103 protein-coding genes are annotated in these 105,940 nt (G+C 43.1%); 59 read left to right on the forward strand and 44 right to left on the reverse strand.

Annotation, left to right across the window (positions count from 1 at the left end; all coding sequences use genetic code 11):
• Window positions 1-172: 172 nt before the first annotated feature.
• Complete coding sequence (locus CSV80_RS11470; RefSeq protein ID WP_099670977.1) at window positions 173-1,012, reverse strand: pyridoxamine kinase; 840 nt, start codon at window positions 1,010-1,012, stop codon at window positions 173-175.
• Between the two features lie 288 nt (window positions 1,013-1,300).
• Here CSV80_RS11470 and CSV80_RS11475 point away from each other — a divergent pair, with 288 nt between their 5' ends.
• From CSV80_RS11475 to CSV80_RS11515, 7 genes are all read left to right on the forward strand, one after another.
• The gene (locus CSV80_RS11475) at window positions 1,301-1,786 is read left to right on the forward strand and encodes a YkvA family protein (RefSeq protein ID WP_233201585.1); all 486 of its coding nucleotides are present in this window, start codon (window positions 1,301-1,303) and stop codon (window positions 1,784-1,786) included.
• A 487-nt stretch (window positions 1,787-2,273) separates the two neighbouring features.
• Window positions 2,274-3,098 carry a transporter substrate-binding domain-containing protein gene (locus CSV80_RS11480; RefSeq protein ID WP_099670979.1) on the forward strand — a complete coding sequence of 275 codons (825 nt, stop codon included), beginning with the start codon at window positions 2,274-2,276 and terminating at the stop codon, window positions 3,096-3,098.
• A 38-nt stretch (window positions 3,099-3,136) separates the two neighbouring features.
• Window positions 3,137-3,802, forward strand: coding sequence for an amino acid ABC transporter permease (locus CSV80_RS11485; protein ID WP_099671056.1), 666 nt, complete (start codon window positions 3,137-3,139; stop codon window positions 3,800-3,802).
• Between the two features lie 14 nt (window positions 3,803-3,816).
• Complete coding sequence (locus CSV80_RS11490) at window positions 3,817-4,542, forward strand: amino acid ABC transporter ATP-binding protein (protein WP_099671057.1); 726 nt, start codon at window positions 3,817-3,819, stop codon at window positions 4,540-4,542.
• A 339-nt stretch (window positions 4,543-4,881) separates the two neighbouring features.
• A complete protein-coding gene (locus CSV80_RS11495; RefSeq protein ID WP_099671058.1) occupies window positions 4,882-6,492 on the forward strand; it encodes a catalase in 1,611 nt (536 codons plus the stop codon).
• Between the two features lie 724 nt (window positions 6,493-7,216).
• Window positions 7,217-7,669, forward strand: a complete 453-nt coding sequence (locus tag CSV80_RS11505; RefSeq protein ID WP_099670981.1) for an SgcJ/EcaC family oxidoreductase — start codon at window positions 7,217-7,219, stop codon at window positions 7,667-7,669.
• Between the two features lie 587 nt (window positions 7,670-8,256).
• Window positions 8,257-8,625, forward strand: coding sequence for a spore germination protein GerW family protein (locus CSV80_RS11515; protein WP_099670983.1), 369 nt, complete (start codon window positions 8,257-8,259; stop codon window positions 8,623-8,625).
• 199 nt (window positions 8,626-8,824) lie between these two features.
• On the opposite strand, the gene CSV80_RS11520 is transcribed toward CSV80_RS11515, so the two are convergent.
• The gene (locus CSV80_RS11520; RefSeq protein ID WP_099670984.1) at window positions 8,825-10,051 is read right to left on the reverse strand and encodes an AI-2E family transporter; all 1,227 of its coding nucleotides are present in this window, start codon (window positions 10,049-10,051) and stop codon (window positions 8,825-8,827) included.
• A 45-nt stretch (window positions 10,052-10,096) separates the two neighbouring features.
• On the reverse strand, window positions 10,097-10,780 hold the full coding sequence (locus CSV80_RS11525) for an MOSC domain-containing protein (protein WP_099670985.1): 684 nt from the start codon (window positions 10,778-10,780) through the stop codon (window positions 10,097-10,099).
• Window positions 10,781-11,029: 249 nt separating this feature from the next.
• On the opposite strand from CSV80_RS11525, the gene CSV80_RS17360 reads away from it, so the two are divergent.
• Complete coding sequence (locus CSV80_RS17360) at window positions 11,030-11,227, forward strand: hypothetical protein (RefSeq protein WP_143560488.1); 198 nt, start codon at window positions 11,030-11,032, stop codon at window positions 11,225-11,227.
• A gap of 44 nt (window positions 11,228-11,271) precedes the next feature.
• Here the strand turns inward: CSV80_RS17360 and CSV80_RS18040 are convergent, their stop codons facing one another.
• Window positions 11,272-11,406, reverse strand: a complete 135-nt coding sequence (locus tag CSV80_RS18040; RefSeq protein WP_255407653.1) for a hypothetical protein — start codon at window positions 11,404-11,406, stop codon at window positions 11,272-11,274.
• 303 nt (window positions 11,407-11,709) lie between these two features.
• On the opposite strand from CSV80_RS18040, the gene CSV80_RS11530 reads away from it, so the two are divergent.
• From CSV80_RS11530 to CSV80_RS11560, 7 genes are all read left to right on the forward strand, one after another.
• Window positions 11,710-13,080 (forward strand): PepSY-associated TM helix domain-containing protein, encoded by a 1,371-nt coding sequence (locus CSV80_RS11530; protein ID WP_099670986.1) that lies wholly within the window; start codon window positions 11,710-11,712, stop codon window positions 13,078-13,080.
• Between the two features lie 333 nt (window positions 13,081-13,413).
• The gene (locus CSV80_RS11535) at window positions 13,414-14,451 is read left to right on the forward strand and encodes an Rpn family recombination-promoting nuclease/putative transposase (RefSeq protein ID WP_099670987.1); all 1,038 of its coding nucleotides are present in this window, start codon (window positions 13,414-13,416) and stop codon (window positions 14,449-14,451) included.
• Between the two features lie 785 nt (window positions 14,452-15,236).
• Window positions 15,237-16,070: a squalene/phytoene synthase family protein gene (locus CSV80_RS11540; protein ID WP_099670988.1), complete on the forward strand. Its 834-nt coding sequence runs from the start codon at window positions 15,237-15,239 to the stop codon at window positions 16,068-16,070.
• A 32-nt stretch (window positions 16,071-16,102) separates the two neighbouring features.
• Window positions 16,103-17,866, forward strand: coding sequence for a LytS/YhcK type 5TM receptor domain-containing protein (locus CSV80_RS11545; RefSeq protein ID WP_099670989.1), 1,764 nt, complete (start codon window positions 16,103-16,105; stop codon window positions 17,864-17,866).
• Window positions 17,832-18,563, forward strand: coding sequence for a LytR/AlgR family response regulator transcription factor (locus tag CSV80_RS11550; RefSeq protein ID WP_099670990.1), 732 nt, complete (start codon window positions 17,832-17,834; stop codon window positions 18,561-18,563). The genes CSV80_RS11545 and CSV80_RS11550 overlap by 35 nt, the downstream gene beginning before the upstream one ends.
• Window positions 18,564-18,701: 138 nt before the next feature.
• Complete coding sequence (locus CSV80_RS11555) at window positions 18,702-20,156, forward strand: carbon starvation CstA family protein (protein WP_099670991.1); 1,455 nt, start codon at window positions 18,702-18,704, stop codon at window positions 20,154-20,156.
• 215 nt (window positions 20,157-20,371) lie between these two features.
• Window positions 20,372-20,827, forward strand: coding sequence for a helix-turn-helix transcriptional regulator (locus CSV80_RS11560; RefSeq protein ID WP_099670992.1), 456 nt, complete (start codon window positions 20,372-20,374; stop codon window positions 20,825-20,827).
• A gap of 52 nt (window positions 20,828-20,879) precedes the next feature.
• On the opposite strand, the gene CSV80_RS11565 is transcribed toward CSV80_RS11560, so the two are convergent.
• The gene (locus CSV80_RS11565) at window positions 20,880-21,659 is read right to left on the reverse strand and encodes an NRDE family protein (RefSeq protein ID WP_099670993.1); all 780 of its coding nucleotides are present in this window, start codon (window positions 21,657-21,659) and stop codon (window positions 20,880-20,882) included.
• Window positions 21,660-21,878: 219 nt separating this feature from the next.
• On the opposite strand from CSV80_RS11565, the gene CSV80_RS11570 reads away from it, so the two are divergent.
• The 8 genes from CSV80_RS11570 (at window position 21,879) to CSV80_RS11605 (ending at window position 29,979) form a co-directional block, all read left to right on the forward strand.
• Complete coding sequence (locus CSV80_RS11570) at window positions 21,879-22,631, forward strand: DUF2087 domain-containing protein (protein WP_099670994.1); 753 nt, start codon at window positions 21,879-21,881, stop codon at window positions 22,629-22,631.
• Window positions 22,632-22,709: 78 nt separating this feature from the next.
• On the forward strand, window positions 22,710-23,123 hold the full coding sequence (locus tag CSV80_RS11575; protein WP_029053784.1) for a pyridoxamine 5'-phosphate oxidase family protein: 414 nt from the start codon (window positions 22,710-22,712) through the stop codon (window positions 23,121-23,123).
• 201 nt (window positions 23,124-23,324) lie between these two features.
• On the forward strand, window positions 23,325-24,575 hold the full coding sequence (locus CSV80_RS11580) for a Y-family DNA polymerase (RefSeq protein ID WP_099670995.1): 1,251 nt from the start codon (window positions 23,325-23,327) through the stop codon (window positions 24,573-24,575).
• 171 nt (window positions 24,576-24,746) lie between these two features.
• Entirely contained in the window at window positions 24,747-26,507 is a 1,761-nt protein-coding gene (locus CSV80_RS11585; protein ID WP_099670996.1) for an ABC transporter ATP-binding protein, read from the forward strand.
• Window positions 26,500-28,272 carry an ABC transporter ATP-binding protein gene (locus tag CSV80_RS11590; RefSeq protein WP_099670997.1) on the forward strand — a complete coding sequence of 591 codons (1,773 nt, stop codon included), beginning with the start codon at window positions 26,500-26,502 and terminating at the stop codon, window positions 28,270-28,272. The genes CSV80_RS11585 and CSV80_RS11590 overlap by 8 nt, the downstream gene beginning before the upstream one ends.
• A 130-nt stretch (window positions 28,273-28,402) precedes the next feature.
• Window positions 28,403-29,113 (forward strand): cytochrome c biogenesis CcdA family protein, encoded by a 711-nt coding sequence (locus tag CSV80_RS11595; protein WP_099670998.1) that lies wholly within the window; start codon window positions 28,403-28,405, stop codon window positions 29,111-29,113.
• Window positions 29,114-29,141: 28 nt separating this feature from the next.
• Window positions 29,142-29,474 carry a thioredoxin family protein gene (locus tag CSV80_RS11600; protein ID WP_335695469.1) on the forward strand — a complete coding sequence of 111 codons (333 nt, stop codon included), beginning with the start codon at window positions 29,142-29,144 and terminating at the stop codon, window positions 29,472-29,474.
• On the forward strand, window positions 29,467-29,979 hold the full coding sequence (locus CSV80_RS11605) for a CcdC family protein (protein WP_099670999.1): 513 nt from the start codon (window positions 29,467-29,469) through the stop codon (window positions 29,977-29,979). Before CSV80_RS11600 ends, CSV80_RS11605 begins: the two co-directional genes overlap by 8 nt.
• A gap of 240 nt (window positions 29,980-30,219) precedes the next feature.
• On the opposite strand, the gene CSV80_RS11610 is transcribed toward CSV80_RS11605, so the two are convergent.
• The gene (locus CSV80_RS11610; RefSeq protein ID WP_037561795.1) at window positions 30,220-30,630 is read right to left on the reverse strand and encodes a DUF2621 domain-containing protein; all 411 of its coding nucleotides are present in this window, start codon (window positions 30,628-30,630) and stop codon (window positions 30,220-30,222) included.
• 133 nt (window positions 30,631-30,763) lie between these two features.
• Between CSV80_RS11610 and CSV80_RS11615 the strand changes: the two genes are divergently transcribed.
• The 5 genes from CSV80_RS11615 to CSV80_RS11635 all read left to right on the forward strand — a co-directional run bounded on the left by CSV80_RS11615 (window position 30,764) and on the right by CSV80_RS11635 (window position 32,845).
• Window positions 30,764-30,985: a DUF1659 domain-containing protein gene (locus CSV80_RS11615; RefSeq protein WP_099671000.1), complete on the forward strand. Its 222-nt coding sequence runs from the start codon at window positions 30,764-30,766 to the stop codon at window positions 30,983-30,985.
• Window positions 30,986-31,008: 23 nt separating this feature from the next.
• The gene (locus CSV80_RS11620; protein WP_029053792.1) at window positions 31,009-31,227 is read left to right on the forward strand and encodes a DUF2922 domain-containing protein; all 219 of its coding nucleotides are present in this window, start codon (window positions 31,009-31,011) and stop codon (window positions 31,225-31,227) included.
• 75 nt (window positions 31,228-31,302) lie between these two features.
• Window positions 31,303-31,431, forward strand: coding sequence for a YvrJ family protein (locus CSV80_RS11625; protein WP_081657891.1), 129 nt, complete (start codon window positions 31,303-31,305; stop codon window positions 31,429-31,431).
• A gap of 119 nt (window positions 31,432-31,550) precedes the next feature.
• On the forward strand, window positions 31,551-32,141 hold the full coding sequence (locus CSV80_RS11630; protein ID WP_029053793.1) for an SCO family protein: 591 nt from the start codon (window positions 31,551-31,553) through the stop codon (window positions 32,139-32,141).
• Between the two features lie 20 nt (window positions 32,142-32,161).
• Window positions 32,162-32,845 (forward strand): lytic transglycosylase domain-containing protein, encoded by a 684-nt coding sequence (locus CSV80_RS11635; protein ID WP_099671001.1) that lies wholly within the window; start codon window positions 32,162-32,164, stop codon window positions 32,843-32,845.
• A gap of 298 nt (window positions 32,846-33,143) precedes the next feature.
• Here the strand turns inward: CSV80_RS11635 and CSV80_RS11640 are convergent, their stop codons facing one another.
• Complete coding sequence (locus CSV80_RS11640; protein ID WP_029053795.1) at window positions 33,144-33,398, reverse strand: GlsB/YeaQ/YmgE family stress response membrane protein; 255 nt, start codon at window positions 33,396-33,398, stop codon at window positions 33,144-33,146.
• 132 nt (window positions 33,399-33,530) lie between these two features.
• Window positions 33,531-34,079, reverse strand: a complete 549-nt coding sequence (locus CSV80_RS11645) for a cysteine hydrolase family protein (protein ID WP_099671002.1) — start codon at window positions 34,077-34,079, stop codon at window positions 33,531-33,533.
• A 375-nt stretch (window positions 34,080-34,454) separates the two neighbouring features.
• Between CSV80_RS11645 and acnA the strand changes: the two genes are divergently transcribed.
• From acnA to CSV80_RS11660, 3 genes are all read left to right on the forward strand, one after another.
• Window positions 34,455-37,169, forward strand: coding sequence for an aconitate hydratase AcnA (gene acnA / locus CSV80_RS11650; protein ID WP_099671003.1), 2,715 nt, complete (start codon window positions 34,455-34,457; stop codon window positions 37,167-37,169).
• A 426-nt stretch (window positions 37,170-37,595) separates the two neighbouring features.
• Window positions 37,596-38,021: an acyl-CoA thioesterase gene (locus CSV80_RS11655; protein WP_099671004.1), complete on the forward strand. Its 426-nt coding sequence runs from the start codon at window positions 37,596-37,598 to the stop codon at window positions 38,019-38,021.
• Window positions 38,021-38,338, forward strand: a complete 318-nt coding sequence (locus CSV80_RS11660) for a hypothetical protein (RefSeq protein ID WP_029053799.1) — start codon at window positions 38,021-38,023, stop codon at window positions 38,336-38,338. Before CSV80_RS11655 ends, CSV80_RS11660 begins: the two co-directional genes overlap by 1 nt.
• Before the next feature lie 28 nt (window positions 38,339-38,366).
• Here the strand turns inward: CSV80_RS11660 and CSV80_RS11665 are convergent, their stop codons facing one another.
• Both CSV80_RS11665 and plsY read right to left on the reverse strand, forming a co-directional pair.
• Window positions 38,367-38,660, reverse strand: a complete 294-nt coding sequence (locus CSV80_RS11665; RefSeq protein WP_099671005.1) for a HesB/YadR/YfhF family protein — start codon at window positions 38,658-38,660, stop codon at window positions 38,367-38,369.
• A 29-nt stretch (window positions 38,661-38,689) separates the two neighbouring features.
• A complete protein-coding gene (gene plsY, locus CSV80_RS11670; protein ID WP_029053801.1) occupies window positions 38,690-39,292 on the reverse strand; it encodes a glycerol-3-phosphate 1-O-acyltransferase PlsY in 603 nt (200 codons plus the stop codon).
• A 231-nt stretch (window positions 39,293-39,523) separates the two neighbouring features.
• Here plsY and parE point away from each other — a divergent pair, with 231 nt between their 5' ends.
• From parE to CSV80_RS11740, 14 genes are all read left to right on the forward strand, one after another.
• Window positions 39,524-41,539, forward strand: coding sequence for a DNA topoisomerase IV subunit B (parE, locus tag CSV80_RS11675; protein WP_233201586.1), 2,016 nt, complete (start codon window positions 39,524-39,526; stop codon window positions 41,537-41,539).
• On the forward strand, window positions 41,536-43,962 hold the full coding sequence (parC, locus tag CSV80_RS11680; RefSeq protein WP_099671006.1) for a DNA topoisomerase IV subunit A: 2,427 nt from the start codon (window positions 41,536-41,538) through the stop codon (window positions 43,960-43,962). The genes parE and parC overlap by 4 nt, the downstream gene beginning before the upstream one ends.
• Before the next feature lie 411 nt (window positions 43,963-44,373).
• A complete protein-coding gene (locus CSV80_RS11685) occupies window positions 44,374-46,524 on the forward strand; it encodes an acetate--CoA ligase family protein (RefSeq protein ID WP_233208483.1) in 2,151 nt (716 codons plus the stop codon).
• A gap of 14 nt (window positions 46,525-46,538) precedes the next feature.
• The gene (locus CSV80_RS11690) at window positions 46,539-46,982 is read left to right on the forward strand and encodes an FAS1-like dehydratase domain-containing protein (RefSeq protein ID WP_029053805.1); all 444 of its coding nucleotides are present in this window, start codon (window positions 46,539-46,541) and stop codon (window positions 46,980-46,982) included.
• A 15-nt stretch (window positions 46,983-46,997) separates the two neighbouring features.
• Window positions 46,998-47,423, forward strand: coding sequence for a MaoC/PaaZ C-terminal domain-containing protein (locus CSV80_RS11695; RefSeq protein WP_099671007.1), 426 nt, complete (start codon window positions 46,998-47,000; stop codon window positions 47,421-47,423).
• A 29-nt stretch (window positions 47,424-47,452) separates the two neighbouring features.
• The gene (locus CSV80_RS11700; protein WP_099671008.1) at window positions 47,453-48,613 is read left to right on the forward strand and encodes a thiolase C-terminal domain-containing protein; all 1,161 of its coding nucleotides are present in this window, start codon (window positions 47,453-47,455) and stop codon (window positions 48,611-48,613) included.
• An 11-nt stretch (window positions 48,614-48,624) separates the two neighbouring features.
• Window positions 48,625-49,062, forward strand: a complete 438-nt coding sequence (locus tag CSV80_RS11705; protein WP_099671009.1) for a Zn-ribbon domain-containing OB-fold protein — start codon at window positions 48,625-48,627, stop codon at window positions 49,060-49,062.
• Between the two features lie 31 nt (window positions 49,063-49,093).
• Entirely contained in the window at window positions 49,094-50,290 is a 1,197-nt protein-coding gene (locus tag CSV80_RS11710; RefSeq protein WP_099671010.1) for an acyl-CoA dehydrogenase family protein, read from the forward strand.
• A 20-nt stretch (window positions 50,291-50,310) separates the two neighbouring features.
• Window positions 50,311-51,444, forward strand: coding sequence for an acyl-CoA dehydrogenase family protein (locus CSV80_RS11715; RefSeq protein WP_099671011.1), 1,134 nt, complete (start codon window positions 50,311-50,313; stop codon window positions 51,442-51,444).
• A gap of 18 nt (window positions 51,445-51,462) precedes the next feature.
• Window positions 51,463-52,950, forward strand: coding sequence for an aldehyde dehydrogenase family protein (locus tag CSV80_RS11720; RefSeq protein WP_099671012.1), 1,488 nt, complete (start codon window positions 51,463-51,465; stop codon window positions 52,948-52,950).
• Window positions 52,951-53,109: 159 nt separating this feature from the next.
• Entirely contained in the window at window positions 53,110-54,552 is a 1,443-nt protein-coding gene (locus tag CSV80_RS11725) for an MFS transporter (protein WP_099671013.1), read from the forward strand.
• Between the two features lie 34 nt (window positions 54,553-54,586).
• Window positions 54,587-55,360 (forward strand): electron transfer flavoprotein subunit beta/FixA family protein, encoded by a 774-nt coding sequence (locus CSV80_RS11730; protein ID WP_099671014.1) that lies wholly within the window; start codon window positions 54,587-54,589, stop codon window positions 55,358-55,360.
• A gap of 29 nt (window positions 55,361-55,389) precedes the next feature.
• On the forward strand, window positions 55,390-56,376 hold the full coding sequence (locus CSV80_RS11735; RefSeq protein ID WP_099671015.1) for an electron transfer flavoprotein subunit alpha/FixB family protein: 987 nt from the start codon (window positions 55,390-55,392) through the stop codon (window positions 56,374-56,376).
• 172 nt (window positions 56,377-56,548) lie between these two features.
• Window positions 56,549-58,549, forward strand: a complete 2,001-nt coding sequence (locus CSV80_RS11740) for a helix-turn-helix domain-containing protein (protein WP_158231898.1) — start codon at window positions 56,549-56,551, stop codon at window positions 58,547-58,549.
• 1,196 nt (window positions 58,550-59,745) lie between these two features.
• Here the strand turns inward: CSV80_RS11740 and CSV80_RS11745 are convergent.
• The 5 genes from CSV80_RS11745 to modA form a co-directional block, all read right to left on the reverse strand.
• The gene (locus tag CSV80_RS11745; RefSeq protein WP_099671017.1) at window positions 59,746-60,120 is read right to left on the reverse strand and encodes an rRNA methyltransferase; all 375 of its coding nucleotides are present in this window, start codon (window positions 60,118-60,120) and stop codon (window positions 59,746-59,748) included.
• Window positions 60,121-60,163: 43 nt separating this feature from the next.
• Window positions 60,164-61,195: a type 2 isopentenyl-diphosphate Delta-isomerase gene (gene fni, locus CSV80_RS11750; protein ID WP_099671018.1), complete on the reverse strand. Its 1,032-nt coding sequence runs from the start codon at window positions 61,193-61,195 to the stop codon at window positions 60,164-60,166.
• A gap of 140 nt (window positions 61,196-61,335) precedes the next feature.
• Complete coding sequence (locus tag CSV80_RS11755) at window positions 61,336-62,004, reverse strand: ATP-binding cassette domain-containing protein (RefSeq protein WP_099671019.1); 669 nt, start codon at window positions 62,002-62,004, stop codon at window positions 61,336-61,338.
• 18 nt (window positions 62,005-62,022) lie between these two features.
• Window positions 62,023-62,697: a molybdate ABC transporter permease subunit gene (modB, locus tag CSV80_RS11760; RefSeq protein ID WP_099637793.1), complete on the reverse strand. Its 675-nt coding sequence runs from the start codon at window positions 62,695-62,697 to the stop codon at window positions 62,023-62,025.
• 26 nt (window positions 62,698-62,723) lie between these two features.
• Entirely contained in the window at window positions 62,724-63,521 is a 798-nt protein-coding gene (gene modA, locus CSV80_RS11765) for a molybdate ABC transporter substrate-binding protein (RefSeq protein WP_099671021.1), read from the reverse strand.
• Between the two features lie 159 nt (window positions 63,522-63,680).
• Between modA and CSV80_RS11770 the strand changes: the two genes are divergently transcribed.
• Entirely contained in the window at window positions 63,681-64,634 is a 954-nt protein-coding gene (locus CSV80_RS11770) for a substrate-binding domain-containing protein (protein WP_099671022.1), read from the forward strand.
• Between the two features lie 252 nt (window positions 64,635-64,886).
• Here CSV80_RS11770 and CSV80_RS11775 read toward each other — a convergent pair whose 3' ends face one another.
• From CSV80_RS11775 to CSV80_RS11785, 3 genes are all read right to left on the reverse strand, one after another.
• Window positions 64,887-66,083, reverse strand: coding sequence for an AI-2E family transporter (locus CSV80_RS11775; protein ID WP_369802826.1), 1,197 nt, complete (start codon window positions 66,081-66,083; stop codon window positions 64,887-64,889).
• A gap of 72 nt (window positions 66,084-66,155) precedes the next feature.
• Window positions 66,156-67,112, reverse strand: a complete 957-nt coding sequence (locus tag CSV80_RS11780; protein ID WP_099671024.1) for an LCP family protein — start codon at window positions 67,110-67,112, stop codon at window positions 66,156-66,158.
• A gap of 75 nt (window positions 67,113-67,187) precedes the next feature.
• A complete protein-coding gene (locus tag CSV80_RS11785; protein WP_158231899.1) occupies window positions 67,188-68,366 on the reverse strand; it encodes an MFS transporter in 1,179 nt (392 codons plus the stop codon).
• A gap of 150 nt (window positions 68,367-68,516) precedes the next feature.
• Between CSV80_RS11785 and CSV80_RS11790 the strand changes: the two genes are divergently transcribed.
• The gene (locus CSV80_RS11790; protein WP_099671026.1) at window positions 68,517-70,115 is read left to right on the forward strand and encodes an ABC-F family ATP-binding cassette domain-containing protein; all 1,599 of its coding nucleotides are present in this window, start codon (window positions 68,517-68,519) and stop codon (window positions 70,113-70,115) included.
• A gap of 161 nt (window positions 70,116-70,276) precedes the next feature.
• Here CSV80_RS11790 and CSV80_RS11795 read toward each other — a convergent pair whose 3' ends face one another.
• Complete coding sequence (locus CSV80_RS11795) at window positions 70,277-70,642, reverse strand: helix-turn-helix domain-containing protein (RefSeq protein ID WP_029053825.1); 366 nt, start codon at window positions 70,640-70,642, stop codon at window positions 70,277-70,279.
• A 352-nt stretch (window positions 70,643-70,994) separates the two neighbouring features.
• On the opposite strand from CSV80_RS11795, the gene CSV80_RS11800 reads away from it, so the two are divergent.
• Window positions 70,995-71,687 carry a hypothetical protein gene (locus CSV80_RS11800; protein ID WP_099671027.1) on the forward strand — a complete coding sequence of 231 codons (693 nt, stop codon included), beginning with the start codon at window positions 70,995-70,997 and terminating at the stop codon, window positions 71,685-71,687.
• 47 nt (window positions 71,688-71,734) lie between these two features.
• Here the strand turns inward: CSV80_RS11800 and CSV80_RS11805 are convergent, their stop codons facing one another.
• Both CSV80_RS11805 and CSV80_RS11810 read right to left on the reverse strand, forming a co-directional pair.
• Window positions 71,735-71,935 (reverse strand): cold-shock protein, encoded by a 201-nt coding sequence (locus tag CSV80_RS11805; RefSeq protein WP_029053827.1) that lies wholly within the window; start codon window positions 71,933-71,935, stop codon window positions 71,735-71,737.
• 209 nt (window positions 71,936-72,144) lie between these two features.
• Window positions 72,145-72,438 (reverse strand): DUF1033 family protein, encoded by a 294-nt coding sequence (locus CSV80_RS11810; protein ID WP_029053828.1) that lies wholly within the window; start codon window positions 72,436-72,438, stop codon window positions 72,145-72,147.
• Window positions 72,439-72,762: 324 nt separating this feature from the next.
• Between CSV80_RS11810 and CSV80_RS11815 the strand changes: the two genes are divergently transcribed.
• Together CSV80_RS11815 and CSV80_RS11820 are read left to right on the forward strand one after the other, a co-directional pair.
• Window positions 72,763-73,332, forward strand: coding sequence for a 5-bromo-4-chloroindolyl phosphate hydrolysis family protein (locus CSV80_RS11815; protein ID WP_233208484.1), 570 nt, complete (start codon window positions 72,763-72,765; stop codon window positions 73,330-73,332).
• Window positions 73,259-74,512 carry a toxic anion resistance protein gene (locus CSV80_RS11820; protein WP_369802827.1) on the forward strand — a complete coding sequence of 418 codons (1,254 nt, stop codon included), beginning with the start codon at window positions 73,259-73,261 and terminating at the stop codon, window positions 74,510-74,512. Before CSV80_RS11815 ends, CSV80_RS11820 begins: the two co-directional genes overlap by 74 nt.
• 339 nt (window positions 74,513-74,851) lie before the next feature.
• Here CSV80_RS11820 and CSV80_RS11825 read toward each other — a convergent pair whose 3' ends face one another.
• The 4 genes from CSV80_RS11825 to CSV80_RS11840 form a co-directional block, all read right to left on the reverse strand.
• Window positions 74,852-75,049 carry a DUF6501 family protein gene (locus CSV80_RS11825; protein WP_029053831.1) on the reverse strand — a complete coding sequence of 66 codons (198 nt, stop codon included), beginning with the start codon at window positions 75,047-75,049 and terminating at the stop codon, window positions 74,852-74,854.
• Between the two features lie 63 nt (window positions 75,050-75,112).
• Window positions 75,113-76,345, reverse strand: a complete 1,233-nt coding sequence (gene odhB / locus CSV80_RS11830) for a 2-oxoglutarate dehydrogenase complex dihydrolipoyllysine-residue succinyltransferase (protein WP_099671030.1) — start codon at window positions 76,343-76,345, stop codon at window positions 75,113-75,115.
• 99 nt (window positions 76,346-76,444) lie between these two features.
• Window positions 76,445-79,255, reverse strand: coding sequence for a 2-oxoglutarate dehydrogenase E1 component (locus tag CSV80_RS11835; RefSeq protein ID WP_099671031.1), 2,811 nt, complete (start codon window positions 79,253-79,255; stop codon window positions 76,445-76,447).
• A 186-nt stretch (window positions 79,256-79,441) separates the two neighbouring features.
• Complete coding sequence (locus CSV80_RS11840; RefSeq protein WP_099671032.1) at window positions 79,442-80,515, reverse strand: undecaprenyldiphospho-muramoylpentapeptide beta-N-acetylglucosaminyltransferase; 1,074 nt, start codon at window positions 80,513-80,515, stop codon at window positions 79,442-79,444.
• 85 nt (window positions 80,516-80,600) lie between these two features.
• On the opposite strand from CSV80_RS11840, the gene CSV80_RS11845 reads away from it, so the two are divergent.
• Entirely contained in the window at window positions 80,601-81,956 is a 1,356-nt protein-coding gene (locus CSV80_RS11845; protein ID WP_099671033.1) for an MATE family efflux transporter, read from the forward strand.
• A gap of 368 nt (window positions 81,957-82,324) precedes the next feature.
• Here CSV80_RS11845 and CSV80_RS11850 read toward each other — a convergent pair whose 3' ends face one another.
• The 10 genes from CSV80_RS11850 to CSV80_RS11895 form a co-directional block, all read right to left on the reverse strand.
• Window positions 82,325-82,984, reverse strand: coding sequence for a CAP domain-containing protein (locus tag CSV80_RS11850; RefSeq protein ID WP_099671034.1), 660 nt, complete (start codon window positions 82,982-82,984; stop codon window positions 82,325-82,327).
• A 178-nt stretch (window positions 82,985-83,162) separates the two neighbouring features.
• Window positions 83,163-84,062 carry a CobW family GTP-binding protein gene (locus tag CSV80_RS11855; RefSeq protein ID WP_099671035.1) on the reverse strand — a complete coding sequence of 300 codons (900 nt, stop codon included), beginning with the start codon at window positions 84,060-84,062 and terminating at the stop codon, window positions 83,163-83,165.
• Between the two features lie 64 nt (window positions 84,063-84,126).
• Window positions 84,127-85,623 (reverse strand): lmo1851 family serine protease, encoded by a 1,497-nt coding sequence (locus CSV80_RS11860; protein ID WP_099671036.1) that lies wholly within the window; start codon window positions 85,621-85,623, stop codon window positions 84,127-84,129.
• Window positions 85,624-85,698: 75 nt separating this feature from the next.
• On the reverse strand, window positions 85,699-86,403 hold the full coding sequence (gene deoD, locus CSV80_RS11865) for a purine-nucleoside phosphorylase (RefSeq protein WP_029053839.1): 705 nt from the start codon (window positions 86,401-86,403) through the stop codon (window positions 85,699-85,701).
• Window positions 86,404-86,480: 77 nt separating this feature from the next.
• A complete protein-coding gene (locus tag CSV80_RS11870) occupies window positions 86,481-86,705 on the reverse strand; it encodes a YozE family protein (RefSeq protein ID WP_029053840.1) in 225 nt (74 codons plus the stop codon).
• 15 nt (window positions 86,706-86,720) lie between these two features.
• Window positions 86,721-87,146, reverse strand: coding sequence for a peptide-methionine (R)-S-oxide reductase MsrB (gene msrB / locus CSV80_RS11875; protein ID WP_099671037.1), 426 nt, complete (start codon window positions 87,144-87,146; stop codon window positions 86,721-86,723).
• Complete coding sequence (gene msrA, locus CSV80_RS11880) at window positions 87,143-87,673, reverse strand: peptide-methionine (S)-S-oxide reductase MsrA (protein ID WP_099671038.1); 531 nt, start codon at window positions 87,671-87,673, stop codon at window positions 87,143-87,145. The genes msrB and msrA overlap by 4 nt, the downstream gene beginning before the upstream one ends.
• A gap of 13 nt (window positions 87,674-87,686) precedes the next feature.
• Window positions 87,687-88,259 (reverse strand): YpmS family protein, encoded by a 573-nt coding sequence (locus tag CSV80_RS11885; protein ID WP_099671039.1) that lies wholly within the window; start codon window positions 88,257-88,259, stop codon window positions 87,687-87,689.
• 8 nt (window positions 88,260-88,267) lie between these two features.
• Complete coding sequence (locus CSV80_RS11890) at window positions 88,268-89,071, reverse strand: SGNH/GDSL hydrolase family protein (protein WP_099671040.1); 804 nt, start codon at window positions 89,069-89,071, stop codon at window positions 88,268-88,270.
• A 25-nt stretch (window positions 89,072-89,096) separates the two neighbouring features.
• Window positions 89,097-89,933, reverse strand: coding sequence for a DegV family protein (locus CSV80_RS11895; RefSeq protein ID WP_099671041.1), 837 nt, complete (start codon window positions 89,931-89,933; stop codon window positions 89,097-89,099).
• 81 nt (window positions 89,934-90,014) lie between these two features.
• On the opposite strand from CSV80_RS11895, the gene trhA reads away from it, so the two are divergent.
• Complete coding sequence (gene trhA / locus CSV80_RS11900; RefSeq protein WP_029053846.1) at window positions 90,015-90,650, forward strand: PAQR family membrane homeostasis protein TrhA; 636 nt, start codon at window positions 90,015-90,017, stop codon at window positions 90,648-90,650.
• A gap of 9 nt (window positions 90,651-90,659) precedes the next feature.
• Here trhA and CSV80_RS11905 read toward each other — a convergent pair whose 3' ends face one another.
• From CSV80_RS11905 to CSV80_RS11925, 5 genes are all read right to left on the reverse strand, one after another.
• Window positions 90,660-91,142 carry a dihydrofolate reductase gene (locus tag CSV80_RS11905; protein ID WP_099671042.1) on the reverse strand — a complete coding sequence of 161 codons (483 nt, stop codon included), beginning with the start codon at window positions 91,140-91,142 and terminating at the stop codon, window positions 90,660-90,662.
• A gap of 12 nt (window positions 91,143-91,154) precedes the next feature.
• Window positions 91,155-92,096, reverse strand: a complete 942-nt coding sequence (locus CSV80_RS11910; protein WP_099671043.1) for a thymidylate synthase — start codon at window positions 92,094-92,096, stop codon at window positions 91,155-91,157.
• A 116-nt stretch (window positions 92,097-92,212) separates the two neighbouring features.
• On the reverse strand, window positions 92,213-92,800 hold the full coding sequence (locus CSV80_RS11915; protein ID WP_099671044.1) for a YpjP family protein: 588 nt from the start codon (window positions 92,798-92,800) through the stop codon (window positions 92,213-92,215).
• 414 nt (window positions 92,801-93,214) lie between these two features.
• A complete protein-coding gene (locus CSV80_RS11920) occupies window positions 93,215-93,994 on the reverse strand; it encodes a class I SAM-dependent methyltransferase (RefSeq protein ID WP_233201588.1) in 780 nt (259 codons plus the stop codon).
• Window positions 93,991-94,422: a BrxA/BrxB family bacilliredoxin gene (locus CSV80_RS11925; RefSeq protein WP_029053851.1), complete on the reverse strand. Its 432-nt coding sequence runs from the start codon at window positions 94,420-94,422 to the stop codon at window positions 93,991-93,993. The genes CSV80_RS11920 and CSV80_RS11925 overlap by 4 nt, the downstream gene beginning before the upstream one ends.
• A 216-nt stretch (window positions 94,423-94,638) precedes the next feature.
• On the opposite strand from CSV80_RS11925, the gene fabG reads away from it, so the two are divergent.
• Window positions 94,639-95,382, forward strand: coding sequence for a 3-oxoacyl-ACP reductase FabG (gene fabG / locus CSV80_RS11930; protein WP_099671045.1), 744 nt, complete (start codon window positions 94,639-94,641; stop codon window positions 95,380-95,382).
• Between the two features lie 55 nt (window positions 95,383-95,437).
• On the opposite strand, the gene CSV80_RS11935 is transcribed toward fabG, so the two are convergent.
• Window positions 95,438-96,004: a biotin transporter BioY gene (locus CSV80_RS11935; protein WP_099671046.1), complete on the reverse strand. Its 567-nt coding sequence runs from the start codon at window positions 96,002-96,004 to the stop codon at window positions 95,438-95,440.
• Window positions 96,005-96,100: 96 nt separating this feature from the next.
• Here CSV80_RS11935 and bioD point away from each other — a divergent pair, with 96 nt between their 5' ends.
• Both bioD and bioA read left to right on the forward strand, forming a co-directional pair.
• On the forward strand, window positions 96,101-96,838 hold the full coding sequence (bioD, locus tag CSV80_RS11940) for a dethiobiotin synthase (RefSeq protein ID WP_158231900.1): 738 nt from the start codon (window positions 96,101-96,103) through the stop codon (window positions 96,836-96,838).
• Window positions 96,839-96,845: 7 nt separating this feature from the next.
• On the forward strand, window positions 96,846-98,174 hold the full coding sequence (gene bioA, locus CSV80_RS11945; RefSeq protein WP_233201589.1) for an adenosylmethionine--8-amino-7-oxononanoate transaminase: 1,329 nt from the start codon (window positions 96,846-96,848) through the stop codon (window positions 98,172-98,174).
• A 148-nt stretch (window positions 98,175-98,322) separates the two neighbouring features.
• Here the strand turns inward: bioA and CSV80_RS11950 are convergent, their stop codons facing one another.
• From CSV80_RS11950 to CSV80_RS11960, 3 genes are all read right to left on the reverse strand, one after another.
• Window positions 98,323-99,207: a D-alanyl-D-alanine carboxypeptidase family protein gene (locus tag CSV80_RS11950; protein ID WP_099671049.1), complete on the reverse strand. Its 885-nt coding sequence runs from the start codon at window positions 99,205-99,207 to the stop codon at window positions 98,323-98,325.
• A gap of 659 nt (window positions 99,208-99,866) precedes the next feature.
• A complete protein-coding gene (locus tag CSV80_RS11955) occupies window positions 99,867-100,073 on the reverse strand; it encodes an alpha/beta-type small acid-soluble spore protein (protein ID WP_099671050.1) in 207 nt (68 codons plus the stop codon).
• 157 nt (window positions 100,074-100,230) lie between these two features.
• Window positions 100,231-101,910, reverse strand: coding sequence for a glycerol-3-phosphate dehydrogenase/oxidase (locus tag CSV80_RS11960; RefSeq protein WP_099671051.1), 1,680 nt, complete (start codon window positions 101,908-101,910; stop codon window positions 100,231-100,233).
• Between the two features lie 254 nt (window positions 101,911-102,164).
• On the opposite strand from CSV80_RS11960, the gene mtnK reads away from it, so the two are divergent.
• Genes mtnK through CSV80_RS11980 form a run of 4 tightly spaced genes read left to right on the forward strand, consistent with a single transcriptional unit; the run spans window position 102,165 to window position 105,779 of the window.
• A complete protein-coding gene (gene mtnK / locus CSV80_RS11965) occupies window positions 102,165-103,355 on the forward strand; it encodes an S-methyl-5-thioribose kinase (protein ID WP_099671052.1) in 1,191 nt (396 codons plus the stop codon).
• 20 nt (window positions 103,356-103,375) lie between these two features.
• Window positions 103,376-104,569, forward strand: a complete 1,194-nt coding sequence (locus CSV80_RS11970) for a 2,3-diketo-5-methylthiopentyl-1-phosphate enolase (RefSeq protein ID WP_099671053.1) — start codon at window positions 103,376-103,378, stop codon at window positions 104,567-104,569.
• Between the two features lie 15 nt (window positions 104,570-104,584).
• The gene (locus tag CSV80_RS11975) at window positions 104,585-105,238 is read left to right on the forward strand and encodes a 2-hydroxy-3-keto-5-methylthiopentenyl-1-phosphate phosphatase (RefSeq protein WP_099671054.1); all 654 of its coding nucleotides are present in this window, start codon (window positions 104,585-104,587) and stop codon (window positions 105,236-105,238) included.
• Window positions 105,239-105,266: 28 nt separating this feature from the next.
• The gene (locus CSV80_RS11980; protein WP_099671055.1) at window positions 105,267-105,779 is read left to right on the forward strand and encodes a 1,2-dihydroxy-3-keto-5-methylthiopentene dioxygenase; all 513 of its coding nucleotides are present in this window, start codon (window positions 105,267-105,269) and stop codon (window positions 105,777-105,779) included.
• Window positions 105,780-105,940 lie beyond the last annotated feature (161 nt).

A 105,940-nucleotide genomic window follows, 5' to 3' on the forward strand; every position in this document is an offset into this window, starting at 1 on the left:
ACCGGAACGGAGAAAGGCCGACTCCTGAGGGATCAGCGTGCGTCTTGAGACCCTGGACGGAGCAAAGCGAAGGAAGCGGCTCAAGCCACGCCCCTCGGAAAGCGTGCCTTTCGGAGTGCAGGGAAACGGGGTGAGATAGTTATGTCCAAGCCTCTTTTATAGTATGTACTTCTCACAACAACATCCGCAAATACTTCTCAAAATTCACTCCCGCCTCTACCGGTGTATCGTATAAAGCAGTATCTTCTATGGCAGCTAGCAAAAATTCCTTTGCAAGCGTGATCGCCTGTTCCGTGCTCACCCCACGAAGTCGGCTGCCCATCAGTACCGATGCGAATAAATCACCAGTGCCTGAATAACTTTTGCCATTGTACGGCACCGTAGTGAAGAGTGAATCCGTCTCGTTAATATACATATTGCCGATAGAATGTTGCCGGCTAGGTGGTTGGATTCCTGTAATGATAATTTCAGCGCCGGTTGATAGTTGGAGTTGTCTACCTGCGTCCTCTATGCTCTTCAAGTAATCCTGTTCATCCATGCAACTGTGCAATACATCATAGCTATAACCGGTCAGCAAACAGCATTCCGTAATGTTCGGCGTAATAATATCCGCCCGCGCGACAAGAACCTTCATTTGATCAAGAAGTTCTTCGTCGAAATTATCATACGCTTTCCCATTGTCACCAAGCACCGGATCCACGAGCAAAAGCGTCCGATCAGTATAAAAACTTTCGAGAAACGTGAGGATTTGGTGAATTTGCTCTTTGCCCGTAATATAACCGGTATGAATGCCGTCAAATGAAACATTGAGCTTCTTCCACTCCTCCATATAGCGCGGTATGACATTCGTAAGATCATGACAGTAATAGCTCGGATATTCTGTTTGTGCAGACAGAACCGCTGTAGGCAATGGACACGCTTGCACGCCCATTACGGAAAGTACAGGAATCGCGGTCGTGAGTGAACATTTACCGAATGAAGACAAATCTTGAATAATTGCAACCTTTTTCATAGGGAATCCTCCGTAAATTGCTATGTATTATACGTATCATAGCATAAAGAATGTAGTGGATTGTTGTGAGAGAACTAGTTCATTTATTACATATCATTTTTTCGATAAACGAGAAATTTTCAGAAGGTGTATCAAGCATATTTTATAATCAAATATCATGGGTTACAATACAGAGCAGGGAGGGTATACATATGATCAACCGAACGTTTCGAGTCGTTGAGGTGATGAAAGCGAATGAAAATAAACAAGACATACAAACTCAGAAAACAAAAGAAAGTAGGTAATATCTTGGTTAATAATAATGAAGATTATTCTAGCCATTTCTCAGAAGAAAAGTTTTGGGATAAAATTCTTAAGTTTGGTAAAAAAGCAGGAGTGAAGTTAACGTACGGGGCTCTATTACTATTCTATACATTTAAAAAGCCAACAGTTCCGAAGAAGGTAAAGTCTACTATTTTGGGTGCTCTAGGATACTTTATACTACCGGTAGATCTTATACCAGACTTCACACCGATCGTGGGATATTCCGATGATTTGGCGATCGTTGTGGGAGCATTGCTAGTCGTAGCTACGTATATTGATGCAGATACAAAACAACTCGCAAAAAATAAAGTGACTGACTGGTTTGGTGAAAATGCTATAAAAGATACCGATTCCTTGGATGATGAAATGGAAAAGACTATACAAAGTAGGAGAGAGAAGAAGGAGATGAAGATAGAGAATAAGAAAGTGAAGAAAGAGAATAGGGAAATTAAAAACATCCCCAATGAGTAAATACTCATTTGGGATGTACAAGTGTACCTTTTTTAATGTACTGATTAAATAGTATAGGCAGTTATATAAGCATAACATATTAAAAAAATAAATATTGTATTTATTGCGATGAATAAAAAGATTATGTGAATATATAATTAAACGTTCACTTTTCTATGATATCATGGTTTAATAGTAAATAACTTACTAGTTAGAAAGTGAGGAGAGAGTATTGAGGATTCGAAGTTCACTTCCGTTATATGATGAATTCATTTTGAGTTTAGTATGTTATGAGTCTCGATGAAAAGGAGGAAAGGTATAATAATAGAATGAAATGATCTCTCCGACCAACATTCATTGTAAGCGGTTTCAAAAAACCTCGAAACAAATCCATACCCTCACTTCAGAAACAAAAGCACGTCTCGTAATAGAAAATTTCACTAAAAAGAAATCATTCATGAAATGTAAAAATTAGCGATGTTGCTAACTAAAAAGGGAGTTTTGGAAAATGAAGAAATTCATACTGATGATCGTACTACTAGCTGTATCTGTATTAGTACTTGCCGCTTGTGGTGCCGATGATGAGAAAGCATCAGAAGGTACTGAAGATCAAGGCTATAAATTAGTGAATGAAGGAAAATTCACATTTGCTGCAAGCGGGCTGTACAAACCATTTAGCTTTGAAGAAGACGGTAAACTTACAGGCTTTGATATAGAAATCGGAAATGCGCTTGCTGAGAAAATGGGACTTGAAGCGAACCCCGTGACGAATCCATTTGAAACGATTTTACAAGGTCTAGTTGGGAATAAGTTTGACGCAATTATTGCTTCTATGGCGTATACAAAAGAACGTGCAAAGCAAGCGGACTTCACCGAGCCTTACTATTATTCAGGTGGAATGATTTTCGTTGCAAAGGATAATAACGAAATTACATCTCCCGAAGATTTAGATGGAAAGAAAATTGGCGTAGTAGCTCAGTCTACATATGAAGAACCTGCAAAAGAATTGTCGGATGATATCCAGTATTACAGCAGTGATGTAGTGGCTTTAAAAGATTTAACAGTTAAAGGTCGTTTAGATGCAGTAATCACTGCGGACATCGTTGGTTATGAAGCGATCGACAATGGATTTGAAATTAAAGAGATCGATAAGCCGATGTGGGTAGAACGACCTTCCATCGCGGTAAATAAAGAAAATCCAGAATTAACAAAAGCGCTTGATGAGGCATTACAAGAGATGATAGACGATGGGACGTATGAGGAAATTTCAGATAAATGGTTTGGTCGAAATTTACTTAATATTGATTTAGAAGGTGTCGAGTTATTGGAGTAATACAATCTCCAACCATTTTTTAGAAAGTTGGTGTGCCGGTGCCTGAGTTTTTACTAACATTTTATGACGTATTCAAAAATACGTACAAAGGATTTTTACAAGCAGGTTTACTAACCATTGAAATCACGGCGATCGCAGTTGTAATCGGAGTGGTCTTAGGTGTCATTTTCGCCCTTATGAAGATTTCAAACTCCAAAATACTACAGACGATCGCGAATATTTATATAACACTAATTCGCGGAACACCGTTAATTGTACAAATAATGTTTCTATACTTCGGTATCACATCGATTATCGTGTTAGATAACTTTTGGGCAGGTGCTATTGCGTTAGGTGTCCATAACGGTGCATACATTGCAGAAATCTTCCGTGGATCTATTCAAGGAATTGACAAAGGGCAACGAGAAGCAAGTCTTGCACTAGGGATGAATAGTTCATTGACGATGAGACGGATCGTCTTTCCGCAAGCTTTACGTCGTGCGATTCCGCCGCTCGGAAATCAATTCATCATTACATTAAAAGATTCGTCACTAGTCTATGTCATTGGTGTATCTGAAATGTTTGGTGTGGCAAATCGTGTAGCTGCTTCTAACTTTAAACAATTCGAAACGTTTCTCGTAGTGGGTCTTTATTATCTTATTCTCGTTCTTATTTTTAGCGCTCTATTAAGATGGTATGAGAACAAATTGGATGTGGATAAATAATGGGGGCAGATACGATGATTAAAGCAGAAAATATTCACAAGTCATTTGGAGATTTGAAAGTGTTAAAAGGTATCGATATGGAAGTGCACCGTGGAGAAGTGGTGGTTCTCATCGGGGTCAGTGGTTCAGGAAAGAGTACCTTCTTGCGGTGTTTAAACTTTTTGGAATTGACAAATGAAGGCGTAATCACAATTGATGGAAAGCAAGTCAATCAGAAGAAAGACAATTTAGCCAAGATCCGAGCGGAAGTGGGAATGGTGTTTCAACACTTTAATTTATTTCCGCACAAAACCGTCTTAGAGAATGTAATGGAAGCGCCTGTAATGGTCAAGAAAATGGATAAAGTACAAGTGAAGAAGATGGCACACGAGATATTAAAAAAGGTAGGACTATCCGAAAAAGCAGCAGTCTATCCTAATAAATTATCTGGTGGTCAAAAACAACGTGTTGCGATCGCTCGAGCACTTGCGATGGAACCGAAAGTCTTGTTATTCGACGAACCAACTTCCGCTTTAGACCCCGAACTGGTTGGGGAAGTGTTGCAGGTCATGCAAAACTTAGCGGAGGAAGGGATGACGATGATCGTCGTTACGCACGAAATGAAGTTTGCAAAAAATGTTGCAGATCGAGTGATTATGCTAGACGAAGGAGTCATCATCGAAGATTCTGATGCAGAGACGTTCTTTAATCACTCGACAAATGAACGAACACTGCAATTTCTAGAAATGGTGGACGTATAAGAACGGTAGAAAAGCTTGATTCCTTTTTCATAAGAGGCACCAGATCCCCGAACAGTATTTCATTGTTCAGAGATCTGGTGTCTTTTGCTTTACATCTACGATCTGTACTGCTCCCGTTAAATGCGTACTTCTGAGATTTCCCGGGAAACCCTATAGCGTTTCAAATTCATAAGAAACCCAATATTCGTCTAACCTATCGTAATAATTGAAACGATTATCCTTCGATGTATAGGTGTTTATCTATTCTTTGTTCTGGTCATACTGGCAGTAGAAATAGTAAGCACTATGTCGAGGAGGAATACAGTGGAAAAGAAACAACATAAACAGAACGAGAGTCAAATGGAAGAGCGAGAAATACTTACGACGCGCCAAGGGCATCCCGTCCAGGACAATCAAAACATCAGAACAATTGGTGACCGTGGCCCTGCTACGCTTGAGAATTATCACTTTATCGAAAAAATGTCTCACTTCGATCGGGAGGAAATACCTGAACGAGTAGTCCATGCAAGAGGCTCGGGTGCGTTTGGATACTTTGAGACGTATGGGAAAGCTGGGAATGAGCCAATTGAAAAGTACACCCGTGCCAAAGTCTTTTCGGGTGCTGGAAAACGAACGCCTCTAGTCGCTCGTTTTTCTACTGTAGCAGGCGCTAAAGATTCACCCGAAACTGCACGAGATCCACGAGGGTTTGCGGTGAAGATGTATACAGAAGATGGCAACTGGGACTTGGTGGGTAATAATTTGAAGATATTTTTCATTCGGGATGCGATGAAATTCCCCGATATGATTCACGCATTCAAAGCTGATCCAGCTTCCAATATACCGCATCCACAACGCATGTTTGATTTTGTCTCCCGATCCCCAGAATCTATCCATATGATTACGTTTTTGTTTTCGCCATGGGGCATTCCCGCCACGTATCGTCACATGCAAGGCTCTGGTGTGAATACATACAAGTGGGTCAATGACAAAGGCGAAGCGGTTCTAGTGAAGTATCATTGGGAGCCAAAGCAAGGTATCCGTAATTTAACACAGGAAGATGCCGACGCAGTTCAGGCAAAAAACGTTGCACATGCGACGCAAGATTTATCTGAAGCAATCGAACGTAAAGAGTACCCTGAATGGGAACTTTTCGTGCAAATTATGGAAGATGGATATCACCCAGAATTGGATTTTGATCCGCTTGATAATACAAAGCTCTGGCCAGAAGAACAGTTTCCTTGGCTGCCAGTAGGGAAGATGGTGTTAGATCGCAACCCCGATGATTTCCATATGGACATTGAGCAAGCGGCTTTTGGAACCGGAGTACTTGTAGATGGAATGGATTTTTCAGACGATAAAATGCTTCAAGGCCGTACATTTTCGTATTCCGATACACAACGTCATCGAATCGGCACGAATTATCTCCAGTTGCCTGTAAATGCACCGAAAAAAGAAGTACGGACAAACCAGCAACGTGGTCAAATGGACCAACGCGATCCCCGCGAGTCGGGAGACAATCCACATATAAATTATGAACCATCCATGCTCGGTGGATTTCAAGAAGCAACAGGGGAAAGCCGGCCTCCGCACAGACCTACGTATAACGCAGCGGCAATGAGCGCGCCAATTGACCGACCGAATAATTATGGGCAAGCAGGCGAGACGTTCCGACAGTTTGAAGAATGGGAACGTGAGGAATTAATTAATAATCTTTCCGATGCGCTCGCAGCGTGTGATGTACGCATACAAAAAGCGATGATCGAACACTTCACGCAAGCGGATTATGAATACGGGCGTCTTGTACAAGCGGGTATTGAACAGAAAATAAAAGAACTGGAAGGATCGGCGGCAGAAGCTAACATCCCTGGTCGTGAGTCGGGTCAATCAAAATTTGGACAGGGCACACCTGATTCTAAAACGGCTGTGAAAGATGCAGTGGACAAAGGCCATGAAGCAGATCCTTATTGATAAAAAGGTTTAACGTCTTTTATCCAAGCTGAAATATGGTGTAAATGAAGAGTGAGTAGCATCTGTATAGGAAACAAATGTGATTGTGCAAGCAACTACATTTGTATCTTATATAGATGTTTTTTTCATTTTCCAATCCTATTTATCACTTTGACGGTTTTATGCAGAGTTTAATAAAATAAATGACAGAGTAGTTAGAATATTCATTAGAGAAATGATATACTTTATACTAAGTAGTGTCTGTAGATGATTGCACTGAATGAGTAACATGTGCAGAAGATGCAAGTGGAACTAGAGTAGAATACTTGTTTTCATGATAAAAATTTCACTTACAACCCGCTAAAAAGATTGGGAGGTGAAGTTGTGAATAAGAACTTTTGGATTCCATTAATAGTTTCATTTGGAACGATGATAGTACTCTATATAATAGGCTTTATAGCGAATATAGATAGTCTTATATTTAATATTTCACTCTCGCATACGGAAATTTCACTAGTACCGATCGGTGTTGGCATAGTCATGGGGTTTATTAGTGAACGGATAATCAAATCAAAATCACATGCCAATAAGTCTTAAATTAGAGCTTGATCTGGCATCGCACGTAGAGTAGTAGTTAATTTTTTAAAAAATGCAAGTAGATATTTATGGTGAAGTATGTAGTGGCTACCGTTGTTCAACGAGTAGAGTACGAAAAAAACCTAATATGTAAAGGGGGGCACAGTGCATGAATATCTCTAAAGTAGATGAAATCAATAGTCTTTATCGAAGATTAATAGACACGTGGAACAACCGTGATGCAAATGGAATGGCTGAACTATTTACAGAACAAGGCATTCAAATTGGTTTTGATGGAAGTAAAATGGTTGGACGAGAGGATATCTTATCGCATCTCGCATCCATCTTTGAAAATCATCCCACTGCACCTTTTGTAACTAAAGTGAAAGACGTTCGGGCAATAGGAACAGATACGGCAATCGTACAAGCTATAGCAGGGATGATTCCACCTGGAAAAACAGATATTGAGCCCACAGTAAACGCCCTTCAAACTCTCGTCACAGTTAACAAAGACGGCAATTGGAAAATTGAGCTCTTCCAAAATACGCCCGCTCAATTTCATGGGAGACCAGAATTAGTTGAGCAAATGACAGATGAGTTAAGGCGATTAATTAACGAATGATAAAGTCGTAACCGCGTCATGTAATTTGGCCATGAAGTGGAGAAACTTAGCTTCGTGCTAATCATTATCTATCCCTATATATATTCTTTAAGAGCGAGCAAGTTTTTGTCCCAATATGGTCCAAAGAAACTAAGCCAGCCCCTTAATTCAATCAACGGCTCGGAATTAAGCATAAAGCGGGTTTCATGTCCAACCCTCTGACGTCTGACAAGACCTGCATTAAAAAGAATATGAAGATGCTGATTTATTGCTGTGCTGTTTATAATGTAGAAACTGCTTCCCATACTTTTCCAAGCCGCGCATTGAGTATGACGATTTTACGGATATCTTCTACTTTTTCTTGTGAATTCATGATTCATACTTCTGATCCGAATATAGATAATTGGTATCGGTATAAATAAATATGACTATTTGATTAAACATCATTACTTAAACAAACACGAGAGTTTGGCTCGAGGCGCTCTGATTTCCATGTTGCTGACGAATATCTGCTACGCGTATCGGATGACTGATTGGATTCATTGAAGCATATAGATTGAAGGTGATTGATCGAAAAAGGCGAATGAGTAAAGTAGGGGGGAATATACATGAATAATGGACAAGCTCAACCGAACGAGAATGCTGGGAAGAAAGAGTATATCGAAACACCTGTTAAAACGATTTTCAGTAAATTTGCCAACCAAAAAGACGTGACCTTTATATACGGAGAGCCGATTGAACTTGGTTTGCAAAAAGTAGTCCCTGTGGCGAAAGTTAAATATGCAGTAGGTGGGGGTGGTGACGGTAGTGGAGGAGAAGGTGGAGGCGGTGCTTTCACGATTAAACCCATTGGCGTATATGTAATTACACCAGACCAGGTGAAGTTTGAGTCTACGTTGGATGTGAAGAAACTCACTGCGTTGACTGTGGTTGTTGGTGGAGTTCTAGGTTTATTGGCACTTTGCAAAGGGAAATGAACGAAGCTCGAAAAAGTTATAGCTGTTCGATTTGTTCCATTCATTACGCTAATCTAATTTATGAAATCAGAACTTTTAGAGCGTGTCTTCTAGGTAACTTACTAACCTAGAAGACACGCTCTATTATTCAACACCCTATGGACTATGGAAAGGGGAGCTGTCTCATTTCGGGCTTGTACTTTTCCGTGAGTAGCAAAATCTAACGCTTTTTCCATAAATTAAATCCCTTCCGCTTCTTCACTTTCCTTTTTTCAATGGGAACGTTCGGTTTAGGTGCGGGGTTGTATGCCTCTGCATAAAGACCCGAATAGGATTTATACCACTGGAAAATATGCTCGACAATAACTTTGATGACAGCATAAGCCGGAATCCCTAAAATAACACCTGGCACGCCGAATAATTTCCCAGCTGTCAGCAACACGATAATAATAGTTACGGGATGTATTTTCAAATTACTACCTAAAATCAACGGTTGGATCAATCTACCTTCAAGTGCTTGTTCAACGGCAAACACAATAATGACTTTCACCAACATGAAAGGTGAAGATGCTAATGCAATAATGACAATCGGTATAATCGCAAGGAACGATCCTAAATAAGGAACTAAGTTTAGGACTCCTGCTACGATCGCAAGTAGAACGGCATACTCAAGGCCGACAATCGCTAAACCAATCCAGAACATTAATCCTACAAAAAACGCTACTACTAATTGCCCACGGATATATTGACTGATTTTCGTATTGATTTCTTTTAATACTCGATACGTAGTGGCACGCATCTTCGTCGGCAACAGTTTCATCGTATGATACGGTAAATCACGTCCGTCTTTCAATAAAAAGAATAAAAGAATCGGCATAGTGAGCAATGCGATGACCACATTAGTCACAGTTCCGAGTATGCTACCGATACCCGAGAAAGCAGAATCCATAAAGCCTTTCGATTGTTCTGTTATCGAGTCTATAATACTTTGATCAATATCGTCCAACTTACCTTGCAATTGAGAAAATAGATTACTACTTAATAAGCTCTCAAATTGTTCCAATAATCGAGTCCGATATTCCGGCCAGTTTTGAATGAGGCTCGTAGCTTGCTCGCGAATAATCGGAATCAGTATGATCACACCCCACGCAACTAATCCACTGATGACCACAAAGACTAGTCCGATACCCCAAACACGCTTGATCTTCTTTCTTTCCATCATATCGATCAATGGATTCAATAGGTAAAATAGAATCCCTGCCATGATGATAGGTAATGCCACTACACCGAGAAACTCTCTTACAAAATGAAACATATACATCACTTTCGAAAAAACTAGGAAGTTCAATAAAATCAATAGTGAAATCAATAAGATAGCTACTACTTTATTATCCAAAAACCAGTTTCGAAACCAAGTAGTCACAGTACGCATTTTTTCGTTTTCCATAACCTGCACCTCTTCTCGTGAAATAACTTGGATTCAACATCCACCTTATGTCTCACCAGAAATCCGTTCGCTAGTATCTACATCTTGACCCGCCAACCGCTTTTCAAAAGTCTTCCGCCAGCTAGGGGACAACTCTTCAACTTCCAGCAATCGACGAACCGATTCCAAGTCATGCTTGTCCTGATGCATCAGCCGATTCGCTTCCGCTACTGAAATAGCATGTGCTTGGCGTGTTAACGGAACTAACCGATCGGTCGGCGAAACCATACCTTCTTGCAACACGCGGAAATAAAAGCCCGTAAAACCTGTATCCTGTACAAGAAGCGGCAAATCTTTTCGGTCATAGACAAGCGCCAACTTAAAACAAGGCTGGCGAGGCTGACTCACTTGAACAATCGCTTCGCCAAGCTGAAAGGAGTCACCAATACAAATTTCTTCCTCTGTCATCCCTGTTATCGTAAGGTTTTCGCCGAACGCTCCGTACGGAAGCGTTCTCTCCAATGTGCGTTCCCAATGAGGATAATGTTTAGTTGGATACACACAAACTGCTTTATGAACACCACCGTGATGAACGAGATCTCCCTGACCATCTCCAATGAAGTGTACAGAGGATAAAAAAACCGCTTGCTGCACCCGCTCTTTGAAAAAGCCGGTCGTAACAGATTTCTTTCCAAAAACGATATCTTTAGGTTTCCCTACATTTAATGAAAGAATCTCCACCTTATTCATGGAATCAACCCCCAGTACAATCAATATATCACTTGGATATAAGTGTATCACTATCACTAGAACTTGTTAAATATCTTTCGGGATCTACTCTTCGTCTTTATCCAACACTTCTATACATGTTCAAACTAGTAAACTAGAGAGAGTACGCCAGACTTTAAAATGAAAGAAAACCATACGCCATAAACTATATCGGAAGGTAAGCCCAATGAAATTAAAACGATCCACGTTACAACCACATCCACAAGAAAGTTGGATGACATATCTCCCATCGTTGTCACGACACTTTATCGAAGAATTATAGAATGGAGCGAAGGAGTAAGCGTCTCAGGTGTACATGGCCTCTCGGGTCCTGCATTGCTAAACTTCCGCGGACAGTTGGAAGCCTACTTAGCTTTCACATACATTCTTCAAGACGATTCATTGCTAGAAGACCGATCCAAGGCATAACCTCTCGCTCGTGTATATAGTGTATTGGCAGTCGATGCCCATAATTAGTCCATATTTGTCGGAATAGAAAGCAGTTGTTTGCCTATCGTGGTGCCGTGGACTAACCCCTGCATCATTAATTCTTTTATAGTTTCAAATCCAAGCAATCCAGTTCCACCCAATACAAATACTTTTTTCATCCTCTTGAATAACCTCTTTACTTTCTACCCTCTTGTTTAAAAAGTATTCAAATAAGAAAAAGAATCTGCTTACTATTAATAAAGGAGTCCTTGGTATTGAATAATAGAAATGAAAAAATGTACTCTAATTCATTTATAGTTCATATCTTCCTGGTTTAATTACATAAGCTTATATGCAATTGATCATGCTTTCGTTCACTTTATCCTTTAAACAGGCCCATAATATTGATGATATAGTGATCCAAAATGAGATCGATTGCGTTAGCTATAAAATGATAACTAACTAGATGAGGAGGGGGCACAATGAAAAAAGGTACATACAATCGGTTTTGGAGATGGCACTTCTTTGGTGCATTGTTCATGGCTCCACTTCTGATTACACTTACGCTGAGCGGAATTGGGTACTTGTTTTACAATGATGTTGAAAACGTTGCGTACAAGGATCTTTTCTTTGGTACTAGCGAAGAAACGTCCCAGCTGACGATCGACGAAGGAATATCTCTTGTGAAACAGGAGAACGAAGGATTTGAAGTTTCGAAGATTATGATCCTGGACGAGCCGTATAATACGAGGCTGACGTTGAAGTCCGAGTCAGGTGAAGAGAAATACGTATTTTTAGATGAGTATAACAAAATAGTCGGCTCCCAAAATCCAAAGTATACGTATGCCAATATCATGAGAAATATTCATAGTTCACTTTTTGTGGGCGGAACTGTCGTCAATTACTTAGTTGAATTAGCCGCATGCTGGGCGATCTTTTTATTATTTTCTGGACTGTATATGACATTCAAAAGTCGTGCGCTGAAGAAACCGAAGAAATCGACACGACGACTTCAATTTAAACGGATTCATGCGTTAATCGGTACAATCATCACTATTCCCATGATCATTCTCATTTTTACAGGTCTTCCCTGGTCCGCATTCATGGGGAATTTCATCTATACCGCCTCTCAAGAACATCCTGCTATCGGTACGCCGTTGCTAAAACAACAGCCACCTACTTCAGATATGAGTGAGATTCCTTGGGCAACTCGTAAAGAAGAAGCCCCTACATCTGAAAAACCGGATCCTCACGCGAATCATGGTGGGAATGGGGAAATGCCCGGAATGGATATGGGCCATAACGGGATTTCTGTTGAAGAATTGATGCGGAAAGTACAGGATGAAAGGATTTCGAAACCGTATTCAATCGTCTATCCGTTTTCTGAAGACGGTGTGTTCACGGTATCCAAAGGTAGTAACACCGGAGTAACAGGGTTAGATGTACATCCTTCTGAAGAGATGACTTCTTATTTCGATCAATACAGCGGCAATTTGATCTCCAAAGTAGGCTACGGGGAGTATGGAATCTTGGCGAAGTGGTTTACGTGGGGAATTCCGCTGCACGAGGGTCATTTATTCGGCTTGCCAAATAAAATTATCAATGTAATTGTCTGTCTGGTATTTTTATTCCTGATATTCTACGGCTTCAACATGTGGTTGTCACGCAAGAGAAAAGGAAATATTTCGGCACCACCTAAGACGACGAGTAAAATTTCGATAGGGTTTGTTGTGCTGATGGTGATTTTAGGTATCATCATGCCACTCTTTGGGATTTCATTGTTGGTTGTACTTGCAATCGAAGGCATTTTGTATTTGGTTCGTCGTGGGAAAGACGATACGCGGACTGAGTAATAGTGAAAATAGAAGAAGCTGCCTAGAAAGTCAGCACGTTGACTCTAGGTAGCTTTTTTTCAAGTTCTGTTTCGTCGCAGTCAGAGAACTACTACATTCTTTTATAAAAATATGAACAATTCAATTTCGCCTTCAAAAAATACCTCAAAAACGAATTCTCGAAATCAAATTCCTCATATCTACCGCATTCTCTCCCTTACACAATTCAATTTCCACGTTTTGACGATTTTCTGTTCCTGTCATATGCTGATTTCAATACAGTTACTAACAGAACAGTTAGAAAAGTCATCGGAAAAATGATATACTCTATTCTAAGAAGTGTGAGGAAAACACATGAACAAGCGGGCAATGAAACGGATTTATTTAAAGAATCTAGTCGATTTGAAAATTGATTTTGCGTTTAAAGAATTGTTTGGCAGCGAGAAGAACAAAGCAATTACGATTGTTTTTCTGAATTCCATTCTCAAACGAACCGGCCGGGATTCCATTATAGAAGTAACCTTCAGAAATCCAGAAATCGGCGCGGTATATGAAGACGACAAGCTATCGCGTCTGGATATTCTTGTCACCACGCAAGACGGACATTCTATTAATATTGAAATGCAATTTACCAATCAATACGACATGGTCAATAGAAGTCTCTATTATTGGGCTAGATTATACAGTGAGCAAAATAAAAAAGGAATGGCATACAAGACGCTACAACCTACGATCATGATGAACATCTTAAACTTTGACTTGATTACGCAAACCGATGCGTATCATACGACGTATCATTTACATGAGGATGAAAAGAAATTTCGTATAGCGGACGGATTGGAGTTACATTTCATTGAAATACCTAAGCTACTTGCGCATTGGTATGATGAAAAGTTGGATCCGTGGAGTGATGTATTGGCTCGTTGGTTGCTTCTGTTGAGTATAGTGGATCAGCGGAAACAACATATTTACGAAGACATATACAAAGAACTGGAGGCGATTGCGATGACTGACAAACATTTAGAGGAAGCATTTACGAGTTGGAATGAAATGAGCCTCAATTCGGAAGAACGACTTGCTTATGAAGTGCGCTTGAAACAAGTTCTAGATCAGGAAGCTGCGGTCAATGAAGCAAAGTTGAGATTAGAAGTTGCCGAAAAAAGAGCAACGGAACGAGGAATGGCACGAGGAATAGAACAAGGAATAGAACAAGGAATAGAACAAGGAATAGAACAAGGAATAGAACAAGGAATAGAACAAGGAAAAACAGAGGAAAAGGAACATATAGCACGTAAACTTCTACTGAAGGATCTGGATATTGAACTTGTAGCTGAAACAACTGGGTTCTCGTTAGAGCGTGTACAAGAGATGAAAGCAGAATTAGGATTATAAATTGTAGCGAATGAATTTCAATGTTTCGGAAACTGGCACTTCATGTACACGGCATAGTTGATAAGACGCCTACTTTCGACTTGTTATAGGGGAGAGTAGATGTCTTTTTACTATCGAGGTGGGGATGAAAAACAATTAGTACTATCTAATTAAACATTCTTAATAAACAAACATGTAAACTTGGTGAGCAGGTACGTCTTAAGAGGCTCGAAAATAAATCAACTAACCCTAACGTTTAAGTGTCTCGGTTTTCAATTATATTTCAATATTCTTCTTACCTAGAAACTTGCAACGTCATAATCAAAGTTATTGTAGCATTCATCACACCAGACGGCGTCTGCCCCTACATCGCCCTCCGCCTTTAAATGAAACATTTCGCTCTCTTCGCAAAAACACGACATCAATACAATAATCTCCTACATTTTTTTCTGCGTCCAATGATAAAATATCAACTTTTCTAACGGAATCAATCTCCAGTAGAATCTATATATATATCATCTGGATATATGTGTATAATGATCACCAAAAATTGGTGAATGTCTTTCGTAATCAGTATTTCCAGCTGATTAAAGTCGAAAAATCATTTATGCTATAGACCACTCGCTAATAATAAAATACATCACAGTGAAGCGAAACAGCGCTAAAACCCTTCTCATTTCATTGACTGCAATCCAGCTTTTCCACCTCCAACACCTTTCCAGTCGCACCCTCAATACAATCAATGCTATAATAAACACATTCTATATAATCACTACCTGTGCAAAGATTGATGGAGGGAACCTTACATGAAAACCGAAGCGAAACTACAAAAAGAAGCAATGAAAGTCCTTAAAGAGACAAGCCGTACATTCTACATACCAATTAAATTACTCGAACCAAACGTTAGAGAAGCTGTTGCGTCTGCTTACCTGTGTATGCGTGCAATCGACGAAATCGAAGATCATGAACAACTAGACGTGACGATCGTCATGGACTTACTGAATAAAGTAAGCGATATTCTAGACCGCACGATTGCAACAGGTGAATCGATGGCGTCTGCACTGGACGAATTGTTCGCACCGTACCGTGACCAGTTACCTGAAGTGACGTTGCGTCTCGCTGACTGGGTAGAGTTCTGTCCAGAAACAGCACGTAACAAAGTACTCGAATCGACTGCGATCATGGGTCGCGGTATGGCAAAGTGGGCAGGTAAGGACTGGGTCATCAAGACGCGTGAGGACCTGGATGATTATACGTATTATGTCGCTGGATTAGTGGGCGTCATGCTTGCGGATATTTGGCGCTGGTATGATGGCACCGAGACGGATCGGGACCTTGCGATAGGCTTTGGCCGCGGGTTGCAGTCGGTTAATATTCTTCGTAACTACAAGGAAGACGCAGTGCGTGACGTGAACTTCTTCCCGAATGACTGGAAGCTACCGGAAATGTTTGCGTATGCGGAAGAAAATTTGGCACTCGCGGATGCGTATATTGAAGACATTCATACGAAGACGATTTTGAACTTCTGTAATATTCCGTTGGCACTTGCGCATAGTACACTCGATGCATTGAAAGAGGGACGCGAGAAGATGTCGCGGATCGAAGTCGTAGCAGTCGTGAACAAAGCGATTCAAAAGTAATGCATAGTTAATCGAATGAATGGAGGATTGCGATGCTAGATTTACTGATCATTATGTTCGAACGGGTCGGAATGATTGTGGCGGTCGCTTTCCTTCTGACTCGTTTTCGATTTTTCCAAAATATGATCCATCAAGATGTATTGGATCGTCGGCAAGAGCTGACAGCGATACTCTTTTTTGGATTGTTTGGCATTTTCGGAACGTATTTCGGTGTGGCACTGGATATGCAGACGTTTCATTTTGAAAATATGTCGTGGCAACTTGAGACTGATGAGGCGATTGCGAATTCCCGTGTCATCGGGGTGGTCGTCGCAGGTTTACTTGGTGGCTATAGACTCGGGATCGGTGCTGGACTCATTGCCGGGATTCACCGGATGTCTTTAGGTGGATTCACGGCTATTTCGTGTGGGATTTCCACTATTATTTCTGGAATCCTTGCAGGTTACTTCTATAAGAAGGGCAAGCATATCAGTCCACTTTTAGCATTCGCGATTGGTGCGGCTGCGGAAGCGTTGCAGATGTTGCTCATTCTCGTTATTGCGGACCCGTTTGAGAAAGCGTTTGCTTTGGTACAAGCGATTGGCTTGCCGATGATTTTAGCAAACGGTATGGGGACTGCGTTATTCATGCTGATTGCGTATAACGTGATTAGTGATCAGGATAAAAAGACGGCGTTGCAAGCGCAGAAAACATTACGTATTGCGGATCAGACGCTTGGCTATTTACGGACAGGTATGCGAAAAGATACCGCTTCGGCCGTGTGCGGTATTCTCATGAACGAGTTGCAGCCAGGTGCTGTCGCGATGACAGATAAAACGGATATTCTTGCGTTTGTCAGCTCCAAAGGCACGATTATGCAAGGCTCGATTCAGACGGATTTAACGCGTCAAGTAATTCAAGAAGGACGGCTCATTGTCACGGATTCCGTCACGCATGATCACCCGAGCGTCTCGACATCAGGGGCCATCGTCATTGCGCCACTCAAAACGCGCGGTGAAACGATCGGAACGTTGAAACTATTCTATCCTTCACGTAAAGCGATTACTGATGCCACGATTGAATTAATATCGGGACTCGCTGAATTACTCAGCAACCAACTTGAAATTGCCGAAGCGGATCATGCTTATCAACTAGCGAAGGAAGCTGAAATTCAGGCGTTGCAAGCGCAGATCAGTCCGCATTTCCTGTTTAATTCAATGAATATTATCATTTCTTTGATACGGACAAATCCGGATGAAGCGCGGAAATTGCTGTCGTCGTTGTCGTTTTTCTTGCGTCAGAACCTTGAAGGGACGACTGCGAAGATGGTTACGTTACAGCAAGAGCTTGCGCACGTCGAAGCGTATTTGATGATTGAAGAAGCGCGTTTCATTGATAAACTGAAGATTTGTATCGACGTCGATCCGAGCGTCATGCAGGAGAAGATTCCGCCACTGACGTTGCAGCCGATCGTTGAAAATGCGATTACGCACGGTATTAAAGATTTGGACGCAAACGCGGTGGTCCATATTTCGATACATGAAAGTGGAGACGTCATTCATATTATGGTGGAGGACAACGGTGAGGGAATTGGTCTTAAGCGTCTCGCCATGCTTGGGCAGGAACAAGTTCAGTCTGAAAAAGGTACTGGGCTTGGTCTGTATAACGTCAATCGACGCTTACTGATGACGTTTGATAAGAATTCAGGACTCGCAATAGAAAGTACACCGAATAAAGGAACGAAGATTTCATTCTACATTCCGAAGTCGGAGGTGAACGGATATGACGGAAATGATTCGCGCATTGGTCGTGGATGATGAAAGGTACGCGCGCGAAGAAATGATTTATTTGCTTGAGCAATTTGAACGGGTGAAGATTGTCGGGGAAGCCGATTCCGGAGAGTTAGCGATTATTAAGGCGATGCAACTGCAGCCGGACGTGGTTTTTCTCGACATAGAAATGCCGAAAGTTGATGGTATGGAAGTAGCAAGGACACTCGGCTCGCTAAAGAAAGTACCGCTGGTCGTCTTTGCGACAGCCTATCCGCAATTCGCGGCCGAAGCGTTTCGTGTTCATGCGATAGATTATTTACTGAAACCGTATGATGAAGAGCAATTGCGGCAGACGATTGCCCGTGTGGAACAGTTATTGCTACAGCCAAAAACCGATGCGTCACCGAAACGAATCGATCGATTGCCGGTTGAAATGGAAGGCGAGATCCACTATATCCCGATTGGCGACATTCTCTATGTACACCGGGAAGAAAATTGGACGAAGATTGTTACGCCTGCGCGAGATTACGAAACGCGCATGACATTGAAAGAACTTGAGAACAGATTGACATATTCATCGTTCTTCCGCATCCATAAAAGTATTCTCGTGAACCTCGTGCACGTCAGTAGTTTGACACCGTGGTTCAACGGAGCGTATCAACTAGAGGTTGATCAACGTCCGGAGAAATTGTCAGTTAGCCGAAATTATGTCAAAGAATTACGCCAACGTCTCGAAGGATAAAAAGTCTCGTAACATGTTAATCTCCCGGAGTGCATCTTACTTCGCGATTCTGACATGTTGCGAGATTTTGTCATCATTTGGACACCTTTCTATTATAGTTAATGTAAGCGTTATCACTTTAAGGGAGGGAAAGTAGCAATGATTACATTTTTATTTTCTATTGTATTATTAATAGTCGGATATTTTACGTATGGTAAGTACATCGTCAAAATGTTCGGCGTCAAGGAAGAACGTGCGACACCGGCGTATACGAGCGCGGACGGAGTCGACTATGTGCCAATGAGCACTAGCAAGAACTCATTGATTCAATTACTAAATATCGCAGGTGTAGGCCCGATTTTTGGCCCGATTATGGGAGCGTTATACGGACCCGTCGCATTTATCTGGATCGTCGTCGGGGCGATATTCGCAGGCGCTGTACACGATTATTTGACAGGTATGATCTCCATCCGAAACCGCGGAGCACACTTGCCTGAACTGGCAGGAAAATTCCTCGGGAAATTTATGAAACACGTCGTCAACGCATTTGCACTTTTATTACTCGTTCTAGTCGGTACCGTATTCGTTTCGGCACCAGCAGGATTGCTGTACAACTTGATGAATGGTTGGATGGCTATGGGAATCATTCTCGTCCTTATTTTCCTTTATTATATTTTGGCCACACTATTACCGATCGATAAAATCATCGGTCGTTTCTATCCAATCTTCGGCGCACTACTCGTGATCAGTGCAGTTGGTATCGGCGGCATGATGGTCATCAAAGGTGTTCCGATTCCGGAATTGACATTTGCGAACTTACATCCAGATAATATTCCGATCTTCCCGTTATTGTTCTTGACGATTTCATGTGGAGCGCTATCTGGTTTCCATGCGACTCAGTCTCCGATTATTTCCCGGACAACGAAGAATGAAAGCCAAGGTCGCAAAATTTTCTACGGCATGATGATCGCAGAAGCTATTATTGCGATGATCTGGGCAGCGGCTGGTATGGCGTTGTTCAACGGTGTAACATTGAATGAATTGCTTGCAGCTGGCGGACCAGCAGTTATTGTGAGCGAAGTATCTATCACGATGCTAGGTGCTGTCGGAGGAACACTTGCGGTAATTGGTGTCATCATCTTACCCATTACATCAGGCGACACAGCATTCCGTAGTGCACGCATGATTATTGCGGACTACATCAAGTACCCACAAGCTAAAGTCATGAGCCGTCTATGGATTGCGCTTCCGATGTTCGCAATCTCGATTGCCTTAACTCAAATAGACTTCAACATCCTATGGCGCTACTTCTCTTGGGCGAATCAGTCAACGGCCGTCATTGCGTTATTTGTCGGAGCGATGTATCTCTTCATTGCCGGTAAGAACTACTGGGTCGCACTCATACCTGGGACGTTCATGCTGATGGCGACGATGACATATATACTAAACGCAGCCATTGGATTCGGATTACCAATGAATGTCTCCCTAATTGGCGCAACTGTCATCTCGATCTTCCTAGTAGCTTTGTTCTTCAATGCAGCGGTGAAAGCTCGAGCTGCACAGATTCCACTAGAGGAAGATATTACAAACTGGGATTCTACAAGAACAATTTAATACGATATCTTTACAACCTGTTGAGCTTTGGTTCAGCAGGTTTTTCTATGTAGATTTATATAGTAATTTAGATTGTGATACACTGTTAGTAGAGTGAAAAGACCATTTACTCGAATGAAGAAAACGCACACAATAAGTAACTAATTTACAATTTAAATGACTTAAGTAACTAATAGTGTAAATATACACTTTGAGTGTAAAGGAGGAATAAAGCGTTGAATAAGCAGACGGTTATGGACTTAGTGTCGCCCCGCTTGAAGTTAATTCGGACAGAAATGGACTATACACAAGATCAAATGGCGGAGATTATAGGCATCTCAAAGAAGACATTAGTACAGCTAGAGAAAGGCCGACAGGAAATTGGTTGGGCTACGGCGGTAGTGGTTTGCGCGCTGTTTCGCGAGAGTGCTCTGTTGCGTTCGGTTATGGGAGAAGATCCGATTGAGTTAGCTGAAATGGCAGTACATACAGAGATTCATTCGCGAGAAACCGCTGCGAGTGCATCTATTAATTGGTGGACGGAGATAGGACAATGGCAGCAATATAAGTTGCAACAACATACCGCGGGTGGACATTATCGCATAATCGGAGCGGATTATAAGCGTTTATTTAGTACGGGGGATCGTGAAAAAGCTTTAGCTGAATTCAAAAAGTACATGGACATGCTGTAATTATTATATGAAAATAATGTATGAAAAACAGATAAAAACCGGCTGTACTCCTTTAAGAGTGAGCCGGTTTTTCAATGTGAAATGAAAATTTTTTAGTGGTTGTACATACGCCTTTTTCATATGTGCGCTCTTCGAATTCTACATGATCTTCGCTATCTATTGTCAGTACCGTTGTGCAACGTGTGCCATAGTCTTTTGACGCAATAAATATCGAAGACAGTAAACTTTCGAGATCTTCACCCACGCCGGTATCAGGTAGTTGTTCGGTTGGAAATCGTTCCGCTCGTTGCATCGTGCCGAATAATATATCTGGATCGATCGTCTCCGTTTGATCCAAATATTCCGCCAGCAAAGCTTTCGTTTTATCTACCTTAGGCCACGGAGTATTTAGAAATGCATTACTCAGTCCGTGTGTGTCATGGGTTAGCTGTTGGATAGATTGCTCGATGTTCGAGTAGTAATACATCTCCTTAGCTGACCCAGCAAGTACGTTGCAGCCGGCATAATCCTCTCGATTCGTATGCAGTTGCTCCATGAATGCGCGTGCTGAGAGCTCCGATTGTAGATAGGAAGATACGATGTGACCGCGTGAGAGTTTGCCTGTTTCTGGTAGCGTGAAGTCACGATAATTCGTCAGCGCAGCGACTTTCCCTTGTTTATTAATGCCGAGCCACGTGCCCATTTGTTCGAGATCGCGCCCTGCTAAAATGTCGGGATAATCGCTCCAGAAGTTAGCTGGTGCTGCCGGACGTCCGTACGCTTCATCTCGGTTCGCCATCATGACGAGTTGATACTTCGGATGGCTTTGTAATTGAAATGCCAGTAAACACATAATGTCACCCCGTTTGTGTATGTATGAAATCAGTGTATCACGTGCGAATTTGTTTGGCGACTGTATGGATAGTGCTGTAAACTAGAGAGTAAACAAAATGATATATTGTTTGCCGCGCTATTGAAGTCAGAGTATATACGAGGTATCATAGATCATAATGGGTAAACAAATAGTGGTTTTGTTTGTTGGTGCTGAAAATGTAATAGGAGTGTGGGATGCATGGAGTTTACGGAAACGTTTTGGGATGCTTCGTTAACGGAATTAAAGCAAGGGTATATAGAAAGTTCCACATCGTATAATTGTTTATTATGCGGTAAACAAATCGAAAAAGGTGTCATTTATCCGTACGAGAATGCATTGTATGAAGCGCAGCGATTTATGCATGTGCATATCGAACATTCGCATCAGTCGGTGTTTGTGTATTTGCTTGAACTCGATAAGAAATGGTCAGGCATTACCGATCATCAAGGTGATCTGTTGCGTTTATTCTATCAAGGAAAAAGCGATAAAAGTATACAGGAAGAATTGGAGATTGGCAGTGCGACGACTGTGCGGCATCATCGCTTTGCATTGAAAGAAAAAGAACGGCAGGCGAAAGTGTTCCTTGCGATGATGGAGTTATTGAAAGAACGCGAATCGTACGAGCAGGCATTTATTCCACCGCATAAAGCATCTCAGTTATTCCACGATGATTATTTGGTTGCCGAGGATGAGCAGCAAGCGATACTACGGACGTTTTTCCCTGAAGGAACCGATGGCCAGTTAAAAGAGATGCCGGCGACGGAAAAACAGCGAAGAATTATTGTCCAGGAAATTAGTAAGCGCTTTGACGGTGACATTTCGTACAGTAAGCATGAGATGAATGATCGGCTTTCGGAAATCCATGAAGATTTCATTACACTTCGGAATTACTTAATTGAATACGGCTATTTCGGTCAGACGCGCAATGGCAGTCAATATTGGTTAAAGTGAGTTGCTTGCAATCCTTTTAAGGTTTAGAAAATGTCGAGGTGGGAAGACTAGGAGTAATCGCGAAAGGAGCGGAAATAAATGACTGCAAAAGACACAGTACAGAAAATCTTGGATGAGAGCATGATAGGAACGATGGCAACGGTGGATAACAATAAACCGTACAGCCGGTATATGACATTCATGAGTGATGGTTTAACTTTGTATACACCGACTAATAAGAAAACGGAAAAGGTGGATGAGCTCGAAGATCATCCTTATACGCATATTCTTCTTGGCTATGAAGGCGAAGGATTCGGTGATGCATTTGTGGAGTATTCGGGTCGTGTCACGATTTCCGATGACGAAAGCTTAAAAGAGAAGATTTGGAACGATCATATGAAGGCATGGTTTGATGGTCCTGAAGATCCGAATTTAGTTATTTTGAAAATCGAACCAGAAGCGATTCGTTTGATGAATAAATCAGGCCAACCCCCTCAAGATATTTCCCTGTAAATAATTACTATACCAAAAAAGTATACATGAATAGTATATCCCGAAAGTGAGAGGTCGCACTCTGATTTTCGGGGTATTTTTGTTTAGTTGGAGAATTCACCACAAATACACGTAAATCCCGCTAATTTCCATTGCTTGAACGCAATAAATGGGGGTATACTACTCATGAGAACATGTGTTCCTTTGAGAGGTGAATACCATATGAAACCATTACCGAATAGAAAAATTGCGTGCCTCGATATGCGCAGCTTCTACGCGAGCTGTGCCGCGGCAATGGAAGGACTCGACGTAATGGAAGTGCCGATTGCGATTGTTGGCAATATCGAAAGAAAAGGCGGTGTCGTACTGGCTGCTTCGCCGCCATTGAAAAAGCGATTTGGTGTAACGACAGGTATGCGTCTATATGAGATTCCGGACGATCCAAGCATTCGTTTAATTGAACCGAAAATGCAGTTTTATATCGATGTGTCGATGGAATTAACGAGGTTATTGAACCGCTATGTGCCAAAAGAAGCGATTCATGTGTACAGTATCGATGAAAGTTTCGTCGACTTTACGGGTACGGAAAAATTGTGGGGACCTCTTGAGACGTTGATTTACCGAATTCAGGATGAGTTGTACCGGCAATTCGAGTTGCGTTCGGCGTGCGGAGTCGGGCCGAATATGTTGCTGTCGAAGCTTGCACTAGATCTAGAAGCGAAGAAAACGGGGATTGCGCATTGGACGTATGAAGATGTACCCGAGAAGCTATGGCCTGTTGCCCCGCTTCATAAAATGTGGGGCATCGGCAAGCGAGTGGAGCGGACACTTGAAGATATGGGCATTTATTCAGTCGGTGATCTCGCGCACACGCCGCTTGAGAATTTGGAGAAGAAGTTCGGTGTGATGGGCAATCAACTCTATTATCATGCACACGGCATCGATTATTCCGATCTCGGCTCCGTGTTGATCGAGGGGCAAGTGAGTTACGGCAAAGGCCAGACGTTGTTGCGCGATTATACGACCACTGACGAAGTGTTGGCCGTTTTGCTTGAGATGTGCGAGGATACGGCGATGCGTGCGCGGCTTGCGAAAAAGAAAGGGCGTACGATTACGTTGTCGTTCGGTTATTCAAAGCACGCGCTAGGTGGCGGCTTTAATCGTCAAAAAACGTTGCCAGAAGCGACGAATGAAACGATGGCGATTTATCGCGTCTGCCAGGAGCTGTTTGAGACGTTCCATGACGGGCGTCCCGTGCGCCATATTTCCGTCAGCTTGTCGAATCTTGAAGAACATGACAGTTTCCAGCTCAGTTTATTCGAACCGATGAACTGGAAGCAACAGAAAATCGGTCAGGTAATGGATGAAATTCGCGTGAAGTATGGATCTGCTGCTATTCTTCGCGCAGTGTCCGTTACGCCAGGCGGTACCGCATATAGAAGGAATCGATTAATCGGTGGTCATTATAAATGAAAATCAGTCGAATTAAGTCGTATAGTCTCACTATATAGAAAGGATTTATTTCAAATGCTGAAATATCCTAGTTCCGGAACTTTCGATATCCTAAAACTTTTGCTAAACTCAAATAGCGAGCATTGTAAAAAAACTGCAAGAGAAGTGGTGCAGAACAAAGGAGGAAAGCCAGTGAAAGTATTACTGGATTTACGCTGGTTTTTTTCTGAGAGAAAAAAACAATACAGCATAGGGATCACGGCCCTGATGATTGTTGCGTTACTGCAACTGGCACCGCCAAAAATTATCGGCTTTATTGTCGACGCGGTCGCGAAAGATGAATTGACCGCAGAGATGCTAACACGCTGGATGATTATTTTGGCAGTAGCGGGAATCTTGATGTATGTCTTGCGCTATATTTGGCGCGTGATGATATTTGGCTCATCGGTATACCTCGCCCGCGTTATGAGAGAGCGTCTATTCACACATTTCACGCGCATGTCGCCTTCATTTTACCAGCGACGACGTGTCGGAGATTTAATGGCACACGCAACGAATGATATCAATGCGGTGCAACAAACGGCAGGGTCAGGAATTCTGACACTCTTCGATTCGATTTCGACAGGTGGTTTCGTCATCTTGATGATGGCGTTTTCGATTAGTTGGAAATTAACGCTGATCGCCCTTGTACCGATCCCGGTGATGATCATCCTGACAAGTTATTATGGACGGTTATTACGTAATCGATTCCGTGTGGCGCAGGAAGCATTCTCCGATTTGAACGACAAAGCACAAGAGAGTATTTCAGGTATTAAAGTGCTGAAGACGTTTGGCCAGCAAAAAGAAGATGTCGAATCGTTTACGAAACGCTCCGAACAAGTCGTCAAGGAAAATATGCGCGTGGCGAAAGTGGATGCGTTGTTCGATCCGACGATTGCAGGGATTTTTGCGATCTCATATGTTCTATCCTTTTATTTCGGAACGCGCTTCATTTTATCAGGTGAATTGTCGATCGGGGATTTGGTCGCGTTCACTTCCTATTTGGGACTGTTAACATGGCCGATGTTGGCAATTGGTTTCCTATTCAATATTGTCGAACGAGGAAATGCATCGTACAGCCGAATCCAAGATTTGCTTTCGGTTAAGCCAGGCATTCAAGATCGTCCGAATGCGGTGAGTCAATTACCGCACGGAGATATCGTTTTTGATGTCGATACGTTCAAGTTCCCAGACGATAAACGGGCATCGCTACGTAATTTACACTTTACGATCAAGCAAGGGGAAACACTTGGCGTCATCGGAAAGACCGGTTCAGGGAAAACAGCGATTCTCAAATTATTAATGCGAGAATTTGAAGGGTATACGGGAAAGATTACGTATGGTGGCATTCCGATTACACGGTATAAGACAGAATGTTTGCGCCAGGCAATCGGTTATGTGCCGCAAGACCATTTCTTGTTCTCGACGACACTCGGTGAAAATATTGCCTTTACGAACCCAACGATTGATCCGGAGAAAATTGTGGCGGCTGCAAAATCCGCGCATATTCATGATGATATTCTAACGTTTGAAGAAGGCTATGAAACGATGGTCGGAGAACGTGGGGTATCGTTATCCGGTGGACAGCGTCAGCGTGTGTCGATTGCACGCGCGTTGCTCATGGATCCGGAGCTATTGTTGCTGGATGATTCATTATCCGCAGTAGATGCCCGGACGGAAGAAGCGATTCTTCGTTCATTGAAAGAAGAAAGAACGGGTAAGACGACCATTATTACGTCGCACCGCTTAAGTGCTATTCAGCATGCTCATCAGATTATCGTTCTCGATGAAGGCGAAGTCGTTGAAATTGGCGACCACGACAGCTTAATCGCACAAAACGGGATGTATAAAGAAATGTACGATCTGCAACAGCTAGAGTCGATCGTAGAGCAAGGAGGCGGCGCAGATGAATAACAAACAGAAGATGTCCGCCAGTGATCAGTTCAAAACGTTCATGCGGCTAGCGAAATACGTCCTGCCGATGAAGAAAAGTGCACTGATTGCCATTCTATTATTGTTGTTGACCGTAACATCGACCATTCTTGGACCTTTAGTAATCCAGCGATTCCTCGATAACTATGTCGTACCACTAGACTTCCCAGCGAAAGAAGTATGGATCATCGCACTAATTTACATCGGACTACAACTCGTCAATATTGTCGGGTCGTATTTCCAAACATTGCGGTTCCAGGAGCTTGCACTCGCAATTATCCAGCAAATCCGAATCGATGCATTCTCGAAAGTCCAGAAGCTTGGGCTACGATACTTCGATCAGACGCCTGCTGGCGGAATCGTTTCACGTGTAACGAATGATACAGAATCGATTAAAGAAATGTTCGTCAGTGTGGCAGTTACGTTCATGCAGGCGATCTTTGGAATTGCCGGCGTCTATATTGCGCTCTTTACGCTGGATGGGAAACTCGCGCTCTATACACTGATCTTATTACCACTATTCCTAATTCTCGTATCGGTCTATCGCTATTACAGTGCAGACTTCTATCAGGATATAAGGGAACGGCTCAGTCAGCTAAACGCCAAAATCTCCGAGTCATTATCCGGTATGGACATGATTCAGGCCTTTCGCCAGGAGAAGCGCTTGTCAGACGAGTTCATTGAAGTCAATGAAGGACATTACCGCGTCGGACTTCGAAATATTCGTTTTGACAGCTTGATGCTTGGGCCATTCATCGACTTGATGTATGCAGGTTCGATCGTTGCGGTGCTTAGTTATTTCGGAACGGCCTCTCTTACGTCGGTCGTCGATGTCGGGATTATCTATGCGTTCACTACATTGCTAAGACGTCTATTCCAGCCGATCAATCAAGTGATGCAACGTTTGTCGATGTTCCAGCAAGCGATCGTATCAGCGTCACGAGTATTCGCGCTGATCGATAATCCGGAAATTGAACCGAAACAAAAAGCAGTATCTACTCAGAAGATTCAAGAAGGTACGATCGAATTCCGTAATGTGACGTTCAGTTACGACGGTAAAAATGATGTACTGAAAGATATTTCCTTTACTGCGAATGCAGGCGAAACGGTCGCACTTGTCGGACATACAGGAAGCGGAAAGAGTTCGATCATCAATCTATTTATGCGTTTCTATGAATACGAGCGCGGGGACATCTTCATTGATGGCGTATCGCTAAAAGAGTATCCAATAGAAGAATTGCGGAAGAAAGTAGGACTCGTCCTGCAAGATCCGTTCATGTTTTACGGTGATATCGCAAGCAACATCCGTCTGCATAACGAAGAGTTGACGGACGAAGATGTGCGGGAAGCTGCAGAGTTCGTCCAAGCCGATCACTTTATTGAAGAGTTGCCAAACGGCTACGAACAGAAAGTGACGGAACGCGGTTCGACGTTATCGAGTGGACAGCGTCAATTGATCGCGTTCGCGCGGACGATTGCGATGAACCCGAAAGTTCTTGTGCTCGACGAAGCGACAGCGAATATTGATACGGAAACGGAAGTTGCGATCCAGAAGAGTTTAGAGAAGATGCGTGAAGGCCGCACAACGATTGCAATCGCTCACCGTCTAAGTACGATCGCCGATGCAGAATTAATTCTCGTACTTCACCACGGCGAAATTGTCGAACGTGGGACACACGCAGAGTTGCTTGCGCAAAAAGGCTTGTACTATACGATGTATGAGTTGCAAAACGGCGCGCAAGCGTAAATTTCCGTGATTGTCAAAAAGATTTCACAATCAAATGGGGCGTAATCTAGCCTCTTGTTTGGTACGATAGAGTGGGAATGTTGGCGCTTGCTGACATTCTACTTGTCCTACTGTTAAAGGAGGAATTTTGTTGGGGACGGATGTTAATATTTTATTTGCGTTTGGAGCAGGTTTCCTAAGTTTTATTTCTCCATGCGTACTGCCACTATACCCGGCCTTTCTATCGTATATCACCGGCATGTCACTGGATGAACTCGGAGATAAGAAAAAAGGAATGAACCGTGCGGGCATGTTGCACACGCTGTTCTTCTTACTTGGATTCTCGATTGTATTTATTATTTTAGGATTCAGTACGTCCTTTATCGGGTCCATCTTCTTGCAATATCAAGATTTGATTCGTCAGGTAGGTGCGATTTTCATCATCATCTTCGGACTGATGACGATTGGATTATTTAAACCGGAATTTCTAATGAAAGAGAAAAAGCTGCAATTTAAGAATCGTCCTGCGGGTTACTTCGGTACAGCGCTGATTGGTCTAGCGTTTTCCGCTGGATGGCAGCCATGTATGGGACCGATCATCGGTGCCATCATCTATCTTGCTGCGACGAATCCTGCATCTAGTATGTTGTATATGATGCTTTATGTACTTGGTTTCGCGATTCCATTCTTCTTCTTGTCATTCTTCATCACAAGAATGAGCTGGATCCGCAGACACAGTATGAAGATTACGAAAGTAGGCGGCTACTTGATGATCGTGTTCGGTATTATACTGTTCTTTAACGGAATGGTCTATTTCACAAGTTGGCTTAGCCCAATCTTTGGCGACTTCCAAGGCTTTTAATGTAAACTGGTAAGCGGAAAAGAGGTGTATGATGAAAGAAATTACTTCTTTTGACGAGTGGCAGCATGTATTGAATGAGACGCCGCAGTTTCTGTTGTTCGTGAAGACGAATAACTGCTCCGTCTGCGAAGGACTTTATCCGCAGGTGGCGGCACTTGAAAGCGATTATCCGTTTAACTTCTACCGCGTGAACGCAGCGGAAGTTCCGGAAATGGCTGGACAATTGTCACTCTTTACAGCGCCGGTCGTCTTATTATTTAACGAACAGAAAGAGTTGACGCGTTTCGCACGGATTGTTCCCATGAATGATTTGAAAAAACGCCTCGATGAGCTGGTGCAGTGGGGGAACACAGATGCATAAAATACAAGAACTGATAGATTATGTCTTCACAAGTATTCCTTCGATTTACTTGATCATCGGTTCGACGGTAATTTTCGTCGTGATGACGACGTTTGTCTATACGATGCGAGCGAAGGCGTCGAATAAGCCGATTGTCGCGAAGAAAATTATCTTACCGCCATTGTTCATGTCGACAGGGATGTTGATGTTCTTGTTCGACGAGTTCCGTGTGCCATGGACACAAGTGCTCGAGGCGAGTCTCGTCGGTATGATATTTTCTGCGTTTTTGATTTATACGACAACGTTCGAGAGTAAGAACGACAGGATTTACATGAAAAAGTCGAAAGCGTTTCTGATCATCTTGCTCGGCTTGCTGGTCATTCGCATGGTCGGCAAGATCGTACTCAGTAACACAATCGACGTCGGCGAGCTCGGCGGCATGTTCTTCATCCTCGCGTTCTCGATGATTCTACCGTGGCGAATCGGCATGTTGGTGAAGTATAAGAAACTTGAGAAGAGTATGTAGTAAGGGAGCTGTCCTAGTGGCGGCTCTCTTTTTTTATCTTAGAAATGAACGATAAGAGCAGTGGAGAAGAGGACGGAGGTGTTCGTGAGGGGATTGGCTTACCGCGGGCCCTCGGGAAAGCGTCCCCCATCTGGAGTTGCAATCCCATGATGTAACCTACCTCACATAGCAATGACTTTAATCTTAAAACCATGCAAAAAACAGGATGCCCCTTCACTAGGAGACATCCTGTTTTGGTATTCAAGTAAATAAATGCTCATACGGCTGAATATCAATTTCCATCTGATTAAGCTTCTTGCGCAAGAAGTTATGGTCGCGCTTTGGCGTAGCCAGAATATACCCTTTGATAATATGATCAAACTCAATAGTTTTGGCGCGGTCTTCTAACGCAATCTCACCGATCTTGGCACCGATCTTCTGCTTCGCCACGTCGCGGAACAACTCCGGCACAGGCGTAACGAGTTCGTTGAGCATACTCTTCGCCTCGTCATTCCATAAATGCAACGACTCATTGACGTAATGCTCTTCCCAATCCAGCGTCGATTTTCCGTCTTCTTTCGGCAATACTTTGAGGAATTTCCGGAACATAAAGAATCCACCGATAGCGAATAAGCCGATCATCACAATACCCCAAAATATAATAAACCACATAAATAGGTCTGGCACGGTTTTTTCACCTCTTCCATTCTATCCTCCATTATAAAAGCAATTGAGAAATATTTCACTAACAAAGTATCCTTTTCGTGATTTCTGTCTATATAGCGGATGAAAGGAGGTGATACACATGGCAGCATCACTAGAATTCAGTCAGGCTACGGCTAGGATCCACTTTAACGCAGGCGTTAACGAGAAAGGTCACTTCATTCGCAAGATTAAAACGTACAAATTCATCAATGATGACGCAACACCAGCAAATATGTACACCGCTTTGACACAACTGGCTTCATTATCAAGCTACCCGTTTATTCAGCTCGAGAAAGTTGTAACAGAAGATATTCATAACTAAAACCGTACAGGAGGAGAGTGCATATGGCAAAAGTATTAGAATTAACATTTTTAACCGCGGCGAATAAGCCCGTGAAATTAACGGTGGATGAACCGCATGAAGACCTTACGGAAGGGCAAGTCGAAGCCGCTATGCAACAAGTGATCGCAAGCAATATCTTCCTCATCGAAGAATCTCCGCTCGCTACGATCAAAAGCGCACGAATCGTTGCACGTGATACACAAAACATCGTCAGTCGATAAGTTGCGGCCGGTTTTCAGTCACGTACTGGAAGCCGGCTTTTTCATTGAATGAAAACTAGAGAGGGGGAGTGAACCATGGAGGATTGGCTACAGCTTATACAAGATGTCGGATTCCCGATTTTCGTATCGTTTTATCTACTACATCGTTTGGAAGTGAAGTTAGAAGCGATTCATGGCGTTCTCTCGGATATCAAAAACAGATAACTTCATAGGAACTTCATGATTCGGACAAGATTTAGCCAAAATGGGGGACGTCTTCACCTTGTATGAGGTGTGAACTTTCGTTATGATAAAGTAACTATAACAAGGTGGAGGAATCGAAAATGTATAAAAAGCTTTTGGTACCGTTGACACTTATATTCGTGCTGATGTTGAGTGCGTGTGGTGGCGGTTTTAAACCGGACCATAAATACAAAGTGGATTCATTTGAATTTACTAACCAAAACAATGAAACTGTAACCGATGAAGATTTGAAAGGCTCCATATGGCTGGCACAGTTCGTATTCACGAAATGTACAACCGTTTGTCCGCCAATGATGAGCAATATGGTCACGTTGCAGGAAAAATTGATTGATAATAATATCGAGGATTACAACATCGTGTCATTCAGTGTAGACCCGGATGTGGATACACCAGAAGAACTTGCGAAGTATCTCGACATGTTTAGCGCACCGGATGAAAGTAAATGGCAAATGCTGACAGGATACGATATGAAGACGATTGAAAAAATAGCGGCTTCATCATTTAAACAATTAGTGAAACAAATTCCTAACGACGATCAAGTCATCCATGGTGTCTCTTTCGGCTTAGTGAATCAGAACAATGAAGTAGTAAAATTGTATGGTGGGAACGAAGACGTAGACTATGATACAATCGTAAAAGACATAAAAGCACTCATCAAAGAAGGCAAGTAATCAACAGAAGGGGTGAGGCAATGAAGAAATTAAAGAAAAAGAGACTCAGTCGATCCGGACGCGTTATGGTCGCTTTTTTGGTTTTATTAGTACCTGTTGCTGTCACACTCTTTACGATTTCCGCCATTCTTTGGGTAAATTTCGGAAAACACGACACCATCACAGAAACTGCTACGGCGTTATTTCATATACAAGACCGTAAAACTGGAGAAGCCGTACCACAGAAATTTATTCCAATCTATATTGAAGCAGCAAAAGAATACAATATTCCTTGGACATTGCTTGCAGCGCATCACCGCATTGAGACCAGGTTCTCTACAATGAAAACTGACGTCTCGCCTGTTGGAGCGGAAGGACCGATGCAGTTCATGCCGTGTACCTTCGTTGGCTGGGATTATCCTGGTTGTAAGGAGTTAGGCAAGGGAGATATTCCTGAACGCGACAAGATTGATCCTGCTGTCATCGAGCAATACGGCGGCTACGGTGTCGATGCAAATGGTGACGGAATAGCGGATCCATTTGATATAGAAGACGCCATCTTCAGCGCTGCGAACTATCTATCGGATAGTGGTGCAGCTGACGGAGATATACAGAAAGCTGTTTTTACTTATAATCACAGCGATCAGTATGTAGAAGATGTATTGTGGTACTATAATGAGTTCGAAGAGCAACGCATAGCATCTGAGAAGCAAGTGAAGAAATAAAACGTAGAGTCCACCGAATATGGTGGCTCTGCGTTTTTTATTTTCTTTACGTTTGAGAACTGCAGAAACACGGGAGGCGTAATGAGCGGTTACAAGGCGTATGTGAGCGGATACGGACCGTGATAGAGCGGTTGCCAAGTAGGGTAGAGCGCTTCACGGTGACCATAGAGCGGTTACGCATGAACTATGAGCGCTTAGCCAAATTAATGAGCGAAAAAGCGGACTTGCAAGACCTTCATTTACAAAACAAAAAACGTGAAGATCACCGAATGGCATCTTCACGTTTTAATGTTTAGTTTTATGAAGCTTTACGCATACTCTTCATAATCAAGCTCACAATGAATACAAGTACGATCGCACCGATTAACGCTGGTACGAAATAGAAACTAGAGATCTGTGGACCCCATTCTCCTAATAGTGCACCGCCAATCCATGCACCTACAATACCTGCAATGATGTTACCAATAATACCGCCGGGAATATCTTTACCTAAAATAAGTCCAGCTAGCCAACCAATGATACCTCCGATAATTAAGAACCATAAAAAGCTCATGTTGCTCATCTCCTTTTCAAATTGTTATGTCTCTCTCGCTTAGTATTGGTATTACCATCTTTTTAATACCTCAAACATTTTTCGAAAAAAAGTTCAGACAGGAGAAAATACCTGCTGAACTTTTGTATCGTTTTATTTGGCTAGAACGGTTGCGCCCAATGTGTTTTGGAAGTGGGAGAGAGCCCAGTCGTGGCCTGCAGCATTGAAACTTGCGACACCGCCTTCGTGGACGACAATCGTGTAACCGAGGTTGTACGCATCGACTGCAGTATGTAAAATGCAAATATCCGTACATACACCCATAAGATGGATTTCTGTAATGCCGCGTGCACGCAATTGGATATCGAGGTCTGTTCCGGCGAATGCACTGTAACGTGTTTTATCCATCCAGATCATTTCCTCGTTCTGTTCGGTATAGAGATCGTGCAGTTTTCCATAAAGATTTCTGCCTTCCGTGCCTCGAATATTGTGAGGAGGGAATAGCTTGCTTTCAGGATGATATGGATCATTTTTTTCATGCAGGTCGTTGATGACGAATACCGGCAGTTGTTGTTTCAAGTAAGCTGCTGTCTGATCCACGATATACTCCTCTAGCGCGATACCTGGTTCGCCGCAAGTTAAGGCTCCGTCTTTATCTACAAAATCCACTGTATAATCTACAACGAGTAACGCTTTCTTCATATAGAACAACTCCTTTTCTTTATTTTCTCATAGTGGCGGCTCGGTGTCTAAACATATGTAAAGACATCTTTGGCATTATTCATCTACATAAATACATAAAATTATAATAAAAAATAAAATATTTTAATTAATTATTTTACCGATAAGGTATACAATAAATGTCATAAATGGCCTCTTTACGAGTGAAATGCGTGCTATTTGAGAATGTAAATGACTAATTGAGAATTCTTAACGATATTTCGATTAGTCATAAGCTATTCTTATGTATACCTATAAATTATATGTATTTTACTATTGTTCTTTGATATACTAAGATGGAGTAGAGGAAAGATGTGCACTTTTCGTCTTTCAGTACATAAAGGGAGGAAACATAAAATGGCAAAAAGCAACTTGCATAATAGCCGTCAGTCTTTCAAAGTAAACGACAAGACGTATAACTACTACCGTTTGAAAGCTTTAGAAGAAGCAGGACTAACAAAAGTATCGAAACTTCCTTATTCTGTAAGAGTATTACTAGAATCCGTACTTCGTCAACACGACGGATACGTGATCAAGGACGACCATGTAGAAGATTTGGCTAAATGGGGCACTGTACAAAACGCAGACGCTGAAGTTCCATTCAAACCTTCACGTGTAATTCTACAAGACTTCACAGGAGTTCCTGTTGTAGTAGACTTGGCTTCATTACGTTCTGCAATGAACGAACTAGGTGGAGATCCAAACGAGATCAATCCTGAAATTCCAGTGGATCTAGTAATTGACCACTCCGTACAAGTAGATAGCTATGGTACGCCAGAAGCTCTACAACTAAATATGGAACTTGAATTCGAACGTAATGCTGAGCGTTACCAGTTCTTGAGCTGGGCACAAAAAGCATACGATAACTACCGTGCAGTACCACCTGCAACGGGTATCGTTCACCAAGTAAACCTTGAATATCTAGCAAACGTTGTTCACGCGGTTGAAAACGAAGATGGATCATTCGAAACATACCCAGATACATTAGTTGGAACGGACTCCCATACAACTATGATCAACGGGATCGGCGTACTTGGATGGGGCGTTGGTGGTATTGAAGCGGAAGCAGGAATGCTTGGACAACCTTCATACTTCCCAATTCCAGAAGTTATCGGTGTAAAATTGGTCGGAGATCTTCCAGACGGAACAACTGCAACTGACTTAGCGCTTAAAGTAACTCAAATCCTTCGTGCACAAGGTGTTGTAGGTAAATTTGTTGAGTTCTTCGGGCCTGGCGTTTCTAAATTGCCACTTGCTGACCGTGCGACAATCGCAAACATGGCGCCTGAATACGGTGCTACTTGTGGATTCTTCCCGGTTGACGAAGAGTCACTTAACTATATGCGCTTAACAGGCCGCGACGAAGAGCACATTGCAGTAGTGAAGCAATACTTGATCGAAAACGATATGTTCTTCACGCCTGAAAAGGAAGAGCCGACATTCACTAAAGTTGTAGAAATCAACCTTAGCGACATCGCTGCAAACCTTTCAGGTCCTAAACGTCCACAAGACTTGATTCCATTGACTGAAATGCAACAGTCGTTCAAAGACGCAGTTGTAGCTCCAGAAGGAACACAAGGCTTTGGTTTAACACCAAAAGAGCTTAAGAAAAAAGGCACAATTAAGTTCGAAGACGGACGTAAAGTGGAGCTGAAAACGGGTGACGTTGCGATCGCAGCTATCACTTCTTGTACAAACACATCTAACCCTTACGTTATGTTAGCGGCTGGATTGGTTGCGAAGAAGGCTGTTGAAAAAGGACTTACACCTCCTGCATACGTTAAAACTTCATTGGCACCAGGTTCAAAAGTCGTTACTGGCTACTTGAACGAATCAGGTCTATCTGATTACATGGATCAAATTGGATTTAACACAGTAGGTTACGGATGTACTACATGTATCGGTAACTCTGGTCCATTGCTTCCAGAAATCGAAAAAACAATTGGCGACGAAGATCTTCTAGTTACATCTGTTCTTTCAGGTAACCGTAACTTTGAAGGCCGTGTACACCCATTCGTTAAAGCGAACTACTTGGCTTCACCTCCACTAGTTGTGGCATACGCACTAGCTGGAACAGTGAACATTGACTTCGCAAAAGATCCAATCGGAACGGACAAAGACGGTAATGACGTATTCTTCAAAGACATCTGGCCTTCTACACAAGAAGTTAACGATGTATTGAACGCTACGGTTACGCCTGAATTGTTCCGTAAAGAATATGCTCGCGTATTCACTGAAAACGAGGCATGGAACGCAATTGAAACGACTGACGATTCACTATACGATTTCGATGAGTCTTCAACGTATATTCAAAACCCACCGTTCTTCGAAAACCTTTCGAAAGAACCGGCGGATATCGAGCAGCTTAAAGGCTTGCGTGTAATCGGTAAGTTCGGTGATTCTATCACGACTGACCACATTTCACCTGCTGGAGCGATCGGTTTAAATACACCTGCTGGAATCTACTTGCGTGAAAATGGCGTAGAGCCACGTAACTTCAACTCTTACGGTTCACGTCGTGGTAACCACGAAGTCATGATGCGCGGAACGTTTGCGAACATTCGTATTCGTAACCAAATCGCAGCAGGCACTGAAGGTGGATTCACTACGTACTGGCCAAACAAAGAAGTTATGCCGATCTATGATGCAGCTATGAAGTATCAACAAGACGGTACGGGTCTAGCTATCCTTGGTGGTAAAGACTACGGAATGGGCTCTTCACGTGACTGGGCAGCAAAAGGTACAAACTTGCTTGGTATCAAAACAGTGATCGTAGAAAGCTTCGAGCGTATTCACCGTTCGAACCTAGTGATGATGGGTGTACTTCCACTTCAATTCATCAATGGTGAAAACGTTGAATCTCTAGGCTTAACTGGTGAGGAAGAAATCTGTGTGAATATCGCTGAAGGCGTAAAACCACGTTCAATCCTTAAAGTTACAGCGAAAGCTCCAGACGGCAAGGAAACTGAATTTGAAGTACTAGCTCGTTTCGACTCTGAAGTTGAAGTGGACTACTACCGTCACGGCGGAATCCTTCAAATGGTTCTACGTAATAAATTAGCAGCAAAGTAATACGGAATAAATGAGGGTGCCCGGCATTGCCGGGCATCTTTTTTGCGTATTTTACAAGTACAATAGCGAAGAAATAGTGAAAAACATTGCGTAGGCGCTCATTAATTTGCCTAAGCGCTCATAGTTCATGCGTAAACGCTCTATGGTGACCGTGAAGCGCTCTATGAAAGGGCAACCGCTCTATCACAGTCTGTATCCGCTCATACCCAACTTGCAACCGCTCATAAGGATGTCCTAAGTGCTCTATAGCAACTATCAACCGCTCTATCATAGTCCGTAACCGCTCATAGCCTCACCTTTCTTCTCGTTTTGAACTCGAATGTGCAAACCCCAAACGTGTCTCTAACTATAATTTCGACCCCATCATAATGTCTATCACAAGCAATCCACTTTCCCATTCGCTATACTAGACGATGAGGTGATCACATGTTTACCAGTGAAAAAGAAATCGAAGTACGATACGCAGAAACCGATCAGATGGGCGTCGTTTACCATGCCAACTACTTAGTTTGGATGGAAATCGGCCGCACCACGCTGATCAAAGACCTTGGATACGAATATGCGCAGCTCGAACGTGATGGCTACCTAGCGCCTGTAACAGAGCTGTCAGTGAAGTATAAGGCGTCAATTACATATGGTGAGACTATTACAGTCAGAACATGGGTGGAGTCGCACGGCAAGCTACGTACGGTCTATGGCTATGAGATCTTGCATGCGGATGGATCGATTGCGGCAACTGCGGTTTCCGAGCACGTTATAGTCAAAAAAGAAAATTTCCGTCCTGTGTCATTGCGCAAAATTCATCCAAAATGGGACGCGTTGTACACGGAAATTCAGCGAGGCGAAAGCTGATGGCATTCGGAATCAATCGCCAGCAATTAAAAGAGTGGAAAAATGCGGTCCGACGTGAGGAAATTGCGTTTTTGACACATTATTGGCTGGACGACCGGTTTCCGACAGTAAATACGGTCACGAAAGCGGGATGCAGTAATGTGGAAAAGCTTATACAGTGGGGAAGACAGTATGGTTTGCAACCGGAATGGATCCACGCACGCGAAGAATACCCACATTTTGATCTGCTCGGCGAACGTCAAGTGGAAATTTTAAAGCAAGAAGGGCAATTACATCAATTAACCCAATTAAAAAATGGTAAGCATAACTCTCTATAAGAGTTGTGCTTACCATTTTATTCGTCATTTACGCTACTTGATAGTCAAAGGATAACTCTTCCGTTGACGTATCCACGTCAATATGCAGGTCATGTCCATCGAAGAACCAGACATCGCGTTCTTCTACGTAATAATGCACATCGTTCACAATAGTTTCGACTGCCAGTTCATCTGGCTCTTCTTTCGTAATCCCTATGGAAAAGCCTTCATGCAACGGGCTCGATCCGCCATAACGCGCGAAAAATTTCACATAATCGCCTGCAGCGACTTCCATATCTTCTTCAAACCATTGAATTGCTTGTTCGGATAGGTGAATATTCATGCTTTATACATCCTTTCCAGTGGATAAACCTATAACCATTTCACTTTCGGCTCGGTCCCATTTTTAATTCGACTGATATTGTCACGATGGCGATAAAAAATGAAGAAGCCCATCAATGCGACGACTAAAAATAAATACAGGTCGCCACCCATAAAGTAATAAATGAGACAGTATAGTGGTCCCAAGACCGACACGATGATGGATGTTAACGATACCATCTTCGTAAGTTTTAATGCAATTAAAAACGTAATGACGACCAATAAGAAAATCGGCCAATTAAAGCCAAGTAATACACCGCCAGAAGTCGCAACGGCTTTTCCGCCCCTAAGTCCTGCGAAAATAGGGAAGATGTGCCCAAGAACTGCGACGACTCCAAGTATTAATGGATGAATCGCTGTATCGTGGAAGAACGGTAATAGCGGTAAGAGGACAGCTGCTGTTCCTTTGAAGATGTCCAGTAGTGTGACAACGATGCCAGCTTTTTTTCCAAGTACCCGAAATGTATTTGTCGCGCCCATGTTTCCACTGCCATGCTGTCTAACATCCGTTCCATAAAAAAGCTTGCCGATCCAGAGTGCGGAAGGGATGGAGCCAAGTAAATAAGCTGCCAGAATGATAACGTAATTTTCCATAGTGAACCCCTTTATGCATGATAAACGATTTTATTATTAGTGTAGCAGATGCATAAGTTCTGGACAATAATAGAATTCTAGAGGAAGATGAAGAACAGGCGAAAAAAGGAATTTGCGCATAAATCGTTCGGCGCGTTGTCATCGTTTGCTCGTTGCATTCCGTACATTTCTTCTATACAATAGGTTGAGCTGAAACAAAACGTTGATTTGACAAGGTTTATCAGAAGATGTATGATTAAAACAACAGAACATTTGTTTGACGGGGGTTTCATTTTGACGAAACAGAAAATACAAAATACGTATGATGATAGTTCCATTCAAATTTTAGAAGGCTTAGAAGCGGTACGAAAAAGACCGGGAATGTACATCGGTTCGACCGATACGAGAGGTCTGCACCACTTAGTCTACGAAATCGTCGATAACTCGGTGGATGAGGCGCTGGCAGGCTTCGGTAACGAGATTGATGTCACGCTCCATAAAGACGGCAGCATTAGCGTACGAGACTACGGACGTGGTATGCCGACGGGGAAACATGAGTCAGGAAAACCAACTGCTGAAGTCATTATGACCGTATTGCACGCAGGTGGAAAGTTCGGGCAGGGCGGCTATAAAACGAGTGGCGGCTTGCACGGTGTTGGGGCATCCGTTGTCAATGCATTGTCCGAGTGGCTGGAAGTGACGATCTACCGTGACGGCAAGAAATTTCTTCAGCGCTTTGAGCACGGTGGTAAACCAGCTACGACACTTGAAGAAATCGGTAAAACTAGAGAAACAGGAACGATGATCCATTTCAAACCGGATACGACGATCTTCTCTACGATTAAATATCAATACGACACACTGGCAGAAAGATTGCGTGAGTCCGCTTTTCTATTGAAAGGTTTAAAGATTACGCTTAAAGAAGAAGGCACGGACAAGCAAGATATCTTCCATTACGAATCCGGTATCGAAGCATTTGTTGCCTATTTGAATGAAGAAAAAGAAGTACTGCACGACGTAGCGTACCTCGAAGGTGAAGTCGACGGCATCGAAGTCGAATTTGCGTTCCAGTTCAGCGATGGCTATGCCGAAACGATTCTTTCATTCGTCAACAACGTTCGAACTAAAGACGGCGGAACGCATGAAACCGGTGCGAAAGCTGCGATGACACGTGTGGTGAATGAATACGCACGTAAAGCGGGCTTGTTGAAGGAAAAAGATAAGAATCTCGATGGCTCCGATATTCGTGAAGGGATTGCGGCAATCGTTTCGGTTCGTATCCCGGAAGAAATCCTGCAATTTGAAGGTCAAACGAAAGGGAAACTCGGTACTAGTGAAGCACGAACGGTGACAGATGCCGTCATTTCGCAAAAAATGCTGTATTTCCTTGAAGAAAATGCGGAACTGAGTGCAAATCTTGTCCGTAAAGCAATTCGTGCCCACCAAGCACGTGAAGCCGCACGAAAAGCGCGTGAAGATGCGCGTTCAGGCAAGAAACGTAAGAAATCCGATACATTGTTGTCTGGTAAATTATCCCCGGCGCAATCACGTAACGCAGCGAAGAATGAATTATACCTCGTTGAGGGTGACTCAGCTGGCGGTTCAGCAAAACAAGGTCGTGATCGTACGTTCCAAGCAATTTTGCCGCTCCGTGGTAAAGTCATCAATACGGAAAAAGCGAAACTCGAAGACATCATGAAAAATGAAGAAATCAACACCATCATCCATGCAGTCGGTGGTGGAGTGGGTGCTGATTTCCAAATTGAAGATGCTGCGTATGACAAAGTCATCATTATGACCGATGCCGATACCGATGGTGCGCATATTCAAGTGTTGCTCTTGACGTTCTTCTATCGCTATATGAAGCCATTAATTGAAGCAGGTAAAGTATATATCGCACTGCCTCCTTTATTTAAAGTATTTAAAGGTACCGGTAAAAGTGAAAAGCTTGCCTATGCATGGACGGATGATGATCTTGAAGAAGCGATCGAAAAAGTTGGAAAAGGCTATATGCTTCAACGCTACAAAGGTCTTGGTGAGATGAATGCTGATCAATTATGGGAAACAACCATGGATCCATCGACACGGACGTTGATTCGTGTAACGATTGAAGATGGAGCGAAATCCGAGCGTCGCGTGACCACATTGATGGGAGATAAAGTCGAACCACGTCGTAAATGGATTGAAGAGAATGTCGATTTCGGCTTGATTGAAGAACATAATATTTTAGACAATGCATATATACATGTTGAGGGGGATACGAAATGACACAGTCAGAAACGTTTCAAGATCTGCCCTTGGAAGAAGTAATTGGTGACCGTTTTGGGCGTTATAGTAAATATATTATCCAGGACCGTGCGATTCCAGATGCGCGGGACGGATTAAAGCCGGTGCAACGTCGTATTTTGTATGCGATGTTCCATGAAGGCAATACACATGAAAAAGCGTTCCGTAAATCCGCAAAAACCGTCGGTAACGTAATCGGTAACTATCACCCGCACGGTGATACGTCCGTCTACGATGCAATGGTCCGGATGAGTCAGTCATGGAAGCTGCGTCATGAAATGATAGATATGCAAGGAAATAACGGTTCGGTCGACGGAGACTCCGCGGCCGCAATGCGTTATACCGAAGCTCGACTTTCTGCTATTGCGAGTGAAATGTTGCGCGATATTCGTAAAGAAACAGTCGACTTTGCCTTTAACTTTGACGATACGGAACTTGAACCTACTGTCTTACCGGGGCGATTTCCCAATTTGCTAGTAAATGGTTCTACAGGCATCTCTGCTGGTTATGCGACCGATATTCCGCCTCACGCACTGCATGAAGTCATCGATGCGGTCTTAATGCGCTTAAAGAAGCCGAACGTCACCGTAGATGAGCTAATGACGGTCATTCCTGGACCTGATTTCCCGACAGGTGCGATTATCCAAGGAACAGATGGAATCCGCACCGCCTATCAAACTGGCAAAGGGCGTTTCATTATTCGCGCGTTGTGGGAAATCGAGCAGTTAAAAGCAGGTAAATCTCAGATTGTCATTACAGAAATCCCGTATGACGTCAATAAAGCCAATTTAGTGAAGAAGATGGATGAACTGCGCCATGACCGTCGATTGGATGGTATTGCGGAAATTCGCGATGAATCTGACCGTACAGGCATGCGTATTGTAGTCGAGTTGAAGAAAGAAATAGACGGCACAGCCATCATGCAGTATTTATTGAAGCATACAGATCTACAGATCACGTACAACTTCAATATGATCGCTATTGCGGGCAGACGTCCGATGTTGATGTCTCTACCCATACTTCTTGATGCGTATATTGATCACCAAAAAGACGTCATTACCCGACGTTCCAACTTCGATATTCGAAAAGCAAAAGAACGACTACATATCGTAGATGGCTTAATGAAAGCTTTATCGATCCTGGATGAAGTCATTAAGACAATTCGCGCGTCAAAAGATAAAAAAGACGCGAAATTGAACTTGGTCAATGCATATGATTTCACTGAAGTTCAAGCAGAAGCCATTGTTTCATTGCAACTATACCGATTGACGAATACGGATATTACGGAATTAAAACGCGAGGAACAAGAACTACGTGACTTGATCAAAGAGTTAGAAGCGATCCTGGCAAGCGAGGCTAAATTGATATCTGTTTTGGTGAAAGAAATCAAAGCAATTCGCAAGCAATTCTCCGAGCCACGTCGTTCTGTCATCGAAGAAAAAATCGAAGAGTTGAAAGTAGATCTCGATATCCTAATTCCTAGCGAAGAAGTCATGGTATCCGTCACAAAAGGCGGCTATGTCAAACGCACAAGTATGCGTTCTTACTCCGCATCAGGTGGAAAAGGCCAAGAAATGAAGGAATATGATTATAATCTAATCGAATCTGCCATGAATACACAGCATCACTTGCTGTTGTTCACATCACTCGGTAATTACATCTATCAACCGGTTCACGAGCTGCCAGAGATCCGCTGGCGTGATTTAGGGCAGCATTTATCTAGCATTTGCGGACTCGAGCCAGGCGAAGAGCTAGTAGACGTGATCGCCCTTGAGAAATTTGATGAAAATAGCAGTATTTTGACTGCTTCATCCAATGGGAATGTAAAAATCTCGAAACTGACGGACTTCCAAGTGCAACGTTTTAACCGTACATTCAAAGCAATGAACGTCAAAAAAGACGATCGATTGGTGGGGGCACGGGTTATAACGGGTAAAGAAGACGTATTATTGGTAAGTAAACAAGCCTATTCACTTCGATTTGCCTTGTCAGAACTCGCGATTACCGGTATCCGTACAGGTGGCGTCAAGGGAATCAATCTGAAAGCCGAAGACGAGCTTGTGGCGTTTGAAGTGATTACAGAGCAAGCACGCAATGTATTTGTAGCTACACAGCGTGGAACCATCAAAAGAATGAACATTTCAGAGTTCGAGACAAGCTCTAGAGCGCTTAGAGGTGTCACGATCATTAAAGAGCTAAAGTCCAATCCATATCGAGTGGTAGATATGAAGCTTGTGAAAGACGAAGAAGAGTTCGTGATTCATACGTCTAAAGGTCTAAAGATAGAGGTTGAGCCTATGTCGATAAAAAATTCTAATCGTCAGTCTACAGGAAGTTCTGTAGTGGATGAGGCGAAAGACGGACAGATTGTGCAAGTGGTGACGGTAAAGAAGGATAGTAAGTAACTAATAAGAGAGCGTCCCCTGAAGTTACATAACTTCAGGGGACGTTTTTTGCTTTGTTTTACGTTTAAAATCAAGTATTACAGGCTTCAGCCTCTATTAGTAACCTCGCGATAAATATTACACAAACCATGCACGATAACCCTTGAATTCCACAAAAAAGCGCCCATCCCTCTCCGAAGTCGCGGCCATTCAGCACGTAAGTCGGGTCTATCATGACTAGTCAGAAAATAATAAATGTATAAAACGTTTACACAGCAAGCACTGAGCGGCCGCTCAATTTATAATTCCACCCCTAATAACATTAATTATTTAATGCAAAAAAGAAAATGTAATGGAAAACCCCTTTTGCTATGATTCTACTCAAGCAAGTAAATAGAAAAGTTGATAAGAAAGCGTAGAGGTGAAGAGATGATGAAAATGATGAATGAAGTACTACCATCGAATATTGAGCTGGATCCCTTATTCAACCCAAAAAGAGTTGCCGTACTAGGTGCTTCGGAAAACACGAACAAAATTGGTTACTTGCAATTGAAAGCGCTACTAGACGCAGGCTTTGAAGGCGAGATCTACCCAATCCATCCTACAGCGAAAGAGATTGGAGAATTGCCTTGTTACGCAAGCGTAGGCGACACCCCGGAACAAGTCGATTTGGCTATTCTCTGTGTCGGCATAAATCAAGTAGAGAAATGTTTGATCGATTGCGGTGAAAGCGGTGTCAAGGCGGCGATTGTCTTTGCATCCGGCTACTCGGAGATTGGCGAAGAAGGAATTATTGCACAAAACCGCCTGAAAGAAATCGCTGAACAATACCATATGCGATTGATTGGCCCGAACTGTGTAGGTCTTCTCAATACAACAAATGGCTTGATGGGGACATTCTCTCCAGGACTCACGAATGTGCCACTTGGCAAGAAACGTGAAGTGGGATTTGTTACGCAAAGTGGCGCGTTTGGCGTGTTGACATATATTGCGGCAGCTCAACATGGGTTGACGTTTAATTACTTCGTCAGTGTCGGCAATGAAGTCGATGTAAGTTTCTCTGACGTCATTGAATACATGTTGCATGACCCAAAAACAAAAGTAGCAAGCGGCTATTTAGAAGGCGAGAAAAACGCAGCGAAGTTACGGAAACTAGCGAAATTCGCACTTCAAATCAACAAACCAATCGTCATCATGAAGTCCGGACGAAGCAGCGCAGGCAGTCGTGCAGCGGCATCACATACCGGCTCATTGGCGGGTGCTGATAAAGTGTATGACGGATTCTTCAAGCAAGCCGGCATTGTGCGTGCAGACGATTACGATGACATTCTTTCATTCTCTAAATTATTCTTGGCCAATAAACTCCCGACAGGCAAAAATACAGTGATCGTCACGAGTTCAGGCGGCAGAGGAATCAACGAAGCGGATCGTTGCGAATCGTACGGATTAAATATTCATGCGCTAAGCGATAAAGTGCGTAAAGAAATTGAGAAAAACATTCCTGATTTTGCAAGCGCTTCCAACCCGGTTGATTTAACCGCAGCCGCATCGATCACCAATCCGGAATTGTATCTCGCACCATTAAAGGTACTAGTCAATGATCCTGATACGGACATTATCTTATTTCCTGAATTCCCTATTCACTGGGATGAAAACACACCACTTCTTCAGGAATTCGTCGAGATCTGTAAAAACTCGGATAAGTTCGTGTTGATATCGAACTTCCCGCTAAAAGGCATGTCTATCCCTAAAGGTGTCCAGTATCTTGAGGACAACGGCATTCCATTCATTCTCGGTGACATGAATCCGATCCGCTCGCTTGCAAAATTAGTGGATTACGCAGAAGCGTATAGAAAAGCGCACAAGATCAATGAAGAGCCTGCAAGAAAAGAACTCGACGTATCGAATATCCGCCACCTGTTACCGGCAAATCAAACATTGAGCGAATCGCAATCTAGCGAAATCCTCTCCGAATACGGTATCCGCACAGCGAAGCGAATCACTGCCAAGACGGCGGACGATGCAGTACAAGCGGCGAACAACATGGGGTATCCAGTCGTCATGAAAATCGATTCACCTGATATTCCACATAAGACGGAAGTTAACGGCATCCGATTGAATGTCCAGAACGGCCAAGAAGTACGCCAGGCGTTCAAAGAAATCTACGACAGTGCGAAAGAACATTGTCCGACAGCGAACCTTCACGGGATATCCGTCCAGGAAATGTTGCCTGAAGGCGTGGAAGTCATCGTCGGTGTGACGAGCGATCCGACATTCGGTCCCGTCATTATGTTTGGTCTCGGCGGTGTCTTTGTAGAAGTCTTCAAAGATGTATCATTCCGTGTCGCACCGATCACAAGACAAGATGCGATCGATAAGATGGAAAGCTTGAAGGGCTATCAAATCCTACAAGGTGTACGCAATAAAAAGCCCGTCGATCAAGAGGCCATCATCGACGTGTTACTGAAAGTTTCTAGATTAATTGAAGACTACTCGGATATCATTCAGGAAATAGACATTAACCCGTTAATCGTTTACGAAGACGGAATTGTAGCGGCAGATGCATTGATCATCACCAAATAAGAGGAGGATGGAAAATGGACTTGGATAAAAGCGTTATAGGCTTAACGAGTGACGAATACGTGTTTGAAGTCGAAAGTCGGCATGTCGGCCAATTCGCCACTGCCATCGGAGACGACAATCCACTCTATACAGACGACAGATATGCGAAGGAGTCGGCATACGAAGGGCTAGTTGTCCCGCCGACATTCCCGATTGCGATGAACGACGGCAAAGTAGAAATGCCAGTGCAGCTTGACCACCGCCGGATGTTGCACGGTGAGCAGGAATTCCTATACTACAAACCGATCCGCATAGGAGATCAACTACGCTGCCAGATCAAAGTAAGCGATCTGTATGACAAAGAAGGAAAGAGCGGCAAGATGCAGTTCTTGAAGCTCGATACGGAAATGAAAGACGAAGCGGGCGAACTGGTCTGTATTAGCCGAATGAATATCGTCTATCGCGCAGCGAAAAACTAATTGGAGGGACATCATATGATCAAAGATTGGGTGTTGGAAGAATTGACCGTGGATCAGAAACTTGAACCGATGGTAAAGTCGCCGATTACGAAAGTGCAGCTAGCACAATATGCAGGTGCTTCTGGGGATTTCAACCCGTTGCATCTGGACGATGGTTTTGCGCAGAAAATCGGAATGGATGGTGTTATAGCGCACGGTATGCTCGTAATGGGTTTCCTTGGGGAGTACGTGATGAAAATTGCTGGCAAGGATGCACGCGTCGCAAACTTTAAGATGCGTTTCGGCAAAATGACGGTACCGGGTGATGAAATACGCTGTTCGGGTGTAGTCGAACGAACATATGAAGAAGATGGCAAGAGGTGCATCGCACTGGAACTGACGGCCGAGAAAGTATCGGGAGAAGTTGTTGGAGCAGGCAGCGCCATCTTGCAACTGACATAAACAGACGTGAAATAGGAGGAAATGTATCTATGGGAACTATTAAGGACCGCTATGCCATTGTAGGCGTAGGAGAGAGCGAACGCTCAAGAAAATCGGGGACAACACCTCTGCATTTGGCACTCGACGCTGCAAGAGCAGCAATCAAAGATGCAGGTTTGAAAGCAACAGACATAGACGGATTCATGAACTATAACGAAGGGGATTCCTGTACGTCTCACCAACTGGCAACGTATCTTGGTGTACGACCGAAGTACGTTAAGGATATCCAGGGTGGCGGAGCGAGTACGGAAATGCTGATTGCGGATGCAGTGGCGCTCATTGAAGCAGGCCAACTGAACACGGTTTTGATCTATCGTTCCATGAACGGTAGTTCGGGGACTCGTGTAGGCCGAGGATATGATCCTGATATGCTGCAAGGGGCATTGGCTGGCGGAAGTTTCGTGATTCCGTACGGATCGGCAAGTCCATCGCAATGGTTCGGCATGTATGCGACGCGTCACATGCATGAAACGGGTATTACGAAAGAACATCTCGGACATGTCTGCTTGAGTTTCTATGAGCATGCACAACGTAATCCGAAAGCCTTTCTGCACGGCAAGCCGTTAACGATGGAAAACTATCTCGCTACACCAGATATTAGTTCTCCATTCAATATCCATGATTCGTGCTTGGAGCTCGATGAAGGAAATGCGATCATCGTCACATCTGCCGAAAAAGCGGAAGACTGTACGTCAAAACCAGTCTATATCATGGGAATGGCAGCAAGACAATGTCATCCGCACGCTCATTACTGGAACGATATCGACCAAGTCGCTTCAGATTACGTAGCGAAAGAACTCTACGAAAATGCGGGTGTAACACCGGACGATATCGATGTTGCCTCCATCTATGACTGTTTCAGCTGGGTTGTTATGCGCCAGCTTGAAGCATACGGATTTGCGAAACGCGGAGAAGTGGGAGATTTTGTTGCTGAAGGCAACTTGAAGATCGGCGGCAAACTGCCAACCAATACAGCGGGCGGCATGTTATCGGAAGGCTATACGCACGGAATGAATAACGCCATTGAAATCGTCAGACAGCTACGCCATGACTACGATGGAACAGCACGCCAAGTGGAAGATTGCAAGATCGGTATTTGTACAGGCTGGGCTGGACCGGATATCGCTGGCGCTATGATCTTACGAAACTAGGAGGAATCACTATGACACAATCAACGACTGCTTACCAAAAACCTATTCCATTGAAAGATATAGATAATGCCCCGTACTGGGATGCAGCGGACCAACATCAACTGGCTCTGCAAAAATGTGATGATTGCAATGCGTACTCACAACCGCCAGGCCCTACGTGCGCAAAATGCGGAAGTGAAAACGTCAGCTGGGAACAGTTAGGCGACGATATTACAGCCACAGTCTATTCGTATGTGGTTTCCTACCGTCCATTCTTACCAGGCTTCCAGGATGAGTTACCGACGATTATCGCACTCGCACAGCTCGACAAAGTGCCGGAAGTGAAAATCATGGGCAATATCTTGAATTGCCAGGAAAAAGATTTGGAAATCGGTATGCCGATCCAAATGACATGGGTGGATATTACGGAAGACCGTGCATTGCCACAGTGGATTCCGGCGACGAATTGATCGATAAGCGATATAGAAAGGATGAGTGAGTATGGATTTCTCTTTCACGAAAAAAGAAGAAAAATTTAGAACCGAACTACGAACATGGCTTGAAGCGAACCTTCCTGAAGGGTGGCTAGAAGGCAAGCGCGATTTGCCGGAAGACTTGGATGAATACTCCCGTGTATTACGTGCATGGCAAAATAAATTGTATGAAGGTGGATGGGCAGCCATCGCTTGGCCGAAAGAATATGGCGGTCGCAACGCTAGCTTGATGGAGGAAATCATCTACCATCAAGAAATGGTACGCGTCAAAGCGCCGCCACTTATCAACTATATCGGAATCCATATGGTAGGTCCTACGTTGATCGACATTGGAACGGATGAACAAAAAGAGAAATATTTGAAGAAAATCCTGACGGGTGAAGAAATATGGTGCCAGGGCTATTCAGAGCCGGGTGCAGGATCAGATTTAACAGGACTTAAAACACGTGCGGTAAAAGACGGCGATCGCTGGCTCATCAATGGCCAGAAAGTCTGGACGAGTTTTGGCCACGTGGCGGATAAATGCTTCCTGCTGACGAGAACGAGTACGCACCCGGAAAAGAAGCACCGTGGGATTACCGTCTTCATGATGGATATGCACCAGCCGGGAGTCGAAACGCTTCCGATCGTGCAGATGGATGGACATAAAGACTTTAACGAAGTGTATATGACAGACGCTGTAGCGACAGATGCAGATATCGTCGGACAAGTAGACTCGGGCTGGCATGTATTGATTGCGTTGATGCTCCATGAGCGTACAGGGATCGGTGCGGAACTCTTCACACTCGAAAAGCAATTCAACGATACAGTGGAACTGGCACAGCAGTATAAAGTAAATGGCAAACCATTGATTGAAAATCCTGTAGTCAGACAAAAATTGGCGAATTTCTATGCCCGCGTACGTGGATCGCTACTGAATTACTATAAAAACCTGACCACTACGATCAAAAACGGTCAACCAGGAGCGGAAACATCTATCGATAAGTTGGTGGTAACCGAATTGAACCAGGCACTCTCTGCATTTGCAGTGGAGATTCAAGGACATCAAGGTGTGCTATTTGATAAGGATGCCGTAGCGGATCCGAAGTGGCAGCATTTATTCCTCGCATCATTCGGACAGACAATCGGTGGCGGCACGAGTGAAGTGCAACGCAATACGATCGGCGAGCGCGTTCTGGGATTGCCGAAAGACATGGGACGTTAATAGATTTGGAGGGATGAAGTATGGACTTTTCACTAACAGAAGAGCAAGAAATGTTCCGTGGACATATCCGCAAAATGTTGGATAAATTCGGCGGTACACAACTGGCTCGAGAAATGATTGACAATAATCCGGAAAATCTGAAGAAGGTGTACACGACATTAGCTGAACTTGGATGCAGCGGCATCAACATTCCTGAAGAATACGATGGTATGGACTTGGATGCACTCGATCTCGTTCCGACGTTCGAAGAGATGGGACGTTCACTAGTACCCGGCTTGTTCATGGAAACTTCCGCGTTAGTAGTACCGACGCTCAAGAAATACGGTACGGAGGAGCAGAAGCAACAGTATCTGCCAGCGATTGCCTCAGGAGAAAAACTGATTTCATTCGCAGCGCTTGAGCCTTTCAATGACTTCTCCCCGGCAGGTATCCAATGTACATTAGTACAGCAGGACGGACAGTACGTGTTAAACGGCACGAAGACCCTTGTACCAGAAGCGGAACTTGCGGATGCATTCCTCGTATTGGTACGCACAAACCAAACGGATCAAGAAGACGGATTATCTCTTGTGCTGATTGACAAGACAGAAGGAATAAACATCGAGAAACTATCTTCCTTTGACGAATCAAAACATGTAGCGAAGATCGAATTCAATAATCTAGTCGTCAAAGAAAAGCAAATTATTGGTGAAGTGGATAAAGGATGGATGCAGCTTCAAGAAGGTCTGTTGTACTTCAATGCCGCACTTAGTTCATATATCGTCGGCGCAATGGAAAGTGTCGTCAATATGGCGACGGAATATGCGAAGATCCGCGAGCAGTTCGGCCAAGCAATTGGACGATTCCAGGCGATCAAACACAGTATCGTCAATATGAAAGTGAACTTGGAAATTGCCCGTTCCCTCAGTCATTATGCCAACTGGGTGGTGGACACGGACGAACTCGACCGAGAAGCGGCCGTTTACAGCGCCCGTACATATGCGACGGAGAAATTCATCGAAGTCTCGGCACATAACATCCAAATCCACGGCGGCATCGGATTCACGGAAGAAATCGATTGCCACTTATTCGTAAAGCGTGCACGTTATTATGATCAGTATTTAGGTTCCACACCTTTCTATCAAGAAAAAGTTGTTTCTTCACTAGGCTGGTAATTTGAAGGAGGAAAACATATGACGAACGTATCCGAGAAATCTAAATTGACGACTTACGGCAATATCATCAATGGCCAGTCGGTACAGGCGCAAGACGGAGCTGTATCAAACAGTATCGATCCATCTACAGCGGAAGTATGGGCGACCATTCCTTCTAGTAAAAAGGAAGACGCAGAACTGGTCATCCAGGCAGCACGCGCAGCATTCGATGACTGGGCGAATCTACCGGCACGTACACGCGGCGATTATATGCGCAAGATCGGGGATATGATACCCGAGTATGCCGCAGAGTTGCTTGAACTTGAAACACGTAATAACGGCTGGGTACTAGATGAGTATCAGTATTTGGCGGAAGTGTTAAAGCAGGTTTGGTATGACGCAGCGGGAGCGGCATCTCTCGTAGGTGCACAAGGTCGTACGGTACAGATGGGCACAGGGGATTTTGGTTTCACTTCACGAAAGCCATACGGAGTAGTAGTTGGAATCTTACCTTGGAACGCACCTTTATTCACCTTTACAATTAAGGCTGCCTATGCGCTAGCGGCAGGGAATACGGTCGTCATTAAACCGTCTGAGAGTGCAGCGGTCGGATCATTGCGATATGGCGAGTTGATTTCACAAATCTTACCGCCTGGCGTACTGAATGTCATTTCAGGTGCGGGTCGTGAAATCGGGGATTACCTCGTCTCTCACAAAGAAGTGAATAAAGTGAGTTTGACAGGATCGAAAGCAACAGCGGAGCGTATCACAAAAGCGACCGCGCATTCACCGAAGTCGTTGATCTTTGAACTCGGCGGAAAATCTCCGAATATCGTCTTTGAAGATGCGGACATCGAGCAAGCGGTACACGGATTGATCAACGGCATCTTCACACCGAACTCCGGTCAGATTTGTGTGGCAGGTTCACGCATGCTGATCCAGCGCTCCATTTACGACGAAGTGATTGGGCGTTTAAAAGAGTTGATGACGGACAATGAATTCGTAAAGCACGGTGATACTCTGGATACGAGCAACACCATGGGGCCTATCGCGAATGAAGCGCAATTTCAGTCGGTATGCGGGTTTATCGATGAGGCATCAAAAGAAGAGTATGAAGTCGTCTTCGGAGGAAAATACGGTGGAGAAGTTGTTCTACCGGGGCAACCAGAATTTGCGGACGGTTATTGGGTGCAGCCTACGCTCGTTAAAGTAACCGATAACAGTTCAAAACTAGCTCGTGAAGAAATTTTCGGTCCTGTGGCGGTCGCTATTCCGTTCGATACCGAAGAAGAAGCCGTTCAAATTGCCAATGACACGAACTTCGGTCTGGCAGCGGGCGTATGGACGCAAAATCTCAGCTTGGCACATCGTATGATTGATAAGCTTCAGGCAGGTAATGTTTGGGTCAATACGTACGCTAGAGTAGGTGCAGATCTTCCGTTTAGCGGCGTTAAAGAGAGCGGTTACGGTACAGACTCGGTTCTGGATTATACACTAGAAAAAGCTTGTGTCATCAATATTCGGTAAACAACCAGTAACGTCTGATCTGTGGCGGGAGGGCTTCGGTTTTGCACCAAGCATATCGAACCTTCTTCTGCAGATCTTCACTTTAAACCACACCTAGGTTTGACATAATGAATAAAGCTTGTAAAAACTATGACACCATCGATAAAGGGAGGCCACTATATGAATGAAGCGGCATTGAAAGATCAATCGATTAATAGGGGTTTTTTATTCATAAGTTTCGGAGCATTCTTTATTATGTTAAGTTTAGCAACCCATCTTCCCGCATATCCGCATATGCTGGCGGAATTTAATCTGACGCCGGGATACGCAGTCTGGATGCAACTGGGTCTGGCTGTTGGTTTAACAGGATTCCAGCCATTACTTGGATGGATTGGAGATTCGTTCGGATTGAAGATCGTCATCCTAATTGGCGGTATTTTCATGGTCATCGGATCATTGCTCGTAGCCTTCTCGTTTTCTTTCTGGGTGCTCGTTCTTGGATTATTCTTTAAAGGTATTTCGGGCGCGGCGATTGCACCATCAGGGATTGCCTATGCTGGTAAATTCATGGTCGGGACACAGCGGGGAAAAGCGATTGGAACGTTTGCGGCGTTTATTACAATCGGTGCGGTATTTGGTCCGGTCATCAGCGGTATGATTGTTGATACAGCGAACTGGCAGGCAAGCTTTATATTCACTGCTATTCTTGGTGGTTTAGGCATTGCACTCTTTGCCTTTGTTCCACACGTCAAAGTACAAGCACGTAAGAAGCTGGATGTTCTAGGATTGATTTTCGTCATCGCTCTATTGCTCGGTTTGCTGACGATTCCAACCTTCATCAACAGCTTCGGAATAGAATCTGGAATGTGGATTCCATCCCTGCTAGTCTTCGTCACTGCGTTGATCATCTTGATCTTTGTAGAGAAAAAACAAAAAGCACCGTTGCTCGATTTGGAGTACGTTGCGAATCGGAACTTCTGGGTACCTACGACGATTGCTGTATTCATTTTCCTTGGTTACTCGGGTGTGATGTACTTATTAACATTCTTTGTACAGAACGTACAAGGAAAAGCCGCTACAACGGTAGGTTTCCTGCAGATGGCCGTATTCCTTGGCACATCGGTTGCAGCCTATTTAAGCGGAAGAATTATGAAAAAGCTATCAGCACGATTGATTATGGGATCGGGAATTCTCGTCTTTTCTTCCGGAATCATCATGTTAAATTTCGTGACACTTACAACATCGTTTACGTATTTGTTCATTGCTATGAGTCTGGTCGGTATCGGTGTAGGTTTCCAAACACCCGTAGTTAAAGGTCTTGTTGTATCCAAAGCTTCAACGGAACGAATGAATGTCGTGACGTTTACGAATACGGTAATTGAAAACCTTGCACAGAGAATGGGCGCATCGTTAGCACTTGTTGCTTTCTCTATCTTCTCAGCGAGCGGTAATAATGTTGGGGCAGTAGTGAATACATCTTGGGTGATTATGGGCTTCATCGTCATCGCGTTGTTATTCTTACCGTTGATTCCTCGAACGATTCCTGGAATTCACACGAGTGAAGCCGATTTGGTCGATACCAATGTAGTGCCGAAAGCGTTACAAACTGAAGAAATCAAATAAATTGCGCGACAAAGTATAGAGAGGAGTCTTTTATATGAATATTTATGTCTTACTGAAAAAAACATTCGACACGGAGGAAGCGATTTCCGTGTCAGGCAATCAAATAGATGAAAGTAGTGCGGAGTTCATTATTAATCCATACGACGAATACGCAGTCGAAGAAGCGATCCAGCAACGCGACAAGCACGGCGGAACGGTAACGGTTGTGACGATTGGTGATGAGGACTCAGAGAAGCAATTGCGTACGGCACTTGCGATGGGTGCGGATGAAGCGGTACTCATCAATACGAGTGACGACCTTGATGAAGGGGATCAATTCACGACAGCTAAGATTCTCGAGACATTTTTTGAAGGAAAAGAAGTGGATTTGATTCTCGCAGGAAATGTGGCAATCGACGAGGCAAGCGGACAAGTAGGACCCCGTCTTGCAGAGCGCCTAAATATGCCGTTCATTACGACGATCGTCAAGCTGGATATTGAAGACGGTACGGCGAAAATTGATAAAGACGTCGAAGGGGATCTCGAGAAAATTGAAGTATCCTTGCCGGTGCTCGTAACATGCCAGCAAGGACTGAATGAGCCGAGATACACGTCCCTTCCAGGTATCATGAAGGCGAAAAAAAAGCCGCTTGAGCAACTTGAACTCGATGATCTAGATCTCGATGAAGACGATGTGGAAGCAAAAACGGCAACGATTTCTATTTTCTTACCACCTAAAAAGCAAGCAGGACGCATTTTGGTAGGCGAAACGGGAGAGCAAGTCAAAGAACTGGTCGGCTTATTGTCCAATGAAGCGAAAGTAATCTAAGCAATCTACAAAACGAAAGGAGTTTTACTATGAGTGAAAAGATACTAGTAATCGGGGAATTGCAGCAAGGGGTTCTTCGTAAAGTAAGTTATGAAACGATTGCAGCGGCAAAACAACTAAACGAAAACGCAGAAATTCTGGCATTGGTTCTCGGTGACGGAGACTTGCAGCAACCGGCTGAAGAAATGATTCACTATGGTGCAAACCGTGTTATTACCGTTTCACATGCAAACTTGAGCAATTATACATCGGAAGGCTACGGACAGGTCATTATGGAAGTGATGCAAGACGAGAACCCATCTGGCATTATCATGGGTCATACGTCAGTCGGTAAAGATGTGACACCTAAAATCGCAAGCCGCTTGGAACTTGGATTGATCTCAGATGCGGTGGCAATCGAAAAAGAAGACGATCAAGTCATCTTCACTAGACCGATTTACTCCGGTAAAGCGTTTGAAAAGAAAGTGATGAAGGACGAAGGTCTGCTATTCGCCACGATCCGTCCGAATAATATTTCTGCATTGGAACCTGACGCTAGCCGAACGGGTGACATCATAGCAAGAGAAGTGGATGTCAAAGACTTGCGTACGATCGTTAAAGAAGTGATCCGCAAGAAAACGGAAGGTGTAGATTTATCTGAAGCGAAAATCGTTATTGCGGGCGGACGCGGTGTTAAGAGCGCCGAAGGGTTCAATGCATTGTATGAGCTGGCAGACTTGTTAGGTGGCGCTGTAGGGGCTTCTAGGGGCGCCTGTGATGCAGATTACTGCGATTACTCGCTGCAAATCGGTCAAACCGGAAAAGTGGTTACGCCCGATCTCTATATCGCGGTAGGTATTTCCGGTGCGATCCAGCATATGGCAGGCATGTCGAACTCCAAAGTGATTGTCGCGATCAACAGTGACGAAGAAGCAAATATCTTCAAGATGGCAGATTACGGCATCGTCGGCGACTTGTTCGAAGTTCTGCCGTTATTCATCGAAGAACTCAAATTGCAAGGCGCGTTAGTATCCTAACTACTAACCATTCATAAAACAGCTTGGAAAGTTCGATTACCGGACTTTCCAAGCTGTTTTTGCGTTCTAGTTTTTACTACATATCACTTCTACTGAAACAAAAGTAAATAGTGAAACTTGGAAATCCATGTTATACTATTCTGAACTTACGGTTTATCGGAGGGGACTATATTTGATTAATTACGATTTACTGTTGAATACTACGCACTATGAATTAATCCACCATCAAAATATTGCCAATAAAATTGACCACTTCCAAGTAATCGTCATCTATGATCCACAACCTAACTTTTTTGACTATAACTACTTAATCAATTTTCCGTGTGAAAAAGTACGAAAAAAAGTAGCAACGAATCACATTTTTCCAAGAGTGAAAAACGAGACGTTCATCGTCCGACAGCACAACTACGATGAAAATTTTCAATTATTTTTCAAATTGCGTCTGCGGGCCAGATATGAAATGTTAGCGAAAGTGACAGAATTCATGACAGCTAAATTTTTTAGTACTTATGAGAGTCATCTCACACCATTACTTGAAAATAAGCCTACTCTCAAATGGGAAATAATAAATAAATTATACAATAAATACGCAAAGATGCTGAATACAACCGCTTGGCTAAATGATGAGGAATCATGGAGTGTATTTAGTTCGTGGTACAAAACATATTTAATCAATCATACCGTGAATGAAATGATTAAAATTCACGGCTACAACACACTAGATTCACTATCTAATGAAGAGTTGAACAAGTTATTTCTTGAAAGAATAAATACGAGCTTTGCTTCTAACGATAGTTTCCTAAATACATTCACAACAGACGTCAATGTCTATATAGAGCAAATGGTATCTGAAACACTTGCGGTTTTCGAGTTAGAAAAAGATTCAATGAAGCAAATTAATGAATTACTCGGCGTGAACAATCGGTTATCCGAGCATCAACCGATTGAATCCACAGTAAAAACTAATAATCTCATAGTGATGAGCAACGCCATTTATCAATTCATCACAGAAGCCATTTCCAACCAAAAATTCACTTGTGAGCCAGATCAATGGCCACAGGCGACGATACGTAGTACGACGCTGACAGGTTCTTTGCAGCTACTTCCGCGTGAAGAGGATCGGACAGCAAGTCGTATGAATCAACTGCATAACGATGCGAAGACGTTATCAGAAGTCGATGTGGACGTACTAGATTCCCTATGCCATATGTATTTGACGCAATTAGGGCAGGTAGGTGACCGCGTAGAAATCCGCTTCGATGATCTGCTTACAATCCGTGGACTGAAGACAAAACTAGGAGGAACAGGTAGGCGCGGTGGCTATGAAAAAGAACAACGCATCCATGTGGTGAAAGCGCTTTCTATAATACGATCACTATGGATGGAACTCGAAACTGTCTTAGTATATGAACAAGGTAAACCTGTCAACAAGAAGATGCAAGGGCGTGCGTTCATTTTTACGAATGAAGACGGTAGTCTGTGCGAATTAAATGAAGAGTCATTACCCGAGCGTCTATATGTAACGATTGGGGAAGTTTTTGATTCTTTCTTGCAAGGCACTGCCAGACAAGTAAAGTTATTACCGAATCAAGCGATCGAATTCAATCCGTATCAACGGAAATGGGAGAAAAAACTCATCCGTTATGTAAGCTGGCGTTGGCGTACTCAAGCACGAAAAGCAAGCTACTTGCAGCCGCATAAAATCAGTACATTACTCGAAAAAATCGGTATACAAATAGATTCACAAGCACCTTCACGTATTCGGGAACGATTGGAAAAAGCCCTAGACCTATTGGAGGAAGAAGGCGTAATAACATTTTGGCAATACAATCAATGGGACGAAGATAGCATGTCGAAGAAAGGTTGGCTGCGCCTCTGGCTGAATGCTACGATCATCATCGCGCCGCCTGACGAGATTGTTAGCTATTATCAGCCGATCGAGAGAAAAAAGTCAATCAAAGCACCAACCAATTTTTCCTTAGTACAAACAAAAGAAGAGGTCTGTAAGAATATTGGTAGTGATTTTAAGGAAAGTCGCGTTAATCGTGGTTTGACACTGAAACAAGTATCCGAAGAATTGAAAATTTCAACATCTTATATAAGCAATATCGAACGAGGTGGAGCGTTACCTTCACAAACCATCTATAAAAAGATGAAAGATTGGTTAAATTAAGCCGGTAAAATGTAATTGTGTCACCTTGACACAATTACCAATTTTGATTTTTAAGAAACCGAACATACAGACGCTATACTAGTGGTATACTAAGCAAAGCTCATTTTTTGTCGAGCTTTGCTTTCTTTTATCGACAAAAATAATAAGTAGAGAGCGTTAAATTCTTAAGAAACCTGGTTCCAAATAATCCTCCTCAATATACTATTATTCACATCATGTAAATTAGCACACTATAAATATCGCACGTACAGCAATCAAGGAAGGGAGATCCTGGAGAGCAACAGTAATATCATGCATAGAGCTCGGTTGATAGGTAGGAGAATGTACTTAAATGTCGTGATTCTATGTATTCAATGTGCAGGCGGAATTTCTGTAAACGAATAATCGGTTTGCTGAGCAACGCTGGCAAGGTGTATTTAAGCCGGTTTTGCTTATCAATTTATAAAACGTTATTTGAAGATAAAAGATCAGTAAATATATAAACAAAAACAAAGCACGAACATACAAGCGCTATACAAGTGATATACTAGGCAGGGTTTATATTCATAAGTAAGGCTAAACGTAGTATGTATTCTTAGTGAACATGGTTCCAAATAATCCTTGTTTATACAGTGTTCCACGCGCCATATTATCTAACAAACATCGACTATCGCACGTAAAATAATCAAGGACGAGATCTTCGAATACATAAACAAGGAGATTAAGCAGATTATTGAGAAAGCCCATCAATTAACTGGAAGAGAAGGGGCCGTCAGATTTTTGTCGATAGGATAATCGGATGGAAAGTATATGACGATGACTTTACATGTCAAAAGCCTATAAAAGTGATAGGTTGATGGATTAAGCATTACGTTAAAGAGTGCTTATAAATGACTGGTCGAGTTAAGCTAGTATGATTGATCATCAAGCAAGATAGTAAAACGGCATATAAAATGCAAAGCAGGAACAAAACAATAAATAGTGTTTGCCGAAGAAAATTAATGACAAACACATAAATAATACAGAAACATCGTAAAGCTTGAAGTTAACTTGTTAAGCAATTATAATAAATCGAGCGCTTAATTCATCTAAAAAAGCGCTGATATCTCACTATCGCAAGTATACTTATAAGTGATACATAACTTCCTATAATTTATATTATGTTCGGGGCGTTCTACGATCTATACATATTCTACTCTCCATGTATCCTTCTCGCGCTAACTTTCTAAGCGGTTCTTATGATCTTTAGTTTTGATATGTTCAAAGTCGATATATCCTACACTGTACTCAATGACATCGTTAATGAATAGCTTATGATCTTTTGCTAGCTGTTTAACGGATTCCAATAATTCTTTATCGTATGTCGTTTTGTACTGGATTCGATCTGTTGGACGTAAATTCTTATCGTACTCAATAACACCCGCAGCTAAAACGTTCCACAATCCATTTTCTAATAAATAATTGCTATATGTATCATGTTCTTCAGATAATTTTTCTAATTGCTGTAAAATTTCTTGACTGATATTCGTGCGGAATTTAATCCGTGTTTCATCTGTAGTTTGAATCATTTTTCCGTTCACTAATTTCCACATTGTTTTTTCCTCCTTAGATATGAAAAACTCGCAAATAGTACATTCACGAGTTAATCTTTTGTAATCGATCCGTTTGTTGTAACGCCTGGATATTCGCAGAGCCTGTTGCAAACATCGCCATGCGTAATTCTAGTTCGCGAACTTCCATTGTTTGGGAAACGTTTTCAGCTGATATAGTTGCTTCTTCTAAAATCGCTCGACCAAAACCGACAAAATCTGCACCTAGGGCGAGACATTTTGCAGCGTCGACACCTGTATGAAGTCCACCACTTGCTACTAATAACTTATCGTTCATATGAGGTTTAACTAGCTGTAGTGAATCTGACGTTCGAATTCCCCATTCGCTAAATGCTACAGCTGCTTGCTGTTTAATCGGCGTCGTACGGTATTTCTCTACTTGACTCCAAGATGTTCCCCCTGCACCAGCTACATCAATGAATGACACACCGATATCTAAGAGCTTCTTAGCAGTTTGGCCATCTATTCCCCATCCAACTTCTTTAATACCGACAGGAACCGATAATTCATTGCATAATTTCTCGATTTTACATATTAAATTATTGAAATTCGTATTACCTTCAGGCTGAATGACTTCCTGTAATACATTTACGTGCAAAACGAATGCATCTGCATCGGTATAATCGATAATTTGACGACATTCGTCTGCAGAAAAACCATAATTCAACTGCACCGCACCTAAATTTGCGATAATGGGAGCCGTTGGAGCATATTTTCGTAATGCAAATGAAGGACGGAATGCTTTACTCTCTATTAAAGCGCGTGTCGAACCTAACGCCAGTGCCCAGCCTCTTTGTTCCGCTGCAAGTGCCAGATTCCGATTAATCGTTTCCGCAAAATCCGCACCACCAGTCATTGAACTTACTAGAAAAGGTGTTTTGCATGATTTATTTAGAAAGTTTTGCTCTATATTGATTTCATCAAATGATAATTCAGGTAATGCATTATGCAGAAATTCATACTGCTCCAAACCTGTCGTAATCGCATTTCCAGTCACATGTTCTTCCAACACGATTTGAATATGCTGTGCTTTCCGATCATTCAGTTGCTTGCCCATGATATTAACTCCTATCTACTAGTAAACCCATTTTTATATTAGTCGGTTACTATGAATTATAGCTGTTCTACTTCGATTACACAAAATAAAAAAAGGCTCTGATATGAAATCGGAGCTTTGTACGTTTTAATTTGTACGTTTTAATACATTGAAACTTCATATTTTCGCCACTTTTCATCCGTTATTTGTCCTTGATCAAGATAAATAATACGGTCACCCAAGCGTTCTGCTTCGTCAAGATCATGAGTTACAATAATGAACGGAATTTTCCACATGGCATGTAAACGTAAGAGTTCATCTTGACACTGTTTCCGCGTTTCTTTATCGAGAGCAGACAACGGTTCATCTAGCAATAACACGGAAGGTTGGGTAGCAAGTGCTCTAGCCAATCCTACACGCTGTTTTTCTCCGCCTGAAACCTGGTGGGGATACTTCTGTAGTAAATGCTCAATTCCTAGTACTTGAAGTAACTCCCAAATCATTTTGTTACTTTCTTTTCGCTCATTCTTTTTCACGCCGAACCAAATATTCTTCTCGACCGTCATATGTGGAAATAATGCATAGTCTTGGAATAAATAACCGATTTGACGATCGCGAGCAGACATTGGTTTTTCATCGGTTTCAAAAAATGTATGTTCATTCGAAAGAATCAATCCATGATCCGGCTGTGCGAGCCCCGCAATATAGTTTAAAATCGTCGTTTTACCAGAGCCGGATGGGCCGACTAATACCAGGATTTCATTGCACATTTCAAAATGAATGTTCATGTCATAATGCGCGAGTTGTTTATTGATTTCCACATGTAGCATGTCAAATCCCCCTTACACTCAAGACTTTGTAAAACGCCTAATATTGCGTTTGCTCCACCAGTTCACCCATAAAATCAAACTAAATCCGAATGTAATGATGATAACTACCCAAAACGTCGCTTTCTCCATCTGACCCGACTCTACGGCGAAATAAATCGCCATCGGAATCGTGTCAGTTTTACCCGGTATGTACCCTGCAAGCATTAAAGTAGCACCGAATTCTCCAAGACCTCTTGCGAATGACAGCACCAACCCTGCCAGTAATCCAGGCCAAGCGAGTGGGAATACGACTGACCAAAATACGCGCCATTCGGAAGCGCCCATCGTACGGGCAGCATTTGATAATCGTTCATCGAGACTTTCAAATGCTGCCGCTGCGCTTTGATACATTAAAGGAAATGACACAACAATCGAAGCAATAACAGCGCCAATCCACGTAAAGACGATTTGGAAATCGAACCATTCGAGTAACCAACTGCCGATCCAGCCCTTTTTACCGAATAAAATGAGCAAACCGAAGCCGACGACGGTCGGTGGTAACACGAGAGGCAATAAAAACAATGCTTCCAATATGCTTTTTCCGAAAAAATCACGCTTCGCAAGTAAGTACGCAATGAACACACCAGCTACAAAAACAAAGAAAGTGGAGATAGCAGCTACTTTCAGAGATAATAATAGAGGTGAATAATCCATATCCAGCAAGCTTTCTCCCCCTTCCTTTACTTAAATCCAAACTTCTCCAGCGTTTCTTTTCCTTCCTCACCAGTCAAAAAGTTAAGGAATTGCTGTGCGGCATCCTGATGCTTAGATTCAGCCACGACAGCGCCCGGGTACACGATCGGTTCATGCCAAACTGAATCTGCTTCTGCTAAGACTTTTACATCATCCGAAATGAATGCATCACTTGAATACACGACACCGTAATCTGCGTTACCCATTTCCACATGTGTCAGTACTTGACGTACGTCTGAGCCGAGAACTAATTTATCTTGCAAAGACTCCCAGAGATCCAAGCTTTCAAGTGTCTCTTTCGTATAGCGACCAACTGGCACCGATTCCGGTTCACCAACTGCTAAATGATCGAGTGCTGCTGGATCTATGTCTTCAAATGAGGAAATCGTACGATTGGAATCTTTATGTGTAATTAATACGAGTGCGTTTTCAGTAAAATCTTTTCTTGACTCCTTGACGAGTAACCCTTTATCTTCCATATCATTCATATCTTTTGAACTGGCAGACAAGAATAGGTCAGACGGTGCGCCGTTTTCAATAGTCGTTGCCAATTTCCCCGAGCTGCCGAAGTTGTAGGTCACAGTAATGCCTTCATGCGCTTCTTCAAATGGCCCTTTTAACTCTTCCAATGCATCCGTCAAACTGGCCGCAGCAGAAATTAATAATTCAGCTTCAGGTTTCTCTGAATCTATTGCGCCTGATTTCTCCGTTTCATTCGTATCAGAACATCCTACCAGCAAAACGGCTAGTGAAATGAACAGAGTGAAAAATGAAAATCGTTTCATTATGTAGTACCCCTACTTCCCTATTACTTATAACTAGATATATCTAAACATAACTAGTTAGATCTAGAATCATCATATTATGCTTTATAAAGCTTGTCAATTTTGCAATTATGGATGATATGTTAGAAGATAGATGTACTATTTGTGGAGGGTTGAGACATGACAAATCTAGAAAATGATATCTCCTATACGACCGATGAAATCGCTCAATTGTTGAAAGTGTCGAAATTAACAGTGTATGACATTATTAAAAAAGGAGAAATCCGAGCCTATCGCGTGGGACGTCAAATGCGTGTCGATGCCGTAGATTTGACAGCATACAAAGAACGACTGAAAAGCGGCGGCGAATCGGCAACGGCGCCCATGACTTCAGTGATTTCACAAGTCGCTGCTGCAGAAACGGTTACAGACAGCCAAGTCATCATCAGTGGGCAAGATTTGAGTCTGGACATCGTAGCTAGTCATATAGAAGAATCGGGACTCTATCGACCGTTGCGATCATTCTCCGGCAGCTTGAATAGCTTGATCAAGATGTATCAAGGACAAGCCGACATCGTCAGTACGCATTTATTTGACGGACAAACCGGTGAATATAATTTGCCATATATTAAACGGTTACTTACCGGGCGCTCTTATATGGTCATCCACTTGCTAGGTAGAAAAGCGGGATTATATGCACAAAAGAATAATCCTAAGCAACTACAGAACTGGTCAGACCTGGGACAACCAGGTATCCGTCTTGTGAACCGCGAGAAAGGCTCAGGAGCTCGTGTTTTGCTGGATGAGCAACTACAACTCGCAGAAATCACAGCCCCTTCCATTACAGGCTATGACGACGAGGAGTTGAATCACATGGCCGTAGCAACCCGCATTGCTTCCGGTTACGCAGATGTAGGCGTCGGAATCGAAAAAACCGCCCGATTGATCGATGTGGACTTCATTCCATTAATTCAGGAACAGTACGATTTAGTGCTGATTAAAACGCCTGAAAATGAAAAGCTGCGCGAACTCATAGTAGAGACACTGAACTCCGCTTCGTTCAAAGAGCAATTAGCTGCGGTAGGTGGCTATGACTTAACGAAAACTGGGACTATTTTGTATGAAACGGTGTAGGCGTAGTTGATCGATTTTATGTAACTAGTGAGGTTTAGCGAGGGTTTCGCTCATTAATTCGTCTACGCGCTCATAGTTCATGCGTAACCGCTCTATGGCCATCGCCAACCGCTCTATCACGGTCCGTAACCGCTCATACATTTCATCAAGCGCTCTATCAACACCTGGATCCGCTCATTAGCCTCAGCACTTCGCCTATCCACACTCACCAAACACTTCAACAAAAAAGTAACCCACCAAGTAAAAGGCGGGTTACTCTCTATCATTCTCATAATACTCTTCAAGCGAATCTGTCTCATAATACATCTCTTCTTGCGTCTCAAAGCGATTATATCGCATCGTGAACAAATAAAATACATGAGTCGCCACCACTTTCAGCAGCGCATACGCGGGAATCCCGAGAATCACTCCAGCGACTCCGAACAGCGAGCCGGCTGTCAGTAAAACAAAGATAATCGTGATTGGGTGGATATGCAGCGACTTCCCCATGATTTGAGGCGAAATAAATTTCCCTTCGATCACTTGCACAATCGTCCACACAATCGCCAGCTTCACGAGCATGAATGGTGACGTGACCATTGCAATAATAGCCGCTGGCGTGATCGCAATCACCGGCCCGAGATACGGCACGATACTCGTGAACATCGCAAGTACTCCGAGCAGCAATGCATACTTCATTTTAATAATCAGGAAGCCAATTGATACCATGATCCCAATCGCAATCGCAACTAAAATCTGACCTTGAATATACGCACTGATTTGTCTATCCGCATCGCGGAAGATGATCGCTGCATCGTCACGTAAACGTGGCGGCAACATACGCAAAATCGTTTGTGGTAACTTCTCACCGTCTTTCAGTAAATAAAACAGAATGAGCGGCACGGTGACAATGCTCAAGATAATTCCAGTAAGCGCGGAAACGAATGACGTCAAGCCTGATGCGATACCACCTATTGTCTCCGTGAAGAATTTGCCGATGCTTTCAAAACCGGAGTCAAGGAACGTATTGACGTTAAAGTTGAATCCTTGATAAATCGGAGCAAAAATGGAGTTCTTGAAAAAATTATCCATGTCCAAAATCAACTGTTTAAAGTACTGAGGAAATTCATCGAATAAATTGATCGACTGCAAACGCAGGAACGGTAACACTAAGAAAATGACTAATGTTAGTAACCCAGCAGTTGCCAGTAAAAGGATCAAAATCCCATAAACGCGTGGTATGCGTAAACGCTCTTCTAAAAACCGAAGAATCGGACGCATTAAGTAGTATAAAATGGTCGCAAGTACTACAGGCAAAACGACAGTCGAGAAAAATACTTGAATCGGATAGAAAATAAATGAAACTTGAGTGAATACCAAGATGATCAATCCAATGAACAATAAACAAAGCAGTACAAACAATGTAGATTGACCACCGAGAAATCCGACAATTGGTGATGTTGAAGGAATAGACCAGAAATCTCGTAAAGAAGGCCTTTTTGGTGGCTGCCTCAACGTCTCACTCCCCCTTTATTCGATCCGTTAGGGTGTTGCTAAAAATGAACGGATCGCTTCTCTGTTTTTATCTAAATCAATATCGATTACAGATCCTGCATGGCTGTATGAAGTAAAGGAGTAACTGCCCTCAACTGGAATACGTAATGTCTGCAGATCCAGTTTACGTTTTGCGATAACTGTCAGCACTTTTGTTAGCTCGTCTTTCGTAGTGAGATCCGTTTCAATGAAGTTATCGAGTGCGCCGGCTACTTTCGGTGCTTGCAAAACAGTGGACACGCTTAATAGCTCGTCCTTTACTGCTTGAATTACTTCCTGCTGGCGGTTGACCCGACCGAAGTCGCCTTCATCGTCTGCGCGGAATCGTGCATAACCGAGTAACTCTTTACCGTTCAACCGCTGTACGCCCGGTTTTAGCGTAACACCGATTTTCTCAGACATTTCATTCTTTACATTCATTTCGAGGCCTTTCGGAAACGCAATATCCATGATCGACTCGAAATTATTAAAATCGACGACTGCGTAGTGATGAATCGGGATATTAAACATCCCCGAAATCGTTTCTTTCGCCGTTTGGACTCCGCCTAAGTAGTACGCGGTATTAAGCTTGTACGACTGGTACCCTGGAATTTGTGCGTAAATATCCCGCATGAATGAAATTAAATGCGCAGTACCAGCGGTTTGATCCCAAGACAGCACCATCATCGTATCGGTGCGATATTTTCCAGTGCCATCATTGTCGATGCCAAGCAATAAATAATTTTCCGTCGTCGGATCTTGCGGACTCAGCAAATCGCCTTGAAACTCTCCTGGATTAATCTTACTGCCTGCCGTCATAGCCTTACCTTGTTTATATTGAAAGTAACTATACGCTGAGATCGTTACCGTGAAAAGCAACAGTAGGGTCATAAAAACTCTGCCAACACGTAATTTACGCTTCTTTTTTCTGCGATGTGGCTGTTGTTCGTCGAAGTGTTCGTCCATGTAGCATTCATTCCTCCATTATCCATGTGTATCCTGTTAATCAGGACGTTTCTGTTCACAAGGGGTTGCGTCCAGTTACGAGCTTTGCTTGGCGGACCGACCTATTTGCAACGCTAGCACTAGCATAGCCACAAATAAAACAAGAAATACGAACAATGTCACGTAATGATTTTCAGTATAGTCATATAAGGAAGCGATCAGTAGCGGCAAAATCCCTCCGATGATGAAACCACCTGTCTGCATCATCGCAGTCCATGAATTCGTTTCTTCGGCAGTATCCGTCGCGTCCATCGGCATCAACAAGCAAATCGGGAATAATCCACCGAGCGGAATCCCCATGACGAGAACTCCAATGGCAAACCACAATGGATCAGCTGTCCACAGTAACCCAATCGAGACAATACCGAGTGCAAGAATTACGACAAGTGCCGGCGTTCTGCTAGCAAACTTCTGTAAAACAATAGGAAAGCCGATATTCATAAAAATTTGTACGATTGTCATTCCACTTAGCAATGTCCCACCTTGTAGAAGCGTCATGCCGTTCGATACCGCAATAGGAACGAGATACGTCAATACGGAAAAGAATAATGCGGTCTGTAAACCAAAGAAGATTAGGAAGCTCCATGCTTGTTTACTGCGCCAAGGGTTCTTCCCTTTTTGCGCGGGTAGCCCTGTTATTTGCTTCACTTCAATCGGATGTGCAGCCGTAACTGCCCACGCAATAATGCCAAGAATTGCAATGACGGCCCAAACAGCGAGCGCGAATGAATAGGAGGAGGATTTCTCATATAAGACACCTGTCAATCCTGTACTCAGCGTCGCCCCCATGCCCATGCCGAATGAATAAATTCCGACGACTACAGCAACATGCATAGGGAAGTATTGTTTGATCAGTGCGGATAATAGCGGACCAATGACAGCAATGGCCACACCTGCACTGAAAGCTGTCAGTAATAAAACACTGAACGAAGTGACAGAATAACGCATGCCGGTTGCTACAGCGAGTATCAGCAACATCCAGTACATCGTTTTATTCAAGCCGATTGCTTTATTCAGTATCGGTGCTAGCATCGCGAAGACGCCCATGCAGATAACCGGAATAACAGTCAGTAGACTTACTTGAGTGTTCGACAACAACAAATCATCACGGATGATGTTTAGCATCGGCCCGATGGACGTAATTGCCGGCCGTAAGTTGAGTGCGACTATAAAGATCGCAAATAATAATAGACCTTGACTAGTTTTTGAGCGCAATCCAAAGACTCCTTTTGTATAGGATACGTATAGAACATCTACCGTCATTATATCGTAAAACGAATTTGTAAACAGTACTAGTTCAAACATTCCATTTCACGTAATTTTAATGTATACTAGGAACATTGTGAAATTAGGAGGATATTATTTATGTTAGCAGTTAGTAATTTAAGTCTTCGCTTCGGCGATCGCAAGCTATTCGAAGATGTCAATATACAGTTCAATCCAGGCAATTGCTATGGATTAATTGGAGCGAACGGCGCTGGTAAATCAACATTTGTAAAAATTGTATCAGGTGAACTTGAACCCCAAACAGGTCATGTGATTCTCGGGAAAGATGAGCGTTTAGCTGTCCTGAAGCAGAACCACTTCGAGTACGAAGAGTTCGTAGTGATGGATCTAGTCATCATGGGTCATAAAGAGCTATATGAAGTCATGAAAGAAAAAGACGCGATTTATATGAAAGAAGACTTCTCTGATGAAGACGGCATGCGTGCAGCTGAACTCGAAGGTGAATTCGCAGAAATGAACGGATGGGAAGCGGAATCTGAAGCTTCTGTACTTCTTCAAGGTCTTGGTGTTCCTGAAAGTATGCATCACGCGACGATGGCAGAGCTTGACGGTTCAAGCAAAGTAAAAGTATTGCTTGCACAAGCTTTGTTCGGCAAACCTGACGTACTACTACTAGATGAGCCGACAAACAACTTGGATCTCAAAGCAATCCAGTGGCTTGAAGAATTCTTGATCAACTTTGAAAACACTGTCGTAGTCGTTTCCCACGACCGTCATTTCTTGAATAAAGTATGTACACACATCGCCGATCTTGACTTTGGTAAAATCCAGATCTACGCGGGTAACTATGACTTCTGGTATGAATCAAGTCAATTAGCTTTGAAACTGTCACAAGAATCAAACAAGAAAAAAGAAGAAAAAGTAAAAGAACTACAAGCGTTTATCGCGCGTTTCAGTGCTAACGCATCGAAATCCAAACAAGCAACGTCTCGTAAAAAGACATTGGATAAAATTGAGTTGGATGATATCAAGCCTTCTTCACGCCGTTATCCATTCGTTAACTTTACAATCGGACGCGAAATTGGTAACGATGTCTTGACGATCAAAGATGTCACAAAAACGGTGGATGGCAAAACATTTATTAAAGATGCGACCTTTACACTCAATAAAGAAGATAAAGTCGTATTGATCGGTAACCCACTTGCAAAATCTGCTTTACTCGATATGTTAGCTGAAGAAACAGAGCCGGATACAGGAGTAATCAAATGGGGCGTGACGACAACTCGTGCCTACTTCCCTATGGATAACTCAAAGTATTTCGAAGGGTCCGAGCCGACGTTAGTTGAATGGCTTCGTCAATACTCTCCTGAAGATGAAACGGAAACATTCTTGCGTGGATTCCTCGGACGTATGCTATTCTCAGGTGAAGAAGTAAAGAAAAAGCCGAACGTCTTATCAGGTGGAGAAAAAGTTCGCTGTATGTTATCGAAAATGATGCTGACAAGCGCAAACGTTCTTCTTCTAGACGAGCCAACAAACCACTTGGACTTGGAATCTATCCAAGCACTTAACAATGGGTTGATCGCGTTTAAGGGCGCTATGATCTTCACATCTCATGACCATCAGTTCATCCAGACAATTGCTAATCGTGTAATCGAAATCAATGATGATGGAACAATCTTTGATAAGATGATGACATATGATGAGTATTTGGAATGGAAAGGTCAGAAAGCTTAATAGGTAGTGGATATAGTGACTCCCCTAGAAGGTAAAACTTCTAGGGGAGTTTTTTGCACTTATACGAATACATGATAAATTTACATGATGTATAGAAACCGTCGATTTGCTTGCGACATAATCTTGAATTGCTAAAACATTAGCCATCACGACTTCACAGGTTATTGTCTCTTTTGCGAATAATTGTCTTGCAGTGCTCTCTTTAGTAATGAGATAGATCGATCAATCTCGAACTTTATAGTATCTTTATAAGCTTTCACTTTCTCCTTGTCCCCAATGCGGTAGATGTAAAGCGTCTGCATCTCCGTCCCTTGCTTATGGATTGGATGTCTGACGATTAATCCATCGTTAAGTAAATCATGGAGAGACTTGTATACTTCAGACTTAGTTGGACGATAACCTAGGTCCCTAAAATGATCTTGAAGGTCATCTAACATCTGTAAACCATACAAGTTCCCTTCTTCTGCCTTGTTGAGCATGTAGAGCTTCAAAAAAGCTCTTTGACGAATGACGAAAGTACTCTTCATTGCTCTTTCCCTCCTTGATTGCTGTACGTGCGTTATGTATAGTATACCAAATAATGAGATGCGAGTATTATTATAGCATATAGGGATTATTTGGAACCAGGTTTTGTTAGAACTATATAATATATTCATAGATGGATTAATTTGGAGGTTAGTATATTAGCCCTATACTTTAAGATTCGATTTCTCTATTTCTATCTTCAAAAATATTTATAAAATTAAATGTTCTTGCTAGAATTCATTTGTCGAATGAAATGCAAAGAATATTTTAAGTGTCCCACCACAAAAATTAAATTGTCTACGAATAGATTCCACTATGAAGGGAATAACACAAAGTAAAAGGAGGTTTTTCATTATGAAACGCAATCTATGGTTTCTAATGGCTGCACTGCTTCTCGTGCTCGCTGGATGCTCAAACAAGCCTACTACGTCAATGGATGGTAAGACAGACTCTTCGGAGACAAATCAAAAAGGAACGGACACTGACAAGTCAGAACAGCAAAATGGGAACGAGGATGCCAATTTAACCGACGTATCTCTCTTGGATTACTTTCTTCCTGACGGCTCCAGCGCGCATTATAAAGGTGTCGGTAATGAATTTGCTGAGCTAGACATCACTGTTGCACGACCTGCACAAGATTATGTCGTGATACACGAAAACAACGGTGGTGCATTCGTTCAAAAAGTATTTAAAGTGGATGGAGATGAAATTCAAGTATTGCAGGAGGAACATATCGAATTGGATGCTGGAGTTCCAACGGCAGCTGAGCTAGAGTCCATGAATCCGGTCCGGACGTATTTGAAAGGTCCTATCGAAGTAGGGACAACATTTGATGACTGGAAGATTGTGGAGATGAATGCCTCAGTGGAAACGCCTTATCAGCAATTTGAAGATGCCGTCGTAATTGAGCAGGCCGGAAATGACTTTGTGAACAGGATCTATCTCGTGAAGGATTTCGGAGAAGTAAAACGTGAATCCGTGATGTCGATGGAAGGCGAAGAAGAATTCGTTGTCACGTCTAGCCTAGAAACAGTGACACAACCTTGATTTTTTGCAAACAAAAAGGCGCCACAATAGGCGCCTTTTTAAGTGGTTTAGATTTTAACAACGTTAGCTGCTTGTAGACCACGGTTACCTTCGACTACTTCAAATTCAACCTGCTGACCTTCGTCAAGAGATTTGAATCCTTCGCCTTGGATTGCTGAGAAGTGTACAAAGATATCTTCTTCTCCGTCAACTTCGATAAAACCGAAGCCCTTTTCTGAGTTAAACCATTTCACTGTACCTTGTTTCATTCGATTACCTCCAAAAAAATATAAATACTTTAATACACGAACCTTAACATACAAAAAAATTCACGTATTACAAAAGTTGCCGACGTCGCCGATCCCTTTTGTAATAGGTGAATCTCTTAGCATACGGTCGTTCGATTGATTTACTTACGTCTAGTATAACATACTGGGCTTCTTTGTCAATTGAATAAATACATTTTTACAGAATGTTCTTACGATATGTTTGGTTCTCCGTCTACTAACACAATGATGCCGTGATACAATTGCAAATCTCCCTCACAACCTTCGCAATAGTGTTTTTCGGAAGTCGACCAAAATGCATGGAAGCAGCCTTTACGAACTTCATAATGCTCGAAATACGGTTCCATCTTCCCAATCACTTCTTTAATATATGATTCTGTGTCGATTATATTCGTAAATGTTTTGGATGAAACAGAGTAGTCTCTCCACTCTTCAAACATCCACCACGGCTCAAAGTCCGCCTTCATGTATACCACTTCATACATTCAGTAAGCACCCCTTTATCTTTCGCTATGCAGGAATGATATTCATTCTAGCAAATTCAACTCGCTTATCAAAGTAAATTGATTCATGTGGCGTAATATATGAGTTTTCGGCTGTTTTGGGCTATAATTGATATAGGCTCCAGTAACCTTACTATCTACACGATAAATGAAACCTTTTCGCTGTTAATCCGTAAGTATTATATAGAGTCAGAATGGAAGGCGGCCTGAACCATCATGAATAATATAAAAAACTTCTTCACACGACATGTAATTATGGCTCCGACTAGTTTCCTGACATGGGCTCTCCTAATAGGCGGTACAAGCATGAACTTTTTCATAAGCTCCGCGATCGGGATCGCACTGTATGCAGGAGGCAACGTAGGAATTAAAGAACTGCAGTTACGCTCCACACTAAAAAAAATCGGAATGGCGCGCTCTGAATATAAACATATTGAACAACAAGTAAATGAATCTAAACGGAAGCTAAAACAACTCGGAAGTATGTACGGACAAGTTCGTTCAATACAGGCATTCAGACAAGTATACGATATGTCTTCGATGGCTCGACGCATCATTAAGATCGTCCAGTCCAATCCAAGAAAGTTCTATCAAGTCGAAAGCTTTTTCTATGCTCATCTTGATTCTGTCGTTGAATTAACATCAAAGTACAGCCTACTCGTTAATCAACCATTAAAAGACCAAGATATCAAAGTCGCGTTACAACATACACGCGAAACATTATCCGATTTGAGCCTCGAAATGGAACGAGATCTACGTAACGCCGTATCAACTGATTTGGAACAGCTCCGTATGGAAATTGATTACGTCGATATTACACTCAAGAGAGACAAACCGTTGCTTGAATCGAAAGGAGAACACTCTAATGACAGATAAAAACGTACTACAAGAAAAATCAATGGATGACCTACTCGATAATCCATTTGATATGGATGCTAGCTTGCTTCCGAAAGAGATGGAAAATTCGCTGGCAGACACAGCAGCACCCGCTAAATTGATCGACCGATTAACACCTGAAGAACAAGACAAAGCAAGACAATTGGCTTCACAAATTCCTGTTGGTAATTACGAAGCTGTCATTTCTTACGGTGCTAATGCGCAAAATGAACTATCCAACTTCTCGCACAAAATGCTTGATCATGTACAAAGCAAAGACATCGGCCCTGTCGGTGAGGTACTGAATGAATTAATGGCTAAACTATCCGAAATTGATACAGACGATTTATCGGATAAAAAGAAATCAGGTCTTAGTCGTTTATTTAACAAGGCGACTCGCCCGATTAAAGAAATTATGACTAAATACGAAAAACTCGGCACACAAGTCGATAAAATAAGCGTTCAACTAGAACACTCCAAGCGCGGTTTAATGGATGACGTCCGCATGCTAGATAATTTGTATGAACAAAATAAAACCTACTTCCAAGCACTGAACGTTTACATCGCAGCTGCGGAATTAAAGATCGATGAAATCAATAGTACAATCATTCCTGAACTGCATAAAAAAGCACAGCAGTCAGACGATCAAATGATGGTCCAAGAAGTCAACGATATGGCGCAATTTGTTGATCGTTTAGAAAAACGCCTATACGACTTGCAACTATCCCGTCAAATCACGATTCAAAGTGCTCCACAGATCCGCATGATCCAGCAAACGAACCAAACGTTGGCGGAGAAGATTCAGGCATCCATTATGACGGCGATTCCCCTATGGAAGAACCAGATTGCAATTGCTTTGACGCTAAACCGTCAACAAAAGGCTGTGGAGTCACAGAAGCTTGTCACTAAGACTACGAACGACTTGTTGCTTCGTAACTCCGAAATGTTGAAAGTGAATAGTATTGAAACCGCAAAAGAGAACGAAAAAGGTATTATTGAAATCGATACATTGAAGACAACACAGGAGAACTTGATTCAGACGATCGAAGAAACTTTGCTGATCCAAGCGGATGGCCGCGCGAAACGCAAAGCTGCTGAGACCGAGATCGCTAAAATGGAACAAGACCTCAAAACACGTTTACTCGCTGTATATGAAGAGTCACAAAACCGTCCCTCGTAAGAGAGACGGTTTTGTGTTGTGTAAGTTCAGTATATCGGTCTAGACCGATAGAGCGGTTGCGGGCATTGAGCGGTTACAGTCTACGATAGAGCGCTTGGGGTTATCGTATGAGCGGGTACGGCACTTGATAGAGCGGTTGGCAGTGACTATAGAGCGAATACGCTTGAACTATGAGCGCTTAGACGAATGAATGAGCGAAACCCGCATTGCCGCCCTCACAAGTTAATCACGTTTAAAACTTCAAACTACAACACTTCCCGCCCTACCCATCTCACACATAAAAAAGACGATTCAATTAAGAATCGTCTCAAAAATCTCTACTATCTATTCACCAATCAATCACTCAAAATACGTCTTATAATACCCGCCGACCTTGCCAGAATTATCTACTACAAAGATAAATTCTTCTGTCTCGTTCTTTACTTCATACGACTTCCCTACCGTCAGCATATTACTAACCAAATACTTCGCTGCATCGGTATGCGTACACGTCACTGTCTTCAACGAAGGTTCATCCAACCATTGTAAAAATGACATACAATCTCTCCTTCCTTAAATAAAAACGACCCGCTGATTAGCGGGTCGCTTGATTTGAGTTAATTAAGAACCTAGTAGAAGGTCTTCAGGGTTTTCAAGCAACTCTTTAACCATCTTCAAGAATCCTACTGAATCTTTTCCATCAATTACACGGTGATCATAAGAAAGTGCAACATACATCATCGGGCGAATTTCGATATTGTCACCAACAGCTACTGGACGCTTCTGAATTGTATGCATACCTAAGATTCCTACTTGTGTACCGTTAAGGATTGGAGTAGACAATAGTGAACCGAATACCCCACCGTTTGTAATGGTGAATGAACCGCCTGTCATATCAGCCATTGTCAATTTGTTGTCGCGAGCTTTTTTCGCAAGTTCTCCGATAGATGCTTCGATTTCAGCAAAGCTCTTACGGTCTGCGTCTACTACGTTTGGAACAACTAGTCCGCCGTCAGTAGATACTGCAATACCGATATCGAAGTAGTTCTTCAATAGGATTTCATCGCCATCAATTTCAGCGTTAACATATGGATATTTCTTCAATGCTGCAACGACTGCTTTCGTGAAGAATGACATGAAGCCTAGACGTACATCGTTTTGCTCGAAGAACTGGTCTTTTTTGCGTGAACGAAGTTCCATCATTTTCGACATATCAATTTCATTGAATGTAGTCAACATTGCTGTTGATTGTTTTACTTCAAGCAAACGCTTAGCAATTGTTTGACGACGACGAGTCATTTTCTGACGTGTAATACGGCCGTCATCCTTTGCTTCTGCTTTAGCAGCTGGTGCTGCAGGAGCTTTAGGTGCTGGAGCGTTGTTGTGGGCAGATACGTCTTGTGCGCGTACGCGACCCATTGGATCAACAGGTGATACGTCTGCAAGATTAATACCTTTTTCACGAGCAAGCTTGCGTGCTGCCGGGCTTGCAATCGTGCGGTCTGAAGAAGATGTTTCTTCCGCTACAGCTGCTGCCGGAGCCGGAGTTTCTTCTTTTTGCGCTGGAGCAGGTGCTGCAGCTTCAGTTGCTTGTGGAGCTTGTTGTGCCGGTGCACCTGAACCTTCGCCTACAATCGCGATTACTTGGCCAACTTCAACTGTGTCGCCTTCTGCAGCCAATAGTTCAGACAAAACGCCTGCTTCTTCTGAGATGACTTCTACGTTTACTTTATCTGTTTCCAATTCAACGATGAATTCACCTTTATCCACGTTTTCACCGGGTTGTTTTAACCATTTTGCAATTGTACCTTCTGTAATTGATTCTGCTAGTTCAGGTACTCTGATCTCTGCCACAATAAATTCCTCCTCGTAGGTATACCGTTTTATTAACGGACAAGCTACTTTGTATAAGTAGTTTTTAAATTTAATTGTAAAGCTTCCTTACTTGTTATATCACTTTTTTAAAGCTTCTTCAATGATGCGATTTTGTTCTTTTTTATGAGAAGCGCCGTCACCTTCAGAAGGACTTGAACGCTTAATACGTCCTACATACGAAATGTTCTTACCGTCAGCTAATTTTTCTAGGAATGGATAAGCAAATGACCATGTACCCATGTTCTTCGGCTCTTCCTGAACCCATACTAAATCTTTTGCTTTCGGGTAACGTGCAACGATTTCTTTGATTTTGTCGGATGGGAATGGATATAGCTGCTCTACACGTACCACGTGCAAGTAGTCGAATCCTTCGCCGTCTTTAATCTTTTCAGCTAAGTCGATTGCCATCTTCCCGCTTGCAAACAAGATCTTTTTGACTTTTTCAGGCTTTTTCCCTGTGCCAGGTTGCTCAAGAACTGTCTTGAAGTGACCTTCCGTTAAGTCTTCAACATCGGCTCCAACTAGTGGGTGACGAAGTAATGACTTAGGTGTAGCAATAACTAACGGACGTTCTGCTTCGCTGCCGAGAATTTTCGACTGACGACGCAATACGTGGAAGTAGTTTGCTGCGCTGGAGATATTCGCGACTGTCCAGTTGTTTTCCCCACAAAGTTGTAGGTAACGCTCAATACGTGAACTGGAGTGTTCTGGTCCTTGTCCTTCAAATGCGTGCGGCAACAATAGCACGAGGCCTGATTGCTGACCCCACTTCGAGTAACTTGAAGATACGAACTGGTCGAACATAACTTGTGCCATGTTCGAGAAGTCACCGTATTGCGCTTCCCAGATCGACATCGTTTTGTCTTCTTCTAAGTTATAACCAAATTCATATCCTACGATTCCTGCTTCTGACAGTGGGCTGTTATACGCCACGAATGAAGCATTAGATCCACTAATATGATGCAATGGAACAAGTTCTTCACCTGTTTTCTCATCATGCAATACTAAGTGACGCTGTGCAAATGTACCGCGCTGGATATCTTGTCCAGACATACGGATTGGTTTACCGTCTTGAATGATTGAACCGAATGCTAATTGCTCTGCATGTGCCCAGTCAATCTTCCCTTTACCTTTAAACGGCTCTAGGCGACGCTTCAAAATTTTATCCAATTTGTTGAAAACAGTGAACTCATCCGGGTATGTTAATAGCTCTTCGTTCATTAGGCGAAGGCGATCTTCCGCTACCCCTGTTTCAAGGTCACGTGGAAGTCCAGCTTGTACCACTTCCGGCGTTGCGTTGGAAACTTCCGGTGCGTCTGCTGATTCTTCTTTTACGTGATCGTACGCTTCTTGCATAGTTGCGATAACCGACTTGTCCATTTCTTTCACTTCTTCGTCTGTCAAAAGGTTTTGCTCAACTAGACGCTGTCCGTAAAGTTCACGAACGGTTGGGTGTTTATGGATTTCGTGGTACATCACTGGATTCGTCACAAGTGGCTCATCCATTTCGTTGTGTCCGTAACGACGGTACCCAATCAAGTCGATTAGTACGTCTTTACCGAACGCCTGGCGATATTCAAATGCCAGTTTAGCAACAGCTAGTACTTCTTCTGGGTGATCTGCATTCACGTGGAATACAGGCACTTCAAAGCCTTTTGCTGGATCAGATGCATAGTGTGTAGAACGGGAATCATAATATTCCGTCGTGAAACCAATTGTATTGTTGGCGATGACGTGAACCGATCCGCCTGTTCTGAAACCGCGAACGCGTGAATAGTTGAATGATTCTGGAACGATACCTTGTCCAGGGAACGCAGCATCACCGTGTACTAAGATCGCGTATGCTTTATTTGTATCTTGTTGTGGAATACCTGGGTTGTCCGTGTTTTCTTGTGCAGCACGAGTTTGACCAGTAATCACCGGGTTTACCACTTCTAGGTGAGACGGGTTGTACGCAAGGAAGCGATTCATCCCAGATTTACCTTTATGAAGAGCACCCATATGGTATTTCACGTCGCCGAACCAGCCGCGAGTTACTTCAAGAGATCCGTCTTTTGGCAAGAACGGTGAAGCAGGTACGCCAGCGAATTCTGCGAACATCATTTCGTATGGTTTGTTTAAGTTGTGCGTTAATACATTCAGACGTCCGCGGTGAGCCATGCCAATTAGCACTTTTTCCATTTGCGCATCTTCGGATAGACGCATCAATTCATCAATTAAGACGACTAATGTGTCTACACCTTCGATAGAGAAACGTTTCGCTCCAACGAATGTACGGTGAATGAATTTTTCAAAGCCTTCAATTTTCGTCAAACGCTCAAGAAGTTGTTTTTTCTCGTCTCCTTGCATTTTTGACTGTACGTCGCCGTTTTCAATTTTTGATTGAATCCAGTTACGCTCTGTTTCATCGATCAAGTGAGAGAATTCGTATGCAATGGAGCCTGTATAAAGAGACTTCAAATAATTCATTGCATCTAATCCGTTTTCAACTGTCGCTGGAACATTTTTCAAGAACAAAGTTGCTGGCAATCCGACCAGATCGCTTTCTGTCAATCCATGATAGGACAGTTCAAGACGGGATGTATCTTTAGGTCGATCGTTTAATGGATAAATGTCTGCTGCAAGATGTCCATAAGAACGAATAGCTTCAAGTAAAGAATAAACGGCAAGAACTTTACGCAAATCCGTTTGGGAACCTTGCGCTATAACTGCCTCTTGACCTGACTCATCCATCTGAGGCGCACCAAAATTCCTGAATAGCTCTGCTAAATCAGGATCTACTGCATCTTGATCTGTTTTAAACAGATCGTACATTTCCATTACATACCCAAGGTTTGGACCCGAAAAATTAGCATACGGGGAACGATGGGAATCCACATTGTTCGACATGTAATATGACCTCCACATTTGCCAAATGGCTTGTTGTGTTTATTTTCACTACTTCTACATAATAATAGCACGCAAACCTTAGAACTGAAAGGGATTAATCCTAATATGCGTAGTTTTCTGCAAAGTTCTTAGTAATCCATTGAAAATCACGGAAAACTACGTCGCTAAGGTACTCCGCGTACATTCTCATTTTTGGAACGACAAAATCAATTCTGCCATTTTCTCAGGTGTCTTCGGTTCTGTCGTCTTTTCAATATTCGACAGCAATCGAGTTTTCTCCTTCATGAGTCTATCAAATTGTTCTGTAACAGACTGCACTTCGAATTGTTCTTCTTCTATTTGTAATGCCAGCCCTTTGGAAGCGAAGTATTTCGCGTTCAATATTTGATCGCCCCGACTCTTTGACGCTGCAAGCGGAACGAGCAACATCGGCTTATGGATCGCAAGCAATTCGAAAATCGCATTCGACCCCGCACGCGAAACCGCATAATCAGCAGTTGCGAGCAGGTCGGGCAATTCACCAGTGACATATTCGTACTGCACGTACCCCGCCACTGACAGACCTTCGACCACATTCCCTTTACCACATAAATGAATGATCTGATACTTCTTAAGTAAGTCGGGCAGTTCATTGCGCACCGCTTCATTCAACACGGCAGAGCCTTGACTACCTCCCATAATAATAAATACCGGCTTTTCGGAATTCAAACCCGTTCTGCGCAATCCTTCTTCTCGATCACCCATAAACAGCTCCGGACGAATGATTGGACCTGTACACATAGATTTCGCTGCCGGCACATACTGCAACGTCTGTTCGAAGACCGTGAAAATTTGCGAAGAGAACGGCAATGCCAATTTATTCGCAAGACCAGGCGTGACGTCCGACTCGTGCACGACGACTGGCACGTTCGCAAGCTTAGCCGCCATCACAACAGGCACTGAAACGAATCCGCCTTTAGAAAAAATTATTTCCGGCTTAACTTTACGAAGAATAGCGAGCGCCTGTAATGTCCCAGCACCGACACGAAACGGATCCGTAAAATTCTTCATTGAGAAATAACGCCGTAACTTTCCACTTTGAATCGCATGATATACCACTTCTGGATGACCTTCCGCGATCAGTTCCTTTTCAATTCCTTCGTGGGAACCAATATAATGCACGCTATATCCTTTACCCAAAAATACGGGAATTAACGCTTGATTGACGGATACGTGTCCTGCTGTACCGCCACCTGTTAATATAACTACCGGTTGCTTCATTCTTTCCATCCTTCCCTTTGCGTTGCCTACTATATTTCATGCTACAATAGTCAAAACGAAAACATTAGTAGAGGAAATCAAAACTATGACTACTGCAACGAAACCTTTGCAACAAAAAACATCCATTTTCATTAAAATCATGATTCCCATTGTCATTACGCAAGTCGCGCTATATCTGATGTCGTTCTTCGATATTCTCATGACGGGACGCTATGACACGTTCCACTTAGCAGGCGTAACCATCGGCAGTTCCTTCTGGATACCGGTCTATACCGGTCTTTCCGGAATTCTGATGGGCCTGACTCCTATTATCGCACAGCAAATCGGTGCGAAGAATAAAAACGATGTCCGTCCTACTGTCCAGCAAGCATTATACGTATCTCTCGCTCTTTCAGCAATCATTTTCGTGCTGATACATTGGGTTGTGTTACCCGCCATTACAAGAATGCCACTCGATGCGCCAGTTATAGAAGTAGCGTCCGCCTACTTGACTGGCATGAGTATCGGATTGGTTCCACTCATGGCCTATACCGTACTGCGTTCATTCTTTGACGCACTCGGTGCAACCCGTGTCTCGATGTTTATCATTCTGTTGTCCGCGCCAATCAATATTGCATTGAACTATCTATTAATTTTCGGTAACTTCGGTTTTCCAGAACTAGGGGGTGCCGGTGCAGGGTATGCGTCTGGATTCACATACTGGCTCGTATTCTTCATAGCGGTCCTGATTGCTTGGTCGTCCCGCCACTTTAAGGAGTATACGCTATTTAATGGTTGGCAAAGAATCTCCTTCCGCAAATGGAAAGAAATTTTACTCATCGGCGTGCCGATCGGTCTATCTATTTTCGTTGAGACGAGTATTTTCTCCGTCGTAACGTTATTGATGAGTAGTTATACCGCACAAGTCATCTCGGCTCACCAGATTGCGCTTAATTTTACGTCTCTCCTCTATATGGTGCCGTTAAGTGTATCGATGGGAACGACAATACTAGTCGGTCAGTCCATTGGTGCGAATAAAACGAAGGACGCGCGGGAGTATACGTATCTCGGCATAGCGTTCGCAGTTATTTTCAGTTTCTTATCCATATTCATTTTACTGACGTTCCGTGAGTCGATTGCTTCTATGTATACGACGGACATAGCGATTATTACACTGGCCGTACATTTCTTCATCTATGCTGCACTATTTCAGCTATCGGATGCTGTGCAAGCGCCGATCCAAGGTGCGTTGCGCGGCTATAAGGACGTGACGATGACGTTCTTAGTCGGCGTTGTGTCATTCTGGCTCATTGGGTTGCCAACGGGATTCGTTCTTGCCCGCTATACTGAGCTAGGCGCATACGGTTACTGGGTTGGTCTCATTGTTGGTCTATCGGTGGGTGCGGTGATCCTTTCGTTTAGGTTACGGTATATACAGAATAAGTACCGTGAAGTTGAATAATAGGTATGTATGGGTCGATGGAGAATTTATTCCATCGGCCTTTTTTGTAGTTGAGAATTTCAATAGTGAATAACTAGTGAGAGCGGCGCGGGTTTCGCTCATTAATTCGTCTTAATCGCTCATAGTTCATGTGTATCCGCTCTATCGTCACCGCCAACCGCTCTATCAGCGCCTGCAACTGCTCATTACTTTACGTTAAGCGCTCTATAACAGCTCGTATCCGCTCATTACCCCCAGCGTCTCTATCAGTCATGACCCATCACTCAAACGTACACAACGAACGACGCCAGTCTATCACGCGAATGAAGTCTCAAACTCTCCCAATTTAAAAAAGGTCAATGGACATAAATCCATTGACCTTCACATTCTTACTTCTGTATAAACTGCTGCGTCCAATAATGTCCATTCGCATCATACCCGATACCGATATGCGTAAACCCAGGTGTTAGGATATTTTGTCGGTGTCCAGCTGAATTCATCCAAGCTGTCACGACATCCTGTGCACTGCGTTGACCCATCGCAATGTTCTCGGCTGCCGAACGGTATGTAACGCCATTCTGCTTCATTTGATCAAACGGTGAACCGTATGTCGGGCTTGTATGAGAGAAATAGTTGTTCGCTGCCATATCCGCTGACTTCTGCTTTGCAGACTTCTGTAAGGCTGCATCGATCTGTAACGGCTTGAGGCCTGCTTTCGCACGTTCCGCATTCGTCAAATCGAGTACGGCTTGCTCTGTAGCGGACACATTCGCTGTCTGCTGTGCTGGCTTTTCTGTTTGTGGTTTCTCCACTGGTTTGTTTGGTTGAGTTGGTTGTTGTACAGATGGTGTCGGTGTCGGTTTCGCTACCGGTTTACTAGGTTGCTGTGGCTTCTGATAGTTGCCCCAGTAACATGAATAGTCCTGCTTGTTCGATACATTCCACGTATACGTGTGAGTTTGCACCTGATTTGTTGTGCTTGCCTCTGCTGCATGAGTAGGCAATAAAATAGCTGAGCTTAATAAGATGAGTGATAACGGTTTTTTCATCTTGGTCCCTCCTTTTCTACGAGACTTAGCATAACGTCAAAGTAAAGGAGAGATATTGGTCATTCTAACCAATTTGTCCAACAAACTCTACAAAGCTATGAAATGAGAGTTTAAGAACGATATAATTAGCAACCTTATCCAATAGAGAAGACTATTAACAATAGAAAGCTATTGACAACTAGTTTTTTGAGGAATACTCTATGTCGGTCAGTTGCTCCCCGATGATCACCAATTTAGACGGAATTTGCATATATTCCGGTATCCAGTTGACCATGCCATATGCATATTGGAATAAATGCGAGTACCGAGAACCTTCTAGTTGGATATAGCCTTTCATCCGGTAGACGCTGTCCGGTAATGTGCGCACCCAGTCTTCAAAATGTTCTTGGTTGATCGGCGCGTCGAACGACAACACTTTTGAAGCGAGTGGCAAACCACTACCTGTTGCGACCGGCTGTTTTGGTGCCGCCACATTGACCATCTTTTCGACATAGCTGAAATCGACTTTCGCGTTCACTGTCTGGACGAGCGGTGCGTAACTATTAAATTGGGTCACTTGCATCGTCACGAAAGCTAATTGATTATCTGTCAGCAAATCCGTTTTATTGAGCACCATAAAGTGTGCGTGGCGGACTTGTTCGAGGAATAATGCTTGTATACGTGGTGAGAGCTTGTCACGGTCGATCCAGCGCTTGGCATCCACTACGGTAACAATTCCCTTGACGTCCAGTTTCTCTGCGAATAACGGCGAGTATACGGCGTCTAACGCTTCTACTGGGTGAGCTGCACCAGTCGTTTCAATGAACAGCACGTCAATCTCCGGGTAATCTGCTAGTAAGCCTTGTAATTGTGCTTCCGTAGATTCCGCACCCGTACAGCATATACAGCCGTTTAGTAACTCTTTTAACGGAACTTCTCCTGCATCCTCGACGATTTGACTGTCGATGTTCAGTTCTCCGAATTCATTCATCAATACAGCTGGCTGTCTACCGGATTCTTTTACTTGGTCGACTAGATTTACGAGTAATGACGTCTTGCCGCTTCCGAGAAAGCCGCTGAGTAAATATACATCAATCATGTGTGTATCATCCTTTTCCATAGAGAACACGCGCCCAACGATTGCTGGACGCGTGTTTCTTTGATTATGAGTTAATTTCTTTTAATACGACTTCTTTCGCTTTCAGCAATTGCGGGTCATCTTCTTTCATCTTATCCCGTAATTTCTGCATTAAGCCGACTGTGGTATCGCCAGTCAAGATGCCTGTTTGCTCTTGTGATAGATCTTTTTGCAACGTTTTAACGGCTTGTGCTGTAGCCGTGTCGTAGAGACCATCTACTTCTCCTGGATCATACCCTACCGCTTCTAACATCTCTTCTGCAGCTTGTACAGCCGGAGAGACGACACCTTCGTCCATCTCTTCAGATGAATCAAGGAACGGCAGTGATGCGTATGGAGGATATGGTACTTTCACGTCAGGCTCGATCCCTTTTTTATGGATCCAGTTACCGTCTGGAGTTAACCATTTCGCTGTCGTCAATTTCAAGTTGGAGCCGTCTGGCAATTGGGTTGGTGTTTGAACCGTTCCTTTACCGAACGTCTTGACACCGACAATCGGAATACCCGCAGACTCTTTTAACGCACCCGCTAAGATCTCAGACGCAGACGCACTGCCTTCATCTACGATCAACGCGACTGGAACCGTTACTTTCTGTCCGTCAGACGAAGGATACGCTTCCGGTGTCTTGCCTTTTTCTTCTGTTTGGAACAGAATCTTGCCGTCTGGGACGAACAAATCGGAAATATCGATTGCCCCGCTTAAGATGCCACCTGGATTTTGACGGACGTCAATGAGTACGCCTTCCATGCCTTTATCGGTCATTTCATTCAGCGCTTCGAGTAATTCCTCGTACGTATGTTCAGAGAACGATGTGATATTGATATGTGCGATGTTATCGTCGAGCATTTCTGCGTAGACCGTATTGATCGGAATGACGTCTCGAACGATCTTTACGTCAAATGGATCAGATTTTTCACCGCGTCGTACAGATAATGTCACCGTTGACCCTTTTTCTCCACGGATGAGCAATACCGCTTCCGATGAAGACAAACCTTGTATACTTTCGCCGTCTACCGATAGTACGGTATCGTTCGGTAGTAAACCCGCTTTTTCAGCAGGTGAGTTTTTGATCGGTGACACGATACTAATATAGCCGTTTGACTCTTGAATTTCTGCACCGATTCCTTCAAAACTTGAAGATATACTTTCATTTAATTGCTTAGCTTCTTTTTCATTTAAATAATCGGAGTATGGATCGCCTAATGAATCGACCATTCCATTGATCGCGCCGTCGATGACGACTTGATCGTCTACTTCGTCAAAATAACTTTCTTTTAGTTGATCGTATGCTTCATACAGTTTCTTGAACTCTTTTCGTTCCGTACCTACTTGATTCGGTTTGACAACCTCTACTACTTTATCGTCTCCGACTGTCAGTGCAACGAAGGTAACGGTGGCTGTCGCCAGCACAAGGAAAAAAATGAGCATGATCAGAGAAAACGGTTTAATCCGAATAAAGCGAGTAGGTTTTGGCCCTTCCGGTTGTGGTTTCCCGTTCTCATGCGAATCGTTTTCGTTCATTGTCTTCCCTACTTTCCATATCCCTGCAAAAGACCGCTGCCAAGAGCGGTCTATTACAAGTTTCTATCTATTCAATTAGTCAGCAATTGCTGCATCTAACGCGACTTCGATCATTTCGTTGAATGTCGTTTGACGCTCTTCAGGAGTAGTAATTTCTCCTGTAAGGATGTGGTCACTTACAGTAAGGACAGCGAGTGCTTGACGGCCAAAGCGAGCTGCTAGTGTATAAAGTGCTGCCGCTTCCATTTCCACTGCCAATACGCCGTGACGCGCTAGTTTCTCGTGCTGTGCGTCTTCATTATAGAAGAAGTCTTCTGTATAGACGTTACCTACTTGTAAATGCAAGCCTTTTTCTTTCCCTGCATGATACGCTTTCGTCAATAAATCAAAGTTCGCAATCGGTGCAAAGCGAATCGGTCCGAATGTTACGTCGTTTAATGAAGAGTTGGTTGTCGCACCTTGCGCTAGGATGACGTCACGTACTTTTACGTCTTTTTGAATCGCGCCACATGTTCCAACGCGGATCAATTTCTGAACGCCAAACTCCTGCATTAACTCGGTTACGTAGATAGAAATAGACGGCACGCCCATTCCAGTACCTTGTACGGAAATACGTTTGCCTTTGTATGTTCCCGTATAGCCAAACATGTTACGTACCTCGTTATACTGTACAACGTCTTCTAAAAATGTTTCTGCGATATACTTCGCACGCAATGGATCTCCTGGAAGTAGAACCGTTTCTGCGATATCACCTGGTTTTGCATCAATATGTATACTCATCTTTTTTCAGCCTCATTTCACTAATTTGTTATTATCATACAGTGAATAATGGCGAGATGCAATGAAACCCTCGCCATTTACCTACTGCAAAGCTCTTGATAGATTGCGTATAATTCGTCAAAGGTAGTAGAACGTAAATGATCGTCCGCCATGTCCTCGACGTAACGCGACAATGAATCGAAATCCTCTTCATCCTTCGGGAAACCGGCATCAAGAAACATCCTATCTGCAAACAACGCCTTTTCATCATCTTTTCCACCGCCACGATAACGTAGCGCGAAATGGTAAAAGGATCGATCCATCGTCGTCACCTTCCTTCACTCAAATAACCCTTTGTATGCTTCATAACCTTCTTTTTCTAGGTCACTCACCGGAACGAAGCGCAATGCCGCGGAGTTGATGCAATAACGCAATCCGCCTTGGTCTGTTGGTCCGTCGGGGAAGACATGTCCTAAGTGAGAATCCGCTGTCTTACTGCGTACTTCCGTGCGGCGCATGCCGTGAGTGGTATCGAAGTGCTCGGTTACTTCCACTGCTTCAATTGGCTTCGTGAAGCTTGGCCATCCGCAACCCGCGTCGTATTTATCATTCGAGCTAAATAACGGTTTGCCCGACACAATGTCTACATAGATTCCGTCTTCGAAATGCGCATCATATTCATTACGAAATGGTGGTTCCGTGCCGCTTTCTTGCGTCACATGATACTGCATCTCGGTTAATTCAGTACGTAAGTCTTTTTTCATGAATGATTCCCCCAATTTTTTTCGATAAATCCTGCGCGTCCTGATCCAACAGTGTAACGTGCGTAGTGGTCTGGGTTCTTTTCATAATACTGCTGGTGATATTCTTCCGCTGGATAGAATTCTTTTGCCGGGAAAATATCTGTTACAATCGGCGCGTTAAACTTGCCGCTCTCTTGTAAAGCTTGCTTCGATCGCTCTGCTGCTTGCTGTTGCTCGTCCGAGTGAGTGTAGATTGCGGACTTATACGATTCGCCACGGTCATGGAACTGGCCGCCTGCATCAGTAGGATCAATCACTTGCCAGAAAATACTCAATAATTCTTCGTAACTGATGACGCTATCGTCGAATTCGATCTCGACGGCTTCCCGATGACCCGTTGTATTGGTACAAACTTCTTTATACGTTGGATTGACGGTATGTCCGCCAGTATAGCCACTCGTGACAGAATGTACACCATCGTATTGGTCGAACGGCTTGACCATACACCAGAAGCATCCGCCTGCGAAAGTTGCGAGTTGTGTTGACATAGGTAGTGCCCCCTTAGTTATTCGGTATCAATACTTCCAATATAATCTCATCTTTTGCTAAATTCACTTCTTTTGCCTTTACTTGAACGTCCCCCGAGATTGGCAAGTCCTTTAGATCGATGAAAATTTCCTCTTCTTTCGGTCGGACGACCATCCACTTTGGAAGCTCTACAGAACTCTTCAGTAATTTCAGTACCGTAGAAGGTGGAATATTCAACTGCCCTAATTCCATGGACGATTGTTTGAGAATTAAGTTTCCGTCTTTTCGTACGACTGGGTCAAAATGCATCGCGAGCGGTAATGTATGCGAGAACACCGTGAGTTCGGATGTCAACAATACGTCGTCACGCATTTCCAGTTCCACTGGTAACGTGCCTTTCACGGCCTTTCGGATATACGTATTCGCCATTCCTTGAAAATTCTCTTTGGTTGTATTTAATGCCAACGTGTAGCCTTCCTCTTTTACCGCTATATCTTCCGGCAGAGGTGGAGAAGCAGTGGCGCCACTGATGAGAATTATCAATCCTACAAGCGCCGCTGCCACTATTCCCGCGAGGCTGAAAAACGCTACTTTCCAAATATTCATATTGTACTTCACTCCACTTCCAGGTCAACCGCTGAACAGCCTTTTATTTCTCTTACGAAACGCTTTTCCATCAAATCATACCCTTTACTGTTCGGATGGAAGAAGTCTGTGTGATAAACCAAGTTTTCATTCGAATTAAATAAATCTTTCACAGGAACAAAGCAAGCCATGCCGTCTTGTTCCACTTGTTCTTCTATCGAGCGGTTCCAGTCCGCGATAATGTCTTCGAACTCTTGTACCTCGTCCGTCACGACGGAGAACGGATTATAGAGACCCGCCACGATGATCGGTGCATCCGGGTTATACAGACGTATAATCTCGAACAACTCTTCGATTCTCGTTTCGAATTTACCGAGAGCTTTGTAGAAATCAGACATTTTCATCTGCATGAAATTCCCTTTGACGACTTTCATGATATCATTGCCACCGATCGTAAAGACGATATAATCTGCCTGAATGACCGCTTCTTGTACTTCTTCATCTTGCAATTGTTTTAAAAACTGGTCGCTGCGCCGTCCGCGTTTCGCTAAGTTCACGGCGTCCACTTCCATAATGCCTTTCCATTGTTCCATGTCCGACGTCAAACGGCCGAAATATCCGCCTTCTTTACGTTCGTCACCGACACCTTGTGTCAATGAATCACCTAGCCCTAAGACGTTTACACGTTTCGGGATAAATGTTTCCGGCACAACGAACGGATCGAACGCGACGGTTTCACGTTCCGCAAGCGTCGTCTCTTTTTTGCTGAATGGGGCTTGGCACCCTGCTAAGAACAATGAAAAGACGAGACCTAGCACTAGCATTCTTCTCATAATGTCATATCCTTTGTAGTTAATATCACTCGGTGTAATACATGAATCCGATCGCGCCTTCTCCAGTGTGGGTACTAACGATCGGTGTCGTAAATGTCAGCATCACTTGAATGCCCATCTCTTCTATCTTGCATTTAAGCGGCTCCGCCATCGCGAGGCCATTTGCATGCGCGATCCCGACACTACGAATTACTTTCCCTGCTGTTTCCTTCTTAAACTCATCAAACAAATACGAGACTACTTGTTTATGGCTACGTACCTTCGCGACCGGTGTATACACTCCGTCCTTCAGTGACGCAATAGGCTTGATATTCATCAGAGAACCTAACATCGCTTTCCCTTTGCCGATACGTCCACCTTTTACCATGTTATCAAGAACATCCAGTACGACGAATAAGGAAGAACTTTTACGTACATGATCAAGTGTCTCCACAATCTCTGCTACCGTTTTGCCTTCTTCGACCAGACGGCATGCTTCAAGCACTTGGAAAGACAGTGCGTGTGAAATATACATCGAGTCGATAACCGTAACGTCAGCGCTTGACGCATGAGCTGCTGTTTCCGCAGATTTCACTGTACCGCTCATGCCGCCTGTCATATGAATTGAAATAATTTGCGACCCATCCGCACCCAGTTCATCATAGAGGTTCTGGAATACGCCGACTGCCGGCTGTGAACTTTTCGGTAATTCTTTGGCACTGCGCATCAAGTCGAGAAATTCTGCTGGTTGGATTTCTACGCCGTCAACATAAGATTTTTCATTGATGGTTAGCGTTAACGGTACGACATGAATAGTGTATTGAGCAATCTGTTCATCCGTTAAATCTGCAGTCGAATCCGTGACGATATGAATTTTTTTCATGATTTCTATCTCCTTCGCGTGTGGCGTTTGCGATTTTTTTCGCTGTATTTGGTATAGTGTGTTGCAGGAGGTGCTATCAGAATGGAAGAATCATTCGATTATAAGAATCTGCAGGAAGAACGTTGGAATGCGATCACGCATGCCATCGGATTCTTACTCAGCATACCTGCACTGGTCTTGCTGATCTTAAAAGGTGTGAAACAAGGCACCGGAATCGCCATAACGAGCTTCACGATCTTTGGGGTGTCCATGTTGTTACTATTCCTCGCAAGTACATTACTACATAGTATGCCGGTCAAATTGAAATCTTTTTTCGCTATTCTCGACCATTCCGCCATTTATGTACTGATTGCCGGAACGTATACGCCATTTTTATTGGTTACCTTACAAGGGGCACTCGGCTGGACGTTATTCGGCATCATTTGGGGATTGACCTTGTTCGGCATCTTGTTCAAGATCTTTTATATTCATCGATTCGCCAAACTATCGCTCGCCCTCTACCTCATTATGGGCTGGCTCATAGTGCTCGCAATTAAACCATTATACAATGCACTGCCTACTCAAGGCGTATGGTTGCTCGTGATCGGTGGGTTGTTCTATACAGCAGGCGCGTACTTCTTCATGTCACGCCGTGTACCGTATAATCACGCGATCTGGCACTTGTTCGTCATGGCAGGTAGCGCATCGATGTACTTTAGCGTTCTTCTCTATGTATAGAGAGGAACGTTATTTTTTATCCCAAATTTGGTACGTGTAAGCAGTGCCGTCTTTCGCATAATGTGGCTCGGACTTGCTTGTTAACGCGTAGTCTTCTTCGTATTCAGGGAAGAATGTATCACCTGGATAATTTTTCTCAATGACGGTCACATACAATCTGTCTGCCTCATCTGCCATCGACATCTTGAAAATCTCCGCGCCACCGATGACCATCACTTCATCCGCATAGTCTTTGGCGAGTTTCACAGCACTGTCCATATCATGAACGACGGTTACGCCGTCCGCTTCGTAGTCTTGATTGCGCGTGAGGACAATATTCAATCTACCTTTTAACGGGCGACCAATCGATTCAAACGTTTTACGCCCCATGATCATCGCCTTGCCCATCGTCTTCTTTTTAAAATATTGTAATTCTTCCGGAATATACCATGGCATCTCATTGTCCTTGCCGATCACTCGGCCTAGGTCATGTGCCACTAATAATGAAATCATTGTATGTCCTCCTTATACTGCGATCGGTGCTTTAATTCTCGGATGCGGATCGTAGCCTTCAATCGAAATATCCTCTGCCGTCAAATCAAAGATCGATCGACCATCATAATTAACTTTCAGTATAGGTAATTCTTTCGGCTCTCTCGCTAATTGCTCATGTACTTGATCGATATGGTTCTGATACAAGTGTGCGTCCCCTAATGTATGGACGAATTCGCCTACTTCTAAACCACATTCATGCGCAATTAAATGAATAAGTAATGCGTACGACGCGATATTGAACGGTACGCCTAGGAAGACGTCCGCGCTGCGTTGGTAGAGCTGGCATGATAACTTACCGTCCGCTACATAGAACTGAAACAGTAAGTGGCATGGTGGCAGCGCCATTTCATCGACTTCAGCCGGGTTCCACGCTGTGACGATGTGGCGGCGAGAGTCAGGATTATGTTTGATGCTGTCGATCACTTGTGCGAGCTGATCGATGACACCGTTCGCGCTATCCCACGCTCTCCATTGCTTGCCATAGACAGGACCTAGATCCCCGTGTTGTTTCGCAAATTCTTCATCAGCCAAGATTTTCTCTTTAAATGAAGCGAGTTCCGCTTTGTAAATCGTCGCGAATTCTTCATCTTTTAGTACACGGCGACCAAAATCCGTCATATCCGGTCCTGTATACGCCGCACTGTTTACATACCGCTCAAATGCCCATTCATCCCAAATTCCATTACGTTCTTGAATCAACGTACGAATATTCGTATCACCTTTAATAAACCATAGTAATTCCGAGACAATCAAACGAAACGCCGTCTTTTTTGTCGTTACTAAAGGAAATCCTTGCGCCAAGTCAAAACGCATCTGATACCCAAAGACACTGTATGTCCCCGTACCCGTACGATCTCCCTTTTTTGTTCCTGTTTCCAGAATATGTTGACATAGATCTAAATATTGCTTCATGCTTCAAGCTCCCTTTACGTGAATATATCTCACTAAGTATATACTAATCATCGCCTAAAAAAAAATATTCACACCTGTTATAAATCAAACAAAAAAGCACACCACGAAACGGCTGATTACGAAAGCCATTTCGGTGGTGTGTTCTTCGACCAGTAAATATCTCCAACTGAGTGATGCGCGACAAATCCATCATCCGCTGTGTGGTAATGGAAGTTATAGAAGTAACCGTCAACAGGTCGCTTTTCCGTCCGGACGTGGAATTTGATCAGATCTTGATTCGCTGTCTTGTCATAGACGTGGAAAATCTTTTCCGCATAATCGCCTGAAGGCTGCTCAGTGATTGCGAGACGGCGATCTGCTGCATTATGTACGGTCGTTTGGATCACTGCTTCGATTCGTGGAAAAATCTCGTTATCAAATTCATTCTGGATTACGGGGCCAATACGCTGTCCAAACTTTTCATATGTTAACAGACGTGCGTGTGCGACCAATTGCTGTTCTCTAGTGTAGCTGTCAAGCGTCAGTAAGTCATTTCGATTGTCTTGCAGTTCAAGGGAATACTCCATGCCTTCTGCGTGGGTTCCGGATTCATTCGGTTCATGCTTGTCTTGAAAGTTTGTCCAAATTTCATGATTGGGTGTAATGATGCCCAGTGTCAACACGGCGACAGATGCGATCATCAGCCGCTGTAACCATTGCTTCATTTCCATCACTCCTTCAACATTCCGTCATACATCTACATAACTCATACGAAAAGCGTCACAAAAGGTTTCATCTTTTACTATTTCATTGTACAATAAAGTCAAACTTCAATCATCAATTTTCACAAAATGTTCTCTGATTGCAAGTTAAGCGGATTTCAATCAACGCGCTACATATAAAGGAGGTCGCAACAATGGATGTTAACTTACTATTAGGTATTGGTATGCTTGTATTGACTTTGTACTTGAGCTCCCTTAATTTCACGCACTAATTCAAAAGCGAAGAACGCCGTATAGCCTCGACAGGCCGGCGTTATGTAAAACACAAAAAAGACTGTATGGCTTAATTAAAAGCTATACAGTCTTTTTTCTATGTTAGTCGTTACGTAAAGAAATGAGACCGCGCTAAAGCCCATCTCATTTCTCCATCACACCATAATGCACTTTTGTATACGGGCGAATTTGCTGAATAAAGCCGAAGCGTTCAAACATCGGTGACTGGAAGTGGTCTTTTAGTACAACACGGCGTCGGCATACACGCAAAGCTTCTGCTACCCATTCTTCCGTGACAGTATCGGTCACACCAATTTCCCGCAAAGCTTCAAAATTGGATGACTCTTCGATTGGAGTCGTGAACATCGGATCGAGGAATACAACGTCACGTGAGTTCGTTTCGCATGTTTTCAAGAAATCTACGGCTTCCGCATGAATGACTTGGACTCGTCTCATCGCTTCTTGCAGTAGTGGAAAGTCGATTGGGAAGTTATGCAATCCGACTTTAGTTAGAAACGCGACGATTTGATCTGCTTCGATCCCTTCCACTGTTCCTTTTTCTCCCACAGTGCTCGCCGCAATGATCGCATCGGAGCCGAGGCCGAGTGTGCAGTCGAGGAAAGAGTCTCCCAGTTTAAGATCGGCTGCCACCACGAGTGGATCTGTTTCACCTTTTAGGATACGTTTCAAACGATAGGTAGCAGAGTTCGGATGAAAGAAGAACGACTCGTTACTACCTTTTTTGTAAAACGAATAGCGGTCCTTCCCCGCCACTAAGACATCTCCTCGATAGATGTCTTGTAGTGTAGGGATAGACCGCTTTTTTCGCTCGACGACAGGTGCCTGTAACGCGTCCGCTGCTTGATGCATCAGTGCAGTGGAATGTTCATCAAAGCGTCCTGCTGTCGTAATGATCACGTTCACTGAGCGACAACTTTAGTTAAGACGTCAACCAGGTGATCTTTAATTTGATCTTTCTGGAAGTTCTCGATTTGTTCACGTGGAATAAAGTATACAACTTTCCCTTCATTCCAGATCGCAATGGATGGTGAACTTGGTGGAATTTCTGGGAAGTACGAACGGAACGTTTCCGTTGCTTCTTTATCTTGTCCTGCAAACACCGTAAATAGGTGATCCGGTTTCACTTCCTCTATTGCCTCGCGTACAGCTGGACGTGCTAAACCTGCCGCACAGCCACAGACAGAGTTGATCACAATAATAGCTGAACCTTCCAAGTCTTTTAGTGTATCGTCGACTTCTTCAGCCGTTGTTAGTTCTGTAAATCCTGCAGTTGTTAGTTCTTCGCGCATCGGTGTAACGATTCCGCGCATGTACTCATCATAAGCGTTCATTTGAATATCTCCGCCTTTCATGGGGTTAAGTGTTTTATGTCGTACTGATTTCAATAGTAAAGGATAGAAGGAATTATTTCACGTGATTGAGTTGGCGAATGATAGAATATTGTATTTGATGATATTCTTCCAGCGAATTAATCCGCTATATGAATCATTATTCATTTATGGTAAAGTTATCTTACTATTCTATACAAACGATGAGGAGTGTGAAATATGGGCAAATTAGTAGATAAGATTGCGGTCGTAACAGGTGCGGCACAAGGAATTGGAGAGAAAATCGCGGAACGTGTACTTCAGGATGGGGCTTCGGTCATCATGTTGGACGTTAATTTTGACAAGTTGCAACAAACGGCTTCTGCATTAGACTCTTCAGGTGAAAAGGTGTTCGCCATGAAGTGCGACGTAGCCGATCCAGACGAAGTGACGAAAACATTTTCTACTATTTACGAGAAGTTTGGCAAGGTCGATATATTAATTAATAATGCAGGTATAACGAGGGATTCGTTTTTCCACAAAATGACGCCGGAGCAGTGGCATTCTGTACTGGACGTCAATCTCAACAGTATGTTCTATACGTGCCAAGCAGTCATTCCCCATATGCGCAAGCAACAGTATGGAAAAATCGTCAATGTCTCTTCCTCTTCCAGCTGGGGAAATTTGGGACAAGGAAATTATAGCGCGTCGAAAGCGGGTGTACTTGGTTTGACTCGAACGCTAGCTAAAGAAAACGGCGGTAAGCAGATAACGGTCAATGCGGTAGCGCCAGGTCAGATCAATACCGATATGACGAAGGATTTGCCAGAAGATGTGAAGAAAATGGCGACGATGTTAACGCCTGCTGGTCGCATGGGTGATCCTGCTGAAGTAGCTTCGGTTGTTGCGTTTTTAGCTTCAGATGATTCGAGTTTTGTAAATGGCGAGTGCATTAGTGTCAGTGGCGGATTTTTGATGGTGTAATTTTAAAATATACCTGCGTGAGAACTTCTTGATTGTCCTCACACAGGTATATTTTTTACGTCAAACGCTTGCTTAGAGGCTGAAATTTAATAGCTTTTTGCAGTCTAGGAATTAATATAATAGACAGAATCGTAACTCCAATATCCAATGGTAAATAAGCAACCATCCAAGACCAAGCAAGTACATAACTGAAGTCAGCAGGTGCTTCTACCCAGTACACATACGCAAAGTACATATAATTCGTACCGATTATGTAGTTCACTGCTATTGCGAGAAAACCTGCACCCGCATAACTAAACCACGATTGTTTACGCTCGAAGAACTTCCCTACGATATAGGCTACGAAGATAAAGGAAATAATGTAACCAAACGTCGGGCTGATGAAACTACCAAGTCCTCCTTTAAATTGTGCGAAAATCGGAGCACCTGCTAATCCAATAAATAAATAAGCGAACATAGACATGGCACCTAATCGGCTACCTAGTAATCCCCCTGCCAATATGGCAAATAGTAACTGAAGCGTGACTGGCACACCACCGATCGTCAATAGTGGTGCTATGTTCGCCCCCACCCCCATCAATGCTGCAAATAATGCGCAAAGTACAATTTCTTTTGCTTTCATTTTCTGATCCTCCTACTTTCTATTGTTGTCTTCCAAATTATATGTTAACATAATTCAGTATTTAGTTAACATATATTTCGAAAAGGAGATTATAATGTGTCGATATTATTCATTACTGGAACAGATACTGATGCCGGAAAAACCGTAGCCACTGTGTTACTTAGTGACTTTTTATCTGATAACGGTCGGCATTTCGTCCCGTTTAAACCTATCCAAACAGGAGCGGTTTTACGCAATGACCACTTTGCGGCGCCAGATATTATGACGTATGAGCTGGCATCGGGCAAAGAACAACTTTCCCCCGACTATTTATTCACCACGCCTTGCTCGCCTCATTTGGCTGCTAGATTGGAAGACAGACAAATCGATAGCAATAGATTGACTCAATCCATAAGGAAACGTAGCGAAAGTCATGACGGCATCGTAGTAGAGGGAGCGGGAGGATTATATGTTCCGCTTACCTCAGAAGGATATTGCATGATTGACTGGATGGAAGAATTGATGGCACCTGTGGTATTAGTGGCACGAGCGGGAGTTGGGACAATTAACCATACACTCCTTTCAATCGAAGCAATGAAAGCTAGAGGGATTCGAATTGCAGGGCTTTTATTCAATGATATGGCGCAAGACCACCCCAATGTCATTAATGATAATGTGGAAATGATCTATAAGTTGAGCGGTGTCCCAGTGATTGGGATCATTCCCTATCAGAAAGACATTCAGGTAACGTTGATGGATTCGGAAAAGAGAAAGAAATGCTACGAAGAATGGAATTATACAATTTTAGAGGAGGCGTTACAGAGTGGAAGCAAATCAGTTACTCAAGAAAAGTAAGCAATATATGTGGCTACCATTTACACAAATGTCGGATTACGAGAAAGACCCGCTCATCATTGCAAGCGGAGAAGGCGTGACAGTTACGGATATACATGGCAAAACGTATTTGGACGGCTATTCCTCTTTGTGGCTAAATGTACATGGCCACCGAAAAAAGGAATTAGATGAAGCGGTCCAAACGCAACTGCAGTCCATTGCTCATTCGACGTTACTCGGTGCTGCAAATATCCCTTCGATTTTGCTGGCGGAGAAATTAGTGAAATTAGTGCCCGAAAGATTGACCCGTGTATTTTACTCGGACAGTGGCGCGACGTCTGTTGAAATAGCCGTAAAGATGGCGTATCAGTATTGGCAGAATAAAGGTCTTGAGAAAAAAACACGCTTTGTGACAGTTAGCAACGGATATCATGGTGATACGGTCGGTACGATGAGTGTTGGTTCTATTGAACTGTATCACAAAGTCTATACTTCCCTATTATTTGATGCGCTCGTCATTCCATTCCCATCCGTTTACCGCCACCCTTCAGGTGATGAGAATATCGTGCGAGATGAAAGTCTGCAGGAACTGCGCTTGCTATTTGAAGAACGCCATGAAGAAATTGCCGGAATGGTGCTTGAGCCGATGATTCAAGGAGCGGGCGGGATGAATACGATGCCAGCAGGTTATTTAAAGGGCGTTGAAAAGTTGTGCAACGAATTTAACGTTTTACTCATAGTCGATGAAGTAGCTACCGGTTTCGGACGTACTGGGAAAATGTTTGCTGTTGAGCATGAAGGAATTCACCCCGATCTGATGACTGTAGCAAAAGGACTTACAGGGGGCTATTTACCAGTCGCCGCTACATTCGCGACCGAAGAAATCTACAATGCGTTTTACGGAGAATATGAGGAAATGAAAACATTCTTCCATGGACACTCCTATACGGGGAACCAGCTTGGATGTGCAGTAGCACTAGCTAACTTGGAAATTTTCGAGAAAGAGCAACTCGTAAAGCAGGCAGAGGAAAAGTCTACGTTTCTTAAAGAATTACTAGTGGACGTCAAGCAACTTCCGCATGTGGGAGACGTCAGACAATGTGGCTTGATGTGTGGTATTGAAATCGTAAAAGACAAGCACACAAAAGAGTCTTTCCCATTAGAAAGCCGTGTAGCTTACCGGGCTACACTCGAAATGAGAAAGCTCGGTTTGCTGACAAGGCCGCTCGGGGATGTTATTGTCCTGATGCCGCCTCTAGCTACTTCAAATGAACAGTTAGCGGAAATGGTTGATCTAGTGATAGAAGGAATTAAGGCAGCAACAGAAGAATCGGTAGCTATAGGTAGTTTTCAGTAATCACTACAGATTTTATAAAAAGACTGCGCTAAAAACCATGATGGTTTCTGGCGCAGTTTTTCTTGAATTACCTATTTCTGTAATATTTCTTTTATTAAATCGGAAGTAATAATACTATTTGCTTATACGAACAGATAGAAGGTAACCATCACTTCACAAAACGCTCCACCATTTCCCTAGTTACATTAAAACGTGGTTCCGATTCATTACCGTCTACTTCTTCTACTCCTATTAATACGGAAATCACCCGTTCTCCATTGAAAACCCCACTACCCGTAAAACACGAACCTGCCGCATCGGTATATCCAGTCTTTAACCCATCCATGCCAGCCATTTGCATACGCATACCCGGCAACAATAAATTCGTATTCCACATCTTCATTCCTTCGTCGGACATAAAGTGCGTCATACTGGTGAATTCCAATACTTCAGGATGCGTTGCGATGAGTCGGTCAGCGATAACTGCCAGATCACGAGCGGTTGCCAAATTGTTTTTATTGCCCCCCCTGCCAAGATAATTGCCATCTAAACCATGTGGATTATAGAAAACGGTTTTCTTTAACTTAAACGCACGTGCTTGTTCATTCATGATCGCAACGAAATCCTCTTCTGTCCCTGCCACAATTTCAGCTAACGCAAGCGCTGCGTCATTTGCTGATATGACCGTCATCGCCGTAAATAGTTCACGTACTGTGTAGCTTTCATTCGCTTTCATGCCAAGCTTCGCAGCACTAGCGAACTGTGCCATATCCAGCACGGTGGGACTTGGCTGGTACGTAGTTTCCCAGGAAATCGTTCCGTTTTTGATCGTATTCAAAACGATATATTGTGTCATTAATTTTGTCATGCTAGCAATCGGTAATGATTCTTTGCTGTTTCTCTCATATAACACCTCACCTGTATGTGCATTTAAGAGAATCATGGCCTTTGATGAAGCACTCCAATTCTCATCTATCACTTGCACATCATTCCATTGGGTCACCACTGCATAGATGCCCAAACAGATGAGTAACACTAATAGTAATTTCTTCATGTATACACCCGCCTATAGTATTCATTATGAGGTAGAAGTGTGAAGAATGGTAGCGGATGTTTCTGAAGATTGTATAAAGATTACCTAAACATTCGTTAATCTACTGTATGGCACTTTAAATCTGACTATACTCGAGTAGCATAAAATTGATGAATTGTTGATTTTAAAGGAAAACCTATTTTAATAAGAAATCAGTTGAATTCCAGTGTTACGGGCATAATAGCTAATAATAAGTGTTACTGGAAAAGAGGTACGTTTGTGAAAACAAGCTGGAATATTTTTAAGATGGATTTGAAACATATTGGTATTTACTGAAATAACATGCAGCACAACAAAACCTCCCTACGCTAGTAAGGAGGTTTTACGTTGTCTTACTTATATAATTTGGCACTTCAGCGCGTCTGTGTAATTATACGAAGATAAAAAGTATAGTGTTGCATATACGTGTAGTTCCCTTGCTTGATCAATCGGAACTTTTTCATATCATTACTTACCATATATATACCAAGCGCCAATTCCTCGAGATATCCTCTATTTTCAATACCGAAAAAGACGACAATCCATTCACATTCGAATGAATCATCGTCTTTTATTTTTGAGAAATCAAAGCGTATAGTGACATTGATTTTTCACATGCTAATCTGGCTGATTAGAACCGATTACTTCGTATAACCGTTCATTTGAGATTGAGCCTGACGCACTAATCGCTTTGTAATTTCTCCGCCGACGGATCCGTTGGCACGCGATGTGGAGTCTGGTCCAAGGTTTACACCGAATTCATTAGCGATCTCTTCCTTCATCTGGTTGATCGCTTGTTGTACGCCTGGAACTAAAAGTTGGTTTGAGTTGTTGTTGTTGTTTGTCATGTTGTCCACCTCCTTCTGACAATAGAATGAGCAATTTTTTAAAAAACATACTAAAAACTTTTAGAAACCATTATTTTTTATTTACTTCAAATAAAGAGCACTTGTACAAGGAAAATAAACAACCTCTACCGCAAGTACTTTGGCAGAGGTTGTAGGCTTATGAACGGATCTTCCCTTCTATTAGTGTTCCCATGCACAATTGTTTACTCCGCTCTAACTCTTCGGTCATTTGTTTCTTCACGTCACTTGACCAGCCAAGTTGAACAGCTAGGAAATCGATGACAGGCTCTTTCCATTGATCGACCCAGTCGATGTCAAAGAGCAATGCGCCGGTACGTCTCCAGAAAAAGTCTACTGGTGTGCAAACGAATTCTTTTGAAATGGAATACCACACTTGCGCGTAAATTTCGATCGGTAAATGGGCTCTCTGCGCGTCAGCCTTCCCGTTTTGAATTACGCCGAACAAATCATGTATGTTCGAACCGTAATGTGTCACGAGCGCATAAGCTGTTTTCTCCGTTAATCCTAGGCTCATCCCTTCTTTCACCTTTCTCAGAACGAAAGTCTCAAACGCTTTCGAACCACCTACATGGCCACCTGAAATAGGGAGCTTTTTTGTACGGCTAGACGGCACTTTCTTGTCATATTGAATCTGAAGATCTGCTGCGATTTGATCGACAATCGTTTCTGCCATTTTGCGATACCCGGTCAACTTACCGCCAGCAATCGTTAATAAACCAGAATCCGAGATCCAAATTTCATCTTTTCGGGATATCTCTGAAGCGCTCTTTCCTTCTTCTTGTATGAGAGGTCTAAGGCCCGCCCAACCCGATTCAATTTGCTCTTCGGTAATCTCAAGTTTCGGAAACACAAAACGAATGGCCTTCAGCAAGTACTCTTTGTCTGCCTGTGTGATCTCCGGCTCTGTCAAACTTCCTTGATAATCTGTATCCGTCGTTCCTATGTATGTTTTGCCATCCCGCGGAATTGCCAACACCATGCGACCGTCTGGTGTATCAAAATAAATAGTTTGTTTTAAAGGAAATACACATTGATCAAAGACTAAGTGAACACCTTTAGTCAAATGAAGCTTCTTATGATCAGGCATAGCATCTTTGTGGCGGACTTCATTGACCCATGGGCCTGCTGCATTGATTACTTTCTTCGCGCAGATCACTCGGGATTTTCCCGTTAGCTGATCGACCGCTTCGACTCCCGCCACTTTTCCGTCTTGATACACGAAGTCTGTCACTTTTGTATAATTTAATACCGATGCTCCGTGCTGGACAGCTTCTTTTATCACTTCAATAGTTAGGCGCGCATCGTCTGAACGATACTCTACGAATTTCCCTGCACCAAGGAGACCTTTTGGATTCAATTTGGGTTCAGCCTGTAATGTCTGTTTTTTTGAAAGCATATTTTTACGTTCTGACCTCTTTACTTTGGCTAACATATCATAGACACGTAAACCGATCGAACTGCTAAATTTCCCAAAAGTTCCTCCTTTATAAATGGGCAACAGCAGCCATGTAGGCGTCGTCACATGTGGTCCGTTTTCATAAACTACCGCACGTTCCTGTCCAGTTTGTGAAACGATTTTAAATTCGAGTTTTTTTAAATAACGCAATCCACCATGAATCATTTTCGTAGAGCGACTAGAAGTCCCCGCTGCAAAGTCCTGCATTTCTACTAACACCGTATTCAGCCCCCTGCTCGCTGCGTCGAGTGCTATACCTGCTCCGGTCACACCGCCTCCAATTATAAGTACATCGAATTCTTCTGTTCGTATATTTTCTAGTATGTCTTCTCGTTTATAACAAGGTTGTTGATTAATCATATGTAGTCAAGCTCCCATCTTTACTCGTTCAATAGCATAATACTACAACTAATCGGAATATTTTTAAAGTTAATTGACAAACTATTTAATTCGTGTGATAATTTCTACATATTTAGTAGGAATTATTGTCACATATAGTACAACTAGAAAAATCGGCGCGTAGACTTTTACCACAGCATGAGATAGACATTTGTTTGTAACAGACCTATCCCCTTAGTGGATTGGTCTTTTTTATACTATAGGAGGTTGTATGGATGGACGTAGTTGTCAATGAACAGAAATATACTACATATCGTTTTTTAGAAATCGAGGATATTAAACAGTATGTTAGAAGCCTAGATCTTTTTCCTGAACCTGAAGATATAAAAGTAATCGAAGTGAGTGATGGCAAGATCAATCACGTTTATAGATTATATAATGAATTCAGGTCCATCATTTTTAAACAAGCAGTTCCTTACGCACGCGTTGTCGGTGAGTCGATGCCTCTGCCAATTGACCGTGTACGCGTTGAAGCGGAAGTGATGGAGCTCTACGAAAAAATCATTCCGAAAAGTGTTCCTTCCGTCTTACATCTGGACGTAGTGATGGCGGTCGTCGTGATGGAAGACATGCTTCCGCTTGAAGTTGGTCGTACTGCATTAATCAATGGAAGTGAGTCCGCACATTTCGCGGCTGATATTGGCAAAATGTCAGCTGAAATACTTTTTAAAACATCCGATTTCTACATGCCTTCTTCTAATAAAAAGGAGCTACAAGCACGATTAGCGAACCCAGAGATGCGGCAGTTGACTGAGCAACTGGTATTTGATTGGCCTTATAGCGACCACGAGACCAATGAGTGTGAGGAAGGTATGCGCAACGAGGTGAAATTCCTCAGTCAGGATCAGCGCTTATTACTTGAAGTAGCTCAACTTAAACATAAATTCATGACAAAATCGGACGGCCTCATTCATGGCGATTTGCATAGCGGTGCAATTTTCACAGGAGAAAATCGAACGGTCATTTTCGATACGGAGTTTGCACTTTTCGGCCCATTTGGTTTCGACCTTGGACAATTCATTGCGAATCTGTTTTTGAATGGCATTGCCTTCCCAGAGTTTAAGGAAAAGCGTTTTGAACAAGCGAAAGAAACATGGTATGCATTTGTGGAAACATTTTCAAACCTTTGGCAGCACAATACAAATGAGCGCTATACGAAAGTCGATGGATTTTACACCATTATTATGGAAGAGATATTTACTGACCTCATCGGCTATGCAGGATGTGAATTAGTACGACGAGCAATCAGTATCGCACAAATTCCAGATATGAATACCGAAGAAGATGAAGACTTGCGCATGGCCGCTAGAAAGAAAGTCTTAGAACTTGGAAAATATATGATTATGGAACGTAAACATATCCATTCGTTAGAACAATTGAGTCATTGGTTTCAAGCATCTAGATAAATACTAAAGGAGGCAATTCGATGGGCGTTACAGCGACCTATTTATTCCCTACTCATCCTGATCAGGAAAAAATTGCAGAACAACACGCGCTTGGGTTGACGATTGGTTCATGGACCGATATCCCCCATATTGAGCAGCAACAATTGAAACATCATAAAGGCGAAGTAGTATCAGTAGTTAAAGGCGAACAGAAAGACACGGTGACGATTTTTTATCCGTCAGCTAACTTTTCTGCGGATCTACCGGCAATTTTTACTACCGTGTACGGTAAATTATCCTTTTTCGAAGGCTATGAACTGATTGATTTGCAGTTTGATAATTCATTACTTGCGCAATTCCCTGGCCCACGTTTTGGTGTCAACGGTATTCGAGAAAAGCTCGGTGTCTATGATCGCCCACTATTAAAAGCGATTTTCAAAGGTGTTATGGGACGGGACTTATCCTTTTTCTCCACTCAACTCCAAGAATTATTAGCGGGTGGTATCGATTTGATCAAGGACGATGAAATTCTTTTCGAAAATGAATTAACTCCTTTTCATAAACGTGTAACTATAGCTAAAGACATAATCGATCATCATTATGAGAAAACAGGTGCACATGCTTTATATGCTGTCAATCTATCAGGTAGATCTCATGATTTGCATGAAAAGGCAGAGCGCGCAACTGAACTAGGTGCGAGCGCGTTACTATTCAATGTGCATGCCTATGGTCTAGATACGCTACAATCACTACGAGAAAACGATAACATCGGCTTACCTATCCTTGCTCACTCCGCATTGTCTGGTGTGCTTGCGGGTCAAGCTGGCAGTGGATTTTCCTATCCTTTACTCGTTGGGAAGTTGACGCGTCTCGTTGGTGGGGACCTCTCGCTATTCCCGAGTCCTTACGGAAATGTCGCGATCTCACGCGAAGACGCGCTAGGGATTAATGAGGAGTTAATACAAGACAATGGCCTTGAACGAACATTTGCCGTGCCGTCTGCTGGTATTCATCCAGGAATGGTACCGCAGTTGCTTGAAGACTTCGGTGACAACTTGGTAATCAATGCAGGTGGGGGAATTTTTGGACACCCTGATGGCCCAACACCTGGCGCACAAGCTTTCCGCGCAGCAATCGATGCAAGTGTTAAACATATTCCATTACAAGAAGCTGCAAAAACATCCAGCCCTTTGCGGCACGCATTAGATCATTGGGGCACTATCGACGTTACGTAAAGTGGAGGGTAAACAATGAGTAAAGTAGTTATTTTTTGTGATTTTGATGGAACCATTACGAAAAAAGATAATATCATTAGCATCATGAAAGAATTCGCATTGCCTGGCTGGAAAGAGATTACAGATGATATTTTACAACAAAATATTTCGATCCAAGATGGTGTGCGTCAGCTGTTTTCGTTAATTCCGAGTACGTTACAAGAGGACATCGTCTCTTTCGTAATGCGAGATGCAGAAATCAGAGAAGGATTCAGCGATTTTGTTCAGTTTACGAGGGAGCAAAATATTCCACTCTACGTTGTCAGTGGCGGGATCGATTTTTTCGTTCATCCTGTGCTTGAGCTTTTTGGACCTTTCGACCATATCTATTGCAACAAAGCGACATTTGACGAAGAACGAATTGCGATCCATTATCCGCATGCTTGTGACGCGGACTGCACAAAGCAAGATTGTGGTTGCTGTAAACCGTCCATCATGCGCAAGCTCTCAGACCAGCAACAGACACGCATAGTCATCGGAGATTCGGTAACAGATTTTGAAGCAGCGAAATTAGCTGATGTAGTCATCGCAATAGACTTCTTAGCGGAAACTTGCGAGAAACTGGACATTCCTTATACGAGCTTTGAAACATTTACCGATTGCATCGACATTGTGAAAGAACAACTTTGATTTCAAATAGATAGGAGCGACTACTAATATGGCAACGATTACGATTCAAGGGACGAACGAAGTGATTGAAGGACAACAAGAAGTTACTCAGTTCCTAACACAACAGGAAGTTATTTATGAACACTGGCCGATTGATCAATTACCTGCTCATCTCCGTGAAAAGTTCAATCTGACAGATTCTGAGAAAGAAGAGATTCTTCACACTTTCAAATCAGATATTGACGCAATTTCTGAACGCCGCGGTTACAAAGCGGCAGATGTTATCTCGTTATCCAAAGACACACCGAACATTGAAGAAATGCTGAGAAACTTTGAACGGGAACATCATCATACAGACGATGAAGTTCGTTTTATCGTCAGTGGACATGGTGTGTTCGTTATCCAAGGTAAAGATCAGCGCTTTTTTGAAGTGCATCTAGATCCTGGTGATTTAATATCTGTACCTGAAAACATTCGTCATTATTTCACCTTGGCGGCAGATCGCCAAGTAGTTGCACTTCGGATTTTCGTTACACCTGAGGGCTGGGTTGCAGTGTATTAACTTGAAAATTACTGTTCAAAATGAAAAGAGGCTGGGACATAACTATCTCACCCCGTTTCCCTGCACTCCGAAAGGCACGCTTTCCGAGGGGCGTGGCTTGAGCCAAGCGAACAACGAAGGGTTCGCTTTGCCGTATTTCTGTGTACTTTGCAGAAATTAAG

Origin of the sequence: Sporosarcina sp. P12(2017), from assembly GCF_002743035.1 — a bacterium.
Lineage (GTDB): Bacteria > Bacillota > Bacilli > Bacillales_A > Planococcaceae > Sporosarcina > Sporosarcina ureae.

What these genes read in the sequence shown, in the direction of transcription:
- CSV80_RS11850 (WP_099671034.1), bottom strand. Translation starts at nt 82,984, where the DNA reads ATGAAAAAACCGTTATCACTCATCTTATTAAGCTCAGCTATTTTATTG.
- CSV80_RS11615 (WP_099671000.1), top strand. Translation starts at nt 30,764, where the DNA reads ATGGCAGCATCACTAGAATTCAGTCAGGCTACGGCTAGGATCCACTTT.
- CSV80_RS11970 (WP_099671053.1), top strand. Translation starts at nt 103,376, where the DNA reads ATGGGCGTTACAGCGACCTATTTATTCCCTACTCATCCTGATCAGGAA.
- CSV80_RS11605 (WP_099670999.1), top strand. Translation starts at nt 29,467, where the DNA reads ATGCATAAAATACAAGAACTGATAGATTATGTCTTCACAAGTATTCCT.
- mtnK (WP_099671052.1), top strand. Translation starts at nt 102,165, where the DNA reads ATGGACGTAGTTGTCAATGAACAGAAATATACTACATATCGTTTTTTA.
- CSV80_RS11840 (WP_099671032.1), bottom strand. Translation starts at nt 80,515, where the DNA reads ATGAAGCAACCGGTAGTTATATTAACAGGTGGCGGTACAGCAGGACAC.
- CSV80_RS18040 (WP_255407653.1), bottom strand. Translation starts at nt 11,406, where the DNA reads ATGAAAAAAGTATTTGTATTGGGTGGAACTGGATTGCTTGGATTTGAA.
- CSV80_RS11545 (WP_099670989.1), top strand. Translation starts at nt 16,103, where the DNA reads ATGCTAGATTTACTGATCATTATGTTCGAACGGGTCGGAATGATTGTG.
- CSV80_RS11610 (WP_037561795.1), bottom strand. Translation starts at nt 30,630, where the DNA reads ATGTGGTTTATTATATTTTGGGGTATTGTGATGATCGGCTTATTCGCT.
- CSV80_RS11955 (WP_099671050.1), bottom strand. Translation starts at nt 100,073, where the DNA reads ATGACAAACAACAACAACAACTCAAACCAACTTTTAGTTCCAGGCGTA.
- CSV80_RS11795 (WP_029053825.1), bottom strand. Translation starts at nt 70,642, where the DNA reads ATGAAGAGTACTTTCGTCATTCGTCAAAGAGCTTTTTTGAAGCTCTAC.
- CSV80_RS11525 (WP_099670985.1), bottom strand. Translation starts at nt 10,780, where the DNA reads ATGAATAAGGTGGAGATTCTTTCATTAAATGTAGGGAAACCTAAAGAT.
- CSV80_RS11835 (WP_099671031.1), bottom strand. Translation starts at nt 79,255, where the DNA reads ATGTCGAACAATGTGGATTCCCATCGTTCCCCGTATGCTAATTTTTCG.
- CSV80_RS11935 (WP_099671046.1), bottom strand. Translation starts at nt 96,004, where the DNA reads ATGAAAGCAAAAGAAATTGTACTTTGCGCATTATTTGCAGCATTGATG.
- CSV80_RS11870 (WP_029053840.1), bottom strand. Translation starts at nt 86,705, where the DNA reads ATGGATCGATCCTTTTACCATTTCGCGCTACGTTATCGTGGCGGTGGA.
- CSV80_RS11550 (WP_099670990.1), top strand. Translation starts at nt 17,832, where the DNA reads ATGACGGAAATGATTCGCGCATTGGTCGTGGATGATGAAAGGTACGCG.
- CSV80_RS11705 (WP_099671009.1), top strand. Translation starts at nt 48,625, where the DNA reads ATGACACAATCAACGACTGCTTACCAAAAACCTATTCCATTGAAAGAT.
- CSV80_RS11590 (WP_099670997.1), top strand. Translation starts at nt 26,500, where the DNA reads ATGAATAACAAACAGAAGATGTCCGCCAGTGATCAGTTCAAAACGTTC.
- CSV80_RS11535 (WP_099670987.1), top strand. Translation starts at nt 13,414, where the DNA reads ATGAACAAGCGGGCAATGAAACGGATTTATTTAAAGAATCTAGTCGAT.
- CSV80_RS11910 (WP_099671043.1), bottom strand. Translation starts at nt 92,096, where the DNA reads ATGAAGCAATATTTAGATCTATGTCAACATATTCTGGAAACAGGAACA.
- CSV80_RS11685 (WP_233208483.1), top strand. Translation starts at nt 44,374, where the DNA reads ATGAAAATGATGAATGAAGTACTACCATCGAATATTGAGCTGGATCCC.
- CSV80_RS11600 (WP_335695469.1), top strand. Translation starts at nt 29,142, where the DNA reads ATGATGAAAGAAATTACTTCTTTTGACGAGTGGCAGCATGTATTGAAT.
- CSV80_RS11690 (WP_029053805.1), top strand. Translation starts at nt 46,539, where the DNA reads ATGGACTTGGATAAAAGCGTTATAGGCTTAACGAGTGACGAATACGTG.
- CSV80_RS11700 (WP_099671008.1), top strand. Translation starts at nt 47,453, where the DNA reads ATGGGAACTATTAAGGACCGCTATGCCATTGTAGGCGTAGGAGAGAGC.
- deoD (WP_029053839.1), bottom strand. Translation starts at nt 86,403, where the DNA reads ATGAGTATACATATTGATGCAAAACCAGGTGATATCGCAGAAACGGTT.
- CSV80_RS11860 (WP_099671036.1), bottom strand. Translation starts at nt 85,623, where the DNA reads ATGAACGAAAACGATTCGCATGAGAACGGGAAACCACAACCGGAAGGG.
- CSV80_RS11470 (WP_099670977.1), bottom strand. Translation starts at nt 1,012, where the DNA reads ATGAAAAAGGTTGCAATTATTCAAGATTTGTCTTCATTCGGTAAATGT.
- CSV80_RS11925 (WP_029053851.1), bottom strand. Translation starts at nt 94,422, where the DNA reads ATGAACGCTTATGATGAGTACATGCGCGGAATCGTTACACCGATGCGC.
- CSV80_RS11630 (WP_029053793.1), top strand. Translation starts at nt 31,551, where the DNA reads ATGTATAAAAAGCTTTTGGTACCGTTGACACTTATATTCGTGCTGATG.
- CSV80_RS11520 (WP_099670984.1), bottom strand. Translation starts at nt 10,051, where the DNA reads ATGGAAAACGAAAAAATGCGTACTGTGACTACTTGGTTTCGAAACTGG.
- acnA (WP_099671003.1), top strand. Translation starts at nt 34,455, where the DNA reads ATGGCAAAAAGCAACTTGCATAATAGCCGTCAGTCTTTCAAAGTAAAC.
- CSV80_RS11890 (WP_099671040.1), bottom strand. Translation starts at nt 89,071, where the DNA reads ATGAGAAGAATGCTAGTGCTAGGTCTCGTCTTTTCATTGTTCTTAGCA.
- CSV80_RS11575 (WP_029053784.1), top strand. Translation starts at nt 22,710, where the DNA reads ATGACTGCAAAAGACACAGTACAGAAAATCTTGGATGAGAGCATGATA.
- modB (WP_099637793.1), bottom strand. Translation starts at nt 62,697, where the DNA reads ATGGATTATTCACCTCTATTATTATCTCTGAAAGTAGCTGCTATCTCC.
- CSV80_RS11715 (WP_099671011.1), top strand. Translation starts at nt 50,311, where the DNA reads ATGGACTTTTCACTAACAGAAGAGCAAGAAATGTTCCGTGGACATATC.
- CSV80_RS11580 (WP_099670995.1), top strand. Translation starts at nt 23,325, where the DNA reads ATGAAACCATTACCGAATAGAAAAATTGCGTGCCTCGATATGCGCAGC.
- CSV80_RS11625 (WP_081657891.1), top strand. Translation starts at nt 31,303, where the DNA reads ATGGAGGATTGGCTACAGCTTATACAAGATGTCGGATTCCCGATTTTC.
- CSV80_RS11480 (WP_099670979.1), top strand. Translation starts at nt 2,274, where the DNA reads ATGAAGAAATTCATACTGATGATCGTACTACTAGCTGTATCTGTATTA.
- CSV80_RS11490 (WP_099671057.1), top strand. Translation starts at nt 3,817, where the DNA reads ATGATTAAAGCAGAAAATATTCACAAGTCATTTGGAGATTTGAAAGTG.
- trhA (WP_029053846.1), top strand. Translation starts at nt 90,015, where the DNA reads ATGGAAGAATCATTCGATTATAAGAATCTGCAGGAAGAACGTTGGAAT.
- CSV80_RS11735 (WP_099671015.1), top strand. Translation starts at nt 55,390, where the DNA reads ATGAGTGAAAAGATACTAGTAATCGGGGAATTGCAGCAAGGGGTTCTT.
- CSV80_RS11915 (WP_099671044.1), bottom strand. Translation starts at nt 92,800, where the DNA reads ATGAAGCAATGGTTACAGCGGCTGATGATCGCATCTGTCGCCGTGTTG.
- CSV80_RS11570 (WP_099670994.1), top strand. Translation starts at nt 21,879, where the DNA reads ATGGAGTTTACGGAAACGTTTTGGGATGCTTCGTTAACGGAATTAAAG.
- CSV80_RS11515 (WP_099670983.1), top strand. Translation starts at nt 8,257, where the DNA reads ATGAATAATGGACAAGCTCAACCGAACGAGAATGCTGGGAAGAAAGAG.
- CSV80_RS11495 (WP_099671058.1), top strand. Translation starts at nt 4,882, where the DNA reads ATGGAAGAGCGAGAAATACTTACGACGCGCCAAGGGCATCCCGTCCAG.
- CSV80_RS11960 (WP_099671051.1), bottom strand. Translation starts at nt 101,910, where the DNA reads ATGATTAATCAACAACCTTGTTATAAACGAGAAGACATACTAGAAAAT.
- CSV80_RS11885 (WP_099671039.1), bottom strand. Translation starts at nt 88,259, where the DNA reads ATGAATATTTGGAAAGTAGCGTTTTTCAGCCTCGCGGGAATAGTGGCA.
- CSV80_RS11755 (WP_099671019.1), bottom strand. Translation starts at nt 62,004, where the DNA reads ATGCTACATGTGGAAATCAATAAACAACTCGCGCATTATGACATGAAC.
- CSV80_RS11725 (WP_099671013.1), top strand. Translation starts at nt 53,110, where the DNA reads ATGAATGAAGCGGCATTGAAAGATCAATCGATTAATAGGGGTTTTTTA.
- CSV80_RS11780 (WP_099671024.1), bottom strand. Translation starts at nt 67,112, where the DNA reads ATGGACGAACACTTCGACGAACAACAGCCACATCGCAGAAAAAAGAAG.
- CSV80_RS11565 (WP_099670993.1), bottom strand. Translation starts at nt 21,659, where the DNA reads ATGTGTTTACTGGCATTTCAATTACAAAGCCATCCGAAGTATCAACTC.
- modA (WP_099671021.1), bottom strand. Translation starts at nt 63,521, where the DNA reads ATGAAACGATTTTCATTTTTCACTCTGTTCATTTCACTAGCCGTTTTG.
- CSV80_RS11635 (WP_099671001.1), top strand. Translation starts at nt 32,162, where the DNA reads ATGAAGAAATTAAAGAAAAAGAGACTCAGTCGATCCGGACGCGTTATG.
- CSV80_RS11640 (WP_029053795.1), bottom strand. Translation starts at nt 33,398, where the DNA reads ATGAGCTTTTTATGGTTCTTAATTATCGGAGGTATCATTGGTTGGCTA.
- CSV80_RS11845 (WP_099671033.1), top strand. Translation starts at nt 80,601, where the DNA reads ATGACTACTGCAACGAAACCTTTGCAACAAAAAACATCCATTTTCATT.
- CSV80_RS11720 (WP_099671012.1), top strand. Translation starts at nt 51,463, where the DNA reads ATGACGAACGTATCCGAGAAATCTAAATTGACGACTTACGGCAATATC.
- CSV80_RS11975 (WP_099671054.1), top strand. Translation starts at nt 104,585, where the DNA reads ATGAGTAAAGTAGTTATTTTTTGTGATTTTGATGGAACCATTACGAAA.
- fni (WP_099671018.1), bottom strand. Translation starts at nt 61,195, where the DNA reads ATGGGCAAGCAACTGAATGATCGGAAAGCACAGCATATTCAAATCGTG.
- CSV80_RS11980 (WP_099671055.1), top strand. Translation starts at nt 105,267, where the DNA reads ATGGCAACGATTACGATTCAAGGGACGAACGAAGTGATTGAAGGACAA.
- CSV80_RS11815 (WP_233208484.1), top strand. Translation starts at nt 72,763, where the DNA reads ATGAACTTTTTCATAAGCTCCGCGATCGGGATCGCACTGTATGCAGGA.
- CSV80_RS11710 (WP_099671010.1), top strand. Translation starts at nt 49,094, where the DNA reads ATGGATTTCTCTTTCACGAAAAAAGAAGAAAAATTTAGAACCGAACTA.
- CSV80_RS11770 (WP_099671022.1), top strand. Translation starts at nt 63,681, where the DNA reads ATGACAAATCTAGAAAATGATATCTCCTATACGACCGATGAAATCGCT.
- CSV80_RS11895 (WP_099671041.1), bottom strand. Translation starts at nt 89,933, where the DNA reads ATGAAAAAAATTCATATCGTCACGGATTCGACTGCAGATTTAACGGAT.
- CSV80_RS11800 (WP_099671027.1), top strand. Translation starts at nt 70,995, where the DNA reads ATGAAACGCAATCTATGGTTTCTAATGGCTGCACTGCTTCTCGTGCTC.
- CSV80_RS11645 (WP_099671002.1), bottom strand. Translation starts at nt 34,079, where the DNA reads ATGAAGAAAGCGTTACTCGTTGTAGATTATACAGTGGATTTTGTAGAT.
- parC (WP_099671006.1), top strand. Translation starts at nt 41,536, where the DNA reads ATGACACAGTCAGAAACGTTTCAAGATCTGCCCTTGGAAGAAGTAATT.
- CSV80_RS11530 (WP_099670986.1), top strand. Translation starts at nt 11,710, where the DNA reads ATGAAAAAAGGTACATACAATCGGTTTTGGAGATGGCACTTCTTTGGT.
- CSV80_RS11745 (WP_099671017.1), bottom strand. Translation starts at nt 60,120, where the DNA reads ATGTGGAAATTAGTGAACGGAAAAATGATTCAAACTACAGATGAAACA.
- CSV80_RS11660 (WP_029053799.1), top strand. Translation starts at nt 38,021, where the DNA reads ATGGCATTCGGAATCAATCGCCAGCAATTAAAAGAGTGGAAAAATGCG.
- msrB (WP_099671037.1), bottom strand. Translation starts at nt 87,146, where the DNA reads ATGAAAAAAGACTTACGTACTGAATTAACCGAGATGCAGTATCATGTG.
- bioA (WP_233201589.1), top strand. Translation starts at nt 96,846, where the DNA reads ATGTGGCTACCATTTACACAAATGTCGGATTACGAGAAAGACCCGCTC.
- CSV80_RS11540 (WP_099670988.1), top strand. Translation starts at nt 15,237, where the DNA reads ATGAAAACCGAAGCGAAACTACAAAAAGAAGCAATGAAAGTCCTTAAA.
- CSV80_RS11555 (WP_099670991.1), top strand. Translation starts at nt 18,702, where the DNA reads ATGATTACATTTTTATTTTCTATTGTATTATTAATAGTCGGATATTTT.
- CSV80_RS11665 (WP_099671005.1), bottom strand. Translation starts at nt 38,660, where the DNA reads ATGAATATTCACCTATCCGAACAAGCAATTCAATGGTTTGAAGAAGAT.
- CSV80_RS11620 (WP_029053792.1), top strand. Translation starts at nt 31,009, where the DNA reads ATGGCAAAAGTATTAGAATTAACATTTTTAACCGCGGCGAATAAGCCC.
- plsY (WP_029053801.1), bottom strand. Translation starts at nt 39,292, where the DNA reads ATGGAAAATTACGTTATCATTCTGGCAGCTTATTTACTTGGCTCCATC.
- CSV80_RS11950 (WP_099671049.1), bottom strand. Translation starts at nt 99,207, where the DNA reads ATGAAGAAATTACTATTAGTGTTACTCATCTGTTTGGGCATCTATGCA.
- CSV80_RS11905 (WP_099671042.1), bottom strand. Translation starts at nt 91,142, where the DNA reads ATGATTTCATTATTAGTGGCACATGACCTAGGCCGAGTGATCGGCAAG.
- parE (WP_233201586.1), top strand. Translation starts at nt 39,524, where the DNA reads ATGATTAAAACAACAGAACATTTGTTTGACGGGGGTTTCATTTTGACG.
- CSV80_RS11810 (WP_029053828.1), bottom strand. Translation starts at nt 72,438, where the DNA reads ATGTATGAAGTGGTATACATGAAGGCGGACTTTGAGCCGTGGTGGATG.
- CSV80_RS11655 (WP_099671004.1), top strand. Translation starts at nt 37,596, where the DNA reads ATGTTTACCAGTGAAAAAGAAATCGAAGTACGATACGCAGAAACCGAT.
- CSV80_RS11855 (WP_099671035.1), bottom strand. Translation starts at nt 84,062, where the DNA reads ATGATTGATGTATATTTACTCAGCGGCTTTCTCGGAAGCGGCAAGACG.
- CSV80_RS11825 (WP_029053831.1), bottom strand. Translation starts at nt 75,049, where the DNA reads ATGTCATTTTTACAATGGTTGGATGAACCTTCGTTGAAGACAGTGACG.
- CSV80_RS11790 (WP_099671026.1), top strand. Translation starts at nt 68,517, where the DNA reads ATGTTAGCAGTTAGTAATTTAAGTCTTCGCTTCGGCGATCGCAAGCTA.
- msrA (WP_099671038.1), bottom strand. Translation starts at nt 87,673, where the DNA reads ATGTCAACACAACTCGCAACTTTCGCAGGCGGATGCTTCTGGTGTATG.
- CSV80_RS11505 (WP_099670981.1), top strand. Translation starts at nt 7,217, where the DNA reads ATGAATATCTCTAAAGTAGATGAAATCAATAGTCTTTATCGAAGATTA.
- fabG (WP_099671045.1), top strand. Translation starts at nt 94,639, where the DNA reads ATGGGCAAATTAGTAGATAAGATTGCGGTCGTAACAGGTGCGGCACAA.
- CSV80_RS11730 (WP_099671014.1), top strand. Translation starts at nt 54,587, where the DNA reads ATGAATATTTATGTCTTACTGAAAAAAACATTCGACACGGAGGAAGCG.
- CSV80_RS11805 (WP_029053827.1), bottom strand. Translation starts at nt 71,935, where the DNA reads ATGAAACAAGGTACAGTGAAATGGTTTAACTCAGAAAAGGGCTTCGGT.
- CSV80_RS11695 (WP_099671007.1), top strand. Translation starts at nt 46,998, where the DNA reads ATGATCAAAGATTGGGTGTTGGAAGAATTGACCGTGGATCAGAAACTT.